Consider the following 115,343-nt stretch of genomic DNA (forward strand, 5'->3'; position numbering starts at 1 on the left):
GTGGACCATGTCGTAGCCGGCAATCTCAAGCTGTTCCGGCGTCTGCATCAGATCGGTAACCACTTGAAACCGTTTCAGATAATCAATCAAACTGACCGTTTCAATGGGCGCGGTCACAAGGTCCCGTAAGGCCGCGTCGTCAGCGGGAAGGGTGTCGCCACTGACGGCCGCCATCTGCCGGAGAGCCGGCAAGGAGATGGACCCGTCAAGGTGACAATGCAGTTCTACCTTAGGAAATTGACGAACAGTAGTTGCGGTGAATGGCGTAGCTTGAGACATACTGAATTCCTCCTTATTGATCCCCATTTTTTCGGGGGAGCGCTAGCGTTAAAACGTTTAACTAGGCTTAATAAAATAGGTTTCAAAATAATTGATAGCGCTTCCTTTTAGTATACCATTCTCCCAAAGGTTATTAACAGTTTGTTAGTTGACCGAAGACAAAGTTATTTATTGATTAAACCGGGGGATACCATTATTAGTTGACCATTAACTCAAATTACGGGAATCCCTTGCGGTTCTAAGTACGGATGACAAATTTTACAAATTAAAAATTTAAGGTAAAACCGTTGTTTCGGAGCGGGAAACATTATAGAATTAGTGTGGTCATCAAAGGTGTTATTTAATGGCCCTAAAAACTAGCTGACAACGAGGGTGTGGCGCGTGCTTTTGAGCCACACTTTTTTGAAATTAAGTAGACGACAATATTAAGAGGATTAATTGAGAATGATAGTTAAGAAATACATCCACGGGGGAGTATATCTGGCTGCGGTTGAGGGGGAACAATTATTATGGAACAAATGAACACGCGCTTGACGCGGTCGCTTTGGCGGAGTCAACGAACCAGAAAGAAGCGCTATATCACCGGGTTTGATGGGCTGAGAACGCTCGCGGTGATTGGCGTCATCGTGTACCATCTGGCCCCGTCTTCGATGCAGGGTGGGTATTTAGGGGTCCCCATCTTCTTTCTGATTTCGGGATACCTGGTGACCTACCTGTTGATTCAAGAATGGGAAACGCACGGCAACGTCAATTTCTTGAGCTTTTATAACCGGCGGGTCAAACGGCTCTATCCGGCCTTAGTAACCATGATATTAGGAACAACGGCGTATATTACGCTGTTTCAGCGAAATCTTCTGGTCAATATCCGGGGAACGGTGCTGACTAATCTGGTGTACGTGTACAACTGGTTTGAAATTCATCACGGACAGTCTTACTTCGATCGGTTCAGCGGGGAATCACCGTTTACCCACCTGTGGACCCTGTCGATTGAAGGGCAGTTTTACCTGGTCTGGCCGGTGGTCGTGGTGGGCTTGTTGCTCCTGTTCCGTAGTCGGGTCAAAGCGGCCGCGTTACTCTTAGCGGCGGCGATTGCCTCGGCGATTGCGATGGCGTTACTTTACGACCCTAACAATTTAAACCGGGTTTATTACGGGACCGATACCCGGATGTTTGCCATCTTGATTGGGGCGGCCATGGCCTTTATCTGGCCGGCCTATAAACTCAGCGGGAACGTTACCCGCAGCCACCGATTGATTCTCGATGGCCTGGGATTAGTTTCGTTATTGGGAACGGTTATTTTATTCTTTAGAATGAACGGCCAAGCGGCTAGTACTTACAAGGGCGGAATGTTCTGGTTCACCATGTTAGCCGCCGTATTGGTGGCAACGGTTGCGCATCCCGGAAGCGACATGAACCGGCTACTGACCAACAAGTTCTTCAGTTACGTAGGTAAACGGAGTTATGGCATTTACCTGTACCAGTTTCCGGTGATGATTTTTTATGAATCCCGGGTGCAAAACATCGGGAATCACCCGTTACTGAACGCGTTGATCGAAGTGGCGTTGATTATGGTGGTAACGGAAGCTAGTTACCGGCTGATCGAAAGTCCTTTGCGCCACTACCAGTACGGGCAAATGTTTAGTGACGTTCGGCGGTTGATCCGCCAGCCCGCGGCACACCGGGTGACTACGGCGCTGGGGGGAGTGGCGGTCCTGTGCTTTATGCTGACCGCTGTAGGGTTTGTTCAACAACCGGCCGCGGCCAAGCCGACCGCGTTGCAAAAGACCATCACTAAGCGTCAAGCCGAGGCCCAAAAGCAAAATGCGGCCGCGGCAAAGAAACAAAAGGCACTGGCGAAGGCTCAGGCCGAGTCCAAGAAGAAGCACGATAAGGCCGTGGCCTTTTCCAAGCTCTCTAAGGCTGATCAGAAGACGGCCAAGTACTACTTCTTGACCGCCGACGAACTCAGCAGTAGTAAGCAAACGCCTCTGACCGCTATCGGGGATTCCGTGTTACTAGATGACTCGGGCGATCTACAGAAGGTCTTCCCAGGTGCTGTGGTGGACGGTCAGGTTGGCCGGCAAGCATCCGCGATGCCTGGCGTGATTGCCAGCGTTAATCAACGGGGCCAGATGGCGAAAAACGTGCTGGTGAACATCGGTACGAACGGGAACATTAGCCAAGCGCAAGCCGATCAGATTGTGCAGGGCATCGGGCGCGATCATCAGATCTTCTGGGTCACCGCCCACGTTCCGACCCGTGAGTGGCAGAATCAGGTGAACACCATGATTCATAAGACGGCGAAAAAGTATTCAAACGTGCACGTGGTGGATTGGTACGCCGAAGCTAAGGGCCACTCCTCGTGGTTCGTAAGCGATCACGTTCATCCGAACGACCACGGTAATCGTTACTTCACGTCACTGATTGCCAAAACGATTAGCAAACAACTGACTAAATAAGTGCAAGCCTATGGTTCCGGTAACTCGCGGAACCGTAGGCTTTTTTGTGGGGTGGGCGGTTAATCAACCAGGAGATTTGACAGTTCATTTACTAAGGCCGGTAATCTAAAGACTCTGAGCAACCGTTTTCCAAGGAGAATGCTATACTAACTCATGAATTCAGAAATGAATTCTGTATGTCATTTTTACTGGGGGTAATGGTTATGATGAAAAAAGTTGCAATGGTTGCTGCTGCGGCTGCAATGGTCTTACCATTAGGTTTGGGAGTTATCGCGCCTGCTGCTGGGACAACAACAGCACTCGCGGCAACCAAGACCGCTGCGAAGAAGACGACCTATAATTTGAAGTCCGTTAAAACCTTGAAGAAGACGGCTTACCACGTTAAGGCGGGCAAGCCAACCTTGTTCTCTGGGGCGTTCGCGGCCGATAAGGCGAAGGTTACCTTTGCTAAGAAGGGGAACCTGAAGACGGGCACCACGTATTACGCGACTAAGAAGATCGTGGTCACCACCAAGGCGACGAAGACTGCTAAGGCCAAGACCATGACTTGCGTTTACGTTAAGACGGCCAACAATAAGGTCAAGGGTTGGGTTGCTTTAGGCAACTTAACTGCCGGTAAAGCAACTGCCAAGAAAGCAACTAAGACGGCGGCTGTAAAGAAGGCTACTGCCAAGAAGACGACCACTAAGAAGGCCGTCAAGGCGGATAAGGCAACGGGTAAGACTTACACCTTGCTGAAGGCCAAGAACCTGAAGAAGACAGCTTACCACTTTAAGGGCACCGCACCAGTTTACTTTACTGGTAAGTTTGCGGCTGACCAAGCTAAGGTAACGCTGACTAAGAAGGGCACTTTACCACAAAGCAAGACTTACTACGCAACTAAGGAAATTACGGTAAAGCAAAATAAGAAGAACGTTAAGTACCTCTACGTCACCAACAACAAGACTAAGGGCTTTGTTCAAGCTAACAAGTTGACTGCTGGTGCGTTCATGGCCGCTGACTAATTCATCGTTAACTTACCCAAAAAAATGGACTGCATTAGCGGTCCATTTTTTGTGTCGTCGGTTAAGTTTAGAGGCCGGTAGCGCGGATAAATAGTGAGCTGATTCGCCGGTAAGTACTAGGGCCTGTCTTGAAAGACTAAGCTGGAGGATTCAGCGCTTCCGGGCCAGTCAGCAACGGGCTGGAACGGGGTGGGCACGGCTTCAAGCCCACAAATCAGGTCTTGAAGACCGGCCTTTGTCTAGGCCGGTAAAAAAACACCGGCCAACACAAATCTCACCCCTGAGCCCATTTCTGACTGACCCTCCAGCTCACACGAGTTATAACAACAATTAAACCAAATTTTTTCAACTAAGAGGTCATGAATGACCATTTAAATCTGTGCTAAAGTTTTAAGATAGGCCCTAGCGATTTATGAAAATCCAACAGGTCATTATCCATCAACAGGGTACCCTTAAATCGGTGATATACCGGGTATGCGGGACACTTTTTTTGGATATAACAGGCCCTAAAGTATACGGAATTCTAATATTTCTAAAGGTGCGCTAAGGTTCTTGGGTTATTCCTTTACAAAGTGAATTTGGGCTCGCATAATGAAGGTGTGAAAGCGCTACGATCTATACGGAGGTGTTTTTTGATGGTTAAGACAAAAGCAGTAATGATCGGTGCGGGGCTTGCTAACATGGCCGCGGCCGTTTACCTGATTCAAGAAGGTCACTGGCGTGGGGATCAGATCACGTTCTACGGTGCCGACATGCACGGTGCCAACGACGGGGGACCCACCACGGACTTCACCAGTGAATATTGGAACGAAAACCACCCGATGGAAAATACGACGGGTTACGTCGCTCGGGGTGGCCGGATGCTTAATTATCGGACCTATGTTGATCTCATGGACTTGTTGGACCGGATTCCGTCAGCCACGGAACCCGGGATGACCGCGGCCGAGGATACGCACGATTTCGATGCGCACCATCGGACCTACGATAAGGCCCGCTTGTTACAAGGTGGCAAAGGCATTATCGACGGTGGAAAGTTAGGCTTGAACAATAAGGATCGGGTTTTGTTATCGAAGTTAGTGATGATGCCCGACGACGATGAAACCAAGTTGGACAACGTTTCGATCGCGGAATATTTCAAGGATGATCCGCACATGTTCCAGACGAATTTCTGGTACATGTGGGAAACCACCTTTGCCTTTCGGACCCAAAGTTCTGCGCAAGAACTACGGCGCTACATGCACCAAATGATTTATGAATTTACGCAAATTGAACATTTAGTCGGGGTCAACCGGACCCGGTATAACCAATTCGAGAGTATCATGTTACCGCTGATTAAGTACCTCGAAGATCAAGGGGTCACCTTTATCGATAACCGGATCGTGACGGATTGGGACTTCGCGGACAGTGAACTTCAAGACGACATTACGGTTACCGGCATCCACGTTAAGAACGTAGACAGCGGCGAAGAAGAAGTCGTCGCTATCGATGACGACACGGCCGTAATCTTCACCAACGGGTCCATCACCGACTCGGCGACGATGGGTGATTACGACACGCCGGCTCCCGAAAATATGGAATACGGGATTTCCGCGGCGCTGTGGAAGAAAGCCACGGAACGCTTCTACAACTTGGGAACGCCGGATAAGTTCTTCAACGACCGGAAGAGTTCCGAATGGCTCAGCTTCACGTTGACCACCAAGGACCACTTACTGTTGAACGAAATTACCCGGATTACGACTCAGGTGCCCGGGAACGCGTTGAATTCCTTCTTGTCCACCACGCCAATCACGCCGTTGGGCCAAAAGGACGTCAACATGTCCATCGTGGTGCACCATCAACCCCACTTTACCACCCAGAAACCGAACGAATCGGTTATTTGGGGCTACTTCTTGTACCCACGGCGGACCGGTGAGTTCGTCCACAAGCAATACATCAAGATGACCGGGAAGGAAATGGCCCAAGAATTGATTGGGCAACTCTCCAAGGTTGACCCCGGTCCAAACAACATCAAGAACAAGGAAGCCGAGATTATGGACAGCATCATTAACAACATTCCGGTGTACATGCCATACGCTTCCGCGTTGTTCAACAACCGGGCCAAGACCGACCGGCCAGAGGTCCTGCCAGAACATTCGACCAACTTAGCCTTCACGGGTGAATTCGCCGAACAACCGTACCAGATGATCTTTACCGAACAAAGTGCCGTACGTTCCGGCGAAATTGCGGCGTACCACTTTGCCGGGGTTTCGATGGATAACTTAGTCGATACACCGCGGTATGACAAGGACCCCAAGACGTTATTGCGGGCCACCAAGAAGATGTTTAGTTAATCTGTGAAGTTCAGCGGTTCTGAGCTGATGCACCAAAGCTGGGTTGCCCTCGGGCGACGGTCAGTTCGGAACTCTGTTAACTTGTTTAACCAAAAAGCGCAGGTCGACGACCCATGGAAACGGTCGTGGAACTGTGCTTTTCTGGTGCTTTAAATAGATTAGATTTAGCTTGGCGAGATCTCAAGTCGTCCTCACGTTTTATGTCACGAAATGACTTACTGTGCTAGGGCGTTGACGTTGTGCCGGTACGTAACCGTTGTTTGCCAGAACGGAATTTTGACGACCCCCATGACTTTATTGGCGTCGACGTAGCCCCAAGCGCGGCTATCCTCGGACACGCTCCGGTGATCACCCAAGACGAAGTAGTGCCCCTTAGGTACCGCGTTCCCCCGATACTTCCAGTGGTGTTCCTTAGCTAATTCGCTTAGCGTCCAGTCGCCAGTCCCCGCCGTACGTTCCGTGGAACTGATAAACGATTGATTAATCTTACGGTTATTCACGTAAATGTAGCCGTTCTTGCTGACGACCTTATCGCCGGGCAACCCAATCACCCGTTTGACGTAGTTGGTGCCGGGCGTGGCGTTGGGGTCCTCACCGTAAGCATCGAACACGATGACGCTGAGTTGTTTGACGGTCAACGGTTTGACCACAATCATCCGTTCCTTATCGGCCAGATTAGGCGTCATGGAATCGCCCGAAACCCGCACGACTTCGAAGAGGTAGGTGCGGACTAAAACTACCAGGATCACGGCGACAACAATCGGCACCACCCAGCTGAGGATACTTCGCAATAATTTCATGATTCGATAGGACTCCCATTTGATAAAAGATGTCATTATTTTAGCATAGGCGGAGAAAACCGCGTTGTTTTTCGCAGAATCTTAAGGCTTTCACTAGTTTACGGGACGTTGCGGATAATTTAAGGCAAAAACTTTACAAATTCAAGAGAAATTTTGTTCAAGTGGTAGCGCTTTCAATGAAATTATGACACAATAATAGTGTTAACCGGTTTTAGACTAAGGAGGAAATACCATGGCAGATCAAAAAGAACTTTTGAAAGTGGCAACGGCAATGCTTGACCGAGCATACACCCCTTATTCTCATTTCCACGTGGGAGCGGCAGTGGTCGGCGATAGCGGCAAAGTTTATGGTGGCTGTAACATTGAAAACGCGTCGTACGGGGCAACGAACTGTGCGGAACGAACGGCCATTTTCTCAGGAGTTGCAGCGGGGGAGACCCATTTCAAGGCAATCCTGATTACGGGGAATACGGATGGCCCCATCGCACCTTGCGGAATTTGTCGGCAGGTCATCGCCGAATTCTTCGACCAAGACGCCCCAGTTTACCTGACCAACCAGAAAGGGGCCTTCGCGGAAACCACAGTGGCGGGAATCTTACCAGGCGCCTTCGTGGAATTAAAGTAGTACATATACAAAACGCACCTCAGCCTAGGCGACCTGCCTAGGCTTTTTAAGTGCGCGAGGATTAAAGGGAGAGGACTTTACACAAGTCACGGAAACCGTTACGGTCGGTGACGGATTAAGCAGGGGACGGCTGTGGTGGGGGAAACGAAAGTGTAAGCGATACCGGGAACTTGAAGTTTTGATCAATTAATTGAGGCCAATTGTGAAGTTATCGGCTGATTAGCAATCAAATAAGTGGTGAAAGTAACGTAACGGTCTAGTCTATTTGCCGTAACGGCTAAACTTACAGTTGAGCTGAAAGAGTATTCTGACTTATATTGGCCTGGTTGGTCATCTGGTGTCCGTTGTCAAGCGGGGCCCCGGTTAACGGGGGTGTTTAGAGCAATGATTATAAAAAAACGACTATTGGTCTAAACCAATGATCGATTATTAAAAAAATATAAGGCCAGAAAGGTTAGTAGTCAGGAACTAGTTATCCTGTACAAGGTTTGGATTGTTACCATATGAGCCAAATTGGGGTCACCTTTCACAAGTCGTTGGCGTTATAATTAAAATCAGGTTACTAGGTAAATTGGGCTAGTTGGACCGTGGTTCGGTCCAAACCGTGGTGGGGAAATAATGTGCTATAGAATGCTTTTATAGCGTAAATTGTAAAGAAAGTTCAGACAATATTTAAAAAAGGGTTTATTTTTTACGACTGAGAGGAGATACTATGAGGGGGATATTGTCGATCAATCGTAAAGGTACCACCAGGGTTGAGATTGGTGTAATTGAACCTGGCTAATCTGCATGAGCGGTAACTGACAGGAACGCCCTGCCCGGAGACCAAGATAGACGGTCTTAGGGGTGAGAAAATCCACAGTTCCCGTGTATATTGTGCCATTAAATATGAGTGAGGTTACTTGGTTATTTTGGTATGCCGTTTGGAGTAATGCTCGCATTTGCTGATAAAGTTGCATTGGATCCGTCACGTCCTTGGTTACAAGATTAACGTCTATTATAGAACATATGTTCTGGACAGGAAACCATTTATTTTGCATCTTAGGGGATAAGCTAGTTCACAGATTAACTGTCCGTTAGTTGATATATACTTAGCCACATGGATCATCGGCGTGAGGTGACAACAGCAATCCGCAACACCACTGGGGTGGCGCGTAGGACCAGTAACGGCGACGGGTAGAAGCTATTAGAAGGAGTAATGGAAAGATAATGACTGAAACGACGAACGAGGCATTAACTGAAGAACAACTGAAGCAGGAGTTTGACGACCTGTACATGCATATTTTCAAGTATATTGGTGATTTTGTGTCCATTCCAACGCAGAAGTATAACCTGACGTTTGAGGCTTACATGGTGATGGAAAACGTCGCTCGTAGCAAGAACGGCCAAACCTTAGTGGAATTGGCTAAACTTGAAGGTGTCTCCAAGAGTGCCATTGCCCGGCAGGTTAACGTTTTGCTGAAGGAAAACTACGTGATGCAAAAGGTTGACCCTAACGACCGGCGGGGGAAGTACATCACGTTGACGGCGGCGGGAAGCCGGGTTCAACGGAACTTAGCTCAGGCCACGGCGGAACGCTTCCACCGCTGGTTAGGTTTCTTCGGTCGTGACGAAGCGGAACACTTCATTGACGTGCTCCACAAGGCCAATGAACGGGCGATTGCCGCCGGTTTCGTTGGGTTCGATAGTTTACATGACAAACGGCGGAATTCGAACCGCAACAGCGAAAATCACGGTCGTTTGGGTAACCTTTAAAGTTAAATTGGCTTGTAACCTCAGTTCTTCAGGTGGACTGGGGTTTTTTTGCATCATCAATCCCTAACGGTTTGGTTGTTGACCGAACAAACTAAATGACAAAACAAAATGATCGTTTCACGTCTAAAGGGACCTCACAACTTTTCGTGAGGTCCCTTTAGGCGTTGATGTTATGGGTGAAGTCAGTAGCTCAATCATCGCCAAAATAGTGATGACCGCCGTTGGATAATCCAGCTGATGGGGGGATTAGCGATGAACTAGGTTCCGTGAAAGCTAGAACGTTTGGAGCTGGTGGGCCAGGGTTTGATCAAAGTTGGCCAGATCTTGCGTACTGCGGGTGAGCAATTGTGCCCCCTGCAAAGTCGTGAAGAAGGCCTGTGCCTGGGTCGCTGCTGCGGAGATTTGATGGGCCTGAAGTTGGGCCGTTAACCAGGTGACGTTGTCGCGAAAGAAGCCATTGACCTTGGTGCGAATGGTGGGAGAAGTGGCCGGGGTTTCGAGAGCGAGCATGGAACACAAACAAATCTTTTGATGATCGACCAAGTTACGACGGTACAGTTGGGCGTACGCCGTTAAGAGGTCCGGCAGTGGGGGTGTCAGATCTAGAGCGTGCAGATCGGTCATAAAGTGCTGAATGTAAGCGTCCAAAACGCCCTCGACCAGCGATAACTTATTAGGGAAATAATAATAGATGCTGGCCTTGCGGATGTTGACGGCCTGGGCCACGTCGGCGAAGCTAAAGCCGGTAACCCCACGTTGTTGAATCAAGGCTTGACTAACGGTTAGAATTTCTGTTTCAGTTTGCCGTTTTTGCGGCATGCAATCACCTCATTTTAGGTTAGCGCAGACGAGATGTGGCCCCATCGTTGACCGGTAATCCAGCTAGCACGTTCGCTGGCCAAAAAGAGAATGGCTTGTGCGATATCTGCCAGTTGGCCGTTACGGTTCAGGGGGTGAAAGTCGTGAAAGGAAGCCGAGACTTTAGGCACTTCATCGTCCGCTAAGAAATTATTGTAGATGGGTGCCCCGACGACGGCCGAGGCCACCGCGTTGACCCGAATATGGTCCGCTGCAAATTCAACGGCCAAATTCTTAGTCAACGTGTGACGCCCCGCCATTGCTACGGAGTAGACGGCAGAAGACGTTGCTTCGACCGGGGTTAACGCCCAAATGGATTCTGTGTTAATGATAGCACCCTTGCCCCGCTTTTTCATGACCGGAATGGCGGCTTGGGACGCAAAAAACGTGCCCTGCACAATCGGGTCTAGGTAGGATCAATGGTCTGGGCAGTTGTCTGTAATTTGGCTTCGTGGCGCCCTGAACGTAGAAAAGTTCGGTGGTCTTACGTCGATACCACTGCCATCACCCGTTTATTGAGAAAATTCCATGAGAGATAACCTCGCCTTCAATAATTTTGTTCACGTTTAGTCTGTCTACTGGTAGGTAAAACGCCAAGCCGACAATACTATTACGGGGGAAACCAAACAAAAAGCCCACAATCGTGCGGACTGTGAGCTTAGTTCACTTAGATTGTAGGGCGGTTTGAATCCGTTGTTCGTCGTAAAACCAGAGAATGACCAACATGAGGGCGTACAAGACTAACGGTAACCACGCGTAGTTGAGAATAATCATGTGTTGCGTGGCAAGGTTTTGGGACCGGTTAGCAACGTAGCCGGAAAGGTGAAGGAGTTCGGCGGTGACCAGACCACCGACCCCTAGGCCAACGTTGACCCCAAAGTCATCGGTCGATGCTAGAATTCCTTCAGCCTGAATACCAAGCGCAGCCCCGTAGCGAATGGTGTCGGCAATCATGATGGACACTAACCCAATGATTAACCCGTTGCCAATCGCATTGACGAACGTTCCGCCAAAGATTAGACCGAGTCGGTTGACCGTGACCCCTAAGGAAAGGATGGCTTGGCCAATCAGGGCTAAAACGATGCCGCTCAACATGGTCCGTTTCTTGCCCCAGTGACTGGCGGCTCGAATGATCAGTACAACGCCGATGAGGGCCGCGAAGGTAAAACTATTGGCCCAAGGGACCAGATTCTCGTTGTGTTGAAGGTACTTAAAGTAGTAGATGGTGGTTTGATTTTTGATGGCCGTGGTTAACCAGTATAAGAGAATCACCACGGAAATGACCAACCACGGTTGATTTCGACGTAGCATGGCCCCCACGGCCCGCCAGGACTGGTGGGCGTGTTCGGGATTGCTGAACCGTTCACGAACCTGGAAGAAGGCGTTCCAAATCAGGATTAACGAAATCCCCCCAAAGACGGCGATGGTTAGTAAAAAGCCCCGTTGCTGGTTGCCGTGGCCAAAGTAGGCCACCAACGGCAGCGTAAAAATGGCAACGATAATTTGAACCGCGCTCCCGCCAAACTGCCGAATAACGCCTAACAGGGTCAATTCTCGGTCATTTTGACTAAGCGTGGGGAGAATCGACGTAATGGGAAGGTTAACGGCCGTGTAGAAGAAGCCCAAGCCCAAGTAAGTCACATAGGCCCAAATTAATTTGCCGGTAGCCCCGAACGGTGGGGTGACGAAAGTTAAAACCGCAAAGGCAACGTAAGGTAAGGCGTACCACAGGAAGAATGGTCGACTCTTGCCCCAGCGCGAGTGGGTGTGGTCGATCATGATCCCAATCACTAAACTTTCGACCACGTCGGCTAACCGGGCGACGATGAAGAGAATGGCAGCGCTACTGGCAGAGAGCCCGTAAACGTCGGTGTAAAAGAACAACAGATAGGTGGTCATCATTTGAAAGACCAGATTATCCGCAGCATCGCTCATACCGTAGCTAATCCGTTCCGGCCACTTGGTCTGCCAAGGTGCTTGCATGCAACTCCCCCTTTATAAAAGAAGCTAAATTTTATCGATGATGACTTTGGGCGACTAAGCGTTGGTAGACTTCCGCGCCCACCAAGTCGTTAGTGACCATCCAAATCACGTGACCTAAAGCTTCGGAGACGTGTTCACTGGCGGGTTGATCCTTGGCGGCCGGGACGGTCCCCATGGCCGGCATGATGCCGAGATGAAAGGCCACCCAGATAGCTAGGCCGAACCAGGTGCCGGCGTCTTTTTTAATGAATGGTAATTTTTCGCCGATGATTTGGTACAGGACGGCAAAGGTCGTCGAGAACCCAAAATGAATCACGTAACTGACCCAGGGAAGGGTGTGGCCAGAATAGTGGTAAGTGGCGTGAGTGACCTTAGCGGGGACCCCAAATTGTTGTAACAACGTCTGGGGTGGATTCGTGGCGTCTCGTTCCTCAGTTCGGGGTGGGAGGACGTTTTCCCAGCCGAGTTTGACTAGCCCGGAAACCAGCCCCGCGGCGCCACCAGCGAGGATGGCGGCGGATAAATTGAGTGAATGATGGTTAAAGATTGGCATACATAAAAACTCCCTTCAATCAAACTAATTTGAGTATAAGCGTTTTAGCGGTGGGGTTGCCAGATTTTGCTTGTTAGACGACTAACGAATTGGTCTCCTGTACGCCCAGCCCGAGAGGCGACAGGTACTGAAAGTATAGGGGTAGTCCGCGTTGTTCCCAGTCGGCGTCGGGGCCCACTGGAACAACGTTGGTAATATGGTTTAAACAATTGAATAGATTAATCGGGGGCATCACTGTTCCTATTTATCAGAAACGGCCAACAAGTTTTATTAAATTATTAATTAAGGGAAGGTGTAAAATGCTAAACTGGTAATTATCGAGGAGGAAACACACATGAAAAAATGGGGAACGCGGCTAGGCTTGTTATTGCTAGCCATTGTAGCGGCGTACGTGTTATGTACACCGGAGGGGAGTATTCGTTTGACGTTACTTTACCGGTTTCGGGGAAGTCAGCCCGTGCGAACGGCGCTCCACGCTAAAATTTGGCGTAAAGCGGTCACTAAACCCGGCTTATTGGTGGCAAAGTATAAGTATCGTTCCAACGATTTGTACAATGCGCGGCGGCCGGAATTTGTGGCTCACTACCGGGTTCACCGCTACGGGATGATTTACGTCAGTCGTGCGTTAAGCAACAATCCTAAGGCCCGCTAAGTCGTCAACAGGACAATCTATTTTAGCCCGTGCTACACTGAATTGGTAATGTTTTTCGGGAGCACGGAGAGGAGATTGTCATGGTAACTCAAGAATTTGAACGCGGATTTATCGACGTCCAGGACGCCACGCAGAATAATTTACAACACGTGAATTTACGGATTCCGAAGTACCGCACGACGGTATTCGTGGGACTATCGGGATCGGGGAAGTCGTCGCTCGTGTTCGACACGATTGCGGCGGCTTCGCGGCGAGAACTCAACGAAACGTTTCCGAGTTTTACGCAACAATACCTACCTAAATACGGCCAACCGCACGTTGCGAACATCGACCACTTACCCGTGGCGATTGTGATTGCACAACAGCGGTTAGGCAAAAATGCCCGGTCGACGCTTGCCACGTACACCGGGATTTATTCGTTGCTACGATTATTATTTTCCCGGATCGGTCAGCCGTTTATCGGGTACTCCGATACCTTTTCGTTCAACCTGCCACAGGGAATGTGCCCGGCCTGTCAGGGCCTGGGCTACGTCGACGATATTGATGAAAGTCAATTGATTGATCCCGACAAGTCCCTGAACCAAGGAGCAATTACCTTTGTCAGTTTTGCCCCAGACACCTGGCGTTGGCGGCGATACGCAACGAGTGGCTTGTTTGACGATGACAAGCCGATTAAGGATTACACGCCAGCGGAATACGAATTGCTGATGCACGCACCGCAACAGAAACTCGCCCATCCCGGTGAGGGGTTTCCGCGTACCGCGCTCTACGAGGGACTGGTGCCGCGGATTCGGCGGTCAATTATTGGTAAACGGGAGGCGGCACACCATCGGGAGGCCATTGCGGCCATCGTGACGCGCAAGCCGTGCCCGGTCTGTCACGGCACTCGGTTGCGACCAGAGGTGTTGACCAACCACATCAACGGGCAAAACATCGCGGAAGTGGCGGCCATGGATTTGAATCACGTGCTGACCTTCTTAAAGGCCATCACCGTGCCGTTAGCGACCGATGTGGTCCGGGAGTTGACCACCAAGATTCAGTCGTTGGTCGATATTGGGTTGGGGTACCTGACCCTTGATCGCGGCACCAGCTCGTTATCGGGTGGGGAAGCCCAACGCATTAAGATCGCCAAGTACCTGACCAGTGCGTTGGTCGATATGGTCTACATCTTAGATGAACCCAGTGTGGGCTTACACCCACACGATATTCAGTTGATTAAACAAGCGTTAACCCGGTTAAAGGAAAAGGGCAACACGATTCTGGTGGTCGAGCATAACCCGGCCATGTTTTCGCTGGCCGATTATGTCGTGGAGATGGGACCGCAGGCCGGTCAGGGCGGGGGTCGGGTGACCTTTACCGGCACCTACCCGGAATTACTGGCGTCGGACACGTTGACCGGAAAATGGTTGCGGCGACCACACACCTGGGGCCCGGAACGACCGGCTAAGGGGCACCTAGTCCTGAACCACGTCACGGAGAATAACTTACGGGACGTTTCCGTGAAGATCCCGTTGGGTGTGATGAGCGTTATTTCGGGAGTGGCTGGATCTGGTAAGAGTTCATTGGTGACTGCCATTAAGCAGCAGTTAACGACCGATTACATTGATCTGGCCCAAACACCAGTGGGGATTAATATTCGCTCGACGCCGGCCACCTATCTGGGCATCTTAGATGATGTGCGGCAATTGTTTGGCAAGGCTAACGGCGTTGCGGCCGGTTGGTTTAGTTATAATGGCAAGGGGGCTTGTCCGCGGTGTAAGGGTAAGGGCGTGACCATCACCAACATGGCCTTTATGGATCCGGTGGTGCAGGTCTGCGAACGCTGCCACGGGCAACGCTATAGCCCAGAGGCCCTACAGTATCATTATCATGGCAAAACGATTGCCGAGGTACTCCAACTTTCGGTGACGGCGGCGAGTGCCTTCTTTGCTGACACCCCCAAGGTGGCCACGAAGCTAGCCAACTTGGACCGCGTGGGGTTAGGTTATCTGACGTTGATCCAACCGTTGACCACCCTGTCCGGTGGGAAACTGCAACGGCTAAAATTAGCGGTTGAATTAGGCAAACAGGGAACGGTTTATCTGTTGGACGAACCCACGGCCGGGTTACATTTACAGGATACCGAACGCTTGCTCAAGTTATTTAACGAGCTAGTGGCGGCCGGCAACTCGCTGATTATCATCGAACACAATTTGGCGGTGATCAGTCAGGCCGACTGGTTGATCGACGTGGGGCCCGACGCCGGGCGTTACGGTGGTCAGATCCAGTATAGCGGCGTGCCGCGTCAAGCGGTGACCGTTCCGACCTCGCGCACCGGGGTCGCGTTAAACCAGTGGATTTCAGAGTAAGTTAAAACGTGAGACCACATGCCGTTAGGGGCTGTGGGCCTCACGTTTTTTAGTCTTTAATGGTTAAAATTTGGTGGGTGTCGGTGCGACCGGCGGGGTAATCGTTAAGCCGATCGGCCTGCCGGTGGCCTAGGGCGATGCCCATGACCAATAATTGGTCGGCCGGGAGTTCGGTGAACTGACGGACAATGTCAGGATACTTCACCAGCTCGTAGGCCGGCATTGAGTCTACGCCGTAGTCGGCGGCCGCTAACATTAGTGTCTGACCAAAAGCGCCCAGATCGTAAACGGACCAAACCGGTGAGCCCTGGGGAATGGTCAGATAGACCAGGACGGGCGCGTTAAATAAAGTGGCTTGGCTGGCGTCCAAGTGGTCGGCCTGCGCGCCCAAAAAGTGGTGAATCCCGGTTGACCACTCCTGGGTATTATGCCGGGAAGCGGCTGGCCAGACGGGATTAGTGGGGGCTAGTTCGGCGTTCCCCGTGACGCCAGCTTGGGCCCGTTTTTGATGAGCGGCTTTGATTCGGACCAAGGTGTCCCCGGTGGCAATGGTCACCCGCCATGGTTGCGAATCCCCCCAGGACGGGGCTTGTTGAGCCGCCGCCACGATGGAGTGCAAGGTGTTAACGCTGATGGGATCGGCGTTAAAGTGGCGGATTGCCCGCCGATGTTGTAAAACTTTAGCAAATTCCATGTTTAAGTCTCCTCCTCAATGATTCTGACTATTAAACAGTTTATAGTTTACGAGTCGGGTCGACTGAATGCAATAACTTTGTGTAACCATCACTTAAAAATAATAAGAAACGTATGTTCTTTTTGCGGTTGAACTATGCTATGCTTAGAACATTCTGCCACGAAAGGACGTTATCGGATGGCCCCCACAATTTTGACCCCCGCTGAAAACCGCTTCTTACAATTAAGTTATCCCGCGCTATCGTTGCCGGAGTTGACGCGCTTGATGCCACGGCTTCGAGAGCATCCGACCGTTAAAACGACCAGTGATTTTTTGACGCGGGGCGCCAAGCAGGACCTAACGGCTAACCGGATAGAGTGGTTAGTGGCGGCCAGTGCCGCCTGGAAATTGCTGGCCCGCTTACCATATAAGATTAATACCAGTGAGCAACGGCGGGATTGGCGGCACTGTGCGTTGTGCCACTTACCAGTGCGTTACGAATATCACGTCGTTTTGCGCTTGAACGGTCGTGAGATTGTGGTGGGGTCCGAGTGTGTTAAAAAGTTCATGAGTGACGAAATGCAGTACCTCATGACGATTACCACCGAAAATAATTTTCACGCGGTGGCCCAGTACGACACGTTAACGGCGAAGTATCCGCAGGTTCCGGATATCTTGTGGACGAAGGACGCCCTGCCCCATTTATCACAGCCGCAACGTCACGAGCAAACCCGGGTCCGGCGGGGAACGCAGGCGACCGTAACGGGGTATTTGAAACGACGCACGACGGTCTTACCAGAGCCCCAATTAGCGCCGGATTTACAAGCCTATACGCGGTTACAAAAGCTAGATCGTGCGGCGCAACAAAGGCAGCTTGCTCGGCAACAAACCCAGGTCGCTCAAACCCAACGGGCTACCGAACAGGCACAACAGCGGGCTTGGCAGGTGGCAACTCAAACTAAGGAAACGGCGCAATTGCAATTGCGGCAGTCGACCGAGTACCAGCGGTGGTTGGCGCAGGTGGCGGCGTTAATGGTGGAGCGCTTAACGTTGAGGGAGTTTAAAACGCAGCTGGCAACCCTTGACGTCCCCCAAGCCGTGACCCGCTTGGTTAACGCCTATCAGTTAGGGGTAATGGCGACTGAGTTTACGCGTCAGGGTCAAATTAAGGCCCAACGTTTACAGATTGTTCCACGTGATTTGGTGGCGGATCTGGATCAACGAACGCGCGCGTTGGCGGTCCAGCGGCAACGGGACTGGAACGATGACGTCTTCAACGCAACGTTAGGAAGTGACTTAACGCCGGTCCAACGGGTGAGCCGGTTGACAGCATTACAGCACATCTGGGAAGGACGGCAGATTCCGGCAGCAATTTACGAAGAATTGGCGCACTTTAAAGCGACCGTGACGCGCCCTGTCAGTGTGCCAGTTGATTGGCCGGAACCGTTACGCCGGGCCTTTCAACAACGCTTGGCGCGACAACCCGCAGATCAGTGGGTGCCCGCCAAGAAGAATCACGTGACCCCACAACAACTCCGACAATTGGGACGGCAGTCGGCGGATTGGCCAACCATCAAGACGGCTTTTCAACGGTTGTACGCGTTACCCGCTCCTGAAGAGGCCGTCACGTTGTCGGCGTTAGAACAGTATTATTTACGCCAACGGGATCGCCGCCGTCAGCAAGCCACGCAAACGCAACGGTTATTACAATCGTTATTAGAAGAAAAATGAGGTTAGCCGCGTTGATTACGACGCGGCTTTTTTGCGGCAATCCGGCAGTCGTGAGGGAGTTAAAACCGTGTAATATCAAAATAGTTGTGGGGACGTAAAGATTTGGTTGAGGACCTGTACAGACTCCGTAAAGTGCCCCAAATTAACGGCTAAAGCGGGTACACTAGTTTCAGGTTAGCGCGATAACCAAACGGAGTAGGGAGGAATTTGATACTATGATGATGCGTAAGAAACAACGGTTCGGTGCGGCATTAGCCACGGTACTGGTGTTGTTACCAATGATGACCCCGGTGGCTCAGGCCAAAGCAATCAATCCAGCCGACCAATTAATTGCCCCACACGAGGCTAGTTATGGCTTCTACGTGGATAGCTATAAAGCCAATACCAAGAAGAACACGACCCCTAGCACGAATCCGGCTTACGGGTTACTGAACAACTTCTCTAAGTATTGGTCACCTACTAAGGGACAATTGGATCCCGCTTTTCTGAACGAAAACACGGCGATTGCGGCCAAGATTACCCAGAATCGGACTAGCGCCGAGGTCACCCGGTCATTCTTGACGGACCGGCGCTCGTTGTCCTACAGCATAATTTCTGGCTTGGGCCCGTTCGCTAACGCGTTCATCAAGAATGCCAATGCACAGACCGACTACACGACCGTTCCCACGGAACCCCAACCAGCCACGACCCCTTATTCGAAGGTTAAGTGGGCCGACCCAACTTCCAAGTTAGGGGACATGGTTAAGCTAGTGGAACTCACACGGGGCTCTTACGGCAGTACCGGGGTACCGAAAAATACCTTCAAGTACAAGCGGCCATATAAGCTGAGTAAGGACGTCTTACCCAACCCTTACCTAGTTAACGTGATGGCGGCCTCCCCGAAGGATGGTGACTTCGACTTCCCAAGTGGTCACACGACGGCCGGATTTGAAACCGGGGAAATGTTAGCTTACGCCTTCCCAGAACGATTCCAAGAACTGGTTACTCGTTCGTCGGAAATGGGCTATGACCGAATCTTAGCCGGACGGCACTCTCCATTAGCCGTCATGGGTGGTCGGATGTTTGGGACGGCGGTGACGGCCAGTGTGCTGAACGATCCCGCTAACCAAGAAACGATGAAGAAGGCGTATCAAGAAGCCCATTCTAACTTGTTACAAAGTAGTCCGTTGGTTAACGCGCAAGACGACTATAGTAATTACCAAGAAAACCAAAAGAATTACCGTTACCGCATGACTTACGGGTTACCACAAGACGGCGATCCCAACCAAGCCATGCGCGTCCCTAAGGGCGCCGAAGTGCTCTTAGCAACGCGGTTACCTTATCTAAGCGCCAACCAACGGCGGGCCGTTTTAGCAACGACGGGGCTGTCTTCTGGGTACCATCTGTTGGACGATGCCGAAGGGTGGGGGCGTTTAGACCTCTTCTCCGCTGCTAACGGTTACGGTCAACTTTGGGACACCACCAAGGTGAACATGGACGCCGATAAGGGGAGCTTTAACGCGCACGATACTTGGCGCAACAACATCGGCGGGACGGGCCAACTGGTCAAGCAAGGTTCCGGTGACCTTTCCCTGAACGGCAACAACACCTTCAAGGGTGGAATTCAAGTTACGAAGGGTCAATTAGACCTGAACTCGACGAACGCTGCGGGTCAAGGGGACGTTACCGTTAAGGGCGGGACTTTGACCACCAACACGGCCGCTAAGTTGCAAAAGGGTTACCAACAAAGTAAGCGCGGGACGTTGGCTTTGACGGTGACGAAGGCCACGGCCATGAAGATTCACGGCCAAGCTAAGTTAGCGGGAACGCTGACCGTGACCAACGCTAAGAGCTTGAAGTCCCACCAAGTGCTCTTGAAGTTTGGGAGCGTTAAAGGGAAGTTCGCTCACGTGAAGGGCTTGCCACAAGGCTGGCACGTGAAGTACCACACCCACAGTTTAGAGTTAGTCCGGGGCTAAGCCCAAGGTTACTAAGCGTTATTAAAAAGCGTTCCGCCAACGACCGGTGAGTCGGTGGCGGAACGCTTTTTGGTGGGTGGTGAATTAAGCGCGGTGGGAGCGGAGATTGGCAACGGAAAGGGCCAACGACGTGAGGACGAGAGGCCAGTTGACCGCCCAAGTGTAGAGAAACCAGTTGGTAGCATCCGTGGGCTTGAAGAAGCTGAGAATTGGGACTTGTCCCAACCAGCCAACCAGGGCCAACAGACCGAACAGGCAAAGCTGACAAATCAGTCCACCGGCAGTGGAGAAGCGGTATTTATCGATGATGGCCGTATCGTCGTCCACCACCTGGGACTCGTACAGGTCGTGGTTGATGGTGGGGTTGTCATACCCGATGTATAACGCCATGAGCAATAATCCCAGCAGGTACGGGTATTTCCAAGGAATCAAGACGAGTAAGTGGCCCAGAATGAGGAGGGCGCCACTGAGACGTTGTTTCCGGGCGGGATCGTGGTGGGCCAACGCGTTGATGATGCCGGCACCACCTTCGAACCCAATCAGGTAAACCACGAAAATCAGGTACATCCCCAGCTTGCCCCAGTAGAAGTAAGCCATGAAACTACTAAAGAGCAACACGAAGCTGAGCAGAAATCCCCGGTTCAACAACCGTAGTTTAAATTCCCGTAGTTTGCGCCGATCGGCATAGAGTTCAATCAACGCAATCACCAAGGCCACCAAGATAATCCCGAGGGTCAGCCAGGCGGGTAACGCCAGATTAGCTTTCCGTAACGTGGTCAAAACGGCGATGGCGGCAAAGAAGACCACCGATAACCACCAGCGCCAGAATTGTTTGAGGCCGTGGCGCTGGTTGGGTTGGCCCCGGTAGAAGTCGTGGGTGAACTCGTTGAGGAGTAGCCCACCTGGTAACGCGGCTAAGTTGAGGACCGCCAATAACGCGAAAGTCAACGAGAAACTGAGTTTAAGCACGAAGTCTAGTTCCAGCAAGACGATGAGACCCAGGAAGACTAACCAGTACACGCGTTTCATCTTAAATGACGTGGTGTGGGCCAGGTGAAGCTTAACGGTCAAGAAGTACGGCCAGATGGTGGCCGCACTGTACCCCCACAGGATACTCCCGAAAATCAGCCACCCTAGCGACTGGGTCAGCGCGAAGGGGAGACTCCCCAGGGCCCCGAAGACCAACGTGAGAATCAGGTAGGTGCTCGAACGCAGGTTGAAGCGCTTGGTGTAGAAGATGCTGGCGGCTCGGGAGATGTAGACGGTCACCAGGGCGATCAGGTAGGTGGTACTCTGTGTTTTCTGGTACTGAAATAAAATCAAAATGTAGGGCAACATGATCCCGGTGTTGGCTAAAAAGTTTAGGGTCCCCACCGAAAAATCAATGCCCGTTTGTTTGAGGCGTTTCACGGCCACAGCCTCCTTTAGGCAAGTTCAGATATAGCTTAAGTATAGCAAGTCCACTCGCTAAACGCTTAGCGGGGGGCTTATAAATTTTTTCGCAAAAAAACACGTCGCTAACGAATAAGCGACGTGTTTTACCCTAAGCCTCCGAGGAAGTTTTAGGCGTTAAGCGTTTTTCAACAAAGGATAGGACCACGTCGGTGATGATGGCCATCAACGCGGTGGGTAAGGCCCCAGCGAGGATAATGGCCCCACCGTTCGTGGCGTTAGTCCCCCGGACGATGATGTCACCCAGGCCACCGGACCCAATGAACGACCCAATCACGGTGATTCCAATTCCTAAGACCAGGGCGTTGCGAATTCCGGCGATAATCACGGATAATGACAGGGGAATCCGAATCGTGGTCATGATTTGTAGGCGCGTCATGCCCATTCCCTTCCCGGCATCCAGGACGTCGGCGTCGACGCTCAACATTCCGGTGTAGGTGTTTTTAATGATGGGGAGCAGGGAGTAGAGGAAGACCGTGGCAATCACGGTGTTTTGGCCTAAACCCAAACCCAGCATTAAGATCGATAACATCGCGAGTGAGGGGATGGTCTGAATCACGTTGGCAATCCCGATAATGACCGGGGAAAGTCGCCGGTGTTGTGACACCCAGATCCCAATCGGAATCCCCACGATGGCCCCGAAGAGGACCCCGTAGATGGAGACCAGAAAAGTTTGGTTAAATTGACTGAGCACGTACATCCCGTTATGGGTGAAGTAGTAAATCAGTTGGCTCCAAAGTCCCATGTCTTTCATCTTATTGCCCCCCTTCGAAATAGTGATGATCTTTCAAGAATTGTTTGGCGACGGTTTGGGGTTCCTGGAGTTCGTCATCGACCTGGTAATTCAACGTTTGCATGGTCTTTAACGAAATCTTGCCGGACAACCGGTTCAAGACGCCTCGGAGTTCGGGGTGTTGCTTGAGGATCTTATTGGTGGTCACGGCACTAGCGTTGTACGGCGGGAAGAAGTTCCTATCGTCCTTGAGCAGTTTTAAGTGGTAACTGGCGACCCGCCCGTCGGTGGAGTAACCTAAAACGGCATCCATCTTGTTGGCGGCTAACGCGTCGTAGAGTAATCCGGTCTGCATGGGTTTAACCGTTCCAAAGCTGTAGCCGTAAGTCTTCTGGAAGGCCGGGTAACCGTCACCCTGCCGGTTCTGCCAGATTTGGTCGATTCCGACCGTCATCTTGGGTGCCAGCTTCTGTAAGTCGCTGACGGTCTTTAGGTGGTATTTTTTAGCGTAAGCCGGTTTGACCATCCACGCGTAGGTGTCGGCGAACCCGTAAGTCTTGAAGTAGGTCATCTGGTAACGGTCCTGGAAATCTTTGGTGACCGTGGAAACGACCTTTTGCGGGTCCCGCTCGAACTTTTCGTTCAGGATGGTGGTCAAATCGGTCCCGTAGAACCGGATCGAGGAAATGTCGGCGTTACCGTTCTTAAGGGCGTTAAAGCTGACGTTCCCGGATCCTAGGTTGTTAATAATGGACGTGTTTAAATTCGTGTAGTGTTCGATCATGCCCTGAATCACGTAGGCCATGATTTGTTGTTCGGTGGTGTTTTGTGCGGCGATGCGGACCGTATTTTTCCCGGATCCGCCCAAGCCGGGCAACGCACAACCGCCCAGTGGCAAGAGTAAAATGACGACCAGGAGTCCGGCCAGCCATTGACGTAACCATTTTTGCATAAAGACGGACCTCCTATTTAAGTTGTTTGGGGGTGACGGCGAACTCGACCTTACCTAACAGGTAGTCGACTAGTAAGGCCAACAAGATGACCGGAATCGATCCGCCTAAGATCAGGTCGGAACGGTAGAGGTTCAACCCGTTAAAGATAAAGTCACCGAGCCCCCCAGCGCCGATATAGGACGCCAGCGTCGCCCAGGCAATCACGTAGGTCGCTGACAGCCGAATCCCGGACATGATGACCGGGGCGGCCAGGGGGATTTCGGCCTGGAGCATCGATTGCCACCAGGTCATCCCCATGCCCTTAGCGGCGTCGCGAACGGTCGGGGAGACCCCCTGCATACCTAAGTAAGTGTTCCGGAGAATCGGTAATAGTGAGTAGATAAATAGCGCCACGATCGCGGGAGTGGAGCCAATCCCGAAGATGGGAATCATCATGGCCAGTAACGCCATGGCGGGGATGGTTTGTAACACCCCGGCGAGCGTAATCACCAGGTTGGCGCCGCGTTTCATCCGGGTCAGTAGGATTCCTAAGGGCACCGCAACGATCACCCCTAAGGCCAGCGCAAACGCTGAAATGTAGAGGTGTTGACCGGTCTTGGCGATGAGCTGAGTGCCGTAAGTCGCTAAGAAGTGCATCATGACTACGCGTCACCTCCCTCACGGGTGGCCGCCGCGTGAATGTCGGCGTTGATCGGGGAAGCGGGTTGTTCATCGGTGGCCGGAGCCCCCCGTAAGGCATCGTACACGATGTCGACCAGCGAGGTCCGGGTGACGATACCGACTAAGCGGTGGTCGTCGTCCACGACCGGCACGTTCTTTACGCCCAGCTTCAAGATCCGCTGGACGGTGTCCCCAATCAAGGCCTTGTCTTGAACGAAGAAGACTTTATGGTTCATCAATTGACTGACCGGCGTGGCCGTATCGGTGTTGCGGCTCACGTCGTCTAAGTCGATGTAACCAATCAATTTATCTTGATCATCGGTGACCAGCAGGGTATCGACTCGTTTTTCGTGCATTAAATCGATGGTGTCGGACAGCGTCTTGTCCGGTGAAATGGCGACCGGGTTCTTGCGCATGATTTGGTTGATGTTTAAGATGTTCGGTTGCGCTCTGATCAGGCGTTCTTCCCCAATCAGGTTAGTGACAAATTCGTTAGCCGGGTGCCGTAAGATGTTTTCTGGCGTGTCGACTTGGACCTGCTTACCCTGGCTCATGATGACCACGCGGGTCGCCAGATGTAAGGCTTCGTCCATGTCGTGGGTCACGAAGATGAAGGTCTTGCCCAGGTCTTCTTGTAAATGCTTGACCAGGTCCTGGAGCGATTCACGGGTGATCGGGTCCAGAGCACCGAAGGGTTCGTCCATTAGAATGATTTCCTGATCGGCGGCTAAGGCCCGCACGACCCCGATCCGTTGTTGTTGCCCTCCGGAAAGCTCGCCGGGATAACGCTGGAGCATTTCGTCGGGCAACTGAGCGAGTTCGATCATCTTGTGGGCTTGTTGGGCCCGCTTTTCCTTGGACCAGCCCAGTAATTTAGGGACCAGTTCGATGTTTTCTTGAATGGTCATATGGGGCATTAACCCGATGTTTTGAATCACGTAGCCGATGGAGCGGCGTAACTTGACCGGGTCCATCTTGGCGATGTCTTGGTCGTTGATCTTGATGGTTCCGGAGGTTTGACTGAGCATGCGGTTGATCATCCGCATGGTCGTGGTCTTTCCTGAGCCAGACGTGCCGATAAAGCAGATGAACTCGCCCTTACCAACTTCGAGGTTGAAGTCGTCGACGGCGATTTTACCGTTGGGATATTCCTTACGTAAGTGTTCCATTGAAAGTAGCATAAATTGGCCTCCTGAGTTGAATTTCCCCGCAGATTGGCCGGGGTATAAAAAGAACGATCGGTGGATCGGCTTCCGTCAAACGGTGGCCAGATGACCGGTCGTATTTGATTGTTCGTTGACAAGCTTAACTGGGTCTATTGTACATGACTAAGGAACGATTACCAAGAAAAGACAATTCCTGGTGTTGATAATTGGCAGGAATGAACGACCGTTGATGGGCGTCCTTAAGCCGATGAAAGGGTTTTGTGAAAAAAATTAAAACACCACCCTATAACCATAACAAAATTAAATGAGCTTTTAATAAGTAATGCCTTATAAAGTCGTGAGCAGCGAGTGAACACTCGCCGATAAATAAATTAAAAATGGGGTTGCCTTCGAGTGACTCGAACCTAGTATACTGGTGATTATTGTGATGAGTAGAGCCGCTTTAAGTGGGCCGGCATCCCTGATTTTAGAAAAGCTTAACCCCCAACTTGGGTTAGGTTAAGGCCATGCGGGTAGGATTTAACCCATTAAGTTCATGCTTCAGCGGCCTTTTCCATAACCTCCCCCGAAAGGAAGATTGGTATGCAACAGATTCTAGTCGTCGGCGCCCTAGACCGCGCCGCATTAACCTTAATTGATCACTTACGGCAGGCGGAGCACGTCGCTTTGACCGTATATTCACCTAGTCAAGTCACCTTACCGCAAGATGTTTTGGCGTTAACTGGCCAACCCCTAGACGAAGGTGGCCTGACCGCCGCCATGATCGGGCAGGACCGGGTCATTGCCTTGGTACCCACGATTGGCTTGACCCAGACCGTGCCCACGTTGATTACGGCGTCTCAGGCTGCGGGTTTGCCCCAACTTGTTTTGAGTCGGACGGACGACGTGGTGGAAATGCCCCGACAACTTCGCGCCGCGCGGCAGGCCCTGATGCAATCCCAGATCCCATTTGACTTTGTTGACGGGATGGGCGCCATCTTAGCCCTGACCGCCAACGCGGCCGTGGTCCCCCTAACCGAACCCATTAAAAAATCCGTTTGACCTGGAATTGTCCGGTCAAACGGATTTTTAGTGTGCGTGATTAAGCGGCTTGGGTGTGCCGTTGTCGAATTTCTGGGACTAGCCACCAGACCAATGCGAGGTTGATCAACATCAAGGCGGCCGTGGAAATAAAGACGGCGTTGTAGTTGAAGACCCCGGCGATCCAGCCCCCAATCAGGGAACCCAGCATGTTGCCGACGGCCTGGAAGGACTGGTTCCAACTAAAGACCGTGGAGGTGAGTTCAACTGGTGTGTTCTTAGTCAGCAAGGTCTGAATCTCGGGGTACAGGGCCCCGTCGGAGATCCCAATCATGAACCGTAAGAGCCCCAGCATCCAAACGCTGGTGACGAACCCTTGGGGCAGGTACATCAGCGTTGCGAAGATGTAGCCGAACAACAACACTCGTCCGGAGCCGTGCTGGTCGCCGTAGCGGCCCAGGCGGGGGGAGGCGATGATGTTAGAGATCCCGGGTAACGCCGCGATGATCCCGGCGACCACGGTAATTGGCCCGACGTTATGCATCAATTCCTTGACGTACAAACTGATAATGGGGGAAATCGAAATGTTCCCGAATTGGACGATCAACGTCGAGGAGAGCAGGACCAGAATCAATTTAGGCTTAGGGAAGGCGGCTAACGGATTGAGACTCCGCTCACCCTTGGGCTTGGGGGCTACCGGCTTGAACTTCTCTTGCACCATGCCCCAACTCATGAAGAAGGTAATCAGGAGTAAGAACCCGGTGATAAAGAAGGTCAGTCGAATGGTGAAGACTTGTGCCAAGACCCCACCCACGACTGGTCCCAACAACATCCCACTGGTTGGACCGGTCATCAAGGTGCTTAACGCCGCACCGCTGTGTTTCCGGGGTGTTTGGGAGGCGACTAACGCCTGGGCGTTAGAGATGTAGCCGGCGAAGACCCCTTGTAAGGCCCGTAGCGCGACCATCTGCCAAACACTAGTGGCAAAGCCCATCAAGGCCAGAGAAATCCCCATCCCGAGCGACGACCGTAACAACATGATCTTGCGGCCTTTCCGGTCGGCTAGGATGCCCCACAGCGGGGAGGCAATCGCGGAGACGAAGAAGTCGGCCGCGTAGACCAGCCCACTATACATGGTTACCTGAGCCTTGGTGTAGTCCCCTAAACTACTGATATATAACGATAAAAAGGGCATGATTTCGCTGAACGCCATGCCGGCGACAAAGGTACAGAACCACAGCACGTGCAAGTTTTTTTGCCACGGGCTGCGCGCCCTTTCAGCTTCATCCAAAGTGCGTCAACTCCTTATGATTAGATTGAAAATGAGCCTCACCCCGAGGGTGACGACCCATCCCGAAACGATTTATTCTATTAGACATCTCTACTAAAATACGCCCATAGCCCCGAAAAATCAATGATTTATGGCTAGTTGTATGCGCTCGCAATAATTAAATTTATTTAGAAACCGGTCCCATTTCCGGTGGACCGGTGGTTAATTCTTAGCCGTGGGGGTTGCGGGTGCTCGCCGAATCTGCGGGGCGCCCCACCAAATCAACGCGAGGTTGAGCAACATTAAGGCCGCCGTGGAGAAGAAGACGGCGTTGTAGTCGAAGATCCCGGCGATCCAGCCGCCAATTAACGCCCCCAGCATGTTACCGATCGATTGAAACGACTGGTTCCAGCTAAAGACGGTTGAGGTCAGGTCGTTAGGCGTGTTCTTGGTCAGTAGCGTTTGAATTTCGGGGAACAGGGCCCCGTCGGCAAACCCGACCATAAACCGTAGAATCCCCAGCATCCAGACGCCGGTCACCAGGCCTTGCGGGAGGTAAACGATGGCCGCGAAGATGTAGCCGAAAATCAGGACCTTCCCGGAACCGTGGCGGTCACCGTAGCGACCCAACCGTGGGGCGGCGAAGATGTTGGAGATTCCGGGCAGAGCCGCTAAAATTCCGGCGACCACGGTAATCGGGCCGACGTTATGCATCAGTTCCTTGACGTACAGACTGATGATCGGGGAGATCGAGGTGTTGCCGAACTGAACGATCATGGTCGACGACAACAGAATGAAGATCAGGCGGGAGCTGGTGAGGACCTTTAACGGATTATGGTCGTTGGCCGTGGTCGTACTTTTGGTAACGGGCACGAATTGTTCGCGCACGCAAAATAGACTTAAGAAAAAGGTGATGAGTAGGAGGGTCGCGGTCACGAAGAAGGTCACCCGAATGGAAAAGATTTGGGCTAAAACGCCGCCCAAAACGGGACCTAAGAGGTTGCCGCTGGTCCCGCCGGTCATCAGGGTACTGAGTGCGGCGCCGCTATGTTCCTGCGGAGCTTGTGAAGCAATCAAGGCTTGGGCGTTGGGAATGTAACCGGCAAAGACCCCCTGAAGTGAGCGTAAGGCGACCAGTTGCCAGACGTTGGTGGCCAGTCCCATGAGACCCATCGCCACGGCGATTCCCAGTGAGGTCCGCAATAACATCACCTTACGGCCGGTCCGGTCGGCCAGCATGCCCCAGAGTGGCGCGGCAATCGCGCCAACAAAGAAGTCGGCAGCGTAGACCAACCCGCTGTACATGGTCACTTGGGCCTTGGTGAAATCACCCATTCCGCTGACGTACAGCGACAGGAAGGGCATGATTTCGCTAAAGGCCATGCCCACAATAAAGGAGCAGAACCATAAAATATGTAAATTACGGCGCCACGGACCGTTCGCTTTGGTGGTTTCATCCACGTTAAAGACCCTCTTCACTAAAATGTTAACGGTAACATTATTTCTATTAAACGCCCAAGTTCTCCAAAGGTCAACGGGGGCGTCGGCAAAGGCGAACAACGACCGCCAGGGAATATTTAATATTCTATATGGTAAATCGCTTAATCATTTGAAAATCGGCATAAATCCCGAATTGACGGCGACCGAAGCGAAAAGGGCTAAGAATATTGAAAATTGCGAATAATTTATCGCGGAATATTCCCGGCTAGGCATGGCTAAACTGGGAATACCAAAAGGCCCACGACGAGATTGTCGTGGGCCTAAGCAACGTTAAGTTGAGTCTAAGCTGACTGATTGTCGTTTCTCTACTGAGGCTGGCAGTGTTTCAGCGTTTAGTTCGCTTTCGCTTGAGCTTTAAACGCGTCAATGCCCTTTTCTAAGCGGTGCAGGCCGTCCTTGAGCCGTTCGGCCGGACAAGCCACGTTGATCCGAACGAAGTCGTGCCCGTCACCGCCGTAGACCGCCCCGGCCGTGATGAACAAACCGGTCTGAGCGCGGATAAAGTCACAGAGTGCGGTGGTGTCGTGCGTGACGTTGCGACAATCGATCCAGACCAGGTAGGTGGCGTGGCCTTCGATGACCTGGAGATCGGGCAGGTGTTTATTGATGAATTTAGTCAGCGTCTGTTTATTGGCGGTCACCTGAGCGTTCATACCGTGAACCCAGTCGGCTCCGGTGGTGTAGGCGGCGATGACGGCGGGGACGGCAAACGAATTGGGTTCGGCCAGTTCGTCGGTGTTGAGACCCCGGTCGACCACCTGGCGTAAAGCCTCGTTAGGAATGATGACCGTGGCAGCGTGTAAGGCCGCCACGTTGAAGGTCTTACTGGTGGACACGCAGGTGATGCTGTTTTGGGCGTTGACGTCGTTGACCGACGCGAACGGCGTGTAGGGATGGTCGGCGTCGGTGATGTCTCCGTGAATTTCATCGGAGAGGACCGTGACGTGGTTCGCCGCGGCTAATTCACCGATCTTAGCCAGTTCGTCTGCCGTCCAAACCTTGCCCACCGGGTTATGCGGATTACAGAGAATCATCATGGTGGTCAACGGCTCGGCCATTTTAGCGTTGAGGTCGTCCCAGTCGATGGCGTAGGTGCCATCCTGGTCGATCAGGTCGCTAGACAGAATGTGTCGGCCGTTATTCACGATGGAATTATAGAAGATGTTATAAACGGGCGCCTGAATCAGGACGTTGTCGCCAACGTTGCTGACGCGCCGGACCGCCGAAGAGATGGTGGGCACCACGCCGGTGGCAAAGCGCATCCAAGCGGTGTTGGGTGCCCAATTGTGTTCCGTGGCGTACCAGTGTTGCACGGCTTCAAAGTAGGCTTCGGGGACCTCTTCGTAACCGAAAATCCCCGTAGTGGCTTTGTCCTGAATGGCTTTGACGATGCCGGGAGCCGTTCGGAAATCCATATCGGCGACCCACATCGGGAGTTCGTTATCTTTGACGTCCCACTTGACGGAGTTGGTGTGGCGCCGGTCGATCATTTCGGAAAAATCAAAGTTAGTCATGGTTAGCCTCCTGGGTGGTAATGGTGGTTTTGGCGGGATCGATGGCCGGGTCGTCAAAGATGACTTGGCCAATGCTTGGCGCCGTGATGTGCCCGTTGACGGGATTCTTGACGCTATCAATCTGAGTGGTGATGGTGGCGTCGATATCCTTACAGTATTCGAAGGATAAGTCGGTGTTGATCAAGGCACTGTTGCGCATGGTCAACCCGTCGACGTAACACAGACCTTGGTCACTTTCCAACCAACAGTTGACGAAGGTGATGTTCTTGGTGTTCCAGGACAGGTATTCGCCGATGATGGTCGAATCGTAAATGGTCACGTTGTCACAGTTCCAAAAGGCATCGTGGGTGATAAACGTTGAGTTGTGGACTTCGATGTTCTTGCCCCCGTCAAAGGCGTAGTTCCCGGTGATTTTCAAGTCGTGGGCGACCACGTTATTGGTGTTCATCCCGAAGTAATCGCCGTTAGCGGTGACGTGGTCGAGCTGGACGTCGTCACACCACCAAAGGGTTTCGCCGGCGTCGGCGAAGTCCACGTTTTGAAGCTTCAGGTGTTGGGCGTGTCGGAAAGTTTTGGTTGCGCGCACCGTGGTGTTTTGCATGGTCAGGTTCTGGCTGTACCAGATCCCGGCATGGGCGTCGGGTTGCCAAGTGGTCTGGTCGACCGTGACGTGATGGGCGTACCATAACGGATACTTCCATTTAAAGATGGTGTGGTCGATGGCGAGATCGTGGGCGTGCTTGAGCGGGGACTCGCCGTCGTGAAACGTACTGTTGGTGATGTGGAGATCGTGTGCTTGAAATAAGGCGCGTTCTCCGGTAAATGACTGTTGGTTAAGTTCTTTCAATTAGGTTCGACTCCTTTGTCTGACTAGAATCTGCCTTAAAATACTGATCTGGAGGATTCAGCGCTTCCGGACCACTCAGAAATGGGCTGGAACGGAGTGGGTACGGCTTCAAGCCCCCAGATCAGGTCTTGAAGACCGACCTTTGTCTAGGCTGACGAAGAACGCCAGCCAACACTAGCCCGTTTCCCTCCTGAGCCCATTTCTGACTAGTCCTCCAGCTCATACGAGTTATAACCGCAACTAAACTGGATTCTGCTCAATTAAGAGGTATTGACTGGCTATTCAAATCAGTACTTGGATCTTAAGCCAGCTCTTGATAAATTCATTCTAAGCCCTTCGAGCGACTCGAAGGCAACCAATTTGTTTGCGGCGGTCATTATTTACCAGGACGCTATTTTTCAGCGGTCAACGAGTCAGGGCCACCAGAGCCGCCGGTAAACGGTGCCCACGCCTAGCGTCAACAGGGTGAGTCCCCCGGCAAAGAGGCCAAATTGGGGCCAGGAGAGGCCGGGCGCCGTGACGGACCGGGTAACGATGAATCGCAGGTAGTGGTCGGACTCACCGGTCAGGGGCTGAGCGATCAACGGAAAGTTAGCCGGTGCAACGACCAGGTGCAAGACGTGGTGGGCGTAGCGGTTGGTGACCGTGAGTTGGTAGGTGCCCGCCGGTTGTTGCGGTAACGTGACCCGTTTGAGGTCAGTCAAGGGCGTCGATTGCCAGACAGTGCGGCCGTGCTGGCGCAGGGTGGCCTGACCAATCCGCGTGCCGTTGGGGTCGATGAGGAGTCGGTTAAAGGCCACCGGGGCGGTGAAGGATTGAGTCAGGTGTTGGCCGGGATGGAGCGTGCGGCGGCTATCTTGGTAATAGCGGCCCTCATTTTGACTGACGACCTGGACCGTCTTGTCCAGTGGGCGCGTTAACGACCAACCACCGGTACCTAGCGCGGCAACTAATAAGAGCACCAGGCCGCCGGTCAACCGGCGCTGAACCACGGTGGGACGCGCGACCGGTAGGCGGTCCGGAACTCGCAAACCGACCGCCGTTCCCGCAAGGAGCAGTGGGAGGAGTGGCAGGGCGTAGCGTTCCTCGGTCTCCCAGAAGAGCACGTGAAAGGCCGTCAGTCCTAGGGCAAATAGTCCGCCGAGTAAAAAGCCGGGATGGAAGGTCTTTCGGCGCCACTGTTGCAAGCCCCATAGGAGGTTGACCAACAGTAACGCACAGTAACTGAGCTGAGCCCAGTTGGCCAGGAGCCATTCGGCGGTGGCACGGTGTTGGCGGTACCAGGTGGGCATCCGGGTGAAACTAGAATTGACCTGAAACGCGTCGAAGGTCCCGGTCGCTAAGAAGAGGCGGGCCTTTTTCCCCAGATGGTTTAGAATTCCCAGGGGGCCCAGTTGGTGCAGATAGGATTTAAGGTGGGCCGTTGCGAGGCGTTTTTTGGCCTGCGCGGTCGGGGCCTGGATCACGGGTTCGGCGTCGTAGCGGTTATAGTCCCCGTGAAAGGCGGGGTTGGCCCCCATGGCGATCCAACTGACGGCCGGTAAGGCTTTTTGCGGATCGCTGGTATACCCGGCGGCACGTTGGGCGACGTGGCTCCCGGCACTACCACCAATAAGGCAGAGCCCCAGCAAGGCGGTTAGGCCCAATTTAGCCCAGCCGGCGTGTGACCGAGCCACGGGGAGCAACCAGAGAATCAGGATCACCGCAATGACTAACACGATAAAGTTGGCTTTAAATAGGTAGGCCAATGTGAGGGGCAGACCTAACAGGACCCCGGTGCCCCACCACCGTTGCGGCGAGGTCGCGTGGCGTAAGCGGTCCATTAAGACCACCGTGAACAGGCCGGCCGGTAAGACCAGAATATCACTGTAGGTGTTGAGTCCGTAAGCGTAAAAGGGGACACAGGTTAGGGCCAAACCCAAAAAAGTGTTGGCCGCCCCGGGCCGCGTCTTGCGCAAATGGTGGGCCATTACGGCGAGGCCACAGTCCAACCAGGCAAATTGAATCAGGTTGAGCCAAACACCACTATCGATGCCAACCCACCGGCCGAGCCGGAGAAGTCCCGCTAATAAGAGGGTCAGGCTGACGTTGTTGGGGTAGGTTTGAAAGTAGGCGTTCCAGGTGGTGTCGTGGTGGAGTAAGTCGAGCGCCTGCTGGTGTACGAAATACAGATCGGCATGCGGGGTAGCGACCCAGTTGAGCGCCACGATCACTTGCAAGCCGATGAGCAGGCCCCATAAAAGCACGGTCTGCCACCGGGTTGACCGTTTCGTCCAGCGGCGCCAGAACCAACCGGCAATCCCCAGCGCGACCAAACTGGTGAGGACCAACAAGAGTGGTGGCCACCAGTTTTGATCAGCCCGATAGCCCACGGGAGCGAGGATCGCGAGGCCCCAAACGATGGCGAGACCTAGGGTGATCAAGCGCCCCAGACTAGTTGTTAAATGTTGCCGTAATTCCATGGCAAAGCTCCTTAATCCGACAAGGTGTGATCCAAGGACTGGGCGGCCGGTGTGGTGGCTGCCGCAAAGGCGTGCGAATAGGTGTCGGTTTGAATAATGAACCGGGGACGACGCTTGGTCTGGGTAAACGTCCGGCCCACGTATTCTCCGATGATGCTAATGGCAATGAGCTGGCAACCACCCAGGAACCATAATGAGGTCATGATGGACGACCAGCCGGTCACCACGGCCCCCCGAAGATGTTGGCTGACGATCCAAATAAACATGGCGATGGCGCCCACGCAAATGGCCGCCCCGGCCCACAATACGGCACGAATCGGGGCGATGGAGAACGAAAAAATACCGTCGAGCGCGAGTTTTAGCATCTTCTTTAAGGAATATTTGGATTGCCCGGCGAGTCGTGGTCGGCGTTTGTAATATAACTTGGTTGACGCAAAGCCAAGTTGGGGCACGATGCCCCGTAAGAAGGGATCATTTTCATGATACTCCAGTAGGGCGCTTAGTGCGCGGTGACTGAGTAGCCGAAAGTCGGCGTGATTGGGAATCAGGTGGACGCCCAGTTTGTTCATTAACCAGTAGAAACGTTCGGCGGTGGTGCGTTTAAACCAGGTGTCACTCGACCGGTCGTTCCGGACGCCGTAGACGACATCGAAGCCGTCGGCGGCTTGCTGGACCATGTTAGGAATCAAAAACGGGTTGTCCTGGAGATCTGCGTCGATGGTGATGGTCAGATCCGAATAGGGTGCGGCCGTCTGTAGACCGGCCATTAGCGCGGCTTCTTGGCCGAAGTTACGGCTAAATTGCAGGCCGGTAAAGTGATCACTGGTCGTTTGTAACTGACGAATGAGGTCCCATGTTTTGTCGTGACTGCCGTCGTCGACGAATAGAATTTTACTATCGGCCGTCACTTGTTGTTCGGTCATGAGTTGCGTCAGGATGGCGTCTAAAGTTTGGGCGCTGCTGGGTAAAACGGCTTCCTCGTTAAAGCACGGCACCACAAGGGTTAACCGTGGTAGTTTTTTATCAGACATAGTATTCCTCCCCTAAAAATAACCCTGGACCTTAGCAAGTTTCCCCCACAAGCTAAGGATACGCCTAAAGCATAAGCCGATTGATGAAAAATTGGGTGAGATTAGGCTTGAATTTTACTGTATCTTAGCGAAATTAACCTTCATAACTGCCCCCGTTAATCATGAGGACCCGATGATTTCTCAAAAGAAACGGGGACACCAAGCAACGATACTTACGCCGCTAAACCGTGTGAGGCCGGGGATGAAGCGTAACTAAACTGCAACGTTTTTGTCACCAAAGTCACATCTAAGGGACTACAGTGGACCATGAAACGGTCTGTCCGTGGAGTGGTGACGACCCCACCGGCAGTCATGAGAAGACTCAAAAGAATTTGGGGAGGCCTTTTGATGAGAAAAGTTTGGCATCAGACTTGGCAGAAACGCACCGCACAATTGGTAGCTTTACTCGGAGTTGCCGCAGGATTAGTCGGTGGTGGTCAAGTCGTCGCTCATGCCAGTTCGTTAGCGGTACCTGATATTTCCGAATGGCAAGGAAAGTTGCCAGCCGGGCAGGTCGCTAACCTGAAGAATCAGGTATCCTTCGTGATCAACCGACGGCAATACGGGGCCGGTTATCAGGACAAGGATGCGACTAATAACACGAATTTATACACGCAGTACGGCATTCCGTTTGGCGAATACGACTACGCGCGGTTTACCAGCGCGGCTAGTGCCAAACGAGAAGCCCAGACCTTTTATGCGCGGTCCAATAAAAACGCGCAGTTCTACGTTTTAGACTTTGAGGAAAACGATGTGACCGCGGGGAGTCCCAATAGCGCCGTACAGGCCTGGCTCAATGAGATGCGGTCGTTGACTAATAAGCACGTCATTTTTTATTCCTATCAGAGTTTTGCCACGACTTACGCGAATACGGCGCGGCAAAACTTCGACGCACAGTGGATTGCTAACTATTCGTACCAGCCGACGATTCCCATGGCGTTATGGCAATATACCGATCACAATTATCTAGCGGCGTTAAACGAATATACGGATAACAGTCGGGTGATCACGTCGGTTCATCCGGTCACCTGGTGGGCGGATGATAGCGTGGCGGCCGCGTTGACGCATGAGTCCACGCCGACGCCCAACCCAGCGCCGACCAATTCGACAACGGGGGCTGGTGCCACCAGTTCCACCACGCCAACGACCCCAACGACGCCTGTACGGGTAAGCTTTCAGAAGGGACAACGTGCTTATCTGCATCGAACCGCGGTTACCCTGACGGGGACGGCTATCGCTAAGCGGCATACTCAAAAACTGTATACGATCAGTCGGGTCAAGGCGAACGGCACGGCGGTCTACCTAAAGGGCTTAGGCCAGTGGGTCAAGACCAGTAGCGTGACCGGGTACTGGTCCGGCAGTCACCGCACCTTTAAGTTGACGCATAAACTCAACGTCTATGCCAACGCCAGCTTGACTCGCCGCACGGGAAGTTACTACGTGGCTGGCGATACGGTCACGGGTAAACTGGTCAAGGCGCCAAACGGGCGGTCTTACCGGCTCAAGACGAAGTTGGGTTACCTGACGGCTAACGTGAAAGATTTAACGGTCGCCTAAGCGGACGAGAGGAGTTTTATGATGTTCAATCAGTCTAAAAAAATTCTAGTTACGGCTGCGGCTAGCCTAGCGGTTCTAGCCACCTTAGGCTCGGGGACGCTACTGACCATGCACGCGGCTAACGGCGTCAGTGCGGTCAGCCAGACGGCTGCTCCCACTACGGCGACGGCGAACAGCACCCACCTGACGGCCACTAACGCGAGTGGGACCAAGCAGAATTACACGGTCAAGTACCACAATCAGGCCGGTCACACCGCGGCAACGTTTCAGAAGAAAACGCTGGGCAGTGCGACCGCGGCGGCCAATCAGGTTGCTTACTTCGGTCGGGGGACGGCCGGGCCTAGCGTCAAGTTGACGCACGGGACCCAGGCGGTGGTCCAGGGCACTATGGGCCACACCTACGTGCACTGGAACACGGGTCATTGGTCGGTCACGGCGGTTACCAGTAACGCCGACCAGTCGGGCACGCCAACCCAGTTCGCCAATCAGGTCAACGATCAACTGCAACAGCAGCATTTGCCGACGGCCGCTACGACCGGCGCGGTGACGGTCTACAGTCAAGCCAACGGCAGTTCGGCCCAAGCCGATACGGTCAAGTGGCAGACGGGTGACCAACTGTATGCAGTTAGTGGTCAAACCGTGGCCGGAACGGTTAAATTGGCGCAGGCTAGTGATTAGTCGGTACCAGTATGATAAATAATAGGGTGTTTAAACGGGCGTCAACGGGCAAATTATTGCCGGTTGACGCCCGTTTTTTTGCCCATACGCCGACTGGTTGAATCACCGAATTGTCCGGCAACTCGGCGGTTAAGACCCTAGCCGGTGGTCAATCAAACTGTAACGTTTGGTAACTGAACTGCAACTACCTTGTTACGACTTGCACACCTAACTTCGGTACAGTGAAGAAGATGAATCGTTGGGAGGTGAATCGGCGGGAGGAGCCGGTCGCAACGGGGAGTTTAGACCGTGACAATGTAGGAGTAGGGACCAAATACTTAGTAGGGAAGTGCCAACATGATTTTACAGCAGCAGGTTAGACGGCGATTGACGCAGGTGATAGCCTTATTCGGTGCCCTCACTGGGTTTGCGTGGAGCGGTCAGACGGTCGCCCACGCGAGCACCTTAGCGATTCCGGATATTTCGGAGTGGCAGGGAAATTTATCCGCCAGTCAGGTGGCTAATTTGAAGAGTCAAGTTTCCTTTGTTATCAATCGGCGGCAGTACGGATCTTCGTACCAAGATCTCTACGCGACCAATAACACAGCCTTGTACGTGAAGTACGGGATTCCGTTTGGCGAGTACGATTACGCGCGGTTCACCAGCGCCGCTAGCGCCAAGCAAGAGGCCAAGGATTTTTATAACCGGTCCAACAAAAACGCTAAGTTCTACGTGCTAGATTTTGAAGAAAACGACGTCACGTCGGGGACCACCAACGCCGCGGTTAAGGCCTGGTACGACGAGATGAGTGCGTTGACCAACAAGAAGCTGGTCTTCTATTCGTACCAATCGTTTGCGACGAGTTACGCCAACAGTGCGCGGCAGAACTTTGACGCGCAGTGGATCGCCAACTATTCATCGCAACCCACGATTTCTCTGGCGTTGTGGCAGTACACCGATCACAATTACCTGTCCGCGCTAAACGAATACACGGATAACAGCAAGGCCATTACCGCGGTTCACCCGGTTTCCTGGTGGACGGACGGGGTGACCACGGCATTGAGCCACACCACGACCTACGCTTACAGCAGTTATAAAAAGGGCCAGCATATTTATTTACATAACAATGCCACCCAATATGTCGACGGCACGGCGATTCCGGCGTCCGCACGACAGAAGTTTTATCAGATTAGTCAGGTCAAGAGTCTGACCCAGTCAAAGTCCAAACAGGCCCTGTACATTAGTGAGCTAGGAAAATGGGTGCTCGCGCAAGACGGGACCGGGTACTGGTTCGGTCAGCACGGGTTGTTTAAACTGAAACACAAACTCTACATTTACTCGGACGCGGCCCTGACCAAAAAGACCGGGAGTTACTACGTTTCCGGCGATCAGGTTGCCGGGAAGGTCGTTTCGGCCCCGAGCGGTAAGTCGTATCGGATCAAGACTAAGCTGGGCTACATCTCGGGTAACACGCAATATTCCGATCACGCTTACTACGAATCGTTGAACGCTAGCAAGCAACTGACCACCAAGAAAACGTTGTACGAATATACCGGTAGTGGGTTTAAGAAATCGCAACGGTCGACCAAGGTCGCTAAGGGGACCACGCTGACGGTCACGGCGGTCAAGAAACGCTCGACGGGCTCACGCTACTTTGTCTTAAGTAACGGACGCTACGTCACGGCGCTTCAAAACTACGTGCAAGAGTAAGGGGGTAATTTTGAAATGAATTCACGGACTAAAAAATTGATTTTAACGGCGGCCACCAGTTTGGCGGTGCTGGCGACGTTAGGGTCGGGGACTTACCTGACCATGCACGCGGCCAACGATGTTAGTACGGTCAGCCAGACGGCAGCGCCGAAGACGGCCACGGCGGATAGCGCCAAGCTCACGGCGACTAGTACCAGCGGCACGAAAAATAATTACAAGGTGACCTATACGGATCAGGGTGGCGACCAAAGTGCGACCTTCCAGAAGAAAACGCTGGGGAATTCGCAGACGGCCACGGATGAAGTGGACTACGTGGGCCAGGCCAACGGGGCCAACGTGAAGCTGACTAAGCACACGACGGCGGTGGCTCAGGGCACCATGGGGCACACCTACGTGCACTGGACGACGGGCAAGTGGTCGGTGACGGCGGTCACGGATAACGCTGATACCAGTGGGACCCCCGCCCAATTTGCCAAACAGGTTAATGCGCAACTGAAGCAGGCGAGTCTCCCAGACACGACCAAGACGGGGGCGGTGACGGTGTACAGTGGTACGGAAAATGCGCAGGCTAACACGGTCAAGTGGCAATCCGGTAAGCACCTGTACGCGGTCAACGGTACCACGGCGGCCGAGACGGTTAAGTTGGCGCAGAAGAGCGCACAATAGTCGGGATTTAAGGCATCAGTTAGTGAACTAAGCGCTCCTGAATCAGTTGGCAATGGACTGAAATAAAGGGTAATCCGGGCAACTGAGTTTCCAGGAAGAATCAGGTCGATCACCGCGAGCAACCAGTGCGGCGACCGGCTTTTTTCGTGTTTTGGAGGTTTAAGACTAGTCAAGCCTAGGCTCAGGCCGTAAACTAGGGGTATTGAAATTTAGCAGGGGGAATGACCTTTGAATAAATGGCGCCAACCCGAATCGGGCTTTTCCTGGTTCTACCAACGATTTTTAAATAACCACATTACCATTTTATTGTTGAACATCTTTCTTTTCTTATTGGTGGTCCACGAAGTCGTCCAAAACGGGAGTTTGTTGAATCCGGTTTGGCGGTTCATCGGCATCGCCGCCCCCGCAATCATTGTGGCGGGAATCTTGTTCTACGTGTTGGACCCGTTCGTCCACCTGATGGAACGACGACTACATATCAAAGAGGGACTAGCCATCACGATTGCGTTAGTCCTCACCATTGCGGTCCTGGTCTTGATCTTCTTAAACCTGATTCCGTTTCTGACCCGCCAGACCGCCAGCATGATTGGCTCGTTACCCCAATTTGCCAACGATATTATGCATCAGCTCAACCACGCTAACCAGCAACATCACTGGTTGACTAACGCCAACTTAGACGAGATCAACCAGCGGGTCACCACCTACTTCTCTAAGCGTGGCTGGAACCTGTTGACCGGAACGTTAAGCTCGCTGGGCAACGTGGTGACCACGGTCAGTGACTGGATCATCACGCTGATTACCGCGCCACTGGTCCTGTTCTTCATGTTAAAGGACGGGAGCCACTTTCCGAAATTTATCAGTCGGGTGGTGCCAACGGCCTACCGTGACCGGTTTATCGTGATGCTCGACCAGATGAACGTCAAGGTTAGCTCCTACATTCGCGGTCAACTGACCGTGGCGCTGTGCGTGTTGATCATCTTCACCACCGGTTATTCGATTATCGGTCTGAAGTACGCGCTGTTACTAGGGGTCATTGCCGGACCGTTGAACCTGATCCCGTACTTTGGGTCGGCCATTGCCTTACTGCCTGCCCTGATCATCGGGGCGATTACCAGCCCATCGATGTTACTGGGGGTCGTGATCGTTTACCTGGTCGAATGGGTCTTGGAGACGCAGGTCCTGTCACCACTGATTATGGGGAACAGCCTGGAAATGCACCCGATCACCATCGTCTTTGTTTTGTTGGCGGCTGGTAAAATGTTCGGGCTGACCGGGGTGATCTTAGGGGTGCCCGGATTCGCCGTGCTGAAGGTCTTCGTCATCACCACCTTCCATTGGTACCAGGAATATTCTGCGTTGTACCCGGACGTCTTGCCGGACGATGAGGCGCTCACCACGCCCGTGACGCCAACCGCGGCGACTGTCAAGGAAACCCCACCCACTAAGCCTTCGAAATAACTTAAACTTGCTCATCGTTGTTGTGACGGTGAGCTTTTTTAGTACCTTAGGGGCTGGTCGATTGGATTGCCAAACCACTTAGTCTCATAATTGCACGCTGAAACGGGCCGCCGTGCTATCCTGAAGAAAAAGTTGTGGAGGGAAATGATGATGGGACAGATGATGGTGATTTGGCGGTGGTTAGGGGGCCTTTTGTTATTGGCTTCCGGCGTCTTAGGGGTGTTGGTCAAACCGGCGTTTGTGACTTTTTCTGTGGGTCCACGGGGCATCTTCATTGACGGGTCGACGGCAACCCTTTGCCTGGTTTTGGGCGGCGGGGCGTTGGGGTACTCGATTTACCTGGGGCACCAACTGAAGCGAAAAACGAGAAAGTAGGAGGCAGACTTATGCGACAAGCACTTCATTGGTTAACGGTCATCTGGTTGTTGGACGCGTTAGTCCTGTGGTGGTTTAGCGACCAGCCGTTCTTTCGGGTGGTGACAACGACACAAGGTCGGCAGTTATCCGGGTCCGTGGCGACGTTTTTTCTCGGCCTCAGCTTGATTTGTCTGATTTGGTCGGGGTGGCTGCACTGGCATCATCCGGTGTCCAAGTCTTAACCCTTTATTAACGGTCACAATCATTTTTAGTTAGTGATAAGCCCCATTTGCTATAACCGTAACATGGCTTTTGACGACTCCTGTCAAAAAGTGAATGGAGGCGACCCAAGTGAATTTTTGTAAACGAGCCTGGCTAAATGTCTGGGCTAAGAAGGGCCGCTCGGTACTCTTGATTCTGGTATCGGCGGCCATCCTGATGTTCGTGCTAGCCGGGTTATTGATCCGCAGCGCGGCCATTAAGGCGACCAATCAGGCGAAGGCCGATGTGGGGGCCACAGTGACGTTGTCGGCCAACCGGCAAGCGGCGTTTAAACAAATGCGCCAGAGCAGCAGTTCGTCGAGTTCCAAGAGCAGTCGCCCGAAATTGACGTTAACGCCCGTGAAGTTGAGCGACGCGACCAAAATTGCGCAGCTCAGCAACGTCGGGAGTTATAACGTTACCAGTACCACCTCGGCTAACGCGAAATCCTACGATACGGTCTCAACCAGTACCGGGATGGGCGGCAGTAGCAGTGGCGGTCCCGGGGGAATGAAGTCCGGCAGTAGTAGTTCCGGTGATACCCAGATCGACGGGGTCACGGCCACGAGCCTGACCAGCGATTTTAGCGACAAGCAAAGTAAAATCGTAAAGGGTCGGGGCATCACCACCAGTGATAAGAATACCAACCACGTGGTGATCGAAAAGGAACTGGCTAGCCAGAACAACTTAAGCGTGGGCGATACCATGACCTTTAAACAGACTACGGGCAGTAAAACCACGGTCAAGGTCAAGGTTGTCGGCATTTACAAGGCCAGTTCCAGCAGCTCCAGTACGGCTGGGCCGATGAGTACCGACCCGTCGAACACGGTCTACACGTCTTATACCTTGGCCAACAGCATTAAGGGCAGTAAGTACGCGGGTACGGCGGATTCCGTGACCTTTAACGTTACCAACCCCAGCAAGGTCAGTAGTGTGAAGACGGCCGGCAACAAGTTGATCAGTTCTAGCAAGTATTCGTTGAGTACCGACGATGCTAGTTACCAGACGGTCAAGGCCTCCATGAGTAGTGTGGAAAGTTTCGCCAACAAGATTGTTTGGTTGGTGGCGATTGCCGGGACCATCATCTTAGCGCTGATTGTGATTCTGATGATTCGCGAACGGCGCTTTGAAATTGGCGTCTTACTCTCCTTGGGTGAGGCCCGGTGGAAGATTGTGGCGCAGTTCTTCACCGAAATGGTGATGGTCTTAGTCGTTGCCTTAGCCATTGCGGGCGTTGGGGGCAAGTTTGTTGGGAACCAGTTGGGCAGTCAGTTGGTCTCACAAACGGCCACGACCACGCAAACCACCAGTAGTACCACGTCTAATCAACCGGGTGGCAGTAGTCAAGGTGGCGGCGGTCAGCCGGGTGGTCAGGGCCAAAATGGTGGTCCGGGTCGCACGACGAACAGCACGAAACAGGCCAACACCAAGCTGGCGATTACCGTGAGCGCGGTAGACTTAGCCGAATTAGGTGGGTTTGGGTTAGCGATTACCTTCCTATCGATTATGATTGCGTCGGGCGGGATTCTACGACTTGAACCACGGAAAGTACTGATTTCCTAAGGAGGCAGACCATGTTAAAAACCAAAGATTTAAGCTACTGGTATCAGGATGCCAGCCAACCCCTGTTTAAAGAGGTAAACCTCGAGTTCGAGGCGGGTCAGTCCTACGCCATCCTGGGCCACAGTGGGACCGGGAAGACGACCTTTCTCTCGTTGATCGCCGGGCTGGATCACCCCAAGGACGGTGAAATTCTGTTAGGGGACCGGTCCCTAAAGCAGATTGGCTTGACCAACTACCGCCGCCATGACGTGGCGATTGTCTTTCAGGCCTACAACCTGTTTGCCTACATGTCCCCGTTGGATAACTTGCTAACGGCCATGGCGATTACCGGTGCCGAGCACGCGGGCGACAAGGCCTATGCCAGCCAGATTCTCCGGGACCTAGGCATTGGCGACGACCTCATCACGCGCAACGTGCAACACCTCTCCGGGGGCCAGCAACAACGGGTGGCGATTGCCCGCACCATGGCGTGTGACGCCAAACTGGTGGTGGCCGATGAACCCACCGGAAACCTGGACGAAGACAACACCCATGCGGTGATCGCCCAGTTCCAAAAAATCGCCCACGAGCAGCAGAAATGCGTCATCATCGTGACGCACGAACCGGACGTGGCCGCGCAGTGTGACCATCAGTACCGGTTGGAAAATAAACAATTTACGCAATTAGCTTAAGGTTAAGGGACGTCCTCGATGTGAGGACGTCCTTTTCGGCTACTAAGCCTGTAACCGCAAGCTTTCAATTGGTCTGACCCAAAGATAAAAATTCTAGCGCTTACAAAAGATTAGCTCTATAATAACCGCAAGTTTAAATTTAATCTAAATGAAGAAGGCAGATATGATGACAGTTTTTAGTGCGTATTCTGATGACGACATCTTGGCCGACTTAACCGCGCAGGTCAAGGATGGCACCGTCTCAACGGATGCTCAAACGTTGAAAAAGCAATCCTTTAACCCCAACGCGTCCGGGGGCGAAAGCGGATTAGCCCGGGCGTTCGTCGAGGTGCAAAGCGTCGCGGACATTCAGGGCGTCTTGGCCGTGGCGCGTAAGTACCACATCCCGGTGGTGCCGCAAACAACGGCCACCAGTACCGTGGTCGGTTCCGACGGGATCGCCGGGGCCATCATTCTGTCGACGCGAAAGCTGAACCAGATTCTGGAAATCAGCAAGGAAGATTCCGTGGCCGTGGTTCAACCCGGCGTGATTAATGGTGATTTGGACCAGGAAGCCCGCAAACAAGGTTTATTCTACGCACCAGATCCCGGTTCCAAACTATTCTCCTCAATTGGGGGCAACGTATCGACCAACGCCGGTGGGATGAGTACTGTGCGCTACGGGGCCACCAAGGATAACGTGCTGGGGCTAAAGGCCGTCTTAGCGGACGGTCGCACCGTCACGTTGGGTGGACGCACCCTGAAGCAGGCCTTTGGGTACGATTTGACCCAGTTGTTTGTCGGCTCCGAAGGCACCTTGGGCATCGTCTACGAAGTGACGGTCAAGTTAATGCCGATTCCCTTGGGTAAATCGATCATGGGGCTGGCCTTCTTCGAGGACATGGCGGCGCTAGCTAAGGGCGTCACCGCGATTCGCATGTCCGGAGTTTACCCGACCATGCTAGAAGCCTTGGATGGCAATACCGTGATTGCCCTGGATAAGTACGAGAAGACCCACTACGCCGAGAATAGTGGTGCCATGTTGATCTTCCGGTTGGACGGCAGTAGCGACGAGAACGTCCAAGTGTTGGAAGACCTGTTGGCTAAATATCACGGTCAGCACGTTCAAGTGACGGCTGACGCCGACGAACAGGCCAAGCTAGAACAACTGCGTCGCGACATGTTACCGGCCGTCTTTGCGGGCCAAAACCACCTCATGGAAGACATGGCCATGCCGTTATCCCAGTTAGCGCCGATGATGGACTACATCCAAGCCGTGGGGCGGGACTTAGGGATTAAGATCTACACCGCCGGGCATGCGGGTGACGGCAACGTTCACCCGAGCTTCGTGTGGCCGGAAGACCAGCCCGAGGTGCCGGCGGCCGTACTGGAAGCTTTACGGCGGGTCTTCCGCAAGACCCTGGAACTGGGCGGCACCATCTCCGGCGAGCACGCCGTGGGGATGATGAAGAACCAGTGGAACAATCCCGAATTGGGTGAAAACGTGGACTACCTGCAACACCAGATTAAGACGTTGTTCGACCCGATGAATCTCTTGAATCCGAAGCGTAAGATTAACTAATCTTAGTCAGCGAAAGCCCGTTAGCCGTGGTGTCACGGTTAACGGGTTTTTTCATGGCTGAGTGGTATAACTAATTATTCCGATGATATAAGATAAATAATTCTGATTTTTAATAATTTTCCCTAAAAACCCTAGACGGACAGAATTGGGTGGCGTATTATCAAAAATTGAAGGCCCACCATAAAATCGGACAATCCAGCGGACAAACGTGGCGATTAAAGTTACAATTGAAAGCAAATGCAACTGAACGCAAACGGCGAAACAACCGGTTGCGAATCCAACAGTCCACGAAAGGAAGATGGCCATGACCGATGCGCAACAATGGTGGCGCCAAGCCGTAGGATATCAGATTTACCCGCAAAGTTTTTTTGATAGTAATCACGACGGCGTGGGGGACCTCCCCGGCGTCCAAGCTAAGATTAACTATCTTAAAGATTTGGGGGTTGATTTCGTCTGGTTGGCGTCCTTTTATCCGTCCGGTCACGTGGATAGTGGTTACGACGTCACGGATTATTGTGGCGTTGACCCGCAGTTTGGAACGTTGGCCGACTTTGAGGCGTTGGTGGCGGCTTTGCACGCCGCCGATATTAAGGTGGTAATCGACCTAGCCTTAAATCATACGTCGGATCAACACCCGTGGTTTCAGGCCGCGCAAAAGAGTCGGACCAACCCGTACCACGATTATTACATTTGGCAACCCGCCGATGGCCAAACGCCGCCGAATAATTGGCAATCCGTGTTTGGCGACTCGGCCTGGCAGTACAATCCGGCGACCCACGAAGCCTACCTTCACTCGTTCGCCACGGCCCAACCAGATTTGAATTGGGATAACCCGCAGGTTCAACGAGAAATGGCCCGGGTAATCCAGTGGTGGGCCGACCGCCACGTGGACGGGTTTCGGTTAGACGGCGTGACGCATTTGAAGAAACGGGCCGACTTTGCCGACGTGACGGCTCCTCGCACGGGTTATTATCAGGACCTGGCGGGCGTGGCCCCCTACTTAGCGGCTTTACGGCCGACCCTGACGAAAAATCACCTCTTAACGATTGGGGAGGCCGGGGGCGTCGATATGGCGACGGCCGAACAGTGGTTAGATTCGGAAACGGGATTTTTCGACCTGCTACTCGAATTTGACCACGTACATTTCTGGGAGATGGCGGAACCCAAGCTACCGGTGGCCGCGTTACGGGCGAACCTGACCAAGTGGCAGGTCGCCTTGGAAGGCCACGGGTGGAGTGCGTTATTCATTGAAAATCACGATTTACCCCGGGCCGTTTCTTATTACGGTGACGCGACCGACTACCCCCGGCGATCCGCGCAGGCCCTGGGCATGTGGTACATGTTGATGAAGGGGACCCCGTTTATCTACCAGGGGCAGGAGTTGGGCCTAACCAACGCCGAATTCACCAGGATCGAGCAATATCGCGATTTGGATAGCTGTAACTATTACCACCGGCAACTCGCCGCCGGGATGCCGGTTGCTCGGACGCTGCAACAACTGGCGGCCAAGAGTCGGGATAACGCCCGAACGCCGATTCCGTGGACCGGTAAGACGTACGGGGGCTTCTCGACGACCAGTCCGTGGATTGACATGGGACCGGACGTGGCGCACCGTAACGTGGAACGGGAAAGTCACGATCCACTTTCGGTCTTAACGTTCTACCAGCAACTGATTCGGGTGAAAAAGACCGTGCCCGCGTTACAAATCGGCCGGTATGAATTAATCGATACTTACGATGATCAATTATACGTTTATCGCCGAACATACAATGGTGACAACTGGCTGGTAATGGTCAATATGAGCAGTCAGATTGCGACGACTCAGGAATTTGATTTGACCGCCAGCGAATTAATTTTAACTAATTTATTGGTTGATTCGGACTCAGATGCCCAGCAGATACAGCCGTGGGAAGCACGCCTGTATCACTTGCGGCAATTAGAATAGGCTTAAATCGGGAAAATCCGCCGTTCGGGTGAATTTTCCCGTTTCTTACGGGTGAAAAAGGTTTACGATATCACTTTTATACGGAATTTAAGGGTCTGACCCTTGCTTTTTACTTGAATGTTCTTTATTATCAATTGTATAGATAATTTTATGGGGTTGTAAATTATTTAATCATTAATCGGCCATGTTCATCGTTGGACCCCTGACCGATACGTGGAGATAAGGATCTGATACAATGGCAGAGAGTAAGACTGTACATGCAGAAAGTTTTTTTGAAGCCTACATGGCTTTGAAGCGTGAGCTGGAAAAGTCAGCCACGCGGTTCCAACGAATGACGGGGATTTCGGTGGACCAATTCGCAATACTACACCAAATTTTAGAACAACCGGGTAAACTGACCTCCGCTACGGTAGCGGATAGCCGGGGAATCTCGCGGGCGGCCGTTTCACGGGGAATTTCCCAACTGATTCGGCGCGGTTACGTGGTGCAAAGTTACGAATCGACCGACCGTCGCGTGCGGCCCTTATCGTTAACGGCGAGTGGCGAACAGCTGGAAATCGATTGTTACAAGGTGTTACAATCGGCGACTAAGTTGATGAGCAGCGTGCCGTTAAATGATAGTGGCAGCCCGTTAACCATGGGTCAATTGACGCAAATGCTGGCGGCCGTGACGGCACGGGGCGCAGCGGATGCCCAACAAAAGTAACTTCGTATAAGTAAAACGTTATACACAAATTAGTAGTCTTCCTTATGGGGGGCTATTTTTTTATCGCGTGAACACCCCACATCGCTGATTATGTGAGATTGTTTAACCATTAAGAAGTGTGTTTCACGGCGGACAACGGGATATGGCAGCGTTTTCTGAGAAAATTGTGGCATGAAACAATTTTCAAAACGGTCTGGTCAGCGTAAATTTTCATGCTATAATCATAAACGTTGTCCAAAACACAGCACACAACATATTGTGTTTATTTCTAAATTCATCCGGATGAAATACCACATGTGGCGAACTAAACGATGAGGGAGCGTTTTTCGCATGCAACATTATTTTCAATTTTTGGCCCACCAATTAAAGGGTTGGCCCCAACAGAACTATTACTTATTCTTCTTTAGCCTGGGTTGCCAGGTCATGACGCTAGTCGGGCAGGCCATCACGCCGCTGACCATCTTGACCTTTATCGGGACCACGCTAGGCGTCTTGTGTGTCTTGGCCATTAACGCGGCCAAGTCCGTTAACGGCGTCCTGGGGGTCCTGTCGGCAATTTGTTTTATCATTACCGGCTACGCAGCGAAAAACTATCTCAGTATCTTTGAACAACTGGCCTACGTGGCGACGTTAGATATCCCCGTCTTGATCAGTGCCAATTGGAACGTCAATATGGCCGCTAAGATTCGCCGGTTTACCGGGCGGAGTTGGGTGATTGCCCTGACCGCCACGCTGGTGATCTATTTGATTTCCGGTTGGGGCATCGGGGCCTTTACCGATGATCCGCGGCCGTGGGTCGATGCCATCAGTTTTGCCATCAGCCTGACCGCCGGCGTCATCTGCTTCTTGCGGTTTAACAACCAGTACGTCTGGTGGATTGCCTCGGGCCTCGCGCAAATGGTCCTGTGGTTTATCTCCTTCCGGCAAGGTTCGGCCACCCTGGCCATGTTCATCAACAGTTCCATCTACTTGATCAACGACGTCTTGGCCTTCACGGTCTCACCGTGGTACAACGAAAAGGAACGTCACCGCGTCATGGCGCAAGAAGCGGCCTACGCGGGGCAGCTTACCCAAGAAACCAATTAAATTTTGGCGAAAGTGGTGCGGTTTTAGTGACCGGCACCACTTTTTTGATGCGCGCGTGGTACACTAAAAACATTATGATGGAAAAAAAGGGGGACGCGGGCATGATTGTCGAACGTCAATTGGGGACCGATGACCAGGAGCTGGTCTGGGTCGAATCACTAGTGGAAGCGGATAACGATCGGCAAAAGCTGCAACAATCTTACGGGCTAACCGAAGAGATTTTGACCTACGTGACCGATGAAAACGAACGGTCCCACTATGACCGAGACGAGTACTTAAACACCCAATTGTTCGTCTTACACGTGCCCGTGGTGATCGATGAGGTCGCCCAGCGGTCGATTACCCGACCGATTACGTTGTTGCTGAAGGGCAACCGGGTCTTTACGTTTACCACTAAGCGGACGCAGTGGGTCAACGAATTATTGGAGGATAAGCTGAAACGCGAGACCATCACGGATACCAACCAGTTCGTGTTGATCAGTTTCTTCATTCTGTTTGATCAGTTCATCGGTCCGATTCGCCGGATCAACGCGGAGCAGAACCGCTTGGACCGCCAACTGAACCAGTCCCCCGACAATAAGGACCTGATTGCGTTGTCCAACCTGCAACAGAGCCTGGCGTATTTCGTCAGCGCCACGCGGAACAACACCATGATGGTGATCAACCTGGACAACACGCCGTTTGGCAAACAGCTCTCGGATAAGAACCGCGAGCTCCTGATGGATGCCGTGATCGAAGCCCGGCAGACCTCCGAAATGACGGCCACCGAGGCCGACGTCGTGGACCGCATCTCGAGTACCTTTAACAACGTCTTGAACAATAACCTGAACGACACCATGAAGTTCTTAACCATTTGGTCGTTGGTGCTGACGATCCCCACAATTGTGACCGGCTTTTACGGCATGAACGTCAAGTTGCCGATTGCCAACAGTCCCATTTCGTGGATCTTTACGATTGCGATTACTGTGGGGTTCATGGTGGGAATTGCCCAGTATCTGCGCCACCGGCACTTCTGGTAAAACGGATGGTCCATCTAAAGCTTGTCTTAAAAGACTAATCTGGAGGATTCAGCGCTTCCAGGCCAGTCAGAAATGGGCTGGAACGGAGTGGGCACGGCTTCAAGCCCCCAGAGCAGGTCTTGAAGACCGACCTTTGTCTAGGCCGGCAAAGAACGTCGGCCTAGACAAATCTCACTCCTGAGCTCATTTCTGACTGGCCCTCCAGCTTATACGAAACTACAACAATCAAACTAAATTCTTTTCAACTAAGAGGTAATAAATGGTTATTTAAATTAGTGTTTGGGTTTTAAGGCAGGCCCTAATTTCTTTAGAATTGCTGGTACAACTACCAGCAATTTTTTTATGGAATCTTTGGGTAATTCCCGTTGTATTTTCAGTAAATTGGCCTATAATTGTTAGTCGACTAACAAAATAAGGAGATGGGCAGCATGGACCCTCGATTGGGTGGCCTCTTGCGGGATGCGACGAATCAGATGACGCAAGAGCTCAATAATTTCGCCCGCCCGTACGGGTTGACCGGCATGCAAATGTCGGTGATCGATTACCTGGCGCGGCGGGGGGCGACCACGACTTATCAGGTCGACGTCGAACACGAATTTGAAATTCAGCGCTCGACGGCGTCCTTATTGGTCCGGCGGATGGTTGACCGGGAGCTGGTGACGCGGGTGGTCGCAGCCAGCGATAGTCGTAAACGGCAACTGCAACTCACAACAAAGGGGCGAAAATTGGTACCCGTGATTACGGCGCACTTAGACCAGCAGGACCAAAAGATGGTCGCCGGGTTATCCCCGGAAGTGGCCGCCGGTTTTCGCCAAGCACTCCAAAAGATTAAGCAGTGGTAATTCAGAAAGGACGTCTTTCATGGCAACATCGCAAGTAAAATCTGATCATATCGAGCCCCGCGTCATCGGGGCGGTTTTGGCAACCGGCCTGATGTCGTTAAGCGGGGTCATCGTGGAAACGGCAATGAACATTACGTTTCCGACCTTAATGGCCCAATTTCACATCACCACCGGCACGGTCCAGTGGATGACCACCCTCTACTTATTAATCGTGGCCTGCATCGTACCAATTTCTTCCTATCTCAAACGCCGGTTTCCCATGAAGCGGCTCTTCATCACGGCCAACCTACTCTTTATTACCGGTATCGTCATTGACGGGGTAGCGCCGACCTTCCCCATCTTATTAGCCGGTCGGGCGATTCAAGGGTTTGGGACCGGGATCGCGTTGCCCTTGATGTTTAACATCATCTTAGAACAGGTCCCGTTGAGCCGCATCGGTCTCATGACCGGGATCGGCACGCTGGTCACCGCCATTGGTCCGGCAATTGGGCCGACCTACGGGGGAATTCTGGTGACCGCGCTGAACTGGCGCTATATCTTCTGGATTCTAGTCCCGTTTTTGGTGGCGTCGTTTTTCGTGGGGATTAAAACCATTCGCCAAGTGACGCCGACCGCCCCGGAAACCTTTGATTGGCCCAGCATGGTGGGCATCATCGTGACCTTTGGCGGTCTGATCTACGGGTTTAGCGCCGTTGGCCAGCACGCCTGGTTCAGTCTTTCCGTGACGGGCTCGCTGGTCTTGGGGCTGGTGGGGCTGATCTACTTCAGTCACCGCTCGCTGCACCTAGAGACGCCATTGATTCACCTGCAATCCCTACAAAACAAGGCCTTTAGCGGTCACCTTTTAGCGTTTTTCCTGATTCAAATTGCGTCGTTAGGTCTGTCGTTCATCCTGCCGAACTACCTGCAATTGGTCGACCAGCGCACGGCCTTTCTGGCGGGCTTGATCGTGCTACCGGGAGCCGTGGTGGGCGCCTGTTTTGCCCCGGTTGGGGGTCAGATTCTGGATCACTTCGGGGCTAAACGCCCGATTCTCTTGGGGCTAGGGTTAGCGGTACTGGCGTTACTCAGCATGACGCTGTTGGCCCGTCACCTGAGTGCCTGGATGATTCTCAGCCTGTACGTCGTCTACATGGTGGGGATCGGTCTGGGCTTTGGCAACATGATGACCAGTGGTCTCAAACACCTGTCAGCGGACCTCAAGGCCGACGGCAACGCCTTGATGAACTCGCTGCAACAGTTTTCCGGGGCCGTGGGGACGGCGCTAGTCTCGGCCATTATTGCGGCCAGCCAGGCCGTTGCTGGGTCGACCACAGCCATCAAGACGGCCAGCGGGTCCCAAGTGGCCCTCTTGGTACTGGTGGTGACCAGCGCGGTTGCCTGGGTTACCATGCTGTGGGCGTTACCCCAGCACGGGAACTTTACGAAAAAATAATCTGGTCATTTAGGTTAAATTTGGTAATGGTTTTCATTGTTGATGAAACGATAAAGAAACCCGTTACAGCCCGGTGGGTTAGTACTGCCGGTGTCTTAACCATAGGAGGGCCGGTGGTGTTCAGGAAAGGCTTTCACGTGCTAAACTTACACTCAATTTAGAGGGACTAACTTCCCCCATAAATCGAGGTGATCACGATGAAATTTGATTGGCGGTATGCATTTCACGCTTTCTGGCTCTATTTGACCTTCATGATCCTGTTTAGCACAGCCTACTACTTCAACCAGGGGCATTCCTTACGAATGGCCTTGGGGACCATCGTGGCCCTCTTGGTTGTGGACGGTTTGTTCACGCGGAACTACCCGTACTTCAACCGAGTTAACCGCCAGGGGGCACTGGCATTGATTGACATCGCCTTTTTTGCCCTATTAGGGTTATTGGCGATGAACTTTAATCCGGATTGGCCGCAAGCCATCTGGAACGCCATGAGTTTCTTTCTGGCCGGCATGGGCGGCACCGTTGACGGGTGCATGGCTCATCACACCAGGATCTTACCTTACCAGACCCGCCGCGACTTGATTCGCAAGGCGGAGATCCAAGGTAAGCCCATCGAACGGTAGAGGACCGAATGTGGCCTGTCTGACATGTCTTAAAAAGCGGCAACCCTTAGTGGTTGCCGCTTTTATTGACTGGTTGTAAATAGTCGGCCGTGGCCGGGTCACGGTGCGTGGTTCGGCGAAAGGTGCTGGGCGTCATCCCGGCCCACTGCTTAAACTGCTTACTGAAGCTGGCCTGACTACTAAAATGAGTTTGTTGGGCGACGTCCGCAATCGAGTTTTCCCCAATTTCTAGCAGGCCCTTGGCTTGGCTAAACCGTCGCTCACTGGCGTAGGTCTTGGGGGTGACACCGTATACGCGTTTAAAGATGCGGTGGCCGTAGGTGGAACTGATGTTGAGCAGAGCGCAGACCTGCAGAAAAGTCGGGGGCTGCGGCCCGGTCTCGTCGGTCAACCGGCTGGCCAGCTTTTGGGCCAAGACCACGTCACGTTCGGGGTATTCGTGTTGACCGGTCAGGACCGACTTATTGTGGGCGAGAGCGACCATGAAGTGCAGAAAGGCGATTTCCGTGCGGAGTTTTCGTTCGGTGGTCGCGAGGTGACCAGCATCTAGGGCCACGACGTCTTGGGCGAAGCGTTGCGCCGCTTGGGCTACGGCGGTGTCCTTGGGCAACACGGTGTTACCTAAGTTTTGAATGATCCGGGTCTTTAGGGCTAAGTCACCCACGTTAAAATGCACACAGAAGAATTGCAGTTGCGCGCCGTAAAAGTTAAAACTCTCGTGCCAGGTTTCCGGCGTGATGATGATGGCGTCCCCGGGCAGCAGGACTCGTTTGCGCGGCCCCATGAACTGGGTGACCTGGCCCTGCATCACGGCAATCAGCTCGAATAACTGATGCTTTTCGCGCGGGTAGTGCCAGCTGGGAAATTGGTTGCGTTGGAGGTGACCCCCGTGGAGGTAGATGTTGGATTCGATGGTTTGAAAGAGCGGTTGTTGGGCCATTGCACGACACTTCCTTTGTCTTCAGCCTAGCAGGTCGTTTCGGCCAATACAATAAGAAGTTTCCATTTGGACAAATTCAGGGTAGCGATGGCTATGGACGATGACTGTGAAAACGATTACAATTAAAGCTGTAAATCAATGAAAACGCACAGTTGGCCGGCTGTTAAGACTAAAGGATTCCTTTCGGCCGGATGGAATCCAATGGAGGAATATGGGTATGCAAAAGTTTAAAAATGAATTTTGGACGGCAACCGCGGGTGATTTGACCCAACGTCGTGATCACGTGGCCACGCCAACTTATCAGGACGCTGCGGCGGACGCCAAAAAGATCATTATCGATCCCACCGACAAGCACCAGGATTGGTTAGGGGCCGGGGCGGCCATCACCGATTCGGCGGCCTACTTGATCTGGGACGTCATGGACGCGCAACAACGCGACACGTTACTCCACGAACTCTTCGATCCCGAACAAGGGGGCTTTTCCAGCGTCCGGGTACCGTTAGGCTCGTGTGACTTCCAGAGCCAAGACTTTTACACCTACGACGACGTTCCTGCCGGGGAACACGACGCCAACCTGGAAAAGTTTTCGATTGGCGAGGGTCAACCGGGGGCCAAGGACGCCACTAAGGACTTGAAGCACATTGTGCCGGTCTTACAAGAGATCTTAAAGATCAACCCAGCCGTGAAGGTGATTGCGTCGCCGTGGTCCGCACCCGCTTGGATGAAGGACACCCAGCACCTGACGCACGGGGGCCGGTTACGTTTCGGTCAATTCACCGGTAACGGGTTTACCGAAGAAAACCGTTTCGAATACATCTACGCCCAATACTTTATTCGCTACATCGACGCTTACCGCAAGTTGGGCATTCCGATTTACGGCTTGACGATCCAAAACGAACCGTCCAACGCCGCCCACTGGCCAGCCATGATCTGGACGGTGCCCGAACTGGCGAAGTTTGGCTACGACTACTTACGGCCAGCCTTGAACCGGGCTTACCCGGACACGAAACTCTACTTATTAGATGACAGTTTCCACGCCATCACCAAGCCGATTACCGACGAAGTGACGCCAGCCCAAGCGGCCGCCTTTGATGGCATCGCCGTGCACACTTACTCTGGGCCGTACGACAACTTCTACAAGGCCAGTCGCGCCTTTCCAAACTGGCAGGTCGTGATGACCGAACGGCGCTGCATGATGACCGATCCCGTCAAGGAAGCCGCCAACATCATGTTTGGCGTCATCGGTAACTGGCTGGTCCACAACGGGCTGAACATGATTACCCTGTGGAATCTGGCCTTAGACGAACGGGGCTTGCCAAACGCCGCCGATTCGACCGGGCGTGAAGGGGTCGTGACCATCGATCACACCACCGGGAAAGTGCAACGGAACTTGGAATACTTCATGTTGCGCAATTTCGGTCAAGACGTACCGGTCGGCTCTAAGGTGATTGGTTCGACCAACTACACCAAGGACGGGTACTCCGGTAGCTTGGGTTCCGTGGCCTTCTTGAGCCCGACCGGTGACATCACGGCGCACCTGTACAACCCGACCGACCAACCCTTGACGGCGGCGGTCACGGTCAACGGGGACGGCGCTAACTGGCAAAACGTCACGGTCCCGGCTTACGGGACGGTCACGCTGCACAAATCCAACGGCGAGTTGAACGACGCGGGTATTCCGGCGGACGATGAATTCAAGTTGAACCCGTCACCATTCAACGCTTCCGACAAGGCACCGGACGAATACTAGCCATTCATTGGGAGGGAGAAATTCGCTTCCGGACCAGTCAGAAACGGGCTGGAACGGGGTGGGCACGGCTTCAAGCCCGTGAATCAGGTCTTGAAGATCGGCCTGTGTCTGAGGTTCGAGCCGGCTAGAAACGCCGACTAAGACAAATTTCACCCCTGAGCCCATTTTTGACTGGCCCTCCAGCTTACACTAGCGTGAGTCTTTACTTAGGCGAGAACCCTTCAATGAACGAGACGAGTTGGTTTGGCACTATTTATCGGTGTATTTGATTAAAATTAAACATTTAAAACGGGTTTTCAGTTATTTCTGGGCTGGAGACTCGTTTTTGTATGGCGACGATAGCGTTGGTGAGAAATCCATCACCCGTTAAGTTAAGCAGCGGCATGATTGACCGACCGTTCAAACCGGGTAAGTCTAGGTCCCTCAGGCGACCTTGATGGTGCAGACTGACTACACTGCTCAGTGAAGGGAGTCTTAGAATGAATAAAGTCATGCAATTAGGATTAGCCGGTTTAGCTGGTGTTGGCCTGTGGGCGGGCGCGACGGTTCCAGCTTCGGCCAATGGTCGTAATTATTCGGCGGCCCGGTCCGCGAGCGTGCGCTTAATTTGGCGTGCTCGGATGGGCACTCACGTCTACCACAACCGGGCGACCGGGGCGCGGTACTCCGAACACCTAGGCGTGCGGTATGGGTTAAACCAGGCGACGACCGGGGTGACCTGGATCACGGACGCCCACGAAAAGCTGTACAACCGTGACACCAAGACAGAAGACATCTACTATCACGTCCACAACCAAAACGAGACCACGGCCGGCTGGATTTGGCGGGGGTACTTGGTTCCCGGAGAGCCCAGCGGTGCCACCCGATCGACTCCGTCTAGCACCACCCAAGGGCTCACGTTAGCCGACTTTACCCACCAGACGCCGTTGCCTGATTCGCCCGCCCAACAGGCGGTCGCCGAGTTGGGGCACGGGGCCACGCTTGATCCGCAGTACACGGCCTTCGCCCAATACCTGATGAAAAACGTCCTGCTGCCCGCGCCCTTTGCGAACCCAAATGCCGTCTCGGCCTGGATGGCTGAAGATGACGATCCGGGTGATCGCCCGGATAACGTTTTACTGCAAAAGTTGTTGCGCCAACACGGCATCGTCCACTTTGGGTACGGACCGAACCGCTATCAGGTCATGTATATGCGGGAAACGAATCAGGGGTGGTCGTCGTACATGAACTTGGAATACCATAATGGTCCCGATGAAGGCGCCTATGGCATCGACGGCATCACGTCGGCCAACTACTTCACGCCGGTCAAGATTGGCTACACGGTAGAGTTTCTGCCGAATCACAAAGTGGCCACGTTAATCATTATGAATTATCCAGCCAAGTACGGTCAGGTTCATGAGATGGAAAATAACGAGGATATTCCGGATAGTGATGATTAAAGAAAATTAGCTTGTCTGACAGAAAAAACGCCGCCCGGTGATGCCGAGCGGCGTTTGTGGTTTCGATTTAAATTTTAGACCAACATCCAGTCGTACGATAAGAGTTGGTGGAACCGTTCGCCCACCGGGACCCATAACTTGGCCTTGGCGATGTTGGAGATGGATTCCCAAAACAGGGGGTCCCGCCGTTCCTTATCGCTCAGGTTAATGTTGACGTAACGCCCAGCTTCCGTCTTCGCAATCACGTATGGGTAGAACACCTTGGTAATCTGGGCGGGGGTAATGGTGTGGATGTGCGGGTTGTTATCAATCAGCATATTAAGACGCTTCCTTTCAGTTGATAGATTCAGTATAGCGGAAAAATCAGCTGAGAGTTATCGCTTTTCGTTAAGGATTTCCTGAGAATTTCTTAGGATTGGGGAGCAGCTTGGAGGGTCACGGTGAAAATGGTGCCCTGAGGGGAATTGTCGGTGACGACAATCTTCCCCTGATTGAGTTGGACCAGTTGAGCGACGATCGATAGGCCCAGACCGCTACCTTCCACTTGGTTAGAACGAGAGGTATCAACACGGTAGAACCGTTCGAAGATGTGTTGCCGGTCTTCGGCGGAAATGCCCCGGCCCAGGTCGGCAACGGCTAACGTGACGGCGTTGGTGGTTTGAGCGACGGTGACCGTGATGGCTTGATCGGTTGGTGAATATTTATGGGCGTTGTCCAGCAGGGCGGTTAAAATCTGGTGGAGCATGTCGTTATCCCCCAGCGCCATGGCGGGTTGATCCGGGCCACGAAAGGTTAACGGTTGCGGCACTAGCGGCTGGTAATGGTTGACCACGCCTTGGGCTAAGGCCGCCACGTCCAGGGCTTCCAGGGCAACGTCGGCGCGGTCGGCGCGTGACAGGTGGAGCAAGTTTTCAATCAGGTGTTGCATTCGTAGGGACTCCTGGTCGATGAACCCCAACGATTCGGGGATGACCTCGGGATGCTTGTCGCTGTGCCGTTCAATTAATTTAATATTGCCCCGAATCGTCGCAATGGGTGTCCGAAGTTCGTGCGAGGCGTCGGAAATAAATTGGCGTTCGCGGCGTAAGCGGTCGTTTTGGGCGGCCAAAAGTTGGTTGAAATCTTTCGCGAGTTGGCCAATTTCCACCGGTTCGGTGGGTTGGGGCAACTTGGGTTGGGTAACCTCGGGATTGGCCGCTGCTTGCTGGGCCGCGTGGGCTAGTTCGATGGTGGGTTTGCTGATCCGGTTGGCCAAGCGGCGCACGAAGAGGAGACCAATTAATAAGCTGAGACCGATGGCGATGATTAAGACGGCGATCAGGACGTGCAGGTTGCCCAGTAAAACGTGCATGCCGATGTAGAGTAGGTAAGATTTATTACCCGCGGTCAACGTTTCCGAGAAGTATAACCCCATCTTCTTGATGTAAATGAGGTGGGTGAACGGCACCTGCCAGCTGCCGGTCAGCGTCGGATTTTTCCCATTGGGGAGTAGCGACGTGGTGGAACCGTCGGTATTTTTGATCAGAATAAAGGTGTTGTGGGAGTTCAGCCCACTCCCCCGGTTAACGGTCAGCCAATCCTGAAAGTTGCTGACCTGGGTGATCTTAAGGTTAGCACTTAACCGGGCCGCCTGTTCTTGCGCCCGGACCAGCTGATCGACCGTTAAGGTGACGGAGACGGTCAACACGATAATTAAGCCGATGGTCAACAAAAGACTGGTAAATGACCGTCGGATGATGTCCGCATAGGAACGTGGTGGTTGGGTCACTTTTTTCATTAGTCATCCGCTTCCTTTAAACTGTAACCGACCCCGCGAATCGTATGAAAGAGGGGCGGGAGATCGGCCACGTCGATTTTGTTACGCAGGTAGCCGATGTACACGTCGACCACGTTTTGTTGCCCCAGAAAGTCGACGCCCCAGACGTTATCGAGCAGTTCGTCACGGGTGAAGACCTGCCCGGGATGGCGCATTAAGAAGAGCAGTAGATCGTATTCTCGCTGGGTGAGTTGTAAGGTCTCATCGCCACGGGTGACTTGCCGGGTCTTGGTGACTAGGGTCAGGTCGCCCACGCGGTAGGTCTGATCCAGGCCGCTTTGGTGGGCGGTGCGCCGTTGAATGACCCGGATGCGGGCTAGCAGTTCTTCGATTTCAAACGGCTTGGTGATGTAGTCGTCGGCGCCGTTGTCTAAGCCGGTGACCTTGTCGCCCAGATAATCGCGGGCGGTCATCATGATGACGGGCAGGTCGTCGTGCTTGCGGATGCGACGCAGGACTTCCATCCCGTCCATCTTGGGGAGCATCCAATCGAGCAACACTAATAGAAGTTCGTCTTTATGTTGCTGGTAGGTGTCCCAGGCGGCTTCCCCGTCGGCGGCGGTGAGGACCTGGAAATCTTCAAACGTTAATTCTTTGGCCACGTAACTGGCGAGGCCTTCTTCATCTTCAACTAATAAAATGGTATTTTTCATTGGGAAAAACTCCTTTAGTGACGAGAATAGTGACGGGGCATTGGACCCCTTAATAGATAAAGCTTACCTCGAAGAGCTTAACAAATACTAGTAAGTTAGGGATTTTAGCCGTTAAACTTAAAAATAAACAGCCGACTTAGGGAGATAAATCCGTTGCTATGAGTGGGTTTAGCCGTATTTTAGCATGTTTGCCTAAGTCGAAAATAAGAAATTCATATTTTAAGCTTAAAGAAGCTTCAAGATTTGGTGGGGCGTCCGATGGTATAACTAATACATCGAAAGCGAACAGCTCGACACTAACAAATCCATTGAGGAGTGGTAAATATGAAAAAATTAACGTCAATGATCAAAAAGGTAATGCTCGGGACGATGACGGCAACGATGCTGCTGGCAACTTCCGCGGGGGCTTCCGCCGCCACTAAGACTACGGTCACGGCGGAACCCGTCCAAGCGACGATCACGTTAAACGATCGGCCCGCAGCAACCATTGAAATGACGAAAATCCACCTCAAGCGGACCAGTGCCAAGCAACTTTCGACGCAGGTTCAAACGGCGGTTGATGCCAGTGCACTGAATCTGGATCAGCAGCACCGCGACAGCCAACTGAAATAACCCCCAGTTCTTCCCCTCTAAAGTTTCCCTAGTTTCTCCCCCTCAAGTTTCTCCTCCAAACCAAACAGCAGACTAGTCCATTAAGAACCAGTAGCGGCGGGACCGTTACTGATTTTTTGTTGGCCATTAAAAAAATCCGCAGCGAATGAGCATGCGGATTTTTTCGTCTAGATTTAAAGGGTTTTAATCGCATCGCTGACCGGGGTATCGCCGTTGACGATGGTGACGATTTGCTTCGGTAGGGGATGCTTGACGATGGCCGCCACGGTCGCCGCCACGTCGGCTCTGGTGATTTGCCGGGTGCCGTCGTTAGCCGGGTTCGTGGTGATCTTACCGGTGGCGGCGTCGTTGGTCAGCAGGCCCGGCCGCACAATCGTGTAATCCAAGTTGGTGCGGTGCTGGAGCCATTCGTCGGCGTAGAACTTTGCCACGTAATAGGGACGAATACTCGACTTGGCCCAGAAGGTCCGATCGCCGGTCCCCAGCGCACTCACGATGATGAAGCGGTTGATGTGGGCTAACTCGGTGGCTTGCATAGCCTTGATGGCGCCGTCCAAATCAATGTTTAGGGTCATGTCGTCGCCGGTGCTACCGCCGGAACCGGCGGAGAAAACAACTGTGTCCACGCCTTGCATGGCGGGAACCAGGGCTTCAGCGGTGCCCAGTAAATCAACCGTCCGCGCCTGACCACCGAGTTGTTGAATCGTCGCGGCCTGTTCAGCGTTGCGAATCCCGCCGTAAACGGTCTCCCCCGTAGCGGCGAGTTGCTGGACGATTTGTTGCCCGACGTGCCCGTGCGCGCCGATGACTAAAGTTGTCATAATAAAAAGCCTCCTATATTTAGGTAACTTAACTAATGCCTACCTTATCGGTTACCAACGCATTTGTCAGCTAAAACGACTTCACTTTTTGCACTGAAGTCCGGCAAATGAATTGCGCACAACTTTTTTCGCCAATTGGAGCCATTTTGAATGGTTTTTCACGTGATAAGCCGTATAATAGATTTAAACATCCCGAGATGGTGAGGTCGTCGTTCCAATGGGGGGACGTGGCGATTGGGTTTAAAATGTAACCGGTTTAGTTTTGTGACGTATCACGGACCGACCGTCTTGAGGAGAACTTAATGACAAAGGAGTCGTTTAATATGGCAACGATTTTAGTTCTGGGTGGCGGCTACGCAGGGATGCGCGCCGTGAAGTTTCTACAACGCGAGGTACCCAATGATAATCAGATTATCTTGGTGGATAAGTCGGGGACGCACACCGAAAAGACGAACCTACACGAGGTCGCAGCGGGGACCATTGCTTCAGACAAGATCACGTACGAAATCAACGACGTGATTGGCAACCGAATCGACTTTGTCCGGGACACGGTCACCAACATTGATGTGGATCATAAGCAGGTCACTTTAGCGGAACACGACCCAATTACTTATGATTACCTGATTGTTGGGTTGGGCTTTCAGTCCGAGACGTTTGGCCTGAAGGGCGCGGCGGAAAACGCCTTACCGATGGATGACTTGGCCACCGCCGAAGCCGTGTACCAACACATTCAAAACAAGGTCAAGGGCTACGGTGAGAGCCAGGATCCGAATGATTTGGTCGTGGCGGTCTGCGGGGCCGGATTTACCGGGATTGAATTACTGGGTGAGCTGACCCAATCCCTCCCGAAACTCCAAACGCGTTACAACACGCCGGCCATCAAGCTGGTTTGTCTGGAACGGTCCAAGAGTATCTTACCGATGTTTGATAAGTCGTTAGGCGATTACGCGATGCGGTTCATGGCCAAGCACAACGTCGAAATGAAGCTGGGGTCGTCCATTAGCGAAATCAAGGCGGGCGCGGTAGTGTACACCGATGAAGATGACCAGGAACACGAATTAGCGGCCAACACCATCGTGTGGACCGTCGGGGTGAGTGGCTCGCAGGTCATTGCTGATTCCGGTTTCGATCAACGGCGTAACCGGGTCGTGGTTGAACCTGATCTTTCTTTAAAGGATCATCCGGAAGTCTACATCGTCGGCGACGTTTCCGCGGTCATGGACCCGGATAGCGACCGTCCATACCCGACGACGGCCCAAATCGCGTTAGCCGCTGGTGGTCAAGCCGCTAAGAACGTGGCCCTACAATTGCGGGGAAGTGGCACCCAAAAGTTTACTTACAAGTCTAGTGGGACCGTTGCGTCGTTGAGTGACCGGGACGGAATCGGCGAGATTGGCGGCAGTAACCGTAAAGTCAAGGGTTACCCAGCTTCGGCGCTGAAGAAGATCATTACGGACCGCTCCTTGCTCGAGAGTGCGCACCTGAGTACCGTGTTTGCTAAGGGTCGTTTCGATCTGTATCACTAAAAATTACAAAATAAACGTAAAAAGCGGGCGGGCTGGGTAGCCTACCCGCTTTTTGCATGCTAAAATGGGGAAAAGGTTCCGTTTCGGGGTACCGCACTTCCTCGGAACAGTTACAACAGCGGGCTAATTTGACTGGCCACCTGATAAGTGAATGGTGGCCACGATTGTTGGGATTGACCGAGCAATGTAGAAACAAGCGGAACGTTATGGATAAAAGGCGTCCGGGAGTTTCACGGCGGTAGAAACGACCCACCTAACTTTTCGGGAATAATTCCGGTTTAACTATTCGTTGTACACAAAAGTGTCGTACAATAGAACAGTAGTTATGCTATAATTAGGCCTATTCAATGGGTAAGGCATGTCATTTATATACATAACGAGTTAACAGCTAACTAATCTGTGAATTTTAAATTTTAGCGGTTGAGTGGCCAACATTCAATACGCAACGCGATTGGCTAGATCAACTAATTCCCGGGGAATGGTTGGGAAATTACCCTGGCCGAAAAACCAGAGTACGGATGATTGGAGGTATCACGATGGCTGCATCAGAGACTAAGGAACGAATTGCGGAGTCCTTGGCTTCGTTGTTAAACCACAATACGTTTGACAAAATTACGGTCCGCGAGATTGCGGACGAAGCGGAAGTACACCGGAAGACGTTCTATTACTACTTTGCGGACAAGTACGAGCTCCTCGCGTTTGTCTATCAACGCTTCATTGTTGAGGCGCCGCGCCGTGAAAAACCGTTAACCATTACCTTGGAAAATTGGCGACCGGAAACGATTCAATTGTTTGAACGCATTGCTGATCACTCGAAGCTATTTTTGAACGCCTACCCTTATGATGATGGGGTGTGGCGGCAATCGACGAACGAATTCGTGGCAGCGCGATTATCCATTTTATTGCACGCCATGCCGGAATACCGCTATTTAAAAGAAGACGTGATTGACACGTCGGCTGAATTTATTGCGGCCGGGGCCATTGGTATCATTAATAAATGGGCCAACGACGGGTTTAAGGCCAGTCCCCGGACGGTTTTAGATCAGATTACGACGGCCAACCGCTTATTTAACGGGATTTTGGATCGTTGGAAGTTAAGCTAAACGGGTAAAGCAGGTCCGTGGGGGACTTGCTTTTTTTGTGGCCATAATTCATGGTGGAATTAGTGAAGAGCCGTTTTGCTTTTTGAAATTAAAATCACAAGTATAAATGATAGCGCTTTCTATCGCCTGGGTGTATAGTGATTTCAAGCTAATGAACACATTGTGAAAAAACACAGCGTTCCGATAAGGAGGAACCACAAATGGCTTATCAAACCACGAATCCGTATACCAATGAAGTTGTGAAAACCTATCCCGAAGCAACCGATGCTGAAGTTGAAGCGGCCTTGGTTCAGGCCCAAGCCCTCTATAAGCAGTGGCGCAACGATCCCGTTTCGACGCGCACGCCCGTGTTACATAAGCTCGCGCAGATTTTTAGAGATGAGACCGATAGTCTGGCGAAGGTTCTGACCACCGAGATGGGAAAACTTTTTGTCGAAGCTCAGGGTGAAGTGATTCTGTGTGCCGAGATTGCGGAGTACTACGCTGATCACGCCGAAGAATTCTTACAACCGCGGCAGATTGCTTCAATCGCCGGGGACGCCCAGTTAGAGAATCATCCCTTAGGGGTGTTGATGGCCGTGGAACCCTGGAACTTCCCGTACTACCAAATCATGCGGATCTTCGCACCCAACTTTGCGATTGGGGACCCAATTGTCCTGAAGCACGCGGCCATCACGCCGGCCTCGGCGTTAGCCTTTGAAGACGCCGTTCGCCGGGCCGGGGCACCAGCCGGCTCGTTGACCAACTTGTTCTTGTCTTACGATCAAGTTTCCCAAGTGGTCGCCGACGACCGGGTTCAGGGGGTCGCGTTGACCGGTTCCGAACGGGGCGGGACTGCCGTGGCCGAAGTGGCCGGCAAGTACCTGAAGAAGACCACCATGGAACTTGGCGGGACCGACGCCTTTATCGTGGCCCACGACGCCGATATGGCGATGGTCAACAGCATTGCCCCGCGGGCGCGGTTGTACAACGCCGGTCAGGTCTGCACCTCGTCTAAGCGGTTTATTGTTACCGAAAACCATTACGACGAATTCTTGGCTTCCTTAAAAAAGGCCTTTGCCGCCGTTAAGCTGGGTGACCCGATGGATCCGACCACTTCGTTAGCGCCGATGAACTCCAAGAAGGCTAAGGAAAAGTTACAAGCCCAAGTGGACGCTGCGGTGGCCGGTGGCGCTACGTTGGCCTTCGTGCACGATCCGGTAGCCAGTGACGGGCAGTTCTTCTTGCCCACCATCCTGACGGATATCACCAAGGACAACCCGGCGTACGGCAAGGAAATGTTTGGTCCGGTAGCCCAGGTTTACAAGGTGAAGGATGACGATGAAGCCGTTGAAGTAGCCAACGATACCAACTACGGGTTAGGCGGCATTGTCTTTGCCGGCACCGGGGACTACGGTGCCCAGTTGGCTTCCCGGATTGAAACCGGACAGGTCTACGTCAACACCTTCTTCAGCTCCCTACCCGAACTCGAATTCGGGGGCGTGAAGAAGTCTGGTTACGGCCGTGAATTGGGACGCGAAGGAATTTCCAGTTTCGTTAACCAGGAATTAGTGGTTAAGCGCGACCGGCCGAACGAAAACGAATTTGGTGGGTTGGTCTTACCGTTTCATTTAAACTAAGCTGTTTCACGAGCCGGGGGTTTTCGGTTACCCCCGGCTTTTTGGCGCAATCATGGTGGCCATTAATCTGTAAGCGGTGCCAATTATTTTAAATTTACCCCCGAGTATGCTAATCTGAGACGTAAGCACTTCAAGAAAGGGTGAGTTTGAAAATGACAGATCGGTTAAACGGAAAAGTGGCCATCATCACGGGTGGCGTGGCTGGTATCGGCTTAGGCATTGCGGAATGTTACGTGCGCGAAGGCGCTAAAGTGGTCATGACTGCTAACCATAACGTGGATGGTGGGAAGGCCGCCGTGGCCAAGTTTGGCGACGACGTGAGTCTGTTCGTCCAACAAGACGTAGCCAAGGAAGCTGACTGGCAGAAGGTGATTGATGCGACACTAGCGAAGTTTGGCAAGCTCGATATTCTGGTGAACAATGCCGGTATCGGGGGCATGAGTCCCATCATTGAAGACCTGTCATTAGCCGATTGGCAGAAGGTCATCGACATTAACCTGACCGCCAATTTCTTGGGTGAAAAGTACGGCATCAAGGCGATGCAAAAGACCAACGACGCCAAGGGCTCCATCATCAACGTGTCTTCTGTGGCGGGCTTGGTGGGACTGCCAACCGCGCCCGCTTACTCCGCCAGCAAGGGGGGCACCCGGATGCTGACGCACGCCACGGCGTTGAACTTAGCGCACCGGGGCATTGATATCCGCGTGAACTCCGTGCACCCTGGTTGGATTGACACCGCCATCGTACCAGCGGCGGCTAAGGAACAGTTGATCAAGACCATTCCGGTGGGCCACATGGGTGAACCCAAGGATATTGGGGAAGTCTGTGTCTACTTAGGGAGTGACGAATCTAAGTTTGCCAACGGGGCCGAATTCACGGTCGACGGGGCTCAACGCGCCTAGTTGCTTCTTTTAAATTTGCGAATCAGGCCAAAAGCAGCGTCTTCACGGACGGTGCTTTTTATTTGATTTAACGGTATTGCAAGCGTTTGCACGAACTGCTAAGATGGGGGCAGGACAACCAACTTAACATTGTGTTGAAGGGATCCAACTAACATGACTACTTTACCAACTTACACGCAAACCGGGCAGACCGTGACCTTTAATTTTGCCACCAACTTACAACTCACGGTCCTGACCGCTAGTATCATTCATCTCTTTAGCGACCGGGGCGAACCCGGCACTTCCTACGCCGTTGAGGGCGATAAACAACAACCGACCGCCTTTACGGTGACCAATCAGGGCGACCATTACGACCTCACGACCGCCGCTTTGACCGTGCACCTGGATGCGACGGGACACGTGGACGTCGACGATGCGGCGGGTCACCCGCTCATCACTGATTATCGCGGGAAACGGCAATTACTCGACAAGGGCGTCGACAAGGTGCACCAACGCTTGGTTGAAGCCGAAGGGCACAGCATTAACGGCGCCACCGTCCAGGGCGACCAAGGGTATCAGGTCATCAAAGCCTTAGCCGCCGATGAACACCTGTACGGCCTGGGTGATAAACCCGGCTACCTGGATAAACGGGGCTACGAATACGACAACTGGAACAGTGACAACCCGGACGCACACCTGGAAACCTTTACTAAGCTCTACAAGTCGATTCCGGTGTTGTTGGGGTTGAAGAACGGTCATCCGTACGGCCTGTTCTTCGATAATCCCTACCGGAGTCATTTTGACTTGGGAAAGGAAAGTCCGCACTACTATTTCTATTCGGTGGTCGCGGGCAACTTGGATTACTACATTTTAGGTGGGGCTAGCTTAAAGGCCGTTGTGACCAACTACACCTACCTGACCGGTCGAACGCCGTTACCGCAGAAGTGGACGCTGGGTTACCAGCAGTCCCGGTGGGGGTATAGCGCCAGTCAAAAAGAAGTTCAGGCGATTGCCGACGATCTCGAACAAAACGACCTACCCTGCGATGCGATTCACTTCGACGTCGACTACATGCGCGGCTACCGGGTCTTTACCTGGGATACTGACAAGTACCCGGCTGGTCCCGGCGAGTTTATCGCCCAACTTAAGCAGCGCGGCATTCGGGTGATTCCCATCATCGATCCGGGCGTCAAGCAGGATCCGGACTATGCCGTTTACGCGACGGGCCTCAAAAACGATTATTTCGTCAAATCCCCCAACGGACAGGTCTACATTAACCAGGTCTGGCCGGGAAACGCAGCCTTTCCGGACTTTGGCCGCCCAGCGGTACGGGATTGGTGGGCCCACAACGTTAAATTTTTGACCGACTTGGGCGTTGCCGGCGTTTGGAACGACATGAACGAACCGGCGTCGTTTCAGGGACCGATTCCCAACGACGTGGTCTTCTCCGATCAGGATCGTCCGGCCACGCATAAGAAGATGCACAACGTTTACGGCCACAACATGGCCCAAGCGACCTACGCCGGGCTAAAGGCTCAGCAACATCGGCGACCGTTCGTGATTACCCGGGCGGCCTACGCGGGAACGCAGAAGTACGCGACCGTGTGGACCGGCGATAATCAGAGTATCTGGCCGCACGTGCAACTGTTGATTCCCCAATTGTGCACGTTGGGGTTGAGCGGGTTTAGTTTCGTGGGCACGGATATCGGGGGGTTCGGAGCCGATACCACGCCGGAACTGCTGACGCGCTGGATCGAAGCGGGCCTGTTTAGCCCACTGTTCCGCAATCACGCGGCGATGGGCACGCGCCACCAGGAACCCTGGGTTTTCGGGGAACCCACGTTAAGTATTTATCGGAAATATTTGAAGTTACGTTACCGGTTTGTGCCGTACCTCTACGACCTCTTTGCCCAAGAAACCCAGACTGGGCTGCCAATTATGCGGCCGTTGGTTTTAAACGACGACCAGGATCCCCGGAACCGGGAGATTAACGACGAGTACATGGTGGGTGATACCGTCTTGGTTGCACCGGTGGTTCAACAGGGGCAAACGAAGCGGTTGGTTTACCTGCCACGTGGCGAGTGGGTCGACTTCTGGAATAACCGGGAATACGCCGGACAACAAGACATCGTGGTAGATGCGCCACTGGATAAGTTACCGTTGTTCGTGCGGAAGAACACCTTGTTACCGTGGGGGCCCGCGGTTAGCCATATCGGTGACCAACCGGATACCGCGATGACGTTTCGGTTATTCGGCGACCACGGGACTTACGACCATTACCAGGATAACGGCACGGATTTCAAATACCAGACCGGGGAATGGAACGGTTATCGGGTGGCTGTGTCTCACAATCAGGTGACGGTCACCCTGACCCATCACGGTTATGCGGCGGTCTACCAGACGATTCACGTGGCTTTGGCGGATCGCGTGGTCACGTTGACGTATCAAGCGTCTACGCAAACGTACGGACCACAAGCATTATAAGGACAGCAAAAAAGCATTTCACCCAGACGAGTGAAATGCTTTTTAAATTGGCTTTATTTAACGATGCCAATGGTATTTAAAATCAGGTAAACGTTTAAGATGATCAGCACCACGGTGACGAACCAAGACAGGTACTTGACCCAACTACGGTTCGCAAATTCGCCCATCAGCTTACGGTTACTGGTAAACAGCACCAGCGGAATCATGGCGAACGGTAACGCGATACTCAAGAAGACCTGGGAAAGCGTCAACAGATTTTCAATCTTGGCTTCGTTGCCGTGATAGTAGAGGGCAAACGCGACCACGGGCGTCACGGAGATTAACCGGGTCAGCAACCGTTGGGCCCACAGGGGCATCTTCAGGTTGATGAACCCTTCCATGATGATCTGACCGGCTAAGGTCCCGGTAATCGTGGAACTTTGCCCGGACGCTAACAGGGCTAAGGCAAATAGCATACTCAGAATCGGACTGGCGATGGCCCCCACGATTTGGTTGTTGCTCAGCGCGTTGTATAAGTCCACGAAACGGCCCAAGTCACTGTTCGTGCCATAGAAGAGGGCGGCCCCTAAGATCAACAGTAAACTGTTGACCACGAAGGCTAACGTCAATTGAATGTTGGAATCGATCGTGGTGAACCGGATGGCTTGCGCCACACTCTTGCGGTCCTTGCGGTCGAAGTTCCGGGTCTGTGAAATTGATGACCCCAGGTAAAGGTCATGGGGCATCACCGTCGCCCCAACGATTCCTAAGGATAGGTAGAGCATCCCGTGATTGGTGACCACGTGAGTCGAGGGGAGGTACCCCTTTAAGACTTGGCTCATCTGAGGTTGCGAGAGAATCACTTCATATAGGAAGACGAAGAGAATGACGGCAACCAGCGTCGCCACGATGGCTTCAATCTTGCGGAAGCCTAGTTTCATTAAGACTAATAAGAGCAAAACATCGGCGGCGGTAATTAAGATCCCGACAATCAGGGGGAAGCCGAAGAGTAACTCTAAGGCAATCCCAGACCCGATAATTTCGGCAATATCCGTGGCCACAATGGCGGCTTCGGTGATGATCCACAGGACGATCCCGGTAAATTTACCGGTGTGTTCCCGGGTGAGTTGCGCCAAATCTTTCCCCGTTACAATCCCGAGTCTAGCCGACATGGCTTGCAGAAGCATGGCAATCAGACTCGACATCAGAACGACGGTCAGCAGGGTGTACTTGTAGTTGGCCCCACCACCGATTGACGTAATCCAGTTCCCTGGGTCCATATACCCGACGGCAATCAGGGCGCCCGGACCAGTGTAGGCAATTAAGGTTCGCCAGAAGCCGGCGTTTTGCGGCACATCCACACTCCCGTTAACTTCGTCGAGACTCTTTTGGCCGGACCCCGTTGACTCGAGCATGTGATGCTTGGTTTTCGCATCGGTTTCGCGATTTTTCATTGAAAAACCCCTCTTTTCTATTCAGTTTTAGAAATTCAGGTAGTCAGTAGACTGCTGCTTTTCTACGTGGCAACGGGACCGGTGACCGGTCATCAGACGATTAACTCGCTCGTCGCTCCCGCTATCAATTCAACCGTAAGTATAAGCTAATTAGGCGGGATGTCAACTGTTAGTGTCGTTGATTTAGGAGTCCCTAAAAAGATTTTTACCGTAAAAATATTATAAGTTATCGGGATGGCAACGGTTCCGCGTGGCCAACAACTTTTTTCGAAAAAATATGGACCGGTTAAACGTGTCAAACGAGATGAAAAAAACTTGGGGGCCCTGATGGTTTAGACGTTAATTAGAAGATGTCGCTTATAAAATAAAATAACCTAGTTTCAAAAACTAGGTGAGTGCGTTATAATCGTTTTAATCAAGCGGGTGGGTAAGTTCCCGTCCGCCAGCTAACTGAAAATTTAAGAAACGAGGCATTAATATGGCAGCAGAGAAAATTGCAATTTTAGTCGATTCATGTTCCGACGTTCCCAGCGACGTGCTCCACGCCGCCGATATGGCGTTGGCCCCGATGAACGTGATTTTTCGAGATCGCGTCTACGAGGACCGGGTAACCATTACGCCGGCCGAATTTTACCGCCGGCAGGCCACGGAACCGGCCAGCACGGCTAGCCCCACGGGGAAACGAATTATTGAAGCGTTTGAACAGATTCAGGCATCGGGCTACACCCACGTGATTGCCGTGAGCATCTCGGCGAAACTCTCCGGCACCTATCAAGAGATGAAGTTATTGGCGGCAGATTTTCCGCTAACGGTGCACGTCGTTAATACCCGTAGTGTGGGGATCGGTAGTGGGTTTGCGGCCATTTACGCTGCGCAATTACGGGATCAGGGACTGTCCTTTGACCAAATCGTGGCCGAGGTCGAACGGGTGACCGCGCAGACTAAGGTCTTCTTCTACGTGCCGAGCCTGAAATATCTGCAGGCTGGGGGCCGAATCGGTCGAGTTGCCGGGATGGCGGGGACCTTACTGAACGTGAAGCCCATCATCTCTTGTGATGATCAGGGGGTCTATTACCCCATTGCCAAGGTCCGCGGAGAGAAGCGCACCTTAAAAAAGTTAATGGACCTGGTGGCCCAAAGTATCGGTACGGCCACCAAGGTGAACCTCGCCGTGGTTGATGGGGTGAATCCCACCTTGCGTGAGGAGGTGCTCCAACGGTTAAAAGCGACTTACCCGCAGGTTTTGCAGTGGTACGCTGGCGACGTTTCACCGGCGCTAGGGGTGCATACTGGTCCGGGACTGATTGGCATTGGCGTGCAGGTTTTAGACTAAAAGAAAACCACGATGGCGGGTGCGCTATCGTGGCTTGAGGGGGGTACGAGCAGAGTTTAAGACTTTGGGGGAGTGCTAAGTTCCGCTCGTAAGAATAATAAGAATTTGGTGCAACTTCAGTTAACAGCGTCACGGCTATTAACTTGACTGTAGTGTAACCCTTACCTGTGATTGGGCGCAATTGATTGGTTCGATAAATATCTTAATAATAAGGTAAGCGTTACTTGCGACCCTAACAAGTTGAAACCTTGAACGAAATATGCTAAATTAGACCGGCATTTTTGTGACAAATCGCTATAGGGAAGCGATTACAAAAACCGTTAGCTTTCCCTCCCGGGTGAAAAAAGACCTGACAAACCATGATTTGGCCGTATAATAGAACTATGAGATAATCAGATGAGGGACTTGGCGGTGTCGGGTCCCCTGAAAGTAAGCGAGTGATCATCGCCTAGTGGAGGCAGTTGGATTGCTTCGGGAGGATAACGGCTTAATGGATTTGAGTTTAGTAGAACTAGCAGTAATTTCGGGTGCCACCAGCGCAATTGGACGGTTACGGACCCACCGAAAATTGGCTCGGTGGCAACGGCAACGACCGACCATTACGCCGCAAGTGCCCACCTTGTTTGTCCACGGACTGCGCGGCAGTTCCAAGACCATGAAGGAAATGTTGACGGCAGCCGTGAAATTTGGCTATCATCAGCCGTTAACTATTCATATTACACATGCTGGTAAATTAAAGGTGAGCGGGCGATGGGATAATTCGGTCGCCCATCCGCTGATTCAAATCACGTTTGGGAACAACCAGGCCCGGTTAGCCTTTCAGGTTCGTTGGCTTCACGAGGTGATGATCTACCTGCGCGGACAACACGGGGTCCAAGCCTATAACGCTGTGGGTCACTCCGCGGGGAGCGTGGCCTTAGTCGCTTACGCCGAAGCCTACGGGCAAGATGAGTGGTTACCCCAGTTGCAAAAGCTGGTCACGATTGCCGGACCGTTCAACGGGGTGATTGGAATGAACGAAAGCCACAACACCAACTCTTTGGCGGCGAGTGGTCGGCCCAAGATCGTGTACCCCAAGAACTTCTGGCTGCCCAGTTATGCGGACCTGTACCGGGATCGTCAACATTTCCCGGCAACGGCGGCCGTGTTGAACATCTATGGCGACATTAACGACGGGACCCATTCGGATCGCTACATCTCTACGGCCTCGGCCCGGTCACTACGGTACTTGTTGGGATCGGTGCCGGCGAGTTTTCGGGAAGTTGGGTTTCGCGGTGCGGCGGCAGAGCACAGCCGGTTGCACGACAATCCTCACGTGCAAGAACTCGTCTTCGATTTCCTGTTTCACGCAACACATCGGCACCCAGTGGCGCCTAAAATGACTACTTAAAACTAGCAAAAAGCCTCGAACAACATGCGGATTGTTCGGGGCTTTTATTTAGGAATCTGATCATATAAATCACTTGTTTTGGGGGGAGTGCATCTATAGACAGTGATTCCCGTTGTCTATCACAGTGCTTAAGGTCAGAACGTATCACGAACTAACTATGGGTATCATAGTCAGTTCACCGCAAGTTTGCAAGCGAACTGTAACGACTCACTTAAAGTGGTTAGACCGTTTGCTGATAAAGCTGTTATGCTTAAGGATAATGGCTATTTCGAATCACTGGTAGGTTAAACCGCGTTGGGGAGGTAAGAATTACGGTATTGACCACATTTTGGTGGTCATTGACGGGATTGAAGCGCAGAATCATAAGTTTTCACGCTAAATTACCCAACTATTTTAGGTGCATCTTGCACACACGCCCGTCACTTTTGATAATGTGTGAGGTTTTGGGGGTAAAACACCGGCTTTTGCAGGCCAAGTCGTTTATCTTTTGCTAACTTTCTAGTAGACTGCTGGTAGAATCGTTTTTTTCGTGTAGGAGGGTAAACATGAAAGTCATCATTGTGGGTAGCACACACGCCGGAACGAATGCGGCGTTACAAATTTTACGGGATCATCCCGAAACTGAAGTAACCATTTATGAACGACACACCAACGTTTCGTTCTTGTCTTGTGGGATTTCATTGTATTTGGACGGCCAAGTGAAGCATTTGGAAGACATGTTCTATTCTTCGCCGGAGCAGTTAACGTCGCTGGGGGCAACCATTAAGACGCGGTTTAACGTTTTGAAGATTGACGCGACGGCTAAGACGTTAGAAGCCGTTAACATGGACACAGGTGACATGGTCAACGATACTTACGATAAGCTGATCATGGCCACGGGCTCCACGGTGACGGTACCACCAATCTTTGGGATTGATGAAGACAAGGTGCTACTGTGCAAGAACTACGATCAGGCTAAGGCGATTTACGAGACGGCTAAGGATAACAAGCGAATCGCCATTATCGGGGCCGGGTACATTGGGACCGAATTAGCTGAAAGCTATGCGCGGACCGATCATGAAGTTCTGTTACTGCAATCCCGAGACATCGTGTTGAATCACTACGTCGACCGAAACTTCTCCGATAAGATTATTGACCTGTTAGAAGATAAGGGCGTTAAGGTTCACCTGAATTCACGGGTAACGTCCTTTACCAGTGATGACAAGGGTGAATTAGTCATTGAAAGCACGCAAGGCGACTACACGGCCGACTTAGCCATCGTCTGCACGGGTTTTGTGCCGAACACCGAACTCTTACGGGGCCAAGTTGACATGGACCGACACGGGGCCATCATCATCAACGACTACGTGCAAACGTCGAACCCTGATATTTTCGCCTGTGGGGACGCCAGCGTGGTGAACTTCAACCCAACGGGCAAGCCAGCCTACACGCCGTTAGCCACGAACGCGGTGCGGCAAGGGATGTTAGCCGGCATTAACGTCTTTGGCAACATCCAACAGTACATGGGGACCCAAGCGACGTCGGCCATGAACCTCTTTGGTTACACGCTGGCTTCAACCGGGTTGACCCTGGAACACGCGCAGAAGAACGACTTTAATGCGGATATGGTGACCTTTGAAGGTACTTGGCGGCCAGAGTACATGCCATCAACCGACAAGTTGACCATCAACTTGGTTTATGACCGCGATAGTCGCCGAATCCTAGGGGCGCAACTTTATAGTAAGCACGAAGTGGCCCAATCGGCGAACGCCATCTCGATTGCGATTCAAAACCGCAACACGATTGATGACCTGTCCTTCGTCGATATGCTGTTCCAACCGAACTTTGATGATCCGTTCAACTACCTGAACCTGGTCGCTCAAATGGCCGTGGAAAAGGAAACGCAACGGGGCAATAATCACCCGAACTTAACGGCCGCTGCGCACCACGTACAACCAACCGATCAACCATAAAACACAACTTAAACGGGTAGCGTGACCTGGGGGCCGCGCTACTTTTTTTGAGCTCAAAACAAAAAGCTGGTCAAAGGATACCCCTGGGGGTATAATGAGATTATTCATTCAACTAGGAGGACCAATCAAATGCAAGCAATTACCAGTGAAGACTTTGAACATGTCGGTGATGACACGGCGGTGACCGTGGTGGATTTCTGGGCATCGTGGTGCGGACCATGTAAGATGCAGACGCCGGTCTTGGAAGACTTGGATCAAGAATACGGGGATCAAGTAAAATTTGCGTCCTTAGATGTTGATCAGAACCAAGCCCTGGCGCAGAAGATGGGTGTGATGAGTATTCCATCCTTAGTCGTTTTCAAGAACGGCTACCCCACGGAAAAGGTGGTTGGTTATCATCCCAAGGCCGCGCTGAAAAAGTACCTGGATGAAAAATTAGATGAGGTGCAGGCCTAATGGTCCAAACCACAGCGACCCGGTTAAAGAACCGGTTACGGCGCACCGACGGTCAGTTGCAGGGAATCCTGAAGATGGTCGATGAAGGCCGGGATTGTCAAGATATTCTGACGCAGTTGGCCGCCGTGCGGTCGAGTGTCGAACGGATCATGGGTGTCGTGGTGGCGGAAAACGTCAAGCGGTGCATCACGGACGATCAATTGGATACCGACCAGCAAGCCCAATTAGAAGCAGCTTTGGAGTTAGTTGTTAAGAATCATTAGCCAAGAAAATACCTGATTTGCCGATCAGTGGGGTCCGGGACGGAGGTTCCGGACCCCTTTTTTATGAGGCAACAGCTAATTGTCTGCCGCCCTACGAGCCTTTTTGAACATAACTTAGTGGTAATTCGGACGGTTTTTCCCTATGATGGGAACAGTAGTTATTTCGAAAAAGGGAGTGGCATTCGTGGCAAATCGCCCAACCATGACAACACAAAACGCGGCGTTGCGGGAACAATTGACCCCGACGAACCGTGAGTATTGGGACCAACTAGCGAGTCTCTTAGCCCAGCAACCCAAACGGACCAGTGACGCCCAATTACATGATCTTTTAACGGGATTATTGGTCGCTCAAAGTCGCCAAGAAGAGGCCAGTCAGTTCTTCGGGGGCACCCCGGCTGAAGCGGTGCGTACCCTGACGGCTACGCTTTGGCCGCGACCGTGGTGGTTGACCAGTGACCTGTGGTTCCCCTTTATTCTGTTTACCATCGGCATCATCTTACCGACTGCAATTCTACCAGCCGTGCCGTTACAGGCGTCCCTAATGGCCGTCCAGTACGGACTACTGGTGATTGCCTTAGGGCTAGGCATCTGGTTAGCGCCTAAATTCAGTCCCCGCGGTCGGCTCATTAGTTGGGGAATCATCATCGTGGTACTGCTGGCTGCGCTCAGTGTGGCGGCCCGGTGGGTCCCGGCGGCAGGGTTGTTTTACCTGACACGCAAGGGGGGTAGTCTCTTTCTCCTAGCATTTGCCGTGGCGCTGACGGGGTTAATCGTGGGGGTTCAACGTCGCCAGCCGGCATCGTGGCTCCCCGCGTTGACCGCCGACGTTTGGATCACGACCCTACTGGCTTTAATGGCCCGGATCGCGCCGACTTCTAGTTTGATGGTGACGGCTACGGGGAATCTGATCATTGCGTTGGGCACCATCCTAGGGGATTTGAGTATCCTGATTATCGGGTGGCACATTTGGCAAGCCCGACAGGCGACCGATGAAGATTAACAGCCAAGTGTAAAAAAACAGGTTTTCCCGGCATAGACCGAGAAAACCTGTTTTTGATTGGTCCGCTTTAGAAGCCGCTGGGCGCCAACGCATCCGTTTGAAAAGTGGTTGCGGGGGCGAGACTCAGGGACTTACGTAGATCGTTAGAAATTTTATTGACAGTGCTTTGTGAGGCAATTTGGTAGTCGATGCCGTTGATGGTCGCCGGTTGTCCCTGAAGCGTCTGGGACTTAATGTGCCGGCTGGTATGGCCGTACTTGGTACGTAACCAGATGAGGTCCTTAAACGACAGGTTGGTCTGCATGTTGTTTTGTAAGGAGTTGAGCACGGACTGGTAACGCGGCAGTGACGATAGGCCGGCTTCCTTCAAGACCAGGGCCTTAATGATCTGGCGTTGTCGGGCTTGCCGGCCGTAATCACCTAACGGATCCTCGTGGCGCATGCGGGAGTAAGCCAGTGCCTGTGCCCCGTTGAGATGGATCTTCTGACCTTTGACCACGTTGGCCTGTTCGTAATGGAACGTTAAGGGTGGGGTGACCGTTACCCCGCCGACCGCGTTGATCATCTTTTCTAGTCCACCCATGTTCAGCAAAACGTAGTAGTGAATCGGAATGTTGACCAGATGTTCCACGGTTTTGATCGTAGTAGTTGGCCCGTATAGTGGGTAGGCGGCGTTGATCTTTTCTTCGTCCTGGTTGCTCCCCCAGATATTGACCAGGGTATCGCGGGGAATACTGGTCAGCTTAGCGGTCTGTTGCTTAGGATTGATCGTTGCAACGATCATGGTGTCGGTACGTCCCACGTCGTGCCGGCCCAAGGCGCCAGTGTCGGTACCCAGTAGTAGGACGGCAAACGGTTTGCCACTGGTAATGGCCGTATCACTCGGCTTGCTGGGCAGGGCGTGGTAAGTCTGGGTAAAGGTATTTTGCGCGGCATGGTAGGCACGCCAACCGTAAATCCCCCCACCGATTAATAGGATAAAAAGAACCAAACCGACCCACTTCCACCAGCGTCGGTGACTAAAGTGCGGTTGCCGTGGTGGTAACGGCGTTTCATCATTCATGTGAAAACCCCCTCCGATGATTTCGCCTCTAAGTATAAACAAAGTGGTGGATGGGGGGCTAAGGCTTTACCACAATTAGGACAAACTTTTCCCTTTCTTAGAGCTCTTAAGAAAACCAAAAAGATTCGTGGTTTGGGCCGTTTTGGTGTAAAGTAAAAGGGTACGATTAACTTAAAATTAGTAAAGGGAGTTGGCAGAATAATGGCAAAAGTTGAAAGTTTTACGTTGGACCACACCGCCGTTAAGGCACCTTACGTGCGTTTGATTACGCGGGAAACGGGTAAAAAGGGTGACGTGATTTCAAACTTCGATTTACGGTTAGTTCAACCAAACGAAAACGCGATCCCAACCGCCGGATTACATACGATCGAACATTTACTGGCCGGTTACTTACGGGACGAGATGGACGGTGTGATCGACTGTTCGCCATTCGGTTGCCGGACCGGCTTCCACTTGATTACCTGGGGTGAACAATCCACCGAAGAAGTCGCCAAAGCCTTAAAGGCCGCGCTTCACCGGATCGCCTACAACACGGAATGGAAAGACGTTCAAGGAACTGATAAGTACAGTTGTGGAAACTACCGGGACCACAGCCTCTTCTCCGCTAAGGAATGGTGTGTTGACATTCTGGACAAGGGAATTTCTAAAGACCCATTTACGCGTGAAGTGATCTAAAGTAATCTGACTAAACGTTGACGGGGAACCAGTTTGCTGGTTGCCCGTTTTTTAGTGACGTAAGGTCAATACCCTAAGTTAGTGTCCCTAAACATAGGTAAATGGGGTAACGCGTATACTTAAGAAAAAGACGGCAACGTTGCCGGTGGGGGCCGGACGCTGACGGAGAGCAATGTGGAATGATTGAGAATTGAGGGGATGTAAAAATGCGCTGGCGACAGCTTTGGGGTGTGTTAGTCACGATTGGGATGATTAGTTGTTTGACGGTTTCGGCCCACGCAATGACGATCGTGCATCAAAAATCAAACGGGTTATACGGGACGTCTTTACGGCAGACACGGCGGTTAAACGACCGACAGGTTCATTACGTGACCGTGCCTAAGCATTATGCTCACGCCAAACACCCGCACGGGGTGGACACGATTCGGTCAACTAAGGGGCACGCGGTGACGTTTAAGACCAAGTACCTCCTACCTTATCCAGGGTATCATCGGCAAGCCTGGGGCAATCCGCAGGGGATGACCCGCGCGGGCCGCTACCTGTACGTGGTGTACTGTCCCACGAAGCTCAAGAACAAGGGGCGGCTGGTGCGTCTCGACGAACGTAAACTCGCGGCACTTCACGCCACGGCCCGTCAATTACAGAAGGTGTACACCAAAGCGGCCGGGCATAATCAGCAAGAACGGGCCATCCGGCGAGCCATCAAGGTGGGGCCGTTGTTCACGACAGGGCACGGCCAATCGCTGGCGTATAATCCGCGGAACCACCACCTGTACATGTGGTGTGACCGCGAAAAGGCCCCCCGGATTCCCATCAACCAGTACGGGTATATTGACCGCATTAGTGCCAAAACCCTGCGGCCCGTTCATCAGATTCGGGTCCGACTCAGACAACACGGCTACGCGGTCCCCGGTGGCCACGTCCTGACCTTTGACCGGAGTGGCCGGGCTTATTTCTGGAGTTGTCCGGGTGGGCATCAGGCTTACATTTATCAAGGACGAATCACGGACCATCAGGTGAAGTTTCGGCTGACCCGCCAAATCCTAACTCGCGGCCCCGGCACCCGGATTCAGAGTATGGGGTATAACCCGCGCAATAACCGGCTATATTTGGTCTCTGACAGTTCAATTCTGAGTTTACCGGTCAAGAAGTTGGCGGGACGGGGCCACCTAACAAGTGGTCAGGTTCGCTGGACTCGCTTTGCGCCCCGGCGGGAATTTGAAGGCCTGGACTTTGATCAACAGGGGCACGCCTACCTGCTCAGTAACCACCATCCGGAAGTGCTCGTGGGGAACCGCACGACTTGGTAATCACTAATGCGTGATGAGATTAAAAAATACTTCCGGACCAGTCAGCAACGGGCTAGAACGGGATGGGCACGACTTCAAGCCCCCCCAGCCCGGATCTTGAAGGTCAACCTTTGCCTAAGCCGGTAAATCCACCAGCTAAGTCAAATTTCACCCCTGAGCCCATTGCTGACTAGTTCGCCAGCTCATACTGGTTATGACGGCAACATGAACAGATCGCTGATAACTAATTGTTTAAGACAGATCTCAAGGCTTCGCCAATTGGTGGGGCCTTTTTTGGTGAATAACGCCATCAAGTGGGGGGTGGAATTAAATAATGCCATAGAGTATCAGCTAATATTTTGATCCTTTATGGACGGCGAATTTTAATTACAGGCTGTATTGCCAGTAAATTATTGTGAATTTAAACTGCCATTGTCTAGTCTGGAGGCGAGCAGGGGCTCAGCCAGCGAAATTATTCTTGGGTGGCGTTTTGTGCCGCCCTAGAATAAGGCCGAGTTTTGAAACTCGCGGATTTTGCGAGGTTCAAAATCGTGCCCGCAGGCGTTCCAGCCCCTGAGCGCCGGAAGACGACCAGCTTTATCCTAGCCAAGGCTGTGTACCTGTGTATCTTAAAATATGAATAAATTTATGAGGCGTTTAATCCCCGGTTAGCGGTCAAGCACGTATAATGAATTTGAAGACGGAAGTAGGGGGAATTCGATGCAAGCACTCTGGCGTTTTAATCAACGAGTCAGTCATTGGCGAGCGATGCGCGTGATTAAACAAGCCTTACGGGTGACGTACCCGTTTATTTTGGTGATGACTTTAATCAGTGCCATCGGGCAAAGCTGTCTAACGACTAACGGTTTTTTCTTTCAAATTTATCATATTGGGCAATGGTTACCGGGGCTCGACCTGTGGCAGGGTGCCTTTCAAGTCATGGGACTGGTGGTCAATAACGTGGTCGCGGTGATCGTGGCGTTTGCGACCGGATACTTTCTGGCCTTGACCTATAAACGGAGTGGTTTAGCCGTGGGACTCGTGAGTGCCCTGGCCTTTTTGACGTTAAACGTGAATTACGAAGTCCTTGACCAGACCAAGCGGGCCGGAGAACAGGGCGCCCAGTTCGTGGAAAACAACCTTGGGCCGCAAGGAATCTTTCTGGCCATCATCGTGGGACTCAGTGTCGGTTGGTTTGTGAGCAAGTTATTGGCGCGAACGACTAAGTGGCACTGGTTCGAACGGTTAACGCTGACGGGACGGGTGGCCTGGGCGTTAGTTATCGTCTTGGTTCTGAACGTCCTGATTGGTTATGGCCTGAGCTGGTTGTCGGAAGGGGGGCTCAATGGGTTGGTTTACTTAGGGACTAACGCGTTGATCACCAATCCGGGCCATTACGGGGTTATGATTTTAGCCGTCACCACCTTTAATAACTTGATGTGGTGGTTGGGGTTAATTGGTCCCGTGGGCTTGGCCGGCAATAATTCGGTACGCTCGCTGCAAAACCTAGCGGCGGCCGTGCAACACGGGTCCGTCTGGCACGCCCCGTATCCGGTAACCTTACATACCCTGGGGGACGCTTATGCGAACTTTGGGGGTGCCGGGATGACGTTGGCGTTGATTATTGCCATTTGGCTCGGTTCGCGGCAAATTCATTACCGCCGGATCGCCACGCAGACGTTTTTACCCAACCTGGTCAACCTAAATAACGCGACGCTATTGGGCTTACCGGTTTTGTATAATCCCATCTTGTTGATTCCGTTTCTGATTGCGCCCGCCGTGAACATCACGTTGGCGTGGTGTGCCATCACCTGGAAGTTAGTCCCACCGATGGCCTACCCGATGCCGCGAACGACGCCGGGACCGTTGATGGCTTATCTGGGAACCGGGGGCGATTGGCGCGCGTTGCTGTTGAGTCTGGTTTGTTTAACGGTGTCCGTATTGATCTATTTACCATTCGTCAAACTTTTAAATCAAGAAGATCAGGAGGCGACCGACGATGCGGCGTAAGTTAACCATCGGGGGCCTCGCCATCGTGTTGGTTTTAGCCATCTTTATTCCCAGTGTCTTGTGGCTACACCAGCGGGTCGCCCACTATAAAACGAATTATCGGACCCCACTGGATCCCACCATCATGGTGCCGGGATCCAGTGCCAGTCAGGACCGGTTCGACACCCTGATTACCCAGTTGCGGGAGGAAACCAAGACCGCGCACAGCGTGTTGAAGGTCAAGGTCGCCACCAACGGTCAATTATCCTATACCGGGAGTATTCGGCGGGGGGATAACCAACCGTTCATCGTGATTGCCTTTGAGAATAACCACGACGGGTATACCAATATTAATAAGCAGGCGCAGTGGTTAAACGTTGCCTTCAAATCACTGGTTAAGACCTACCATTTCAACCATTTCTCGGCGCTGGGTCACTCCAACGGGGGGCTCATTTTAAGCCTCTTCTTGGAAAACTATTTCGCGCAAACTAAAAACGTGACGATCGATCGGTTAATGACCATCGCCACGCCGTACAATATGGAATCCGACAGTACCACCACGGAAACCGATATGTTAAAAGAACTGATTGCCGGGCGCAGCAAGTTGCCCAAAAATCTAACGGTGTACTCGGTGGCTGGGACGGAAAACTATTCCAGTGACGGCACCGTTCCCGCTAACAGTGTTAACCAGGGGAAGTACGTGTTCCAGAATCACGTGGCGCACTACACCCAGATTACCGTGACGGGGGACGATACGACCCACTCGGATTTGCCACAAAATAAGCAAATCGTACTGTTGATTCGGCAGTATCTCCTGCAAGAAACCGTTCCCGAAAAATCGCCAACCAAGAAGCGGCGCCGGGTCAGCCGGGCGGCCGATGTCCGTGACGCCGGCCTACAGTAAGGAGGTTATCCCGTGAATTTTCGGCAACTCGAATACTTTTTAGCCGTGGCGAACGCCGGGCAGATTACGGCGGCGGCCCAGCAACTGCACATGGCCCAACCACCACTGAGTTACCAACTTAAACAATTAGAAACCGACTTGGGGGTACAACTTTTGCATCGCACGTCCAGTGGCACCAGTTTGACGCCGGCGGGACAGTTGTTACGCGACTATGCCCAACAACTGCTCGACCTGCGTAACCGGGCGGACAGCCAGGTGCGCTCACTGGGTCAGGGCCTCGCGGGGGTCCTGTCGGTGGGGGTCATCTCATCGTCGATCGGGGCAACGCCCAACGCCAAGCTCCGCACCCTGACCCGCCACTACCCTAAGGTACAGATTCGACTGTTTGAGGACAACACTTATGGCCTAATTGACCGGTTGGAAAAACAGTTGATTGACGTGGCCATCGTGCGCACCCCCTTTACCGGCCCCCACTTGGCTAGTAAGGAACTGAAATCGGAGGCCATGGCGGCCGTGGTGCCGCACAAGTACGATCATTTTGCGGGGGCGACCATCCAGGTTGAAGACCTGGCAACGGTCCCGTTGATCATCTACCGGCGCTTCGAAAGTCTTTTTCAGGCGACGTTTCGGCAACAGGCCATTACGCCATTTATCGCGTGCACCTGCGACGATGCTCGGACCGCGGTGCAGTGGGCCAACGCCCAAATGGGGGTGGCCATTGTGCCGCAATCCGTGGCGGAGCAAGGGAGCGACCCCCAGACCAGCATTCGACCGATTCGGTACCGACCGTGGCGAACGACGCTCAAGCTGGTTTGGCCCGAACAGGTCACGCCCAGTCCGTTACTCCAACGATTTATTGATAGCTACTAATTGAAGCATATTTCAGATACAAATTAAACGACGTTGCCATATTTTTTAAGTATGGCAACGTCGTTTTAGTCTGTAATCGGTTACTTGGCCCGTTTAAGGCCGTTTGGCTATGGGAATTAGGGTAACTAACGCACCTCAACAGAAAATAATAGTTTGGTTCTAAATTCACATGCAAAGCAATATCTATTGAATAAGACTATGTTAACAACAATCTATATTGTGCAATGTAAACAAACTTGGCTCGTCAGACCGAGTAATCCCGCTTGCTCCCATCTCCGGAAAAGTTGATAATCAAAGGTGTTAAGAAACGAATCGAGGGGGATCAACTCATGGGACAAACTGCCTTAATCATGTTAGGGGTAGGAATTTTCGCCGGGATCGCCGGTGCCATTCTGGGAATCGGTGGGGGCATGATCATTACCCCCATCCTGACCTTGGGAATGGGATTAAATATTAAATACGCGATTGGGGCCAGTATCATTGCCGTGATTGCGACCAGTTCGGGTTCGACCATCGCGTATCTTCGCGATAACGTGTTGAACTTACGGGTGGCCATGTTTTTGGAAATTGCGACCACCATTGGGGCCATCGTCGGGGCGTTACTGACCGGCGTGTTGGACCCCAAGTACCTGTACTTGTTGTTTGGCTGCCTGCTGGTGTTTTCAAGTTGGAATATGTACCGGAAGTTGCGGCGCGGTCAGGAAGTCTTACAACGGGTCGAACCGGATAAGATTGCGACCAAGCTGAAGCTTAACGGGTCGTACTACGATAAAGCCGAGATGAAGGACGTCGACTACCAGGTCGAAAACGTGCCGGCCGGGTTCTCCGTGATGTTTGGGGCCGGCGTAGCCAGTGGCCTGTTGGGCATTGGGTCCGGGGCGTTTAAGGTCATGGCGATGGACACCTTCATGAAGATGCCGCTGAAGCCGTCGAGTTCAACGTCCAACCTGATGATGGGGGTCACCGCAGCGGCCAGTGCCACGGTCTACTTCTTTAACGGCTCGATCTTACCCACCATTGCCGTACCGATGGCGTTAGGGATCTTAGTTGGGGCCGTCTTGGGGTCGCGCATCATGCAGATCTTACCGTCGCGCTGGATTCGAATCGTGTTCATTCCGGTGCTACTCTACATTGGTGGTCAGATGTTGTTTAAAGGATTGGGGGTTCACTTCTAATGGCAGAAAAACCAACGACGGCGCGAGAAATGGCGCAAGTTGAAACCATTATTGGCCGAATCTTACAGGTCGGTGTGATCTTCTCGGCGGTAATCATGGCCATTGGCTTGGTCATGTTTTTAGCAACTGGGCATTCCGGTTATCCGGGAACCACGATGCCCTTGACGATGGGGGCCATTTTACTGGGGACCTGGCAACTGAAGCCCTTTGCCATCATGATGCTGGGCGTTTACTGTTTGATTTTGACGCCCGTGTTACGGGTGGTCGTGTCGATTTACGCCTTCTACAAGGAAAAAGATCACCTCTACGTGGCGATTACCACCACGGTACTGATTATTCTGATCATTGCTTTGGTGATCGGGGTCTACGGGAAATAATCGGGAACAACGGGTCTGCGACGATGGTCGGAGGCCCTTTTTGGGTCGTGGCGTTGGTGACTATGCTACACTAATCATTATTAATGAATTTATGAAACGGCGGTTACCCGACTTGTTAAATTAATTTACAAGGTGGGCAACCGCCCTGTAGGATAGTGAGGAGGGCTAACGAGCTCGTGGGGATGCAAAAACAGGAAGCCTGGCGGCGGAACCTGGCCGTGTTGTGGTTAGGAACCTTTATTGCTGGCATGGGATTTAGTGAAATTATGCCCTTTTTGTCCCTGTACGTGGATGATTTGGGAACCTTTACCAAAGGCCAACTGACCATGTACAGTGGGGTCACGTACGCGGTCACCTTTTTGGTCATCGCGATTGTGTCTCCAGTTTGGGGGCGGTTAGCGGACCGTAAAGGCCGCAAATTAATGCTCTTGCGGTCATCACTCGGGATGGCCGTCGTGATTGGGGCCATGGGTTTCGTGACCAACGTTTGGCAGCTAATTGGCCTACGGTTTTTGCAGGGCCTCTTTGCCGGCTACATCCCCAACGCCAGTGCGTTGGTGGCCGCGGAAACGCCGCGTAAGCAGAGTGGTCGGGCGCTGGGCGTATTGACCACGGGCTACGTGAGTGGGAACTTAATCGGTCCAGTTTTGGGCGGAATTCTCGCCCAGGTCTTTACGATTCGCTGGACCTTTGTGCTCACCGGAATCCTGTTGTTGATTGTGTTTGCGCTTAGTGCCACGATGGTTCACGAACACTTTCAGCCCGTTACCCGCGACCAGCAGGCCCAGCGGGGGAGTGTCCTGAAAGCCTTTCAGAATCCCAAGTTGATTCTGGTCTTGTTGACCTCGACCATGATTATCCAGATGGGCAACAACTCGATCACCCCAATCATTAGTCTGTACGTCCGGCAGTTAATGCACGGCGTGGGACCGGTCACCGTGGTGGCGGGGATCATTGCAGCGTTACCCGGAATTTCGACGTTATTGTCAGCCCCGAAACTCGGGGAATACGGTGATCGGCGCGGGACACAGCGCGTATTGATTTTTGGTTACGTGTTTGCGGTCCTGATGTACTTTCCCCAGGGATTTATCACCAGTGTGTGGTTGCTCGGGGTCTTTCGGTTCATGATCGGGATCTCCGACGGGGCCCTGTTCCCCGTCGTGCAGACCATGCTGACCAAAAACTCGCCGCAGGAACTCACGGGCACCGTGTTTAGTTGGAACCAGTCGTTTCAGGCGCTGGGAAGTATGCTGGGCTCGCTATTGGGTGGGCTGATTGCCAACTGGTTCAATTACAGCGGGGTCTTTACGTTTACCGCGCTAACCTTATTATTAAATTTTCTGTTGTTGTGGTGGTTGGTTCCCGAAATTCGCCACTGGCGACAACGGGCTTAGGAGATTAAGTCATGACTGAGGAAACACCTAAAGAAAATTTACCCGCGGCCCTGGTCAACGACCCCACGTCGATCCAGGCCATCGATCAATTTCGTCAATTAATGTTAAATTACCGTAGCGCTATTCAGGTGATGCGGACTAAGATTCGCTATCTCGATCAGGAATACCAGATTCAAAATGGCCATAGCCTGGTAGACAGCCTCCAATCGCGTATCAAATCGCCCGAAAGTATCTTGGAAAAGGTGCAACGGAAACACTTTGATTTTAACCTAAATACGTTGCCGAACGACATGCACGACATTGCCGGGATTCGGATCATCGTGCGGTTCGAAGACGATATCCAGGCCATGGAACAACGATTGGCGCGGCAACCGGATATTCGAATCTTACGACGCAAGGACTACATCACCCACCCCAAGGCCAACGGTTACCGGAGCCTGCACCTGATTTTAGCGGTGCCGGTTTTCCTGGCGGCGGGGACGATTGAGGTCAAGGTGGAGGTTCAGATTCGGACGATTGCGATGAATTTCTGGGCGTCACTGGAACACGAATTAAACTATAAAAAACAAATTTCGCACCAGGCGGAACTCAAACAAGAATTGTTAGAAAAGGCGAAACAGGTTCACGAACTGGACCACGATATGAACGCCATTAAAAATCAAATCCGCAATAGTGAACGTCCGGAAGGGCCTAAGACCATTTAAAAGAGTCCCCCGACATCAAGGTAGGTGTCAGGGGACTCTTTGAGTTAAGGGTTAGTGTCCACCCAACGCTACGACCAACGGAATGGTCACCAAACTCAAGATGGTTGAGAGACTCATCACGGCGATGGCCGGTGCGGCGTCGGCGTGGATTTGCAGGGTGAAGAGCACCACGATGCCGGCGACCGGGCAGGCAATCATGATGAGGGTGGTGGTGTAAGCAATCCCACTAACACCCAGCAGTGTTAAGATACCGGCGCCAAGCAACGGAAAGACGAGGTTGCGTAAAAATAATGTCAATCCCAACCAAGGGTTGAGCATTTGGCGACTTAACGTAATTTGGGCCAGGCTGTTCCCAATGACGATCATCGAAAGTGGGGTGTTGACGGATCCGACCGCCGTCACAATCCGGTTCAGGGTGCCGGGCAGGTGCCAACCGCTCAAGAAGAGCAAAATTCCCACCGCAATTGCGATGATGTTGGGATTCAATAGGACCTGGCGATACTGGTGATTGGCCGGAGCGTGAAACAGCCGAACGCCCAGCGTCCAACTGAACAGGTTGAACCCAGCGAGGGCGACCACGGCGTAGAAGACCCCGGTACTGCCGAACAGGGCACTAATGAGGGGAATCCCCATGAACCCAGCGTTGGAATAGATACTGCCGTACTGGGTAATTCGCCGGAGGTTGGGATCGCTGAGGTGGCCGAAAATTAACCAGGCTAACAGGGTGACGACCACGTACCAGATGAAGGTTCCCGCGGCGGCCAGTAGGAATTGATGGAGTCGTGAGCCCGAAAAGGGTTGTTCAAAAGCCCCAATGATTAAGCAAGGTGACACCACGTAGAGTAAGATGTTGGTCAGGTCGTTAGCGGTTTGAGCGTGCATGAAGTGACACTTATTAATCAGCACTCCAATCAGCATGAGACCGAACATGAGGATAATTTGATTGGTTAATTGGGCAAGTTGCACAAAGTAACTTCCTTCCGTGAAACGTGTTTTTTAGGGAATTAGACCGGTCAACACAAAACGACCGCAAAACCGGCGGGCTTTGCGGTCGTTTTTAGTTATCCGGAGTTCCTCAACGTTGCCGTCGAGCAGCGGCGAATTGCTCTAGTTCTTCGCAGACTTCTTATCGCTACGGGCTAGTAACGTGATCCCGTTGACCGCGATCAGGGCAACGATAGCCATGGTGATACCTAATTGCATCGGCTTATAAGGCATTTGTTCCAATGATTGACCGACATACCCGATCACTTCACCAAAAATAACTGCCCAAACCACCACAACGATATTTGCTTCAAGCCACTTCATCCGCGTCACCTCACAATCTCGTTAATCGTTATTAGTTTAACACGATTGACCGCTGACCGGTAGTTAAGATTTAGTTTGCCTCGCTAATTTTCTTAGCAGAGTCGTAGGGGTTGCGTTCACCCAGTAAACCAGATATACTTACTAGAATATTATAAACGGGTTGAAGCGACTGCTTTTCAAGAATGAGGTTGGCCTTGGGTTGGGCGACCAGAGGAGAAGTGGACGCTTTTTTTGTGTCCAAAAGGAGGGCCAATATGGAATTATTAGGAAATTTAACGTTGATTTTACTGGCAACCACCATTGTCGGACACTTTAGTACGCGCATTGGCATTCCCGCGGTAATCGGGCAACTATTGGTGGGAATCGTCTTGGGGCCGGCCATGTTGGGCTGGTTACATTTAACGCACAATTTAGAGGGCTTCGCTGAAATTGGGGTCATCGTCTTAATGTTTATCGCGGGGCTCGAAAGTGACCTGCAATTACTGAAACGTTACCTAAAACCCAGCGTATTTGTGGCGATTCTGGGGGTTATCGTACCGGTGCTGGGAACCTTCTGGGTGGCAGAACTGTATCACTTGCCGCTGACGGAAAGCATGTTTCTGGGCGTGATCTTTGCGGCGACCTCGGTTTCCATCTCGGTCGAAGTCTTAAAAGAAATGAATGCCTTAAATAGCCGGGAAGGGACCACGATCCTGGGGGCCGCCGTGGTCGATGACGTGTTGGCCGTGATTATCTTGAGTGTGTTGGTGTCGACTACCGGGACCGCGGTCGGTGGGCACACGTCCGGTAATTTGCTGGTAACCACGCTGATGCAGGTCGTCTACTTTGCGGCCATCTACTTCGTGGTGAAGTGGTTGGCGCCGTACATGGCCAAGATGGGCAAACGGCTGATGATTCCGATGGGCGAGACGTTGATGGCCATCATCCTGTGTTTTGGGATGGCCTACGTGGCCGAACTGGTCGGCCTAAGCGACGTGGTGGGGGCCTTCTTCGCCGGGATCGCCATCTCCCAAACGTCCGTCAAATCAACGGTTGACCGGCACATTGAGCCGGTGGGTTACGCAGTCTTTATTCCGGTCTTCTTCGTTAGCATCGGGCTAAACATGGACTTTAACGGGTTAGGTAAGCAAATCGGGTTTATCCTGGTACTGACGGTCGTGGCCGTAGCTTCCAAGTTGATTGGGGCCGGTGGCGGGGCCAAGTTGGCCGGTTTCTCGTGGATGAGTTCCACAGCCGTCGGCGCCGGCATGGTCTCCCGGGGGGAAATGGCGTTGATTATCGCCCAGATTGGGTACCAGGCGAAGCTGATGTCGCCGGTCCGTTACTCGGCGATTGTCGCGGCCATTATCCTAGCTACGTTAGTCGCACCGTTCCTGTTACGCTTGACCATGAATCAGGTGACTAAGGGGCAAAAGGATCGCTCGAAGGTCCGACCATTAAATGATGAGCAATGAACGGGTCCCGCCAAGGTGCGGGGCTTTTTTGGTTCGTCATGAAAAGTTATGGTGCCGGACATCGTGACACCAGTCCGGCAGACAGAAGTGGTAAAATAAGCCTGTCAATAGCGTTGGCCATTAAGCGGGGACTTGGTGGCCCATGATGCCCCCAAATGATTTATGGTGGCGATGGAACGTTGGACGAAAGGGGAAGTAGGGGAGCACATTATGAGACTGAGCTTTAACCATAAATTTTACCGGAACTGGCCCTTTTGGGTGGGGATTGCCTTTTTGGTCGGCGACGGCTGCTTGCGGCTTTTCGCGGGGATGTTGAGTGATCCGTTAGGGGTCATGATTGGCCTCATGTGGCTTGCCATTGGCTTGTTTTATCCTCTGGGTCGACCTTAAAAAGCCTCACCCGTAACGAATAACCGTTACGGGTGAGGCTTTTAGCATGCAGTGATGACGATTAAGCTTTAGGTTTGGCGTGCCGGGCTTCTAATGGTCGGAGCCATTCTGACATGAACCACAGAACGAAGAAGAGGGCCAGACAGGCGAGACTGATTAGGGCACCGAGCTTGAGCCCCGGCGTTTGATACGTCAGGGTGACCTTATTTTCACCCCGTTGTAGCGGAATCCCGATCATCCCCGGATAGTTTTTGACCACCGGGACGAGGGACTTAGCGTGCATGGCGGATTGAATCCTCACCGGTTTGCCATTGACCTTGGCCGTCCAACCGGGCGTCATCGGAATTGAGACGTAAAGCAGTTGGCGCTTGGCGGTCCCCGTAACGGTTCCGGAAATCCAGGAAACACCGCTGGTCGGTCCCAGCTTGAAGCGTTGCTGAGCCAACTTTTGGGTAAACTTGCGGTAAACGGCTTGGTTCAACGACGCAAATTGGTTGGGCCGGTGGGCCTTCGGGTCATCGGTTACGTAGCTAATCTTGAGCACGGTTCCCTTGGTGCGTTGCCCGAAGTTCATGATATACCGGTACCCATCGGCGTTGGTCAGGGGTTTAGCTTTTTTACCGTTGACCTTAAGGCTGGAGTACACGATGTTATCGGCCGGTGAGAACCCGTGGAGCAGACCCGTTGCGTTGACGCGTAAGGTGATGGTCTGCAGGTATTGCTTGCCGGATTGTTTGGTGGCCGTTCGGTCCGGAATGCTCGTGGCGTCGGCCTTGGTGACTGGTCGTTGCGTCGTTTTAAGAATTGAGGCGGCCGCTAAAGTATTGGCCGGGGCCCCCAAGGCGTCCAGAACCTTTTGTTGGTTAGTGAGCGCGTCTTGGTCGTAGAGTTGGACGTGGGCCAACCGTTCCGGAACGGCGAACCCGAAGCCCGCGTAAGTGGTAAGCGGGGTAATCGGGGGTGTTTTGTAGGAATTCAACCGGTATTTGACGCCCAATAACGTATCCGTAACGTGAGTGTACCCCTGGAGACTAATTCGGCGCACGTTCGGGCTAAAGTAGCCTAAATCGTGTTGGAAGACCCGGGCTTGTTCTTCTAGCGTTGAGGAGTAGGAGCTGACCCCGGCGTAGTTAAATAGGAGTGGATCGTTATAGTGATTGTAGGCGCCCTTATAGGCCTCACTGATGGTTGAGTGCAGAAATTCAACCCGGTGTAAGTTGGGTTTAGGTTTCGCTGCGCCCACCTGCTTGAGCAGACCGGTATCGGCTTTATAGGCCTTGGTAAAGGCGGTTTGGGACCCAAACTCGATGCCCCGGGTGCCCACCAGAAAACTCCCGCCCAGTTCGGCAAAGATAATCAGGGCCATAAGCCCGATCCGCGCGGGCCGCCATTCGCTGATAAACAGGAGCATGGTGTTGAGCAATAGTAGACCTAACGCTAATGAAAGGAGGTGAAAGGCCGGTTGACTATGGAGGTACAGCGAATTATTGTAGGTCGGTTCCATCTTATAGTAAAGCTTGGGTAAGATCTTGACGGCCACGAACCCGATGGTTAAGAGCCCCGCGCCCCAGACTAACGCTAAGATCTTCTGGGGATCGTTCATGGTTTGGGCGGGATGGGTCTGCCAGGCCCGATAGGCCGTGACGATGGCTAAAAACGTAAAGAAGTAGACGTTGCGAAACGGAAATCCGGCTGGTTGTTGGAACATGTGCCAAGCGGTGTTCAGGACGGTAACTAAGAGGCCTAAACCCATCGCCAGTAGCAACCACATCGTCCGTTTTTTCTCAACGGCCAGGATGCGGGGAGACACGAAGTAGACGATGAGTAACAGAAACATCAGCGTGCCCATGAAGACCGACGGTGTGTGGTAGAGGTGGCCACTGTAGGTACTACCGGCCGGGCCAAACTGGGCTAAGACTTCCGGCCCGAAGAGTGGCGATAGGTTGTAGTTTTCGGTGATGACGTTATTTTTACCCGTCAGTAACATCCCTAGAGCCGTGGGAATGAGGACGACCATGGTCATCCCACCGGCCAGTAAGGACCCAATCACGAATTGGCGAATGGCCGGCCAATGCATTTGCCAGACGGTTTTAAACGGTGTCGGTGTCGATTGGTGTTCGATAATCAGGTACACGAAGTACAGGATCGAGAAGAGACAGGTCATGTAACCCATGTAGTAGTTGGACAGGATGGTGATCGTCAGGCTGACCGTGTACAGGCCGAAGTGGTGATGGTGGACCAGGCGGTGAAGCCCTAACGCGACGATTGGTAACCAGATCAAGGCGTCCAGCCACATCATGTCGTAGAAGTACATGGTGACGAAGCCACACAGGCTAAAGGCCGTCGAGAAGAGTAACAGCGACCAGCCCGTCTTGAGGAACGCGTGGCGTAAGAAGACGGCCATGGAAAAGCCAATCGTGCTGATTTTTAGAATGATAATCCAAGTGAGGGCCGTCGTAATTTTTGCGGCGGGAAACAAAAAGATTAGTAAGTTGAACGGACTAATGACGTAGTACGTTAATAGTGGAATTAGGCCACTACCGGTCCCTAAGGATAGGGAAAATAGGTGAAAGTGACCGCTCAGAATGGTCGTGCGTAAATATTCCAAAATGGGAACATACTGAGCCCCCATATCGCTAAACAGAAGATTTCGGTGGCCAAACGGGGTGATCTTGAGATGCCAAAAGACCAGGACCATGATGGCAAATGGAATCAAAAAGGCTCCCCCATATACCCAGCGGCTGACTCTCAGTGCCGTAAGGGTATCTCGATGCTGTTTCATTAAAACCCCTCCGTAGTTAATCAGTAAGATCGTTGTTAAAACCGTGGCCTAGTTATCCTCAAAAGGCAGGTAAGCGCGGATCGCCCTCACGACCCAGCGGCGGACCAGCCAGATGATGCAACGGGTTCCACGTCTCGTTATCTGTATACTATCTAGGATAACACGTCACTAACGTTGCACAAAGTTTACCCCTCTTTTTGGGTAGGGGGCTGAACAATGTCCGAATCTTCACGGAAACTTAGCGCTTAGGCCACAAAATTAACTTAAGGTGCCGTTATTCTTTGTCAGGTAGACTATAATTTTAAGTGACTAGTCGGTTCAGCGATTGAACGAGCATGCTGGTAAACTTAGTGTCGCATAAGGTTATCACTACTCGGGGGTCGCACGCAAAAAAGACTGCTACGAGCGAATCACCTGTGCGTCGTGAGCCACCGTGGGGAGTTATACAGCTACCCTAAGGGCTTCTAAACCGGAGAAAATCGCTAAGGCCAGCCGACTAGTCACCAAAAATAATGATATAAAGGAAAAACTTGAATTATTAAGGGAGGAATGTTTGGTGAGTGCTACAGCCCAAGTATTAGTCGTCGAAGACGAACGGGAATTATCCGCCGACATCGTTGAATTAATCAAGCCGATTTGTGAGCCCACGACCGCCTATGACGGCGAACAGGGGGAATTTTTGGCCAGTCAGGACGTTTTTGACGCCATTATTTTGGATTTGATGTTACCCGGCGAAAGTGGGTTAGACCTGTTAATGCATATCCGTAGTCAGGGCATCTCGACGCCGGTCTTGATCCTAACGGCGAAGGACACAATTGCCGATAAACTCCGCGGATTTAACGATGGGGCTGATGATTACGTGACGAAGCCGTTTCACCGTGAGGAATTATTGGCCCGGATGAAGGCGTTATTGAAGCGTACCGGCCATTTAAACAGCAGTGACGTGATTCGGTTAGGCCAATTGGAGATCAACACCAGTAAGCATTTAGCGACCTTTAACGGCGGCCCCTTGACGCTCAAGGGGCGGGAATTCGATTTGTTGGCCTATTTGGCCGCTAACCCGGGCACCATCATCACCAAAGAGCAGATTTTTAATCGTCTTTGGGGCTTTGATTCCGAAACTAGCCTGTCCGTGGTGGAAGTCTACATGAGTAATTTACGCAAAGAACTGAAGCGGGCGGGCAGTGACCTGTCCGTGCGGACCATTCGTAACGCCGGGTACATTGTGGAGGCCCCCGATGAGCAATAAAGTCAATCGTGCGCAACGGCGACGGTTATTTTTGAGTAATTTTATCGGTTTTTCGTTGATCTTCATCTTATTAGGGGTGATCGTCTTCGTCCTGTTTGGTCGGGCTATGCTGACCAGTACCGATCAGGCGTTGCGCGTCGAAGAGTCGGCGCGACTGCAGGGTCCGCCGAAGCCGTTTCAACACAAGACCAAGTTTCAAGCGAACGTCCAGAATCAGCACCCGTTCATGACCACGACGTTAGTGTATGACCAGCAGGGCAAGATTACCAATAAACTTCAGTTGGGGTCGCGGTACGACACGTTGAAGGATATTAAGCTACACCGCTCGCAGGTGGGGCAGCTGAAGACCATTAAGGTCAATGGTAAGTTCAACTTTCGAACGCTATTGATCAAGGCGCCCAAGAGCACGAACGATAAGAACGTGGCGGGAAAGTACCTTTTAATCATGGAAAACATCGACCCGCAAAAGGCGGCGATGCGTAACTTCACCAAGGTCATGTTGATCACCATGGGCGTGTTTTGGCTGTTGTCGATTCTGATGAGTGTCTGGATGTCGCGGTTGACCATGCGACCGATCCTGAGGTCGTGGGGCCGGCAGACCGAGTTTGTGGGCAACGCCGCCCACGAATTACGGACCCCGCTGACCATCATTCAAAATAAGCTTGAATTCTTGTTGACCAAGCCTAATGATAAAATCATTGATCAGGCGGCCAACATTGCGATTGCCAACAGCGAGAGTCAGCGCCTCCAGAAGCTGACCCACGATCTGTTAGCGTTGGCCCGTTCGGATTCAAACACCTTACAGACCAACTTTGAATCGACCGAGGTGGCCGATTTCCTCCAATACACGGTGGAACCCTACACCGAAATTGCAGCGAGCCAGGGGAAAAAGCTAGTCTTGGCACCGGTTCCCACCTTTAAGGCCGTGTTGGATCAAGATCTGATTCATCAGTTGATGAATATTTTGATCGATAACGCCCTCAAATATTCACCGCAGGGCAGTACCATTACCGTGACGGCGCAACCGCTGGGACGTAAGTGGCAGCTGATCGTGGCCGACCAAGGGATTGGCGTGACGGGCAGAGACCGCGCCCGGATCTTCGACCGGTTTTACCGGGTCGATACCTCCCGTTCGCGTCAGACCGGGGGTAACGGGCTGGGCTTGTCCATTGCTCACTGGATTGTGGACCTGCATCACGGCACCATCACGGTTCGGGATAACCAACCTAAAGGGAGTCAATTCGTGACAACTTTGCCGGTGAATCCGCCGAAAAACGGCCACCACGACGCTAAGAAATAACCCAAAGGCTTAGCCATTAACAGCTGAGCCTTTTTTATTTGGGAACAGTTTGCAGAAATATTTTAATATGGTAAGCTTTGTTCATTAAGTCTAAACGAAATTGGTCCAGGTATAAGGAGCACACACATGTTAACTATCCGTGATATTGCCGCTAAGGCCGGGGTCTCAGTCTCGACCGCGTCGCGCGCGCTCAATAACAATCCACGAATCAGTCAGGCGACCAGGGAACGGATTCAGAAATTGGCCGCCGCTGAGGGCTATTTGCCCAACTATAACGCTAAAAATTTAACGGCGGGAGAAGCCAACGCGGTCGGGGTCGTGTTCCCTAACACGGAACGGGTCCTGTCCGAAAATCCTTTTTATATTGATTTACTACGGGGTATCAACGCCCAATTGGTCCAGCGGCATTACGTGCTATCGGTCGCGATTAGTTCTACGGCCGAAGAACTGTTGGCCAACGTAAAGTCGATGGTGGCCCAGGGGAAGATCAAACGGTTCATTCTTTTTTATGCGCACCAGGACGATCCAATTGCCGATTATCTGCGGCAACAACATTTACGGTTCGTGACGATTGGCCAGCCCGATCAACACCATAACGACTTTTTCGTCGACAACGATAATTTGCAGGCGGGGATTGGGGGCGCAACCTTCCTGTTGGACCAACTCCACGTTAAACACCCGGTCTTTGTCGAATCGGGGCACCGCTGGGCTTACGAACAGCAGCGGCGGGAAGGTTACGACCGTGTGGCAGCGCGTTTCAACGTTGAACCGTTGGTCTGCAAGCTGGGGGATGCGCCCCGGGTCCGGGCGTTTATCGACCAGCATCCGGAAATTGATGGGATCATGGCGACCGATGACTTTAACGGCATTGAATTTTACCGGTTGTTCCGTGAGAAGTACGGGGTCAGCAAGTTCCCCGTGGTGAGTTTTAACCACTCGTTGCCTGAGGGGTTAACGGATGCGGATCTGCATTCGGTGGACCTATTCCCAGAGAAGATGGGCTCGGCGGCCGCGAAATTATTGTTCAGTGATCGAGAACCAATCGACACGCCAACACCGGGACAAATCCGGATTCCGTATGCAATAAATTAGAGTGCGTCAGGGACGGTTAGCTCACGAGCATTAACGTCACTAGGGTGAAAATCCCGGTTTTGGATTTTTAGCCTAGTGGGGTTAAGCGGAATGAGCTGTCCCTGTAAGCACGTTTCGGCTACGGTAGCAATTAAGCGGAACCCGTTGCCCCCTGAAAGCCCGATTTAGCCAGAAAGCCTAGTGGGGTTAAGCGGAATGAGCTGTCCCTGTAAGCACGTTTCGGCTACGTGGCGGGGATTATGACTCACTGTGGCTCGATTCAATGAATCGGATTGCAGCGGATGGAACAACCCCCAAATAATGAATTGGTTTGAACCATTGTTGCATACAATGGTCGGACCTAACTAAAAAGCTAAAAAAGTTTAATTCTACAAAACCACCAGTTCGACTTTGGCTAATACTTGTCGGGCTGGTGGTTTTAATTGTCAGCCCATCCAATTAACAATTGGAATGGTCCAAAGTTTTAATAAAAAAAATTGCGCAAACGGTTGCATTAAAATGAAAGCGGTGCCATAATAACTTATGTAATCGGTTGCGCTTGAGATAGCACAACGTTTTAGCAATTATTTAGAATTGAAGTTGGTTTAAGGAGGTTTTGTGTCATGGCAGATGTTGTTTCTAAGGATACAACCACGGTCGACAATCCCGAAACGGGGTTACCCAAATTATCAGCCAGCACCATTTGGATGATTAACTTTGGTTTCCTAGGGGTACAAACGGCCTTTACGTTACAGAGTTCGCAAATGAGTCGGATTTTCCAAACGATTGGGGCCGACCCCAACAGTTTAGGGTGGTTCTTCATCTTACCACCATTGGCTGGGTTGATCGTTCAACCAATCGTCGGGTACTATTCCGATAGAACTTGGGCCCCTAAATGGGGTGGCCGGCGGTTGCCTTACTTAGCGTTAGGCACCATCGTGGCGGTTATCGTCATGTGTCTGTTACCGAACTCCGGTAGTATGGGCTTCGGTTATGCGTCACTCGCCGCGTTACTTTTCGGGGCCATTACCGTGGCCTTCCTGGACTTGTCTTCCAACATCGCGATGCAACCGTTCAAGATGATGGTCGGGGACATGGTCAACGATGATCAGAAGAGTTACGCTTACGGGATTCAAAGTTTCCTGTCTAACACCGGGGCCGTTTTAGCGGCCATCTTACCGTTCATCTTCGCTTACTTTGGCTTGAGAAACGTGGCTGCTAAAGGGGTCGTGCCCGACACCGTGAAGGTTGCCTTCTACGTCGGCGCCATCTTGTTGGTCATCACGAGTCTGTTCACCATCTTCCGGGTTCACGAATACGATCCCGAAACGTACGCCAAGTACCATGGTATCAGTAAGGAAGATAACACGACCGGTGGGAACTGGTGGACGTTACTGAAGTCCGCTCCCAAGGTCTTCTGGACGGTTACCTTAGTTCAATTCTTCTGCTGGGTCGCTTTCCAGTACCTCTGGACTTACTCCGCTGGGGCCATTGCCTCCAACGTCTGGAACACCACCAACGCCGCTTCTGCGGGCTACCAAGCTGCCGGGAACTGGTACGGGGTCTTAGCCGCCGTGCAATCCATTGCCGCCGTGGTTTGGTCCTACGTCTTAGCTAAGCTGCCAAATAGCGTCCACAAGTTGGGTTACGCCGGTAGTTTAGGTTTAGGGGCCATCGGGTTTGTTTCCGTGTTCTTCATTCACAGTCAATACGCTTTGATCGTGTCCTTCATCTTGGTCGGCATTGCTTGGGCTGCGATGAACACGTACCCACTGACCATGGTTACCAACGCCTTATCTGGGGCCCACATGGGGACTTACTTAGGGTTGTTCAACGGATCAATTTGTTTGCCACAAATCGTGGCTTCTCTGGCCAGCTTCGCATTGTTCCCATTATTGGGTGGTGCGCAAGCCAACATGTTCCTGCTTGCCGGGATCATCATGGCGATCGGGGCCTTATCCGTCTTCACCATCAAAGAAACTTACAAGGCTTAATCATTTAAACATTAACTCGCTAATCCACAACGCTGAAATTTGGGTCGTTGTGGATTAGTCATTCAAAATCTTATAGAATGTCAAACAACGATTAACGGAACTATCCATAGAAAGGGAGTTTTCAACGATGAAACGAATTTTCGATGTGCAACCTTGGAACGTGGTCACCCACACCTTTGACCCCAAGGATAAGCGGCTTCAAGAATCCATGACCAGTCTTGGGAACGGCTACATGGGCATGCGCGGTGACTTTGAAGAAGGTTACAGCGGTGATTCATTACAAGGTATCTACTTGGGTGGGGTCTGGTACCCTGATAAGACCCGGGTCGGTTGGTGGAAGAACGGCTACCCGAAGTACTTCGGTAAGGTGGTTAATGCCGTCAACTTCATCAAGTTACCCATCGAAATTAACGGGCAACGCGTCGATTTAGCTAAGGACCAAATCAGCGATTTCACCCTGGATCTCGACTTACACACGGCCGTTTTGACCCGGTCGTTCACGTTGAACCGCGGGGACGTCAAGGTCGCCTTGACCTTTGAACGTTTCTTGAGTGTGGCCCAAAAGGAACTCTCCGTCCAAAAGGTTACGGTCAAGAACTTAAGCGCCACCGCTGTGGACGTGAAGTTACTGCCCGCCATCGATGCCGACGTGATGAACGAAGAAGCCAACTACGACGAACGGTTCTGGGACGTCCTGGCGACGGACCAACAGGCCGACCGCGGAAGCGTGATTGCTAAGACCACGCCGAACCCCTTCGGCACCCCACAGTTTACGTCCGGCATGGAAATGCGGCTGGTCAGCGACCTCGATAACGTGGCCATTGCCCAACCCAACGATAAGGAAGTTGCGACGGCTTACCAGGGGACGTTAGCTCCCCAAGCCACTACGACCTTAGAAAAGCGGGTCATCGTGGTTACGTCTCGCGACTACAAGACCCAAGACGACCTGACCGCGGCCATGCACCAACTGAGTGACCAAGTGGCCGGTGAAAGCTATGCCGACTTACTGGCCGCTCACACCCAAGTTTGGGCACAACGGTGGGAAAAGTCCGACGTCGAAATTACCGGCGACGACGAATCCCAGCAAGGAATTCGGTTCAACCTATTCCAGTTGTTCTCAACGTACTACGGCGAAGATTCGCGGTTGAACATCGGACCCAAAGGCTTTACCGGCGAAAAGTACGGTGGCGCCACTTACTGGGACACCGAAGCCTTTGCCTTCCCGGTTTACCTGGGGATCACGGATCCTAAGGTCACCCGCAACCTGTTGATGTACCGTTACAACCAATTACCAGGTGCCTACATCAATGCCAAGGAACAAGGCTTAAAGGGTGCCCTGTTCCCAATGGTGACCTTCGACGGGATCGAATGCCACAACGAATGGGAAATCACGTTTGAAGAAATTCACCGGAACGGTGATATCGCGTTTGCGATTTACAACTACACCCGTTACACCGGCGACGACTCCTACGTCCTGCATCAAGGGGCGAAGGTCTTAACTGAGATTTCACGGTTCTGGGCCGACCGGGTCCACTTCAGCAAGCGTAACAACCAGTACATGATCCACGGGGTCACCGGGGCCGACGAGTACGAAAACAACGTCGACAACAACTGGGACACCAACATGCTGGCGCAATGGACGTTGAAGTACACGCTGGAAATCTTGGCCAAGGTGGACGCCGATGTCGCTAACCGCCTTGACGTTTCTGACGACGAAAAGGCCCACTGGCAGGATATTGTGGACCGGATGTACTTGCCATACGACAAGGACTTGAACATCTTCGTACAACACGACGGGTTCTTGGACAAAGATATCGAACCGGTCAGTGCCATTCCTGCCGACCAACGGCCCATCAACCAACACTGGTCTTGGGACAAGATTTTACGGTCGCCGTACATCAAGCAAGGTGACGTCTTACAAGGAATTTGGGACTTCATCGACGACTACACGCCAGAACAAAAGAAGGCTAACTTTGACTTCTACGAACCCCTGACGGTGCACGAATCCAGTCTTTCTCCGGCCATTCACTCGGTCTTAGCGGCGGACTTACACTACGAAGACAAGGCCGTGGAACTCTATGAACGCACGGCCCGGTTGGACTTGGACAACTACAACAACGATACTACCGATGGGCTGCACATTACGGCCATGACGGGTGGCTGGATTGCCGTGGTTCAAGGCTTCGCGGGCATGCGGGTCCGGAACGGGCAACTGCACTACGCGCCATTCTTGCCGAAGAAGTGGAATAGCTTCTCCTTCCGGCAGGTCTTCCGCGGTCGGTTGATTGAAGTCATCGTCGATAAAACTGGTGCCCACTTCAAGTTATTGAGTGGCGACCCACTGGACATTGACGTGGCTGGTAAGACGGTTTCGTTGCAGCCTAACACGGTCGTTGAATAAGGTTACATCGAGCTGTGACTAAGTAATTAAAAAAAGCAGACATCATGTCTGGTTGTCAAAAAGACGCATTCGATAATTGAATGTGTCTTTTTGCGTTCAGCCTAAGTTTCACGTAAAAACGGTTCTGAAGGATAGCGTGGTCGAAATTTCGGACTGAATCTGGTGTGGGGGGTTCCGAGGACTGGACGAGGAATCGCTGTTAACGTGGGATTGCGACCGCTTCCAAATGTGATTTGTTGTATACTAGGACTAAGTAAATCTAGTAAACAGTTGAGGTGAATCAGCGATGGCACAGGAGCAAGTTAAGCCAAACTTAGAGCGTGTTGGGAGCGGTGATACAGGCCAGAAACGCATTCCCATCCCTACGACCCGGAAGTATCAGGCCGTTCGGCGAGTATTAGAGGACGATTTAGGAATTCAATACCTGGACCAGATCGATCAGCAGGTCTTGGACCAGCTAGCAACGTTTAAGGGAATTGGGCCAACCAAGCTAAATGCGCTTATTGACCTGCTTACAGGCCAGGAACAACTACCGGTAGAGCGTCATGAAGTACGCAAGGCCAGCCCAATCCCCGTGGTAACCCAGACGTATTATCCAGAGATTTTGTTAGGGGGGCTGGCGGCGTTATTACCGGCGGCAGAAACGCAAGGCGCGTTAAAGGCGTTGACAAATGTGACGGTCGCCACCGAATTAGTGACCATCTTAAAACGGGCCCAAGTTAAGTCAGGCCAGGCTAAAAAATTAGTTGCAGCTTGGCAACAAGAGGTTGGGACCTATGAAGCTTGGCGAGCCACCCATCATCAACAGACGATGACGTTCCCGAATAGTGCGAGCCAGGTGCCGCTTTTGCATCTCCAGGTGCCATTCTCGGAAACAACCGTGCTGGTAGATGCAACCGTCCAGGAAGGCCCTCAAGAGGTGGCGAATGAAGTGGCTTACCGGTTAACCACGTTAGATGAGCGGTTTGCCCATTTTGAAGCGGCCTTTCAGACAGACGTTACCGATGGAAGTCATTGGGCGGATATTTTACAGTTAGAGCAAACGCTGGTGGACCCCACGTTGGCGGAAATCGGTCAACAAATTGGTCTGACCCGGGAACGAGTTCGACAAATTAAGGCTCGAATAAATGGCGCTCGGGATTTCTGGTCACAAATTTATCAGATTCAGACCACCATTGCGTTACGTGACGTAGTACCTCAGTCGGCAGTGACGTTAGCGGAACTATCGCCAGCGGTTCGAACCCAAATTGCGCCCCTAGAAACGCCTATGTTGACAATTGGTCAGCTCCCGTTACTGATTACCCCCACGCTCTCACCAGAAATGCGCCGTCAGCTGATTCGCTTGGACGCACAGCTCACGGTGACGGATAATGGGTTTACGGTCAAACGCTTGGACTTCCTAGGAGAACTGATTACCGATTTTCAGACCAAAAAGTCGGCATTAATAACGGCCATCCAGCGACAATATGGGTTTACTTATTCGTTGGGGGATACGTTATACAAGCGTCCCTTAACTGACCGGGCCTACTTTTTGAAGTTAGGAACGGATCATCCGGCCATGATTTTTTCTGGAGATGCGGCCGGAATCGCTCAACTGAAAACTATTTTTGAACAGCAGTTTCATCGTGAGCTCTTTCGTAAACCGGTGAAAAACGAAATACGGACCCTGGTTAGCAAGTTATTTCATTTGGTGGATGCGAACGAATTTACATACCTCGGTGATAATCAATTCAAATTGGCAGACCATGATAAATTATCGCCGGAACTCTGTAACCGCATTGCCAAGACGTTGAACGAGCGGTTAGCCGTGGCCCCGGAAGTTTCCGTGACGAGCCTTTATCACCAGTTCGAACACGATGCACGGCGGGCAGGGCTTATTAACCGTTACGAGTTTTACTATGAACTCCGTTACTTTTTCAAAGGTGAGTTTGAGTTTGGCCATAAAAATACGATGAATATTCGTAAAGCTGGTACCGAAACGGTGTCGCTTCAGGCTAGCCTGGAACAATATCTGCGGCAGAATCAAAATTATGCGCGGGTCGAAGACGTTTGTCAGGCCTTTGGGTGGCCGGACTACACGTTGGCTCAAACTGCCTTTTTTGCGCCAGACGTGAACATCCATGATAATTGGGTGCTGCTCCAGACGTTTACCCTACCGGACGAGTTGGTAGCGTATTTGCAACGGTTGATTGCGTTGCAGGTTGCTCAGCATCCGGACTATTTACTGGTGACGGATTTGCGTAAGCAATTATTAGTGGAAGACCATTGGCGGCAACTATTGCAGACGACACTCGCGGACACGCCCTTTGCTACGAAGTATTTGACGGAAACGACTTATTTTGCGGATATCGTAACCCGGGTCGATGCCCGGTGGCATGGACACGCTTTCGTGAAGTATCTGACGAAAAAATTCGACGATGGCCAGTTAATTTTGGACCATTTTCGGCAACCAGTCTTGTCTCGGCAGGTTATCAGCGAATTTTATCATGAGCTCGGCTATCAGGATTCCTCGATTTACGTTATTTTGCAACGACTTCAGGCTCACCAGGAACTGATCGCAGTGGGGAATAATCAGTTTGTGACGGCTCAAGCGTTACAACAGTGGGTAGCAGTCCCCGAACTTAGCGAACGAGTTAACCGGTACTTGGGCAAACGATTGTCGTTCTCGGATGAACGGGCTTACTTGCCGTTGGCTAGTCAGGTAATTGACACAACGACATTACCGGCGTTGACTCACTTAGACTGGACCCCTGAACTTTTGAGTTACGTTGCGACTCAGGGGCCATACTATCGGCAGCTAGCGTGGGCGGAAACGGCGACGAATGTGTTACCAGCCGACCCGGTGATTATGGTCCGACAGGCGAGCCAGTGGACCACCATTGATGAGCTAGTGCGGGGCCTCATGGCGACGTACACTGGCAATTGGACACTCCCCAACGTTGTGCAGTATTTGAAGCAACGAGGCATTCTGACGAACATGAAAACTACAAGATTACCAAGTATCTTAAGTGAAACGTTGACTGTTGATGAGGCTCAAATGGTTCATTTAGTTTAAAAAAAGGGGGTCTGGGACAAAAGTCCCAGACCCTTTGTGTCTCCGAACAGCTTGTGCCGAAACGTGCGCCAAAAGGCAGCTGGTTCCGCTTAACCCCGTAAGTCAGATAATCCAAGTTCGGGATTATCTGACTTACGACGTTAATGCTCACCAGCTAATCGCCTTTTGTCCCACTCTCTTTGGGGTTAAACCGGGGTGTACGGGTTATCGGGGTGATCATCCGTGGTTGATGTGGATGTCGGTTGTGAGCCCTGAGGCGTTGTTGGGGTCGGTTCGCTGAACGGCATGGGTTCGCGTTCGTGGTCCTTTTGTTGGACTAGCGGTGACGTTTGGGCCCAGAAGAGGGGCCATTCGCCGGCGAGCGTCAGGCTTTCAAGCTCTAATTGACCCGTAATCAGAATTTGCTGGGTAATTTGAGTGTGATAGTCCGCCACCAAGTCTTGAATGATGGTCGCGTTACGGGTTAAATCGGCACTACCCAGTGCGGAGAGGTCTGCTTGGTGGGTTTGGCGTAATTGCTTTTCTAAGTCGCGGAGGCGCCGTTCGATGGTCCGCTGGAACTTGGGTTGGTTCTGGGCGTCGTAGGCCACAGCAGGTGCGACACCCACGAAAACAGCTTCGAGGCGGGGATAGTTGTCGTCAAACGAATTGGCTTGTAAGACGTCAAATTCCCACCCAATGGATTCAACTTGCATAGGGAATCTCCTTTGAGAAAATAGTCTAGTGTCCAGTCTACGAAAGGCCAGGGAGCCTGTCAAATTAAAAAAGGCCCCGCCACAAGGGCGGGACCAGGTTAGGTTTGGGTTAGGGTGGGGGAGCAACTCCCCCGAGTGATGGCCGCGCCGCAACACCGTGCAACGGGGAATCACCAAGATATCACGCCTCGGTGAGATACCAGCAGGGCGTGATGTCGGTTAACGGGCTGGCCTAATTACCAGCTGGCCTTCTTAACGCCAGGGATTTGACCCTTGTGCGCTAAGTCGCGGAAGTTTAACCGGGATAACCCGAATTTCCGCATGTAGGCGTGCGGCCGACCATCTAAATGATCGCGGTGGTGCATCCGAACTGGGGAAGCATCCCGGGGTAAGAGGGCCAGTCCGGCGTAATCGCCCGCCGCCTTCAATTCTGCGCGCTTAGTGGCGTATTTGGCGACCGTGGCCTCGATTTTCTTTTCTTTTGCAATCTTAGACTTTTTTGCCATGCGTAAAGCTCCTTTCAAATAAATGATAATTATTACGCTTTACCAGATTACCATGGGGGGTATTTAGTGTCAACTTTTTTGATAACAAATCAATATAAAACGCCACCGAAAATCGGTGGCGTCGCAAGAGGGGACTTTAGTAGGTTAAATCGTAGGAAACGTGGTAGGTCTGGGTCTTGCCGGCTGGCAAGGTAATGTCCCCGAACCCGTCGTGGTTCATAGAATCTGGTAAGTTTTGGGGTTCTAAGGCAACCCCCATGTAAGGTTGGCCGTCGCCGGTGGTGAGTTTCAACGACTTATCGAAGGAGTTCGCCGTGAAGACTACTAAGGCGTTGCGGTCGGATTTCATGGTGACGGAACGCTTGGACTTCGGATCGCTTAACTTGGCGATGGTCCCGTCCGTGGCTGGGTCCAGGTGGAAGACGTCGTCGAAGCCCTTTTCGGGGATGCCTTGAAGCGCGTCAATGGCTTCACCCAGATTTTGACCCTTGGAGAAGTCGTATGGCGTGTCGGCCACTGGAATCATCTTCCCGGTTGGTAACTTTTCGTCGTTTAAGTCGAGGTGTTCGTGACTGTTGACTTGTAATGTTTCGCCAACGATCAACGGTTCGTCACTTAGGTTAAAGTACAGGTGAGACGTTGGGTTGAATAACGTGGTGGCCGTGGCGGTCCCTTCGAAGGTCAACGTGACTTGGTCGTGATTGTCCAGCGTCCAAATGATCTTAGCGGTTAAGTCACCGGGGTAGGAGTCGTCGGTACTCTTGAACGTGTGGGTCAGGATGATCTTCGCGATATCAGGGTCGCTATCATCGATGGTCCCGTCCCAGTTGACGGTGTTAAAGCCATTAGGGCCACCGTGCAGGGTGTTTTTCCCTTCGTTGGTGTCCAAGTGGTAGGTTTGACCGTCAACCGTCACGGTTCCGCGGGTGATCCGGCCACCGGTCCGGCCGATGCCCATGCAAACGTAGAACGGATTGTCGAGATAATTAGTCATTTTATGGTAAGATAACACCATGTTATGTTCACCGTGGTCACCAGGGACCATGAGCTTGTGAAGCGTAGCCCCCCAGCTTAAAACGCCTAATTTAACCCCATTATCATTTTCGATTTCGTATTGGGTGACGGGTTGGTTTTGGTAAGTGTCCCATTTCGTTGCTGTCGTTTGCATAAGCCGTTCCTCGATTCTTTTATAATTAGTTTAATAAAGCGTTTTCATTATAATATCTATTTTATTTTTTGTCCGGATAATTGTCAAATTATTTTCGCTGACAATTTTGGTTAAACGAGCGGTTGAATGGTAATCAATTATTGATATAATAGGATTTTGACCTAATTTAAATTTGTACAGATAAATTATTTAACGAAGTCGTTTAGGGAGTATAAATATTCAGAAAGCGAAACTTACCTTGTGCACAATTAAAAAAACTGGCATAATGAATGAGTTTAGGAGGAATACGGTATGGATAATAAATGGCGTTGGTTACCGGTAGCCCTGGGTGGTGGCTGGTTTAGCTATCACTGGCTAAGTCGGCGAGCCGTCCAGTCGTTGCCCACAGCGGGCCGGAGGGACTGCCAATCGACACCCACGCCAACCTTATTTATTCCGGGATGGGGCGGTAATGCGTGGACCTATAACGGGATGCTACGGTGGTTTGCCCGTCAGGGGTACGCCGCCAAAGTCCTGACGGTACGCGTCGATTACCGTAACCATTTGCATTTTCAGGGGGCCTGGACGGGCCAAGCGGACAATCCGACGATTCAGGTCCTCTTTGACCGGAACCTCACGTTCGATTACCGGCAACAAACCCGCTGGGTCACTCAGATTCTGCGGGCCTTACATCGCCGCTACGGTGTGACCAGCTACAATGCAGTCGCCCATTCTTGGGGCGGCAGTGCGATGGTCCAAAGCCTGGTACAAGACGGGGCCGACCCGTCGTTACCGCGGTTACGACGGCTAGTTTTACTGGGCACGCCGGTGAACGAAGGCCAAGCCAACCAGCCGGATCCCGCCTATCAACGGTTATTAACGTTACGGCAGAATTTATGGGCGAACGCGGGCGCCGAAATCCATAACGTATACGGGCGTTTAGCCGGGCACGCCACGGACGGTCAAGTTCCCGTCTGGCAGGCCACGGCGTTACGCGGAGTGGTGGCGCAAAGCCCGATTCACTATACCGAACACCCGATCCCGGGCTTAGGTCACGGGCGGTTGCACTCCGCACGTAAAATGTGGCAACTGATTGCCCAACTTCTCTGGCTTAAAAAGGACGATTAACCAAGTTGGTTAACCGTCCGAAGAGTTTAGCTTCTTTTAAACTTTTTGGTCTAGAATGGCATCAATCACGTTCAAGACGCCGTCGTGGTCGTTATCCGTGGGCGTAATGAGGTTGGCGACTTGTTTGACGGTAGCGGTACCGTTGCGCATGGCTACCCCAAAACCCACGTGGCGCAGCATCTCCAAGTCATTATCGTTATCCCCGAAGGCGGCGATTTCGCTGGGGGCGATTTGCCAGGCTTGGGCCAGTTGGGTCACACCAATGGCTTTATTCATGTGGGGGGCGATGATGTCGATACTCCCGAAGCCACTGGCGGCTGCATGAATTTGTTGCGGGAATTTCGCGTTTAGTTTCGCCGCCAAAGACTGAATCGTCTGATTCGGCCATTCCCCGTTGATCTTGTAGATGGTGTCTTCAACCGTCGTCAGGTCGTCGACTAGGACGACGTTGTTGAAGTAGTAGGCCTGTGAGGCCGGGTCGTTGGATTGATCGGTCCGGTTGATGTAGGTCCCGTGTTGCCCCGACAAGCGTAAGACTTGGGGGCGGATGGTGTCATCTGCTAGAATGGCCGTAACCACCTCACGAACCACGGGTAACGGAATCGTGGTTTGAAATAACGTGTGACCGTGGTCCACGATGAGGCTACCGTTTTCGGCCACAAAGGTCTGAACGGCGGGCGTCGGGGCGAAGACTTGGTGCAGGTGCCCCAGGTGGTTGCCACTCGCGACGACGAAGCGAATGCCGGCGGTTTGCAGTCGTTGCAGTTGCTGAGCGAAACGGTCGTGGTCGTACTGCCGTTGTTGGTTCAAAAAGGTGCCATCAACGTCCGTTGCAATCATTTTGATTTTTGTCATACTGGACTCCTTAACTGGTTAGAATTTACTAGTCTCATCATACGAAGTTTACAGACAGATTTCAACGACGCAGAAATCGTTAAATCCGCGTTAAATTCACACGAATGGCTAGTGTTTCCATTCGCAATGCTATAAACTATTAATCAAACGGTAACATAAATGCTGAAAATAACGGTTATAATGAATGATTAGTGGGTCATAATAGTAACATCTTAAGAGCTGAAACGACATATTTGAAAGGAAGAATAGTATCTATGACGCAAACGAACGAGCTGAGTCAATCTTTAGAATGGTTTTCCCAATTACAAAAAATTATGCGGCCGGTAACGACCATCAAAACCGACGAAATTACAATTTCTTTGGAACAATTCAACTTGTTACACGCCATTACGGACCAACGAGACGACTTTACCCCCACGAAATTTGCTAACCAAATTGGGGTCTCCAAGTCGATGATCTCGGGCCAAATCTCCCGGTTGTTGCGGGCGGGCCTGATCGAAAGTATCGCCTCCAAGGTTGACCGGCGGCAACATAACCTGAAGTTGACCCCAGACGGTGTCAAGGTTTACACCCAAGTGCGTGGCCAAGTGGTCGATCGCCTGAACCAACTACATGACGACATTTCGAAGATGATGTAGTCGGATGGGTTAGACTAGTTAACTTAATAGACAACAATTGATTAAAGGCCTCTCCTTCGCCAAAATCTTTCAATCGTGTAACAATTGGGTTAAGTTGACCCAACGCTTTCTTGTCTTAGTTATAATGAAAGTGTTGAAAGATTTTTTGGAAACGAATGGAGGGGCTTTTTTGAAAATGAGGGGTAAGCAATATCTGCTTGCAGCGGTAACATTGGGGGTAACGCTGCTAGGATTTACCGCTGGGGGTGCCGATCTCACACCGTCAACGACGGTCGTTGCTCACGCGGCGACGACGATTAACGCAGTTCACCAGGGGATGACCGGTGACGCTAAGACCGTTAATAACGATGCATTTCAAGCGATGATCGATAAATTTAACAATAGTGATGGCGTCACGGTGCACGTTCCCAAGGGAACTTACGTGTTTAACGCGGGTCACGTGGTCCTACACAGTAATATCACGTTTAACTTTGACAAGGGCGCTGTGTTCCGGATTACGAACGGCCAACGGTTAAATATCGCCTATCCAAGTCCCCAAGCGGGCTACGATGGCGGAATTTCGAACGTCACTTGGAACGGCGCAACGTTCCAGGGGGATAACACGGCCTCGGGCCAGAGTGTTTTCGTCCAAAGTATTAACCACGCTAAAAACGTGACGTTCAATAACTGTGTCTTCGACAACGCCGAATCACCAACTGGTCACTACATCGATATCGATGGGAGTCATGACGTGACCGTGAAGAATTCGGTGTTCACCGGGTTCAACGGGTCGATGGATTATAAGGAAGCCATCCAGGTCGATTACTCGAACAAAAAGGCGATGTCCTACAAGCTGGCGGGTGACCAATACGATAACTTGCCATCCTATAACGTGACGGTGGACCATAACCAGTTCTTACCGGTTTCTCGGAAATCGGGACAGGTTCAATCCTACGCGCCGAACCCTATTGGGGAGCACGCCGTCTACAACAAGGGGCAAGCGGGCATCATTCACAACGTTTACTTCACTAATAACACGGTGGTTGATCCTAAGCCGTTATTAGATGATGGGGTGGCGACGATTCACTTTAAGTGTGTGTCGGACCTTTACATCACCGGTAACAAGTTCATCAACCAACACGTGCTGGGGTCCGGGAACTATATTTACTTGTATAACTCACAGCCGGATTACCAGATGTCGAATTTAAACATCACCAACAACACCTTTACCAACGTTAACCCAACGAAACAATACGTTTACTTGGATAGCGGGAGTACGGATAACCCGATGACCAACGTCACGATTAAGAACAACAACATCACGACGCAAAAGAAGGGTGTTCCGTTTGTTCAAAGCAACTTCCCGTTAACTGGCAGTGGTAGTGGTATTCAGATTGGAAATAACAAAATCAAGGTCGCTAAGCCCGTTGCAACGGCGGTCACGACCCCAACGATCACGCAAACCACGGTTAAACCGAATAAGGGACAGAAGCTGAAGAAGCGGCCGCAAACTAATAAGAAAGAAACTTACGTGAGTGGCTTAGATACGCAGCACGCCCAGTTGAAGAGTAACTATAAGACTTACTCGTTATACAATCACATTCGGGGTCACAAGAACTGGAACATCATGAAGTACGACTGGAAGAAGTTGAAGAACAAGCGGGTTTACCTGGACATGCGGGCAACGGCCGACAGTGGTCAGTGGTACCGGATTCGTTTCTCTAAGAATGCCACCACGAAGTACTGGATTCGGAAGGGCGCTTTGCAGTTCGATAAGATCACCATCAGCGAATACAGCAAGGAATTAAACCTGATGAAGATCTACCCCGTCTACAACAACGTCTTTAACGATGCCGACTTGGCTAAGCAGAAGGGGACCACGGCCGATATTAGCGATCGGAAGGTTACGATTACCCACCGAGCTTACCGGACGGACTCTAACGGTAACCAAACGGTGTACTATCAGATGGAAAACGGTCTGTGGACGCGGGCCAGTGCGTTTGATTTAAATTCCTAATGTCCAATAAGGATTTGATTAATTAAATAAGGTTTACTGAAGAGTGGTTGCCAAAACCACTCTTTTTGTGTATTATGGCTTTCAATCGTCAGCATCTTCAAGAAAACTTCACGTTTCCGGCACGAAGTTCTCCGATTCGCCTGCTAAAGTGGGGGTATAGCCTTAAGAAACCCCAGTTTTTCAATTAAAAATTGAGAAAAGGTTAAAAGGTCAGTAAGTTAAGACTAATGGGTTTCATCATTGCCGATTGTGGTGTACAATAATTAACATAAATTAGCACTCAAACAAAAGAGTGCTAAAATCTCAAGTACCTCATCGACAAGCACATCATTGGAGGGCGATTCTATGATTAAAATGTACTTTCACGCTAAAACAACCGCTGTCACGAAAGCAATGAAGTGGCTAGCAAATCACGATGCCATCTTTACGGCACGGGACATTAAAAAACAACCTTTAACCCGGGATGAAATTCTGTACATGTTATCGTTAACGGAAGATGGCACGGACGATTTAATTTCGACCCGGTCTAAAGCCTACAAGGCCCTACCTAATTCGGTTCAAGACATGGGAATGAACGAATTGGTCGAACTATTACAGACCAATCCGGGTATCCTGAAGAACCCAATCGTGGTCGATCGGAACAAGTTGGCTACCGGGTTCGACTTAGAAACCATTCGGGAGTTCGTTCCGGCCTCTTACCGGAAGAAGGAACTGGCTAGTTTCTTCAAGATTTTAAACGGGACCAAGAAGTCCCTGAACGTTTCACCAGCATAGAATAGAGCAAAAAAGCGGTCACCCTTGACGGGTGAGCCGCTTTTTTTGTGGTGTGGATTAACTCAACGTGGCGGGCCGGGCGTAACCGACCGTGTGCCACCAAGACACGTTGGTGGCTTCGGTGACGACGCCGCGAAGTTGCGCGTCGATCATCTTGTGGTTACCGAGATAGATCCCACAGTGGGTGATGTTACCGGTACTGGTCCCAAAGAAGATCAAGTCACCGGGTTGAGCGTTGCTGGCGCTGACGTGCTCGTAGGCGTTGTATTGCGCTTGGGCCGTCCGGGGGAGACTTTGCCCCAGGGCTTGGTTAAAGACGTACTTGGTAAATCCGGAACAGTCAAAGGAACTAGGACCGTTGCCGCCGTAAACGTAGGGCTTGCCCAGTTGAGCCTGTGCGGCCTTCAGAACGGACGCATAAGTTCCGGTTCCCGTAGTGGTCGTGGTGGTTGTGGTGTGGTTATAGGCCTTCGGTTGTAGGTAGCCGTGCCAGATCCAGCCAGAAGCGGTTTTCCGGCCGTTGGTCACGTAATAGTAAAGGTACTTCACGCCGTTTTTCTTAGTGATGTATCGTTTCTGGGTGGCGTGCCAAGTCGTATTCGGGTAGTTCTTTAAGTAGTGAGTTTTCTTCCCAAAGGTCAGGTTGCTAGCCGTGCCCCCTAAGTTGTAGGTCCAACCCGTTGCACTCTTCCGGACGTACTGGGTGTCGGGCATGCTACTGGTGCTGTTAATGGTATTGGTGGTGTTGGCTTCGGCCGTCGTGGCCAGCCCCCAAACTGGTAAAAAGGCCGCTGCGGCGGCGACCGTTAGACTGAGTTGTTTGATTTTCAAAATTATCCATCCCTCGTATGTAGAAGTTTAAGTAGTTGCTTGAGTACACTCTCTAAGATAGCGCTTAGGTTTTACAGCCGAGTTGCGGGTAAATATCATTGCGATTACGCTTTGGCGCGGGACCGTCATATTTTAAGCTGTCGTTAAGTTTGGGACGATTAGGGTTAACGGCTAAATGGATTAGCGAGCTGGTTCATTCCCAATTTTCGACGTTATCGTTTTCATAATTGCCATCATAATTGGGTGGATCTGTATAAAATTAAATTATATACAGTTAGTTAAGAACCGGATGTAACGCTGATATTATTGACAATTATCGCTTATATAAACTTATTTCCAATTTTAAATATACACAATTTAGTGAGAACTCGGCGGGGAAAGGATGGACGTTGCTGGGACCTGAATGCTAGAGTATTAGCTATCTTTTATAAGAGCTATTTACAGGTTATAACGAAATTCAGGTACAGGGGGAGTAAACATGACACAGACAACGTTACGAGCGACTCGGCGCTGGTGGTCTCAAAGCTTGACCGTTGCTAGTTTGACCGCGGTTTGCCTAACCGGGGGATCACTCACGGCAATTGCCAAAACCACGACCGCGGCAGCCGCAACGACCACTGCGGTAAAGTCCAAGGCCGACGAGACCATTGATAGTTGGATGCCTAATGAGCGGCTACAAGAGGCCGTGTTAAAGGCTTTAAAGGACGACAATCCGGATAAAAACTGGCAAAGTGCCAGCGAAGTTACTAAGGACGACATGCAACTTTTGAAGAGTCTCCACGACACGAAAAACGTTTATATCGACGGGAAAACGGACTACTCGTTGGAAGGCCTACAGTACGCCACCAACCTGGAACGGTTGACCTTAGGTGGTGATTTGAATACCCAACCCATCCGGTTGAATGCCGACATCACGGACGTGACACCTTTAAAGGATTTACAGAAGTTAAAGGCCTTGAACCTGCAATATAATCGCTTAAAGGACGTTTCGCCGTTAGCGGGGCTCAAGAATGTGACCCAGATGTCGCTGGGCTGGAACCATATCGAGGACTTTTCGGTTCTGCCGATTAGCCAGTACGACCAGTTCACGTATACGGATCAGTTTATTGAACGGCCAACCGTGAACATTAACGAACAGACCCGTTCAGCGCACCTGAAAGTGGCGCTAAAATTCAAGACCAGTACGCCAGTTGAATTGGAAGCCCCGAACGGGTACGCGCGATTAACCGACTGGACGCCTAACGATCAGATCTTCCGGTCGTACTACTTTAACGGGGGAACGGGGACCCCCGACGGCCAGGGGGGCTTGAAGTTCACCGATATTGTGAATCAAGAACCGGGTCCAACCGAGTTACCGGGGCAAAACGTGACCCCGTTACCGGATAAGTTCTACCTTTTAGGGCAGGACAAAGATAAAGTTTTTAAGGTTGCGCAACCCTACAAATTGGCGGCTGCGGCCAAATCCGTGACGGCTAAATATCAAGATCAGGATGGGAAATCCTTGCACGATGACGTGGTACTCGAGGGTGTGGTCGGTGATTCGTACACCACGGAACAATTGACGATTCCGGGGTACACGTTTAAGGAAGTTCAGGGTAAGCCCCAAGGTGAATTTAGTGATCAGTCCCAGACTGTGACTTACGTCTACACTAAAGATCCCGTGGCGGGACAACCGATCACCGTGTCCTACGTCTCGACGACCGGCGAAACGATTGCGGAGGACGTGACTTTAACCGGACAGGTTGGCGACCCGTACGAGGCTGAACGCCTAGCGATTGCGGGTTATGAGTGGACGTCAGCGGAAGGTGACGAAAAGGGAACGTTTAGTGACCAGGCACATAAGGTAACGATGATTTACACTCCTATCGAGGGTGATGGCGGCAACGGCGATGGAAGTGGGGCCGAAGGGAATGGCGACGGTTCGGAATCCAGCTCTAGCTCTAATTCAGACTCAAGTTCCAGTTCAGAGCCAAGCTCTAGTTCAAGTTCCAGTTCAGATTCCAGTTCTAGTTCCAGTTCCAGTTCAGACTCCAGCTCCAGTTCCAGTTCAGACTCCAGTTCTAGTTCCAGTTCAGACTCCAGTTCCAGTTCTAGCTCAAACTCAAGTTCCAGTTCCAGTTCCAGTTCCAGTTCAGAGCCAAGTTCCAGTTCTAGTTCTAGTCAGTCCATTCCCGCGGTGACTGATGAACAGGATGACGATATAACGGGGGGCCCGGGCACTATTGGCCCGGCAGGACCGTTTGAGGGGGGCTTAGATTCGGACCAACCCGGTGGCAGTTCGACGCCGGGATCCCAACCATGGGGGGAAGATCTGACCCCAACCGTGTTCCCTAGTCAGGGTGCCCCGGTGGTTGACGGTGATTTACCCCAAACGAATGAGCATCCAGGGCGCATTGGCGTTTGGATTGGCGCCGCATTGTTAGTGACGATGGCACTAAGTGGGTTTAGTCGCCGGACGCGTCAAAATAAATAGTTAAGTTTAGGGCCAACTTTGGGATAGTTGGCCCTTTTTGGAGTTGACAAATTCGAGAAACAGTATTAGATGCGAATTGATAAAATGGTTATAATTTTTTATTTAAAATAATTTTGTTATTTATATTGATTGTTCCCAGAACTAGAGTCAAAATGAAGGAGGAATTTAGACCAGGAAGGTAGGGATAACTAAGTATGGAAACTAAACAAACACATTTTAAGATGTATAAGAGTGGCCGTAAGTGGGTTTTTGCTTGTGCACTGGTGTTAGCTCTCGGGGGCGGCGCAACGGTGGCACATGCGGACAGTCAGACAACCAACTCTAGCAGCCAATCCGCAACATCTCAGGTGGCAACGACTAGTAGTTCAACAACGTCATCGTCAACGACGGATTCGTCTACGCCGTCGGCCAGTGGTGACTCGTCGGCTACAGTGACTGAGTCTACGTCAACGACGCAGACGTCGGGAACGGCTAAGGTAACGACGGATGATTCGTCGGCTAAGTCGACCACCACGCCGGAAACGACCCAGCCAAGTGCGGCGAAATCGTCTTCGGTAACCCCGGCGTCAGCCAACTTAGACCGGAACTCCCAGTCCACGAAATCCGCCGTAACTAA

Annotated in this window: 97 protein-coding genes (2 of these 97 running past the window's edge); 64 read left to right on the forward strand and 33 right to left on the reverse strand. The window is 52.1% G+C overall.

Annotated elements, in window-relative coordinates:
• Positions 1–279, reverse strand: partial view of an adenosine deaminase gene (gene add / locus FD25_RS04145; protein WP_057801619.1) — the start only. It extends 759 nt beyond the left edge of the window; 279 of the gene's 1,038 nt are visible here — the first part of the coding sequence; it begins with the start codon at positions 277–279; the stop codon falls past the left edge of the window.
• A gap of 509 nt (positions 280–788) precedes the next feature.
• Here add and FD25_RS04150 point away from each other — a divergent pair.
• The 3 genes from FD25_RS04150 (at position 789) to FD25_RS04160 (ending at position 6,072) form a co-directional block, all read left to right on the forward strand.
• Positions 789–2,738, forward strand: coding sequence for an acyltransferase family protein (locus FD25_RS04150; protein WP_057801621.1), 1,950 nt, complete (start codon positions 789–791; stop codon positions 2,736–2,738).
• 206 nt (positions 2,739–2,944) lie between these two features.
• Positions 2,945–3,742: a hypothetical protein gene (locus FD25_RS04155; protein WP_235807914.1), complete on the forward strand. Its 798-nt coding sequence runs from the start codon at positions 2,945–2,947 to the stop codon at positions 3,740–3,742.
• 635 nt (positions 3,743–4,377) lie between these two features.
• Positions 4,378–6,072, forward strand: a complete 1,695-nt coding sequence (locus FD25_RS04160) for an oleate hydratase (RefSeq protein ID WP_057801626.1) — start codon at positions 4,378–4,380, stop codon at positions 6,070–6,072.
• 215 nt (positions 6,073–6,287) lie between these two features.
• Here the strand turns inward: FD25_RS04160 and lepB are convergent, their stop codons facing one another.
• Positions 6,288–6,872, reverse strand: a complete 585-nt coding sequence (gene lepB, locus FD25_RS04165) for a signal peptidase I (RefSeq protein ID WP_057801628.1) — start codon at positions 6,870–6,872, stop codon at positions 6,288–6,290.
• A gap of 232 nt (positions 6,873–7,104) precedes the next feature.
• Between lepB and FD25_RS04170 the strand changes: the two genes are divergently transcribed.
• Together FD25_RS04170 and FD25_RS04175 are read left to right on the forward strand one after the other, a co-directional pair.
• Positions 7,105–7,497 (forward strand): cytidine deaminase, encoded by a 393-nt coding sequence (locus tag FD25_RS04170; protein WP_057801629.1) that lies wholly within the window; start codon positions 7,105–7,107, stop codon positions 7,495–7,497.
• 1,209 nt (positions 7,498–8,706) lie between these two features.
• Complete coding sequence (locus FD25_RS04175; protein ID WP_057801632.1) at positions 8,707–9,252, forward strand: MarR family winged helix-turn-helix transcriptional regulator; 546 nt, start codon at positions 8,707–8,709, stop codon at positions 9,250–9,252.
• 273 nt (positions 9,253–9,525) lie between these two features.
• On the opposite strand, the gene FD25_RS04180 is transcribed toward FD25_RS04175, so the two are convergent.
• From FD25_RS04180 to FD25_RS04195, 4 genes are all read right to left on the reverse strand, one after another.
• A complete protein-coding gene (locus tag FD25_RS04180; protein WP_057801634.1) occupies positions 9,526–10,071 on the reverse strand; it encodes a TetR/AcrR family transcriptional regulator in 546 nt (181 codons plus the stop codon).
• 14 nt (positions 10,072–10,085) lie between these two features.
• Complete coding sequence (locus FD25_RS04185; RefSeq protein ID WP_057801636.1) at positions 10,086–10,508, reverse strand: SDR family NAD(P)-dependent oxidoreductase; 423 nt, start codon at positions 10,506–10,508, stop codon at positions 10,086–10,088.
• A gap of 265 nt (positions 10,509–10,773) precedes the next feature.
• On the reverse strand, positions 10,774–12,093 hold the full coding sequence (locus FD25_RS04190) for an MFS transporter (RefSeq protein WP_057801638.1): 1,320 nt from the start codon (positions 12,091–12,093) through the stop codon (positions 10,774–10,776).
• 31 nt (positions 12,094–12,124) lie between these two features.
• Complete coding sequence (locus tag FD25_RS04195; RefSeq protein ID WP_057801641.1) at positions 12,125–12,646, reverse strand: DUF1440 domain-containing protein; 522 nt, start codon at positions 12,644–12,646, stop codon at positions 12,125–12,127.
• A gap of 334 nt (positions 12,647–12,980) precedes the next feature.
• Here FD25_RS04195 and FD25_RS04200 point away from each other — a divergent pair, with 334 nt between their 5' ends.
• Both FD25_RS04200 and FD25_RS04205 read left to right on the forward strand, forming a co-directional pair.
• Positions 12,981–13,298, forward strand: coding sequence for a hypothetical protein (locus FD25_RS04200; RefSeq protein ID WP_057801643.1), 318 nt, complete (start codon positions 12,981–12,983; stop codon positions 13,296–13,298).
• Between the two features lie 80 nt (positions 13,299–13,378).
• Complete coding sequence (locus FD25_RS04205) at positions 13,379–15,646, forward strand: ATP-binding cassette domain-containing protein (protein ID WP_057801645.1); 2,268 nt, start codon at positions 13,379–13,381, stop codon at positions 15,644–15,646.
• Between the two features lie 49 nt (positions 15,647–15,695).
• Here FD25_RS04205 and FD25_RS04210 read toward each other — a convergent pair whose 3' ends face one another.
• The gene (locus FD25_RS04210; RefSeq protein ID WP_057801648.1) at positions 15,696–16,340 is read right to left on the reverse strand and encodes a nitroreductase; all 645 of its coding nucleotides are present in this window, start codon (positions 16,338–16,340) and stop codon (positions 15,696–15,698) included.
• A 177-nt stretch (positions 16,341–16,517) separates the two neighbouring features.
• On the opposite strand from FD25_RS04210, the gene FD25_RS04215 reads away from it, so the two are divergent.
• Positions 16,518–18,050, forward strand: a complete 1,533-nt coding sequence (locus tag FD25_RS04215) for a hypothetical protein (protein WP_057801650.1) — start codon at positions 16,518–16,520, stop codon at positions 18,048–18,050.
• 215 nt (positions 18,051–18,265) lie between these two features.
• Complete coding sequence (locus tag FD25_RS04220) at positions 18,266–20,008, forward strand: phosphatase PAP2 family protein (RefSeq protein ID WP_057801652.1); 1,743 nt, start codon at positions 18,266–18,268, stop codon at positions 20,006–20,008.
• Between the two features lie 84 nt (positions 20,009–20,092).
• Here FD25_RS04220 and FD25_RS04225 read toward each other — a convergent pair whose 3' ends face one another.
• The 5 genes from FD25_RS04225 to FD25_RS04245 form a co-directional block, all read right to left on the reverse strand.
• Positions 20,093–21,418, reverse strand: coding sequence for a hypothetical protein (locus FD25_RS04225; protein WP_057801654.1), 1,326 nt, complete (start codon positions 21,416–21,418; stop codon positions 20,093–20,095).
• Between the two features lie 133 nt (positions 21,419–21,551).
• Positions 21,552–22,214 carry an ABC transporter permease gene (locus tag FD25_RS04230; protein WP_057731573.1) on the reverse strand — a complete coding sequence of 221 codons (663 nt, stop codon included), beginning with the start codon at positions 22,212–22,214 and terminating at the stop codon, positions 21,552–21,554.
• A gap of 1 nt (position 22,215) precedes the next feature.
• Entirely contained in the window at positions 22,216–23,145 is a 930-nt protein-coding gene (locus tag FD25_RS04235; protein WP_057801655.1) for an osmoprotectant ABC transporter substrate-binding protein, read from the reverse strand.
• Between the two features lie 13 nt (positions 23,146–23,158).
• Positions 23,159–23,785: an ABC transporter permease gene (locus FD25_RS04240; RefSeq protein ID WP_057801657.1), complete on the reverse strand. Its 627-nt coding sequence runs from the start codon at positions 23,783–23,785 to the stop codon at positions 23,159–23,161.
• 2 nt (positions 23,786–23,787) lie between these two features.
• Positions 23,788–24,987, reverse strand: coding sequence for a betaine/proline/choline family ABC transporter ATP-binding protein (locus FD25_RS04245; protein WP_057801659.1), 1,200 nt, complete (start codon positions 24,985–24,987; stop codon positions 23,788–23,790).
• A gap of 567 nt (positions 24,988–25,554) precedes the next feature.
• Here FD25_RS04245 and FD25_RS04250 point away from each other — a divergent pair.
• Positions 25,555–26,013, forward strand: a complete 459-nt coding sequence (locus tag FD25_RS04250) for a Rossmann-fold NAD(P)-binding domain-containing protein (protein WP_057801662.1) — start codon at positions 25,555–25,557, stop codon at positions 26,011–26,013.
• Positions 26,014–26,053: 40 nt separating this feature from the next.
• Here FD25_RS04250 and FD25_RS04255 read toward each other — a convergent pair whose 3' ends face one another.
• The 6 genes from FD25_RS04255 to FD25_RS04280 form a co-directional block, all read right to left on the reverse strand.
• Positions 26,054–27,283, reverse strand: a complete 1,230-nt coding sequence (locus FD25_RS04255; RefSeq protein ID WP_057801664.1) for an MFS transporter — start codon at positions 27,281–27,283, stop codon at positions 26,054–26,056.
• 201 nt (positions 27,284–27,484) lie between these two features.
• Positions 27,485–28,723 (reverse strand): MFS transporter, encoded by a 1,239-nt coding sequence (locus FD25_RS04260; protein ID WP_057801666.1) that lies wholly within the window; start codon positions 28,721–28,723, stop codon positions 27,485–27,487.
• Positions 28,724–29,094: 371 nt separating this feature from the next.
• A complete protein-coding gene (locus FD25_RS04265; protein WP_057801668.1) occupies positions 29,095–30,276 on the reverse strand; it encodes a MalY/PatB family protein in 1,182 nt (393 codons plus the stop codon).
• A complete protein-coding gene (locus FD25_RS04270) occupies positions 30,269–31,123 on the reverse strand; it encodes a DUF3737 family protein (RefSeq protein WP_057801670.1) in 855 nt (284 codons plus the stop codon). Before FD25_RS04270 ends, FD25_RS04265 begins: the two co-directional genes overlap by 8 nt.
• A gap of 413 nt (positions 31,124–31,536) precedes the next feature.
• Positions 31,537–33,585 carry a hypothetical protein gene (locus FD25_RS04275; RefSeq protein WP_057801672.1) on the reverse strand — a complete coding sequence of 683 codons (2,049 nt, stop codon included), beginning with the start codon at positions 33,583–33,585 and terminating at the stop codon, positions 31,537–31,539.
• A gap of 11 nt (positions 33,586–33,596) precedes the next feature.
• A complete protein-coding gene (locus tag FD25_RS04280) occupies positions 33,597–34,616 on the reverse strand; it encodes a glycosyltransferase family 2 protein (RefSeq protein WP_057801674.1) in 1,020 nt (339 codons plus the stop codon).
• Between the two features lie 387 nt (positions 34,617–35,003).
• On the opposite strand from FD25_RS04280, the gene FD25_RS04285 reads away from it, so the two are divergent.
• The 17 genes from FD25_RS04285 (at position 35,004) to FD25_RS04365 (ending at position 52,769) form a co-directional block, all read left to right on the forward strand.
• Positions 35,004–36,212, forward strand: a complete 1,209-nt coding sequence (locus FD25_RS04285; protein ID WP_057801677.1) for a GH25 family lysozyme — start codon at positions 35,004–35,006, stop codon at positions 36,210–36,212.
• Between the two features lie 21 nt (positions 36,213–36,233).
• Positions 36,234–36,890, forward strand: coding sequence for a hypothetical protein (locus FD25_RS04290; RefSeq protein ID WP_057801679.1), 657 nt, complete (start codon positions 36,234–36,236; stop codon positions 36,888–36,890).
• Positions 36,891–37,226: 336 nt separating this feature from the next.
• Entirely contained in the window at positions 37,227–38,579 is a 1,353-nt protein-coding gene (locus FD25_RS04295) for a GH25 family lysozyme (RefSeq protein WP_057801682.1), read from the forward strand.
• A gap of 15 nt (positions 38,580–38,594) precedes the next feature.
• Positions 38,595–39,245 carry a hypothetical protein gene (locus FD25_RS04300; protein WP_057801684.1) on the forward strand — a complete coding sequence of 217 codons (651 nt, stop codon included), beginning with the start codon at positions 38,595–38,597 and terminating at the stop codon, positions 39,243–39,245.
• A gap of 228 nt (positions 39,246–39,473) precedes the next feature.
• Positions 39,474–40,703 carry an AI-2E family transporter gene (locus FD25_RS04305; RefSeq protein ID WP_057801687.1) on the forward strand — a complete coding sequence of 410 codons (1,230 nt, stop codon included), beginning with the start codon at positions 39,474–39,476 and terminating at the stop codon, positions 40,701–40,703.
• 150 nt (positions 40,704–40,853) lie between these two features.
• Positions 40,854–41,078 carry a hypothetical protein gene (locus tag FD25_RS04310; RefSeq protein WP_057801689.1) on the forward strand — a complete coding sequence of 75 codons (225 nt, stop codon included), beginning with the start codon at positions 40,854–40,856 and terminating at the stop codon, positions 41,076–41,078.
• A gap of 11 nt (positions 41,079–41,089) precedes the next feature.
• Positions 41,090–41,302: a hypothetical protein gene (locus tag FD25_RS04315; RefSeq protein WP_057801691.1), complete on the forward strand. Its 213-nt coding sequence runs from the start codon at positions 41,090–41,092 to the stop codon at positions 41,300–41,302.
• Between the two features lie 109 nt (positions 41,303–41,411).
• Positions 41,412–42,884 carry an ABC transporter permease gene (locus FD25_RS04320; protein WP_057801694.1) on the forward strand — a complete coding sequence of 491 codons (1,473 nt, stop codon included), beginning with the start codon at positions 41,412–41,414 and terminating at the stop codon, positions 42,882–42,884.
• A gap of 11 nt (positions 42,885–42,895) precedes the next feature.
• Complete coding sequence (locus FD25_RS04325; RefSeq protein ID WP_057801696.1) at positions 42,896–43,555, forward strand: ABC transporter ATP-binding protein; 660 nt, start codon at positions 42,896–42,898, stop codon at positions 43,553–43,555.
• A gap of 166 nt (positions 43,556–43,721) precedes the next feature.
• Positions 43,722–45,116, forward strand: coding sequence for an FAD-binding oxidoreductase (locus tag FD25_RS04330; RefSeq protein ID WP_057801698.1), 1,395 nt, complete (start codon positions 43,722–43,724; stop codon positions 45,114–45,116).
• Positions 45,117–45,420: 304 nt separating this feature from the next.
• The gene (locus tag FD25_RS04335) at positions 45,421–47,061 is read left to right on the forward strand and encodes a glycoside hydrolase family 13 protein (protein WP_057801700.1); all 1,641 of its coding nucleotides are present in this window, start codon (positions 45,421–45,423) and stop codon (positions 47,059–47,061) included.
• A gap of 235 nt (positions 47,062–47,296) precedes the next feature.
• Positions 47,297–47,767, forward strand: coding sequence for a MarR family winged helix-turn-helix transcriptional regulator (locus FD25_RS04340; protein WP_057801702.1), 471 nt, complete (start codon positions 47,297–47,299; stop codon positions 47,765–47,767).
• Positions 47,768–48,097: 330 nt separating this feature from the next.
• Positions 48,098–48,853, forward strand: a complete 756-nt coding sequence (gene pnuC, locus FD25_RS04345; RefSeq protein ID WP_057801704.1) for a nicotinamide riboside transporter PnuC — start codon at positions 48,098–48,100, stop codon at positions 48,851–48,853.
• Between the two features lie 101 nt (positions 48,854–48,954).
• On the forward strand, positions 48,955–49,872 hold the full coding sequence (locus tag FD25_RS04350; protein WP_057801706.1) for a magnesium transporter CorA family protein: 918 nt from the start codon (positions 48,955–48,957) through the stop codon (positions 49,870–49,872).
• 428 nt (positions 49,873–50,300) lie between these two features.
• Positions 50,301–50,714, forward strand: a complete 414-nt coding sequence (locus FD25_RS04355) for a MarR family winged helix-turn-helix transcriptional regulator (protein WP_057801709.1) — start codon at positions 50,301–50,303, stop codon at positions 50,712–50,714.
• Between the two features lie 19 nt (positions 50,715–50,733).
• Positions 50,734–52,149: a DHA2 family efflux MFS transporter permease subunit gene (locus FD25_RS04360; protein ID WP_057801711.1), complete on the forward strand. Its 1,416-nt coding sequence runs from the start codon at positions 50,734–50,736 to the stop codon at positions 52,147–52,149.
• Positions 52,150–52,346: 197 nt separating this feature from the next.
• Positions 52,347–52,769, forward strand: a complete 423-nt coding sequence (locus FD25_RS04365) for a hypothetical protein (RefSeq protein ID WP_057801713.1) — start codon at positions 52,347–52,349, stop codon at positions 52,767–52,769.
• A 46-nt stretch (positions 52,770–52,815) separates the two neighbouring features.
• Here FD25_RS04365 and FD25_RS04370 read toward each other — a convergent pair whose 3' ends face one another.
• Positions 52,816–53,709: a helix-turn-helix transcriptional regulator gene (locus tag FD25_RS04370; RefSeq protein WP_057801715.1), complete on the reverse strand. Its 894-nt coding sequence runs from the start codon at positions 53,707–53,709 to the stop codon at positions 52,816–52,818.
• Between the two features lie 217 nt (positions 53,710–53,926).
• Here FD25_RS04370 and FD25_RS04375 point away from each other — a divergent pair, with 217 nt between their 5' ends.
• Together FD25_RS04375 and FD25_RS04380 are read left to right on the forward strand one after the other, a co-directional pair.
• Positions 53,927–55,459 (forward strand): glycoside hydrolase family 30 protein, encoded by a 1,533-nt coding sequence (locus FD25_RS04375; protein WP_057801717.1) that lies wholly within the window; start codon positions 53,927–53,929, stop codon positions 55,457–55,459.
• 479 nt (positions 55,460–55,938) lie between these two features.
• Positions 55,939–56,898: a hypothetical protein gene (locus tag FD25_RS04380; protein ID WP_057801719.1), complete on the forward strand. Its 960-nt coding sequence runs from the start codon at positions 55,939–55,941 to the stop codon at positions 56,896–56,898.
• Between the two features lie 74 nt (positions 56,899–56,972).
• Here the strand turns inward: FD25_RS04380 and FD25_RS04385 are convergent, their stop codons facing one another.
• From FD25_RS04385 to FD25_RS04395, 3 genes are all read right to left on the reverse strand, one after another.
• The gene (locus tag FD25_RS04385) at positions 56,973–57,215 is read right to left on the reverse strand and encodes a hypothetical protein (protein ID WP_057801721.1); all 243 of its coding nucleotides are present in this window, start codon (positions 57,213–57,215) and stop codon (positions 56,973–56,975) included.
• 92 nt (positions 57,216–57,307) lie between these two features.
• Positions 57,308–58,675, reverse strand: a complete 1,368-nt coding sequence (locus tag FD25_RS04390) for a sensor histidine kinase (protein WP_057801724.1) — start codon at positions 58,673–58,675, stop codon at positions 57,308–57,310.
• On the reverse strand, positions 58,675–59,367 hold the full coding sequence (locus FD25_RS04395; RefSeq protein ID WP_057801725.1) for a response regulator transcription factor: 693 nt from the start codon (positions 59,365–59,367) through the stop codon (positions 58,675–58,677). The genes FD25_RS04390 and FD25_RS04395 overlap by 1 nt, the downstream gene beginning before the upstream one ends.
• Before the next feature lie 324 nt (positions 59,368–59,691).
• Between FD25_RS04395 and FD25_RS04400 the strand changes: the two genes are divergently transcribed.
• Positions 59,692–59,979: a hypothetical protein gene (locus FD25_RS04400; protein WP_057801727.1), complete on the forward strand. Its 288-nt coding sequence runs from the start codon at positions 59,692–59,694 to the stop codon at positions 59,977–59,979.
• 173 nt (positions 59,980–60,152) lie between these two features.
• Here the strand turns inward: FD25_RS04400 and FD25_RS04405 are convergent, their stop codons facing one another.
• Complete coding sequence (locus FD25_RS04405; protein ID WP_057801728.1) at positions 60,153–60,800, reverse strand: SDR family oxidoreductase; 648 nt, start codon at positions 60,798–60,800, stop codon at positions 60,153–60,155.
• 323 nt (positions 60,801–61,123) lie between these two features.
• Between FD25_RS04405 and FD25_RS04410 the strand changes: the two genes are divergently transcribed.
• The 5 genes from FD25_RS04410 (at position 61,124) to FD25_RS04430 (ending at position 68,413) form a co-directional block, all read left to right on the forward strand.
• Positions 61,124–62,326, forward strand: coding sequence for an NAD(P)/FAD-dependent oxidoreductase (locus FD25_RS04410; protein ID WP_057801730.1), 1,203 nt, complete (start codon positions 61,124–61,126; stop codon positions 62,324–62,326).
• 536 nt (positions 62,327–62,862) lie between these two features.
• A complete protein-coding gene (locus FD25_RS04415) occupies positions 62,863–63,429 on the forward strand; it encodes a TetR/AcrR family transcriptional regulator (protein ID WP_057801732.1) in 567 nt (188 codons plus the stop codon).
• 200 nt (positions 63,430–63,629) lie between these two features.
• Positions 63,630–65,048 (forward strand): NAD-dependent succinate-semialdehyde dehydrogenase, encoded by a 1,419-nt coding sequence (locus FD25_RS04420; RefSeq protein ID WP_057801735.1) that lies wholly within the window; start codon positions 63,630–63,632, stop codon positions 65,046–65,048.
• Between the two features lie 152 nt (positions 65,049–65,200).
• Positions 65,201–65,950, forward strand: a complete 750-nt coding sequence (locus tag FD25_RS04425; RefSeq protein WP_057801736.1) for a glucose 1-dehydrogenase — start codon at positions 65,201–65,203, stop codon at positions 65,948–65,950.
• Positions 65,951–66,103: 153 nt separating this feature from the next.
• Positions 66,104–68,413: a glycoside hydrolase family 31 protein gene (locus FD25_RS04430; protein ID WP_057801738.1), complete on the forward strand. Its 2,310-nt coding sequence runs from the start codon at positions 66,104–66,106 to the stop codon at positions 68,411–68,413.
• 53 nt (positions 68,414–68,466) lie between these two features.
• Here FD25_RS04430 and FD25_RS04435 read toward each other — a convergent pair whose 3' ends face one another.
• Positions 68,467–69,846, reverse strand: a complete 1,380-nt coding sequence (locus FD25_RS04435; protein WP_057801740.1) for an Nramp family divalent metal transporter — start codon at positions 69,844–69,846, stop codon at positions 68,467–68,469.
• A gap of 478 nt (positions 69,847–70,324) precedes the next feature.
• Here FD25_RS04435 and FD25_RS04440 point away from each other — a divergent pair, with 478 nt between their 5' ends.
• The 6 genes from FD25_RS04440 (at position 70,325) to FD25_RS04465 (ending at position 76,240) form a co-directional block, all read left to right on the forward strand.
• Entirely contained in the window at positions 70,325–71,179 is an 855-nt protein-coding gene (locus tag FD25_RS04440) for a DegV family protein (protein ID WP_057801743.1), read from the forward strand.
• A gap of 490 nt (positions 71,180–71,669) precedes the next feature.
• On the forward strand, positions 71,670–72,569 hold the full coding sequence (locus FD25_RS04445) for an alpha/beta hydrolase (RefSeq protein ID WP_146999921.1): 900 nt from the start codon (positions 71,670–71,672) through the stop codon (positions 72,567–72,569).
• Between the two features lie 545 nt (positions 72,570–73,114).
• Positions 73,115–74,521 carry an FAD-dependent oxidoreductase gene (locus tag FD25_RS04450; protein ID WP_057801747.1) on the forward strand — a complete coding sequence of 469 codons (1,407 nt, stop codon included), beginning with the start codon at positions 73,115–73,117 and terminating at the stop codon, positions 74,519–74,521.
• 129 nt (positions 74,522–74,650) lie between these two features.
• Positions 74,651–74,977, forward strand: coding sequence for a thioredoxin (gene trxA / locus FD25_RS04455; protein WP_057801749.1), 327 nt, complete (start codon positions 74,651–74,653; stop codon positions 74,975–74,977).
• Positions 74,977–75,240 (forward strand): metal-sensitive transcriptional regulator, encoded by a 264-nt coding sequence (locus FD25_RS04460; RefSeq protein WP_057801751.1) that lies wholly within the window; start codon positions 74,977–74,979, stop codon positions 75,238–75,240. The genes trxA and FD25_RS04460 overlap by 1 nt, the downstream gene beginning before the upstream one ends.
• 184 nt (positions 75,241–75,424) lie before the next feature.
• Positions 75,425–76,240, forward strand: coding sequence for a DUF1129 domain-containing protein (locus FD25_RS04465; RefSeq protein WP_235807915.1), 816 nt, complete (start codon positions 75,425–75,427; stop codon positions 76,238–76,240).
• Between the two features lie 67 nt (positions 76,241–76,307).
• On the opposite strand, the gene FD25_RS04470 is transcribed toward FD25_RS04465, so the two are convergent.
• Positions 76,308–77,303, reverse strand: a complete 996-nt coding sequence (locus FD25_RS04470) for an LCP family glycopolymer transferase (protein WP_057801753.1) — start codon at positions 77,301–77,303, stop codon at positions 76,308–76,310.
• Positions 77,304–77,504: 201 nt separating this feature from the next.
• Here FD25_RS04470 and FD25_RS04475 point away from each other — a divergent pair, with 201 nt between their 5' ends.
• The 9 genes from FD25_RS04475 (at position 77,505) to FD25_RS04515 (ending at position 86,680) form a co-directional block, all read left to right on the forward strand.
• On the forward strand, positions 77,505–77,978 hold the full coding sequence (locus tag FD25_RS04475) for an S-ribosylhomocysteine lyase (protein ID WP_057731694.1): 474 nt from the start codon (positions 77,505–77,507) through the stop codon (positions 77,976–77,978).
• 206 nt (positions 77,979–78,184) lie between these two features.
• On the forward strand, positions 78,185–79,288 hold the full coding sequence (locus FD25_RS04480; RefSeq protein WP_057801755.1) for a hypothetical protein: 1,104 nt from the start codon (positions 78,185–78,187) through the stop codon (positions 79,286–79,288).
• A 699-nt stretch (positions 79,289–79,987) separates the two neighbouring features.
• Entirely contained in the window at positions 79,988–81,277 is a 1,290-nt protein-coding gene (locus FD25_RS04485) for a PTS transporter subunit EIIC (RefSeq protein ID WP_057801757.1), read from the forward strand.
• Entirely contained in the window at positions 81,267–82,160 is an 894-nt protein-coding gene (locus tag FD25_RS04490; RefSeq protein ID WP_057801759.1) for an alpha/beta hydrolase, read from the forward strand. The genes FD25_RS04485 and FD25_RS04490 overlap by 11 nt, the downstream gene beginning before the upstream one ends.
• 12 nt (positions 82,161–82,172) lie before the next feature.
• Positions 82,173–83,030 (forward strand): LysR family transcriptional regulator, encoded by an 858-nt coding sequence (locus FD25_RS04495; protein ID WP_057801762.1) that lies wholly within the window; start codon positions 82,173–82,175, stop codon positions 83,028–83,030.
• 329 nt (positions 83,031–83,359) lie between these two features.
• Positions 83,360–84,205 (forward strand): sulfite exporter TauE/SafE family protein, encoded by an 846-nt coding sequence (locus tag FD25_RS04500; RefSeq protein ID WP_057801764.1) that lies wholly within the window; start codon positions 83,360–83,362, stop codon positions 84,203–84,205.
• A complete protein-coding gene (locus tag FD25_RS04505; RefSeq protein ID WP_057801766.1) occupies positions 84,205–84,582 on the forward strand; it encodes a DUF1634 domain-containing protein in 378 nt (125 codons plus the stop codon). The genes FD25_RS04500 and FD25_RS04505 overlap by 1 nt, the downstream gene beginning before the upstream one ends.
• 182 nt (positions 84,583–84,764) lie before the next feature.
• Positions 84,765–85,976, forward strand: a complete 1,212-nt coding sequence (locus FD25_RS04510) for an MFS transporter (protein ID WP_057801855.1) — start codon at positions 84,765–84,767, stop codon at positions 85,974–85,976.
• A gap of 11 nt (positions 85,977–85,987) precedes the next feature.
• The gene (locus FD25_RS04515; protein WP_057801768.1) at positions 85,988–86,680 is read left to right on the forward strand and encodes a GTP pyrophosphokinase; all 693 of its coding nucleotides are present in this window, start codon (positions 85,988–85,990) and stop codon (positions 86,678–86,680) included.
• 51 nt (positions 86,681–86,731) lie between these two features.
• Here the strand turns inward: FD25_RS04515 and FD25_RS04520 are convergent, their stop codons facing one another.
• Both FD25_RS04520 and FD25_RS04525 read right to left on the reverse strand, forming a co-directional pair.
• Positions 86,732–87,646 carry an AEC family transporter gene (locus FD25_RS04520; RefSeq protein WP_057801770.1) on the reverse strand — a complete coding sequence of 305 codons (915 nt, stop codon included), beginning with the start codon at positions 87,644–87,646 and terminating at the stop codon, positions 86,732–86,734.
• A gap of 141 nt (positions 87,647–87,787) precedes the next feature.
• Entirely contained in the window at positions 87,788–87,988 is a 201-nt protein-coding gene (locus FD25_RS04525; RefSeq protein ID WP_057801773.1) for a YjzD family protein, read from the reverse strand.
• 254 nt (positions 87,989–88,242) lie between these two features.
• Between FD25_RS04525 and FD25_RS04530 the strand changes: the two genes are divergently transcribed.
• Both FD25_RS04530 and FD25_RS04535 read left to right on the forward strand, forming a co-directional pair.
• Positions 88,243–89,442: a cation:proton antiporter gene (locus tag FD25_RS04530; RefSeq protein WP_057801774.1), complete on the forward strand. Its 1,200-nt coding sequence runs from the start codon at positions 88,243–88,245 to the stop codon at positions 89,440–89,442.
• A 210-nt stretch (positions 89,443–89,652) separates the two neighbouring features.
• Positions 89,653–89,832, forward strand: coding sequence for a hypothetical protein (locus FD25_RS04535; protein ID WP_057801776.1), 180 nt, complete (start codon positions 89,653–89,655; stop codon positions 89,830–89,832).
• A gap of 61 nt (positions 89,833–89,893) precedes the next feature.
• Here FD25_RS04535 and FD25_RS04540 read toward each other — a convergent pair whose 3' ends face one another.
• A complete protein-coding gene (locus tag FD25_RS04540; RefSeq protein ID WP_057801779.1) occupies positions 89,894–92,614 on the reverse strand; it encodes a YfhO family protein in 2,721 nt (906 codons plus the stop codon).
• A gap of 556 nt (positions 92,615–93,170) precedes the next feature.
• Between FD25_RS04540 and FD25_RS04545 the strand changes: the two genes are divergently transcribed.
• From FD25_RS04545 to FD25_RS04570, 6 genes are all read left to right on the forward strand, one after another.
• Positions 93,171–93,863, forward strand: a complete 693-nt coding sequence (locus FD25_RS04545; RefSeq protein ID WP_057801781.1) for a response regulator transcription factor — start codon at positions 93,171–93,173, stop codon at positions 93,861–93,863.
• Positions 93,853–95,163 (forward strand): sensor histidine kinase, encoded by a 1,311-nt coding sequence (locus FD25_RS04550; RefSeq protein ID WP_057801783.1) that lies wholly within the window; start codon positions 93,853–93,855, stop codon positions 95,161–95,163. Before FD25_RS04545 ends, FD25_RS04550 begins: the two co-directional genes overlap by 11 nt.
• A gap of 126 nt (positions 95,164–95,289) precedes the next feature.
• Positions 95,290–96,255 carry a LacI family DNA-binding transcriptional regulator gene (locus tag FD25_RS04555; protein ID WP_057801785.1) on the forward strand — a complete coding sequence of 322 codons (966 nt, stop codon included), beginning with the start codon at positions 95,290–95,292 and terminating at the stop codon, positions 96,253–96,255.
• Between the two features lie 602 nt (positions 96,256–96,857).
• Positions 96,858–98,228, forward strand: a complete 1,371-nt coding sequence (locus FD25_RS04560; RefSeq protein WP_057801786.1) for an SLC45 family MFS transporter — start codon at positions 96,858–96,860, stop codon at positions 98,226–98,228.
• Positions 98,229–98,355: 127 nt separating this feature from the next.
• A complete protein-coding gene (locus FD25_RS04565; RefSeq protein WP_057801787.1) occupies positions 98,356–100,629 on the forward strand; it encodes a glycoside hydrolase family 65 protein in 2,274 nt (757 codons plus the stop codon).
• A 286-nt stretch (positions 100,630–100,915) separates the two neighbouring features.
• Positions 100,916–103,684, forward strand: a complete 2,769-nt coding sequence (locus tag FD25_RS04570; protein WP_057801789.1) for a sigma factor-like helix-turn-helix DNA-binding protein — start codon at positions 100,916–100,918, stop codon at positions 103,682–103,684.
• 185 nt (positions 103,685–103,869) lie between these two features.
• Here FD25_RS04570 and FD25_RS04575 read toward each other — a convergent pair whose 3' ends face one another.
• The 3 genes from FD25_RS04575 to FD25_RS04585 all read right to left on the reverse strand — a co-directional run bounded on the left by FD25_RS04575 (position 103,870) and on the right by FD25_RS04585 (position 106,053).
• Positions 103,870–104,379, reverse strand: coding sequence for a hypothetical protein (locus tag FD25_RS04575; protein ID WP_057801791.1), 510 nt, complete (start codon positions 104,377–104,379; stop codon positions 103,870–103,872).
• Between the two features lie 236 nt (positions 104,380–104,615).
• Positions 104,616–104,885 (reverse strand): 30S ribosomal protein S14, encoded by a 270-nt coding sequence (gene rpsN / locus FD25_RS04580; RefSeq protein WP_057733768.1) that lies wholly within the window; start codon positions 104,883–104,885, stop codon positions 104,616–104,618.
• A gap of 136 nt (positions 104,886–105,021) precedes the next feature.
• Positions 105,022–106,053, reverse strand: coding sequence for an aldose epimerase family protein (locus FD25_RS04585; protein ID WP_057801793.1), 1,032 nt, complete (start codon positions 106,051–106,053; stop codon positions 105,022–105,024).
• Positions 106,054–106,344: 291 nt separating this feature from the next.
• Between FD25_RS04585 and FD25_RS04590 the strand changes: the two genes are divergently transcribed.
• Positions 106,345–107,160, forward strand: a complete 816-nt coding sequence (locus tag FD25_RS04590; protein WP_057801795.1) for an alpha/beta hydrolase — start codon at positions 106,345–106,347, stop codon at positions 107,158–107,160.
• 36 nt (positions 107,161–107,196) lie between these two features.
• Here FD25_RS04590 and FD25_RS04595 read toward each other — a convergent pair whose 3' ends face one another.
• Positions 107,197–108,015: a Cof-type HAD-IIB family hydrolase gene (locus FD25_RS04595; RefSeq protein ID WP_057801797.1), complete on the reverse strand. Its 819-nt coding sequence runs from the start codon at positions 108,013–108,015 to the stop codon at positions 107,197–107,199.
• A 254-nt stretch (positions 108,016–108,269) separates the two neighbouring features.
• On the opposite strand from FD25_RS04595, the gene FD25_RS04600 reads away from it, so the two are divergent.
• The 3 genes from FD25_RS04600 to FD25_RS04610 all read left to right on the forward strand — a co-directional run bounded on the left by FD25_RS04600 (position 108,270) and on the right by FD25_RS04610 (position 111,423).
• Positions 108,270–108,653: a MarR family winged helix-turn-helix transcriptional regulator gene (locus FD25_RS04600; protein ID WP_057801799.1), complete on the forward strand. Its 384-nt coding sequence runs from the start codon at positions 108,270–108,272 to the stop codon at positions 108,651–108,653.
• Positions 108,654–108,828: 175 nt separating this feature from the next.
• Complete coding sequence (locus FD25_RS04605; protein WP_225428584.1) at positions 108,829–110,649, forward strand: GW dipeptide domain-containing protein; 1,821 nt, start codon at positions 108,829–108,831, stop codon at positions 110,647–110,649.
• Positions 110,650–110,994: 345 nt separating this feature from the next.
• On the forward strand, positions 110,995–111,423 hold the full coding sequence (locus FD25_RS04610) for a Spx/MgsR family RNA polymerase-binding regulatory protein (RefSeq protein WP_057801801.1): 429 nt from the start codon (positions 110,995–110,997) through the stop codon (positions 111,421–111,423).
• Between the two features lie 57 nt (positions 111,424–111,480).
• Here the strand turns inward: FD25_RS04610 and FD25_RS04615 are convergent, their stop codons facing one another.
• Positions 111,481–112,254, reverse strand: coding sequence for a C40 family peptidase (locus FD25_RS04615; RefSeq protein WP_057801803.1), 774 nt, complete (start codon positions 112,252–112,254; stop codon positions 111,481–111,483).
• 478 nt (positions 112,255–112,732) lie between these two features.
• Between FD25_RS04615 and FD25_RS04620 the strand changes: the two genes are divergently transcribed.
• Together FD25_RS04620 and FD25_RS04625 are read left to right on the forward strand one after the other, a co-directional pair.
• Positions 112,733–114,727 (forward strand): MucBP domain-containing protein, encoded by a 1,995-nt coding sequence (locus FD25_RS04620; RefSeq protein ID WP_057801804.1) that lies wholly within the window; start codon positions 112,733–112,735, stop codon positions 114,725–114,727.
• A 194-nt stretch (positions 114,728–114,921) separates the two neighbouring features.
• Positions 114,922–115,343, forward strand: partial view of a collagen-binding domain-containing protein gene (locus FD25_RS04625; protein WP_057801806.1) — the beginning only. The gene runs 1,630 nt beyond the window's last position; only the first 422 of its 2,052 coding nucleotides appear in the window; its start codon is at positions 114,922–114,924; its stop codon lies off the right edge, out of view.

Origin of the sequence: Levilactobacillus acidifarinae DSM 19394 = JCM 15949 (assembly GCF_001434835.1) — a bacterium.
In the GTDB taxonomy this organism is placed as follows: Bacteria; Bacillota; Bacilli; order Lactobacillales; family Lactobacillaceae; genus Levilactobacillus; species Levilactobacillus acidifarinae.

What these genes read in the sequence shown, in the direction of transcription:
- FD25_RS04485 (WP_057801757.1), top strand. Translation starts at nt 79,988, where the DNA reads ATGCAAGCACTCTGGCGTTTTAATCAACGAGTCAGTCATTGGCGAGCG.
- FD25_RS04365 (WP_057801713.1), top strand. Translation starts at nt 52,347, where the DNA reads ATGAAATTTGATTGGCGGTATGCATTTCACGCTTTCTGGCTCTATTTG.
- FD25_RS04350 (WP_057801706.1), top strand. Translation starts at nt 48,955, where the DNA reads ATGATTGTCGAACGTCAATTGGGGACCGATGACCAGGAGCTGGTCTGG.
- FD25_RS04420 (WP_057801735.1), top strand. Translation starts at nt 63,630, where the DNA reads ATGGCTTATCAAACCACGAATCCGTATACCAATGAAGTTGTGAAAACC.
- FD25_RS04160 (WP_057801626.1), top strand. Translation starts at nt 4,378, where the DNA reads ATGGTTAAGACAAAAGCAGTAATGATCGGTGCGGGGCTTGCTAACATG.
- FD25_RS04335 (WP_057801700.1), top strand. Translation starts at nt 45,421, where the DNA reads ATGACCGATGCGCAACAATGGTGGCGCCAAGCCGTAGGATATCAGATT.
- FD25_RS04360 (WP_057801711.1), top strand. Translation starts at nt 50,734, where the DNA reads ATGGCAACATCGCAAGTAAAATCTGATCATATCGAGCCCCGCGTCATC.
- FD25_RS04280 (WP_057801674.1), bottom strand. Translation starts at nt 34,616, where the DNA reads ATGTCTGATAAAAAACTACCACGGTTAACCCTTGTGGTGCCGTGCTTT.
- FD25_RS04220 (WP_057801652.1), top strand. Translation starts at nt 18,266, where the DNA reads ATGATGATGCGTAAGAAACAACGGTTCGGTGCGGCATTAGCCACGGTA.
- FD25_RS04330 (WP_057801698.1), top strand. Translation starts at nt 43,722, where the DNA reads ATGACAGTTTTTAGTGCGTATTCTGATGACGACATCTTGGCCGACTTA.
- FD25_RS04600 (WP_057801799.1), top strand. Translation starts at nt 108,270, where the DNA reads ATGACGCAAACGAACGAGCTGAGTCAATCTTTAGAATGGTTTTCCCAA.
- FD25_RS04290 (WP_057801679.1), top strand. Translation starts at nt 36,234, where the DNA reads ATGTTCAATCAGTCTAAAAAAATTCTAGTTACGGCTGCGGCTAGCCTA.
- FD25_RS04180 (WP_057801634.1), bottom strand. Translation starts at nt 10,071, where the DNA reads ATGCCGCAAAAACGGCAAACTGAAACAGAAATTCTAACCGTTAGTCAA.
- FD25_RS04555 (WP_057801785.1), top strand. Translation starts at nt 95,290, where the DNA reads ATGTTAACTATCCGTGATATTGCCGCTAAGGCCGGGGTCTCAGTCTCG.
- FD25_RS04370 (WP_057801715.1), bottom strand. Translation starts at nt 53,709, where the DNA reads ATGGCCCAACAACCGCTCTTTCAAACCATCGAATCCAACATCTACCTC.
- FD25_RS04445 (WP_146999921.1), top strand. Translation starts at nt 71,670, where the DNA reads ATGGATTTGAGTTTAGTAGAACTAGCAGTAATTTCGGGTGCCACCAGC.
- FD25_RS04170 (WP_057801629.1), top strand. Translation starts at nt 7,105, where the DNA reads ATGGCAGATCAAAAAGAACTTTTGAAAGTGGCAACGGCAATGCTTGAC.
- FD25_RS04265 (WP_057801668.1), bottom strand. Translation starts at nt 30,276, where the DNA reads ATGACTAACTTTGATTTTTCCGAAATGATCGACCGGCGCCACACCAAC.
- FD25_RS04535 (WP_057801776.1), top strand. Translation starts at nt 89,653, where the DNA reads ATGAGACTGAGCTTTAACCATAAATTTTACCGGAACTGGCCCTTTTGG.
- FD25_RS04155 (WP_235807914.1), top strand. Translation starts at nt 2,945, where the DNA reads ATGAAAAAAGTTGCAATGGTTGCTGCTGCGGCTGCAATGGTCTTACCA.
- FD25_RS04575 (WP_057801791.1), bottom strand. Translation starts at nt 104,379, where the DNA reads ATGCAAGTTGAATCCATTGGGTGGGAATTTGACGTCTTACAAGCCAAT.
- FD25_RS04405 (WP_057801728.1), bottom strand. Translation starts at nt 60,800, where the DNA reads ATGACAACTTTAGTCATCGGCGCGCACGGGCACGTCGGGCAACAAATC.
- FD25_RS04295 (WP_057801682.1), top strand. Translation starts at nt 37,227, where the DNA reads ATGATTTTACAGCAGCAGGTTAGACGGCGATTGACGCAGGTGATAGCC.
- FD25_RS04530 (WP_057801774.1), top strand. Translation starts at nt 88,243, where the DNA reads ATGGAATTATTAGGAAATTTAACGTTGATTTTACTGGCAACCACCATT.
- FD25_RS04285 (WP_057801677.1), top strand. Translation starts at nt 35,004, where the DNA reads ATGAGAAAAGTTTGGCATCAGACTTGGCAGAAACGCACCGCACAATTG.
- FD25_RS04355 (WP_057801709.1), top strand. Translation starts at nt 50,301, where the DNA reads ATGGACCCTCGATTGGGTGGCCTCTTGCGGGATGCGACGAATCAGATG.
- FD25_RS04515 (WP_057801768.1), top strand. Translation starts at nt 85,988, where the DNA reads ATGACTGAGGAAACACCTAAAGAAAATTTACCCGCGGCCCTGGTCAAC.
- FD25_RS04385 (WP_057801721.1), bottom strand. Translation starts at nt 57,215, where the DNA reads ATGCTGATTGATAACAACCCGCACATCCACACCATTACCCCCGCCCAG.
- FD25_RS04315 (WP_057801691.1), top strand. Translation starts at nt 41,090, where the DNA reads ATGCGACAAGCACTTCATTGGTTAACGGTCATCTGGTTGTTGGACGCG.
- FD25_RS04475 (WP_057731694.1), top strand. Translation starts at nt 77,505, where the DNA reads ATGGCAAAAGTTGAAAGTTTTACGTTGGACCACACCGCCGTTAAGGCA.
- FD25_RS04590 (WP_057801795.1), top strand. Translation starts at nt 106,345, where the DNA reads ATGGATAATAAATGGCGTTGGTTACCGGTAGCCCTGGGTGGTGGCTGG.
- FD25_RS04560 (WP_057801786.1), top strand. Translation starts at nt 96,858, where the DNA reads ATGGCAGATGTTGTTTCTAAGGATACAACCACGGTCGACAATCCCGAA.
- FD25_RS04595 (WP_057801797.1), bottom strand. Translation starts at nt 108,015, where the DNA reads ATGACAAAAATCAAAATGATTGCAACGGACGTTGATGGCACCTTTTTG.
- FD25_RS04195 (WP_057801641.1), bottom strand. Translation starts at nt 12,646, where the DNA reads ATGCCAATCTTTAACCATCATTCACTCAATTTATCCGCCGCCATCCTC.
- rpsN (WP_057733768.1), bottom strand. Translation starts at nt 104,885, where the DNA reads ATGGCAAAAAAGTCTAAGATTGCAAAAGAAAAGAAAATCGAGGCCACG.
- FD25_RS04425 (WP_057801736.1), top strand. Translation starts at nt 65,201, where the DNA reads ATGACAGATCGGTTAAACGGAAAAGTGGCCATCATCACGGGTGGCGTG.
- FD25_RS04470 (WP_057801753.1), bottom strand. Translation starts at nt 77,303, where the DNA reads ATGAATGATGAAACGCCGTTACCACCACGGCAACCGCACTTTAGTCAC.
- FD25_RS04525 (WP_057801773.1), bottom strand. Translation starts at nt 87,988, where the DNA reads ATGAAGTGGCTTGAAGCAAATATCGTTGTGGTGGTTTGGGCAGTTATT.
- FD25_RS04245 (WP_057801659.1), bottom strand. Translation starts at nt 24,987, where the DNA reads ATGCTACTTTCAATGGAACACTTACGTAAGGAATATCCCAACGGTAAA.
- pnuC (WP_057801704.1), top strand. Translation starts at nt 48,098, where the DNA reads ATGCAACATTATTTTCAATTTTTGGCCCACCAATTAAAGGGTTGGCCC.
- FD25_RS04490 (WP_057801759.1), top strand. Translation starts at nt 81,267, where the DNA reads ATGCGGCGTAAGTTAACCATCGGGGGCCTCGCCATCGTGTTGGTTTTA.
- FD25_RS04325 (WP_057801696.1), top strand. Translation starts at nt 42,896, where the DNA reads ATGTTAAAAACCAAAGATTTAAGCTACTGGTATCAGGATGCCAGCCAA.
- FD25_RS04210 (WP_057801648.1), bottom strand. Translation starts at nt 16,340, where the DNA reads ATGGAATTTGCTAAAGTTTTACAACATCGGCGGGCAATCCGCCACTTT.
- FD25_RS04550 (WP_057801783.1), top strand. Translation starts at nt 93,853, where the DNA reads ATGAGCAATAAAGTCAATCGTGCGCAACGGCGACGGTTATTTTTGAGT.
- FD25_RS04480 (WP_057801755.1), top strand. Translation starts at nt 78,185, where the DNA reads ATGCGCTGGCGACAGCTTTGGGGTGTGTTAGTCACGATTGGGATGATT.
- FD25_RS04500 (WP_057801764.1), top strand. Translation starts at nt 83,360, where the DNA reads ATGGGACAAACTGCCTTAATCATGTTAGGGGTAGGAATTTTCGCCGGG.
- FD25_RS04390 (WP_057801724.1), bottom strand. Translation starts at nt 58,675, where the DNA reads ATGAAAAAAGTGACCCAACCACCACGTTCCTATGCGGACATCATCCGA.
- FD25_RS04230 (WP_057731573.1), bottom strand. Translation starts at nt 22,214, where the DNA reads ATGAAAGACATGGGACTTTGGAGCCAACTGATTTACTACTTCACCCAT.
- FD25_RS04200 (WP_057801643.1), top strand. Translation starts at nt 12,981, where the DNA reads ATGAAAAAATGGGGAACGCGGCTAGGCTTGTTATTGCTAGCCATTGTA.
- FD25_RS04175 (WP_057801632.1), top strand. Translation starts at nt 8,707, where the DNA reads ATGACTGAAACGACGAACGAGGCATTAACTGAAGAACAACTGAAGCAG.
- FD25_RS04395 (WP_057801725.1), bottom strand. Translation starts at nt 59,367, where the DNA reads ATGAAAAATACCATTTTATTAGTTGAAGATGAAGAAGGCCTCGCCAGT.
- FD25_RS04620 (WP_057801804.1), top strand. Translation starts at nt 112,733, where the DNA reads ATGACACAGACAACGTTACGAGCGACTCGGCGCTGGTGGTCTCAAAGC.
- FD25_RS04190 (WP_057801638.1), bottom strand. Translation starts at nt 12,093, where the DNA reads ATGCAAGCACCTTGGCAGACCAAGTGGCCGGAACGGATTAGCTACGGT.
- FD25_RS04215 (WP_057801650.1), top strand. Translation starts at nt 16,518, where the DNA reads ATGGCCCCCACAATTTTGACCCCCGCTGAAAACCGCTTCTTACAATTA.
- FD25_RS04415 (WP_057801732.1), top strand. Translation starts at nt 62,863, where the DNA reads ATGGCTGCATCAGAGACTAAGGAACGAATTGCGGAGTCCTTGGCTTCG.
- FD25_RS04565 (WP_057801787.1), top strand. Translation starts at nt 98,356, where the DNA reads ATGAAACGAATTTTCGATGTGCAACCTTGGAACGTGGTCACCCACACC.
- FD25_RS04240 (WP_057801657.1), bottom strand. Translation starts at nt 23,785, where the DNA reads ATGATGCACTTCTTAGCGACTTACGGCACTCAGCTCATCGCCAAGACC.
- FD25_RS04540 (WP_057801779.1), bottom strand. Translation starts at nt 92,614, where the DNA reads ATGAAACAGCATCGAGATACCCTTACGGCACTGAGAGTCAGCCGCTGG.
- FD25_RS04430 (WP_057801738.1), top strand. Translation starts at nt 66,104, where the DNA reads ATGACTACTTTACCAACTTACACGCAAACCGGGCAGACCGTGACCTTT.
- FD25_RS04605 (WP_225428584.1), top strand. Translation starts at nt 108,829, where the DNA reads ATGAGGGGTAAGCAATATCTGCTTGCAGCGGTAACATTGGGGGTAACG.
- lepB (WP_057801628.1), bottom strand. Translation starts at nt 6,872, where the DNA reads ATGAAATTATTGCGAAGTATCCTCAGCTGGGTGGTGCCGATTGTTGTC.
- trxA (WP_057801749.1), top strand. Translation starts at nt 74,651, where the DNA reads ATGCAAGCAATTACCAGTGAAGACTTTGAACATGTCGGTGATGACACG.
- FD25_RS04375 (WP_057801717.1), top strand. Translation starts at nt 53,927, where the DNA reads ATGCAAAAGTTTAAAAATGAATTTTGGACGGCAACCGCGGGTGATTTG.
- FD25_RS04440 (WP_057801743.1), top strand. Translation starts at nt 70,325, where the DNA reads ATGGCAGCAGAGAAAATTGCAATTTTAGTCGATTCATGTTCCGACGTT.
- FD25_RS04275 (WP_057801672.1), bottom strand. Translation starts at nt 33,585, where the DNA reads ATGGAATTACGGCAACATTTAACAACTAGTCTGGGGCGCTTGATCACC.
- FD25_RS04610 (WP_057801801.1), top strand. Translation starts at nt 110,995, where the DNA reads ATGATTAAAATGTACTTTCACGCTAAAACAACCGCTGTCACGAAAGCA.
- FD25_RS04310 (WP_057801689.1), top strand. Translation starts at nt 40,854, where the DNA reads ATGGGACAGATGATGGTGATTTGGCGGTGGTTAGGGGGCCTTTTGTTA.
- FD25_RS04450 (WP_057801747.1), top strand. Translation starts at nt 73,115, where the DNA reads ATGAAAGTCATCATTGTGGGTAGCACACACGCCGGAACGAATGCGGCG.
- FD25_RS04380 (WP_057801719.1), top strand. Translation starts at nt 55,939, where the DNA reads ATGAATAAAGTCATGCAATTAGGATTAGCCGGTTTAGCTGGTGTTGGC.
- FD25_RS04505 (WP_057801766.1), top strand. Translation starts at nt 84,205, where the DNA reads ATGGCAGAAAAACCAACGACGGCGCGAGAAATGGCGCAAGTTGAAACC.
- FD25_RS04150 (WP_057801621.1), top strand. Translation starts at nt 789, where the DNA reads ATGGAACAAATGAACACGCGCTTGACGCGGTCGCTTTGGCGGAGTCAA.
- FD25_RS04410 (WP_057801730.1), top strand. Translation starts at nt 61,124, where the DNA reads ATGGCAACGATTTTAGTTCTGGGTGGCGGCTACGCAGGGATGCGCGCC.
- FD25_RS04250 (WP_057801662.1), top strand. Translation starts at nt 25,555, where the DNA reads ATGCAACAGATTCTAGTCGTCGGCGCCCTAGACCGCGCCGCATTAACC.
- FD25_RS04400 (WP_057801727.1), top strand. Translation starts at nt 59,692, where the DNA reads ATGAAAAAATTAACGTCAATGATCAAAAAGGTAATGCTCGGGACGATG.
- FD25_RS04300 (WP_057801684.1), top strand. Translation starts at nt 38,595, where the DNA reads ATGAATTCACGGACTAAAAAATTGATTTTAACGGCGGCCACCAGTTTG.
- FD25_RS04205 (WP_057801645.1), top strand. Translation starts at nt 13,379, where the DNA reads ATGGTAACTCAAGAATTTGAACGCGGATTTATCGACGTCCAGGACGCC.
- FD25_RS04510 (WP_057801855.1), top strand. Translation starts at nt 84,765, where the DNA reads ATGCAAAAACAGGAAGCCTGGCGGCGGAACCTGGCCGTGTTGTGGTTA.
- FD25_RS04570 (WP_057801789.1), top strand. Translation starts at nt 100,916, where the DNA reads ATGGCACAGGAGCAAGTTAAGCCAAACTTAGAGCGTGTTGGGAGCGGT.
- FD25_RS04235 (WP_057801655.1), bottom strand. Translation starts at nt 23,145, where the DNA reads ATGCAAAAATGGTTACGTCAATGGCTGGCCGGACTCCTGGTCGTCATT.
- FD25_RS04340 (WP_057801702.1), top strand. Translation starts at nt 47,297, where the DNA reads ATGGCAGAGAGTAAGACTGTACATGCAGAAAGTTTTTTTGAAGCCTAC.
- FD25_RS04435 (WP_057801740.1), bottom strand. Translation starts at nt 69,846, where the DNA reads ATGAAAAATCGCGAAACCGATGCGAAAACCAAGCATCACATGCTCGAG.
- FD25_RS04460 (WP_057801751.1), top strand. Translation starts at nt 74,977, where the DNA reads ATGGTCCAAACCACAGCGACCCGGTTAAAGAACCGGTTACGGCGCACC.
- FD25_RS04585 (WP_057801793.1), bottom strand. Translation starts at nt 106,053, where the DNA reads ATGCAAACGACAGCAACGAAATGGGACACTTACCAAAACCAACCCGTC.